Origin of the sequence: Glaciecola sp. KUL10 (assembly GCF_003203515.1) — a bacterium.
Classification (GTDB): domain Bacteria; phylum Pseudomonadota; class Gammaproteobacteria; order Enterobacterales; family Alteromonadaceae; genus Glaciecola.
The window spans coordinates 57,672-173,014 of sequence record NZ_BGNG01000004.1 but is presented as its reverse complement, the minus strand read 5'-3'; the positions used below and the strand labels follow the sequence as shown (position 1 = coordinate 173,014).

107 protein-coding genes and 1 pseudogene (2 of these 108 cut by a window edge) are annotated in these 115,343 nt (G+C 42.1%); 66 read left to right on the top strand and 42 right to left on the bottom strand.

Annotated features, from left to right (window positions below; all coding sequences use genetic code 11):
* Both KUL10_RS08885 and KUL10_RS08880 read left to right on the top strand, forming a co-directional pair.
* Window positions 1–824, top strand: the final stretch of a protein-coding gene (locus KUL10_RS08885) for a bifunctional diguanylate cyclase/phosphodiesterase (protein ID WP_110428564.1). Its footprint begins 1,690 nt before the window's first position; only the last 824 of its 2,514 coding nucleotides appear in the window; its start codon lies off the left edge, out of view; the stop codon is at window positions 822–824.
* Between the two features lie 41 nt (window positions 825–865).
* Entirely contained in the window at window positions 866–1,243 is a 378-nt protein-coding gene (locus tag KUL10_RS08880; protein WP_110428563.1) for a hypothetical protein, read from the top strand.
* On the opposite strand, the gene KUL10_RS08875 is transcribed toward KUL10_RS08880, so the two are convergent.
* On the bottom strand, window positions 1,217–1,987 hold the full coding sequence (locus KUL10_RS08875; protein WP_146216769.1) for a M48 family metallopeptidase: 771 nt from the start codon (window positions 1,985–1,987) through the stop codon (window positions 1,217–1,219). The two genes, KUL10_RS08880 and KUL10_RS08875, sit on opposite strands and share 27 nt — an antisense overlap.
* A 4-nt stretch (window positions 1,988–1,991) precedes the next feature.
* Window positions 1,992–3,032, bottom strand: a complete 1,041-nt coding sequence (locus KUL10_RS08870) for an LPP20 family lipoprotein (RefSeq protein WP_110428561.1) — start codon at window positions 3,030–3,032, stop codon at window positions 1,992–1,994.
* A 206-nt stretch (window positions 3,033–3,238) separates the two neighbouring features.
* On the opposite strand from KUL10_RS08870, the gene KUL10_RS08865 reads away from it, so the two are divergent.
* The 3 genes from KUL10_RS08865 to KUL10_RS08855 are packed head-to-tail and all read left to right on the top strand — an operon-like array spanning window position 3,239 to window position 6,881.
* On the top strand, window positions 3,239–4,519 hold the full coding sequence (locus KUL10_RS08865; protein WP_110428560.1) for a DEAD/DEAH box helicase: 1,281 nt from the start codon (window positions 3,239–3,241) through the stop codon (window positions 4,517–4,519).
* A 60-nt stretch (window positions 4,520–4,579) separates the two neighbouring features.
* Window positions 4,580–5,767 carry a monodechloroaminopyrrolnitrin synthase PrnB family protein gene (locus tag KUL10_RS08860; RefSeq protein ID WP_110428559.1) on the top strand — a complete coding sequence of 396 codons (1,188 nt, stop codon included), beginning with the start codon at window positions 4,580–4,582 and terminating at the stop codon, window positions 5,765–5,767.
* Window positions 5,760–6,881 (top strand): aminotransferase class V-fold PLP-dependent enzyme, encoded by a 1,122-nt coding sequence (locus KUL10_RS08855; RefSeq protein ID WP_110428558.1) that lies wholly within the window; start codon window positions 5,760–5,762, stop codon window positions 6,879–6,881. The genes KUL10_RS08860 and KUL10_RS08855 overlap by 8 nt, the downstream gene beginning before the upstream one ends.
* A gap of 28 nt (window positions 6,882–6,909) precedes the next feature.
* Here KUL10_RS08855 and KUL10_RS18965 read toward each other — a convergent pair whose 3' ends face one another.
* Window positions 6,910–7,377, bottom strand: a complete 468-nt coding sequence (locus KUL10_RS18965) for a type IV pilin protein (RefSeq protein WP_158525350.1) — start codon at window positions 7,375–7,377, stop codon at window positions 6,910–6,912.
* A 421-nt stretch (window positions 7,378–7,798) separates the two neighbouring features.
* Here KUL10_RS18965 and KUL10_RS08845 point away from each other — a divergent pair, with 421 nt between their 5' ends.
* A complete protein-coding gene (locus KUL10_RS08845) occupies window positions 7,799–9,109 on the top strand; it encodes a nitrate regulatory protein (protein WP_110428556.1) in 1,311 nt (436 codons plus the stop codon).
* 7 nt (window positions 9,110–9,116) lie between these two features.
* Here KUL10_RS08845 and KUL10_RS08840 read toward each other — a convergent pair whose 3' ends face one another.
* The 7 genes from KUL10_RS08840 to KUL10_RS08810 all read right to left on the bottom strand — a co-directional run bounded on the left by KUL10_RS08840 (window position 9,117) and on the right by KUL10_RS08810 (window position 16,828).
* Complete coding sequence (locus KUL10_RS08840; RefSeq protein ID WP_110428555.1) at window positions 9,117–10,586, bottom strand: hypothetical protein; 1,470 nt, start codon at window positions 10,584–10,586, stop codon at window positions 9,117–9,119.
* A 192-nt stretch (window positions 10,587–10,778) separates the two neighbouring features.
* Window positions 10,779–12,233: a YdiU family protein gene (locus KUL10_RS08835; protein WP_110428554.1), complete on the bottom strand. Its 1,455-nt coding sequence runs from the start codon at window positions 12,231–12,233 to the stop codon at window positions 10,779–10,781.
* 76 nt (window positions 12,234–12,309) lie between these two features.
* Window positions 12,310–12,762: a hypothetical protein gene (locus KUL10_RS08830; RefSeq protein ID WP_110428553.1), complete on the bottom strand. Its 453-nt coding sequence runs from the start codon at window positions 12,760–12,762 to the stop codon at window positions 12,310–12,312.
* Window positions 12,752–13,255 carry a hypothetical protein gene (locus tag KUL10_RS08825; protein WP_110428552.1) on the bottom strand — a complete coding sequence of 168 codons (504 nt, stop codon included), beginning with the start codon at window positions 13,253–13,255 and terminating at the stop codon, window positions 12,752–12,754. The genes KUL10_RS08830 and KUL10_RS08825 overlap by 11 nt, the downstream gene beginning before the upstream one ends.
* A gap of 101 nt (window positions 13,256–13,356) precedes the next feature.
* Complete coding sequence (locus KUL10_RS08820) at window positions 13,357–14,163, bottom strand: RMD1 family protein (protein ID WP_110428551.1); 807 nt, start codon at window positions 14,161–14,163, stop codon at window positions 13,357–13,359.
* 1 nt (window position 14,164) lies between these two features.
* On the bottom strand, window positions 14,165–15,370 hold the full coding sequence (locus KUL10_RS08815) for a GNAT family N-acetyltransferase/peptidase C39 family protein (protein ID WP_233499763.1): 1,206 nt from the start codon (window positions 15,368–15,370) through the stop codon (window positions 14,165–14,167).
* The gene (locus tag KUL10_RS08810; protein ID WP_110428550.1) at window positions 15,371–16,828 is read right to left on the bottom strand and encodes a RimK family protein; all 1,458 of its coding nucleotides are present in this window, start codon (window positions 16,826–16,828) and stop codon (window positions 15,371–15,373) included.
* Window positions 16,829–17,160: 332 nt separating this feature from the next.
* Between KUL10_RS08810 and KUL10_RS08805 the strand changes: the two genes are divergently transcribed.
* The 5 genes from KUL10_RS08805 (at window position 17,161) to KUL10_RS08785 (ending at window position 24,279) form a co-directional block, all read left to right on the top strand.
* Entirely contained in the window at window positions 17,161–17,625 is a 465-nt protein-coding gene (locus KUL10_RS08805; RefSeq protein WP_146216768.1) for a hypothetical protein, read from the top strand.
* 11 nt (window positions 17,626–17,636) lie between these two features.
* On the top strand, window positions 17,637–22,004 hold the full coding sequence (locus KUL10_RS08800) for a DEAD/DEAH box helicase (RefSeq protein ID WP_110428548.1): 4,368 nt from the start codon (window positions 17,637–17,639) through the stop codon (window positions 22,002–22,004).
* 162 nt (window positions 22,005–22,166) lie between these two features.
* A complete protein-coding gene (locus KUL10_RS08795) occupies window positions 22,167–23,012 on the top strand; it encodes a YHYH protein (protein ID WP_110428547.1) in 846 nt (281 codons plus the stop codon).
* A gap of 15 nt (window positions 23,013–23,027) precedes the next feature.
* On the top strand, window positions 23,028–23,651 hold the full coding sequence (locus KUL10_RS08790; RefSeq protein WP_110428546.1) for a toxin-antitoxin system YwqK family antitoxin: 624 nt from the start codon (window positions 23,028–23,030) through the stop codon (window positions 23,649–23,651).
* Window positions 23,641–24,279: an SCO family protein gene (locus tag KUL10_RS08785; RefSeq protein WP_110428545.1), complete on the top strand. Its 639-nt coding sequence runs from the start codon at window positions 23,641–23,643 to the stop codon at window positions 24,277–24,279. The genes KUL10_RS08790 and KUL10_RS08785 overlap by 11 nt, the downstream gene beginning before the upstream one ends.
* A 66-nt stretch (window positions 24,280–24,345) precedes the next feature.
* On the opposite strand, the gene KUL10_RS08780 is transcribed toward KUL10_RS08785, so the two are convergent.
* The 4 genes from KUL10_RS08780 to KUL10_RS08765 are packed head-to-tail and all read right to left on the bottom strand — an operon-like array spanning window position 24,346 to window position 28,012.
* Window positions 24,346–25,101 (bottom strand): HugZ family protein, encoded by a 756-nt coding sequence (locus tag KUL10_RS08780; RefSeq protein WP_233499762.1) that lies wholly within the window; start codon window positions 25,099–25,101, stop codon window positions 24,346–24,348.
* A 12-nt stretch (window positions 25,102–25,113) separates the two neighbouring features.
* Window positions 25,114–25,920, bottom strand: coding sequence for an ABC transporter ATP-binding protein (locus KUL10_RS08775; protein WP_110428544.1), 807 nt, complete (start codon window positions 25,918–25,920; stop codon window positions 25,114–25,116).
* Entirely contained in the window at window positions 25,913–27,103 is a 1,191-nt protein-coding gene (locus KUL10_RS08770) for an iron ABC transporter permease (protein WP_233499761.1), read from the bottom strand. Before KUL10_RS08770 ends, KUL10_RS08775 begins: the two co-directional genes overlap by 8 nt.
* On the bottom strand, window positions 27,104–28,012 hold the full coding sequence (locus KUL10_RS08765) for a hemin ABC transporter substrate-binding protein (RefSeq protein WP_110428543.1): 909 nt from the start codon (window positions 28,010–28,012) through the stop codon (window positions 27,104–27,106).
* 112 nt (window positions 28,013–28,124) lie between these two features.
* Between KUL10_RS08765 and KUL10_RS08760 the strand changes: the two genes are divergently transcribed.
* Complete coding sequence (locus tag KUL10_RS08760) at window positions 28,125–30,428, top strand: TonB-dependent hemoglobin/transferrin/lactoferrin family receptor (protein WP_233499760.1); 2,304 nt, start codon at window positions 28,125–28,127, stop codon at window positions 30,426–30,428.
* Window positions 30,429–30,504: 76 nt separating this feature from the next.
* On the opposite strand, the gene KUL10_RS08755 is transcribed toward KUL10_RS08760, so the two are convergent.
* Window positions 30,505–32,034: a hypothetical protein gene (locus tag KUL10_RS08755; RefSeq protein WP_146216767.1), complete on the bottom strand. Its 1,530-nt coding sequence runs from the start codon at window positions 32,032–32,034 to the stop codon at window positions 30,505–30,507.
* A 220-nt stretch (window positions 32,035–32,254) separates the two neighbouring features.
* Between KUL10_RS08755 and KUL10_RS08750 the strand changes: the two genes are divergently transcribed.
* From KUL10_RS08750 to KUL10_RS08730, 5 genes and pseudogenes are all read left to right on the top strand, one after another.
* Window positions 32,255–32,947 carry an ABC transporter ATP-binding protein gene (locus tag KUL10_RS08750; protein ID WP_233499774.1) on the top strand — a complete coding sequence of 231 codons (693 nt, stop codon included), beginning with the start codon at window positions 32,255–32,257 and terminating at the stop codon, window positions 32,945–32,947.
* A complete protein-coding gene (locus KUL10_RS08745; protein ID WP_110428540.1) occupies window positions 32,944–34,413 on the top strand; it encodes a DUF3526 domain-containing protein in 1,470 nt (489 codons plus the stop codon). The genes KUL10_RS08750 and KUL10_RS08745 overlap by 4 nt, the downstream gene beginning before the upstream one ends.
* Window positions 34,414–34,730: 317 nt before the next feature.
* Window positions 34,731–35,632: pseudogene (locus KUL10_RS08740) on the top strand (DUF3526 domain-containing protein).
* An 80-nt stretch (window positions 35,633–35,712) separates the two neighbouring features.
* Window positions 35,713–37,824 carry a TonB-dependent siderophore receptor gene (locus tag KUL10_RS08735; protein WP_110428539.1) on the top strand — a complete coding sequence of 704 codons (2,112 nt, stop codon included), beginning with the start codon at window positions 35,713–35,715 and terminating at the stop codon, window positions 37,822–37,824.
* A 170-nt stretch (window positions 37,825–37,994) separates the two neighbouring features.
* On the top strand, window positions 37,995–39,044 hold the full coding sequence (locus tag KUL10_RS08730) for a 5'-methylthioadenosine/S-adenosylhomocysteine nucleosidase (protein WP_110428538.1): 1,050 nt from the start codon (window positions 37,995–37,997) through the stop codon (window positions 39,042–39,044).
* Between the two features lie 32 nt (window positions 39,045–39,076).
* Here the strand turns inward: KUL10_RS08730 and KUL10_RS08725 are convergent, their stop codons facing one another.
* Together KUL10_RS08725 and KUL10_RS08720 are read right to left on the bottom strand one after the other, a co-directional pair.
* Entirely contained in the window at window positions 39,077–39,367 is a 291-nt protein-coding gene (locus KUL10_RS08725; protein ID WP_110428537.1) for a hypothetical protein, read from the bottom strand.
* Between the two features lie 61 nt (window positions 39,368–39,428).
* The gene (locus KUL10_RS08720; RefSeq protein ID WP_110428536.1) at window positions 39,429–41,168 is read right to left on the bottom strand and encodes a hypothetical protein; all 1,740 of its coding nucleotides are present in this window, start codon (window positions 41,166–41,168) and stop codon (window positions 39,429–39,431) included.
* A gap of 151 nt (window positions 41,169–41,319) precedes the next feature.
* Between KUL10_RS08720 and KUL10_RS08715 the strand changes: the two genes are divergently transcribed.
* Complete coding sequence (locus KUL10_RS08715) at window positions 41,320–41,805, top strand: GNAT family N-acetyltransferase (protein ID WP_110428715.1); 486 nt, start codon at window positions 41,320–41,322, stop codon at window positions 41,803–41,805.
* Window positions 41,806–41,858: 53 nt separating this feature from the next.
* Here KUL10_RS08715 and KUL10_RS08710 read toward each other — a convergent pair whose 3' ends face one another.
* The 5 genes from KUL10_RS08710 to KUL10_RS08690 form a co-directional block, all read right to left on the bottom strand.
* Window positions 41,859–42,770: a GGDEF domain-containing protein gene (locus tag KUL10_RS08710; protein WP_110428535.1), complete on the bottom strand. Its 912-nt coding sequence runs from the start codon at window positions 42,768–42,770 to the stop codon at window positions 41,859–41,861.
* The gene (locus tag KUL10_RS08705; protein ID WP_233499759.1) at window positions 42,767–43,573 is read right to left on the bottom strand and encodes an alpha/beta fold hydrolase; all 807 of its coding nucleotides are present in this window, start codon (window positions 43,571–43,573) and stop codon (window positions 42,767–42,769) included. Before KUL10_RS08705 ends, KUL10_RS08710 begins: the two co-directional genes overlap by 4 nt.
* A 213-nt stretch (window positions 43,574–43,786) precedes the next feature.
* Entirely contained in the window at window positions 43,787–45,430 is a 1,644-nt protein-coding gene (groL, locus tag KUL10_RS08700; protein ID WP_110428534.1) for a chaperonin GroEL, read from the bottom strand.
* Window positions 45,431–45,470: 40 nt separating this feature from the next.
* The gene (locus KUL10_RS08695; RefSeq protein ID WP_110428533.1) at window positions 45,471–45,761 is read right to left on the bottom strand and encodes a co-chaperone GroES; all 291 of its coding nucleotides are present in this window, start codon (window positions 45,759–45,761) and stop codon (window positions 45,471–45,473) included.
* A 189-nt stretch (window positions 45,762–45,950) separates the two neighbouring features.
* Window positions 45,951–46,511, bottom strand: a complete 561-nt coding sequence (locus KUL10_RS08690) for an FxsA family protein (protein ID WP_110428532.1) — start codon at window positions 46,509–46,511, stop codon at window positions 45,951–45,953.
* Between the two features lie 194 nt (window positions 46,512–46,705).
* On the opposite strand from KUL10_RS08690, the gene KUL10_RS08685 reads away from it, so the two are divergent.
* The 17 genes from KUL10_RS08685 to KUL10_RS08605 all read left to right on the top strand — a co-directional run bounded on the left by KUL10_RS08685 (window position 46,706) and on the right by KUL10_RS08605 (window position 64,463).
* Window positions 46,706–48,553 carry a protein-disulfide reductase DsbD gene (locus tag KUL10_RS08685; RefSeq protein WP_110428531.1) on the top strand — a complete coding sequence of 616 codons (1,848 nt, stop codon included), beginning with the start codon at window positions 46,706–46,708 and terminating at the stop codon, window positions 48,551–48,553.
* 173 nt (window positions 48,554–48,726) lie between these two features.
* Entirely contained in the window at window positions 48,727–49,914 is a 1,188-nt protein-coding gene (locus KUL10_RS18960; protein WP_110428530.1) for a methyl-accepting chemotaxis protein, read from the top strand.
* 18 nt (window positions 49,915–49,932) lie between these two features.
* Window positions 49,933–50,214 carry an STAS domain-containing protein gene (locus tag KUL10_RS08675; protein ID WP_110428529.1) on the top strand — a complete coding sequence of 94 codons (282 nt, stop codon included), beginning with the start codon at window positions 49,933–49,935 and terminating at the stop codon, window positions 50,212–50,214.
* A 13-nt stretch (window positions 50,215–50,227) separates the two neighbouring features.
* Window positions 50,228–51,889, top strand: coding sequence for a SpoIIE family protein phosphatase (locus tag KUL10_RS08670; protein ID WP_110428528.1), 1,662 nt, complete (start codon window positions 50,228–50,230; stop codon window positions 51,887–51,889).
* Between the two features lie 3 nt (window positions 51,890–51,892).
* Entirely contained in the window at window positions 51,893–52,258 is a 366-nt protein-coding gene (locus KUL10_RS08665; RefSeq protein WP_110428527.1) for a response regulator, read from the top strand.
* Between the two features lie 18 nt (window positions 52,259–52,276).
* The gene (locus KUL10_RS08660) at window positions 52,277–54,271 is read left to right on the top strand and encodes a chemotaxis protein CheA (protein WP_110428526.1); all 1,995 of its coding nucleotides are present in this window, start codon (window positions 52,277–52,279) and stop codon (window positions 54,269–54,271) included.
* Window positions 54,261–54,770 (top strand): chemotaxis protein CheW, encoded by a 510-nt coding sequence (locus KUL10_RS08655; RefSeq protein WP_110428525.1) that lies wholly within the window; start codon window positions 54,261–54,263, stop codon window positions 54,768–54,770. The genes KUL10_RS08660 and KUL10_RS08655 overlap by 11 nt, the downstream gene beginning before the upstream one ends.
* A 1-nt stretch (window position 54,771) precedes the next feature.
* Window positions 54,772–57,909, top strand: coding sequence for a methyl-accepting chemotaxis protein (locus tag KUL10_RS19000; RefSeq protein ID WP_373415180.1), 3,138 nt, complete (start codon window positions 54,772–54,774; stop codon window positions 57,907–57,909).
* Window positions 57,910–57,912: 3 nt separating this feature from the next.
* Window positions 57,913–58,740 (top strand): CheR family methyltransferase, encoded by an 828-nt coding sequence (locus KUL10_RS08645; protein WP_110428524.1) that lies wholly within the window; start codon window positions 57,913–57,915, stop codon window positions 58,738–58,740.
* 2 nt (window positions 58,741–58,742) lie between these two features.
* The gene (cheD, locus tag KUL10_RS08640; protein ID WP_110428523.1) at window positions 58,743–59,348 is read left to right on the top strand and encodes a chemoreceptor glutamine deamidase CheD; all 606 of its coding nucleotides are present in this window, start codon (window positions 58,743–58,745) and stop codon (window positions 59,346–59,348) included.
* Between the two features lie 15 nt (window positions 59,349–59,363).
* Window positions 59,364–60,413: a chemotaxis response regulator protein-glutamate methylesterase gene (locus KUL10_RS08635; RefSeq protein WP_110428522.1), complete on the top strand. Its 1,050-nt coding sequence runs from the start codon at window positions 59,364–59,366 to the stop codon at window positions 60,411–60,413.
* A complete protein-coding gene (locus KUL10_RS08630) occupies window positions 60,410–61,273 on the top strand; it encodes a hypothetical protein (RefSeq protein WP_110428521.1) in 864 nt (287 codons plus the stop codon). The genes KUL10_RS08635 and KUL10_RS08630 overlap by 4 nt, the downstream gene beginning before the upstream one ends.
* A gap of 186 nt (window positions 61,274–61,459) precedes the next feature.
* The gene (gene aroQ / locus KUL10_RS08625) at window positions 61,460–61,903 is read left to right on the top strand and encodes a type II 3-dehydroquinate dehydratase (protein WP_110428520.1); all 444 of its coding nucleotides are present in this window, start codon (window positions 61,460–61,462) and stop codon (window positions 61,901–61,903) included.
* Between the two features lie 52 nt (window positions 61,904–61,955).
* Window positions 61,956–62,414, top strand: coding sequence for an acetyl-CoA carboxylase biotin carboxyl carrier protein (gene accB, locus KUL10_RS08620; RefSeq protein WP_110428519.1), 459 nt, complete (start codon window positions 61,956–61,958; stop codon window positions 62,412–62,414).
* Between the two features lie 10 nt (window positions 62,415–62,424).
* Window positions 62,425–63,771: an acetyl-CoA carboxylase biotin carboxylase subunit gene (gene accC, locus KUL10_RS08615; RefSeq protein WP_110428518.1), complete on the top strand. Its 1,347-nt coding sequence runs from the start codon at window positions 62,425–62,427 to the stop codon at window positions 63,769–63,771.
* Window positions 63,772–63,898: 127 nt separating this feature from the next.
* Window positions 63,899–64,276, top strand: a complete 378-nt coding sequence (locus KUL10_RS08610) for a hypothetical protein (protein ID WP_110428517.1) — start codon at window positions 63,899–63,901, stop codon at window positions 64,274–64,276.
* Between the two features lie 10 nt (window positions 64,277–64,286).
* Window positions 64,287–64,463: a DUF6435 family protein gene (locus KUL10_RS08605; RefSeq protein ID WP_110428516.1), complete on the top strand. Its 177-nt coding sequence runs from the start codon at window positions 64,287–64,289 to the stop codon at window positions 64,461–64,463.
* Window positions 64,464–64,518: 55 nt separating this feature from the next.
* On the opposite strand, the gene KUL10_RS08600 is transcribed toward KUL10_RS08605, so the two are convergent.
* A complete protein-coding gene (locus KUL10_RS08600) occupies window positions 64,519–65,586 on the bottom strand; it encodes a strictosidine synthase family protein (protein WP_110428515.1) in 1,068 nt (355 codons plus the stop codon).
* Window positions 65,587–65,692: 106 nt separating this feature from the next.
* Between KUL10_RS08600 and KUL10_RS08595 the strand changes: the two genes are divergently transcribed.
* From KUL10_RS08595 to KUL10_RS08550, 10 genes are all read left to right on the top strand, one after another.
* On the top strand, window positions 65,693–67,201 hold the full coding sequence (locus KUL10_RS08595; RefSeq protein WP_110428712.1) for a S10 family peptidase: 1,509 nt from the start codon (window positions 65,693–65,695) through the stop codon (window positions 67,199–67,201).
* Window positions 67,202–67,298: 97 nt separating this feature from the next.
* A complete protein-coding gene (gene prmA / locus KUL10_RS08590) occupies window positions 67,299–68,180 on the top strand; it encodes a 50S ribosomal protein L11 methyltransferase (protein ID WP_110428514.1) in 882 nt (293 codons plus the stop codon).
* A gap of 191 nt (window positions 68,181–68,371) precedes the next feature.
* Complete coding sequence (gene dusB / locus KUL10_RS08585) at window positions 68,372–69,370, top strand: tRNA dihydrouridine synthase DusB (protein ID WP_110428711.1); 999 nt, start codon at window positions 68,372–68,374, stop codon at window positions 69,368–69,370.
* Between the two features lie 32 nt (window positions 69,371–69,402).
* Window positions 69,403–69,696 carry a DNA-binding transcriptional regulator Fis gene (gene fis / locus KUL10_RS08580; protein ID WP_110428513.1) on the top strand — a complete coding sequence of 98 codons (294 nt, stop codon included), beginning with the start codon at window positions 69,403–69,405 and terminating at the stop codon, window positions 69,694–69,696.
* 161 nt (window positions 69,697–69,857) lie between these two features.
* A complete protein-coding gene (gene purH / locus KUL10_RS08575) occupies window positions 69,858–71,459 on the top strand; it encodes a bifunctional phosphoribosylaminoimidazolecarboxamide formyltransferase/IMP cyclohydrolase (protein ID WP_110428512.1) in 1,602 nt (533 codons plus the stop codon).
* Window positions 71,460–71,487: 28 nt separating this feature from the next.
* Window positions 71,488–72,777 (top strand): phosphoribosylamine--glycine ligase, encoded by a 1,290-nt coding sequence (gene purD / locus KUL10_RS08570; protein ID WP_110428511.1) that lies wholly within the window; start codon window positions 71,488–71,490, stop codon window positions 72,775–72,777.
* A 90-nt stretch (window positions 72,778–72,867) separates the two neighbouring features.
* Entirely contained in the window at window positions 72,868–73,773 is a 906-nt protein-coding gene (locus tag KUL10_RS08565) for a phosphoribulokinase (protein WP_110428510.1), read from the top strand.
* A gap of 554 nt (window positions 73,774–74,327) precedes the next feature.
* Window positions 74,328–75,050: a two-component system response regulator OmpR gene (gene ompR, locus KUL10_RS08560; RefSeq protein ID WP_110428509.1), complete on the top strand. Its 723-nt coding sequence runs from the start codon at window positions 74,328–74,330 to the stop codon at window positions 75,048–75,050.
* Between the two features lie 21 nt (window positions 75,051–75,071).
* A complete protein-coding gene (envZ, locus tag KUL10_RS08555; RefSeq protein WP_110428508.1) occupies window positions 75,072–76,367 on the top strand; it encodes a two-component system sensor histidine kinase EnvZ in 1,296 nt (431 codons plus the stop codon).
* A 150-nt stretch (window positions 76,368–76,517) separates the two neighbouring features.
* A complete protein-coding gene (locus KUL10_RS08550) occupies window positions 76,518–77,924 on the top strand; it encodes a YfcC family protein (RefSeq protein ID WP_110428507.1) in 1,407 nt (468 codons plus the stop codon).
* Window positions 77,925–77,933: 9 nt separating this feature from the next.
* On the opposite strand, the gene KUL10_RS08545 is transcribed toward KUL10_RS08550, so the two are convergent.
* A complete protein-coding gene (locus tag KUL10_RS08545) occupies window positions 77,934–79,901 on the bottom strand; it encodes a lipopolysaccharide assembly protein LapB (RefSeq protein ID WP_110428506.1) in 1,968 nt (655 codons plus the stop codon).
* Between the two features lie 270 nt (window positions 79,902–80,171).
* Here KUL10_RS08545 and KUL10_RS08540 point away from each other — a divergent pair, with 270 nt between their 5' ends.
* A complete protein-coding gene (locus KUL10_RS08540; protein ID WP_110428505.1) occupies window positions 80,172–81,524 on the top strand; it encodes a CsgG/HfaB family protein in 1,353 nt (450 codons plus the stop codon).
* Window positions 81,525–81,535: 11 nt separating this feature from the next.
* Here the strand turns inward: KUL10_RS08540 and KUL10_RS08535 are convergent, their stop codons facing one another.
* The 5 genes from KUL10_RS08535 to KUL10_RS08515 form a co-directional block, all read right to left on the bottom strand.
* Entirely contained in the window at window positions 81,536–81,961 is a 426-nt protein-coding gene (locus KUL10_RS08535) for a hypothetical protein (protein ID WP_110428504.1), read from the bottom strand.
* 82 nt (window positions 81,962–82,043) lie between these two features.
* Window positions 82,044–83,123, bottom strand: coding sequence for a DUF6136 family protein (locus tag KUL10_RS08530; RefSeq protein WP_255417687.1), 1,080 nt, complete (start codon window positions 83,121–83,123; stop codon window positions 82,044–82,046).
* Window positions 83,120–83,722: an ATP-binding cassette domain-containing protein gene (locus KUL10_RS08525; protein ID WP_110428502.1), complete on the bottom strand. Its 603-nt coding sequence runs from the start codon at window positions 83,720–83,722 to the stop codon at window positions 83,120–83,122. The genes KUL10_RS08530 and KUL10_RS08525 overlap by 4 nt, the downstream gene beginning before the upstream one ends.
* Window positions 83,723–83,763: 41 nt before the next feature.
* On the bottom strand, window positions 83,764–84,231 hold the full coding sequence (locus KUL10_RS08520) for a protein tyrosine phosphatase family protein (protein ID WP_110428501.1): 468 nt from the start codon (window positions 84,229–84,231) through the stop codon (window positions 83,764–83,766).
* Between the two features lie 246 nt (window positions 84,232–84,477).
* Window positions 84,478–86,358 carry a bifunctional diguanylate cyclase/phosphodiesterase gene (locus KUL10_RS08515; protein WP_110428500.1) on the bottom strand — a complete coding sequence of 627 codons (1,881 nt, stop codon included), beginning with the start codon at window positions 86,356–86,358 and terminating at the stop codon, window positions 84,478–84,480.
* 172 nt (window positions 86,359–86,530) lie between these two features.
* Here KUL10_RS08515 and KUL10_RS08510 point away from each other — a divergent pair, with 172 nt between their 5' ends.
* The 3 genes from KUL10_RS08510 (at window position 86,531) to KUL10_RS18615 (ending at window position 89,091) form a co-directional block, all read left to right on the top strand.
* The gene (locus tag KUL10_RS08510; protein WP_233499758.1) at window positions 86,531–86,923 is read left to right on the top strand and encodes a PadR family transcriptional regulator; all 393 of its coding nucleotides are present in this window, start codon (window positions 86,531–86,533) and stop codon (window positions 86,921–86,923) included.
* Window positions 86,920–87,579 carry a MotA/TolQ/ExbB proton channel family protein gene (locus KUL10_RS08505; protein WP_110428499.1) on the top strand — a complete coding sequence of 220 codons (660 nt, stop codon included), beginning with the start codon at window positions 86,920–86,922 and terminating at the stop codon, window positions 87,577–87,579. Before KUL10_RS08510 ends, KUL10_RS08505 begins: the two co-directional genes overlap by 4 nt.
* Window positions 87,580–87,705: 126 nt before the next feature.
* The gene (locus tag KUL10_RS18615; RefSeq protein WP_158525349.1) at window positions 87,706–89,091 is read left to right on the top strand and encodes a hypothetical protein; all 1,386 of its coding nucleotides are present in this window, start codon (window positions 87,706–87,708) and stop codon (window positions 89,089–89,091) included.
* Between the two features lie 62 nt (window positions 89,092–89,153).
* Here KUL10_RS18615 and KUL10_RS08490 read toward each other — a convergent pair whose 3' ends face one another.
* The gene (locus tag KUL10_RS08490) at window positions 89,154–89,993 is read right to left on the bottom strand and encodes a DUF2306 domain-containing protein (protein WP_110428497.1); all 840 of its coding nucleotides are present in this window, start codon (window positions 89,991–89,993) and stop codon (window positions 89,154–89,156) included.
* A gap of 287 nt (window positions 89,994–90,280) precedes the next feature.
* Here KUL10_RS08490 and KUL10_RS08485 point away from each other — a divergent pair, with 287 nt between their 5' ends.
* A complete protein-coding gene (locus KUL10_RS08485; protein WP_158525348.1) occupies window positions 90,281–91,363 on the top strand; it encodes an AraC family transcriptional regulator in 1,083 nt (360 codons plus the stop codon).
* A gap of 3 nt (window positions 91,364–91,366) precedes the next feature.
* Here the strand turns inward: KUL10_RS08485 and KUL10_RS08480 are convergent, their stop codons facing one another.
* The 3 genes from KUL10_RS08480 to hslR are packed head-to-tail and all read right to left on the bottom strand — an operon-like array spanning window position 91,367 to window position 93,079.
* Entirely contained in the window at window positions 91,367–91,672 is a 306-nt protein-coding gene (locus KUL10_RS08480; RefSeq protein ID WP_110428709.1) for an NIPSNAP family protein, read from the bottom strand.
* 24 nt (window positions 91,673–91,696) lie between these two features.
* Window positions 91,697–92,593 (bottom strand): Hsp33 family molecular chaperone HslO, encoded by an 897-nt coding sequence (hslO, locus tag KUL10_RS08475; RefSeq protein ID WP_199509207.1) that lies wholly within the window; start codon window positions 92,591–92,593, stop codon window positions 91,697–91,699.
* Window positions 92,594–92,638: 45 nt separating this feature from the next.
* Window positions 92,639–93,079 carry a ribosome-associated heat shock protein Hsp15 gene (gene hslR, locus KUL10_RS08470; RefSeq protein WP_110428495.1) on the bottom strand — a complete coding sequence of 147 codons (441 nt, stop codon included), beginning with the start codon at window positions 93,077–93,079 and terminating at the stop codon, window positions 92,639–92,641.
* A 115-nt stretch (window positions 93,080–93,194) separates the two neighbouring features.
* Here hslR and gspC point away from each other — a divergent pair, with 115 nt between their 5' ends.
* The 13 genes from gspC (at window position 93,195) to KUL10_RS08405 (ending at window position 105,805) form a co-directional block, all read left to right on the top strand.
* Window positions 93,195–94,154: a type II secretion system protein GspC gene (gene gspC / locus KUL10_RS08465; RefSeq protein WP_110428494.1), complete on the top strand. Its 960-nt coding sequence runs from the start codon at window positions 93,195–93,197 to the stop codon at window positions 94,152–94,154.
* Between the two features lie 14 nt (window positions 94,155–94,168).
* Window positions 94,169–96,220 carry a type II secretion system secretin GspD gene (gene gspD / locus KUL10_RS08460; RefSeq protein ID WP_110428707.1) on the top strand — a complete coding sequence of 684 codons (2,052 nt, stop codon included), beginning with the start codon at window positions 94,169–94,171 and terminating at the stop codon, window positions 96,218–96,220.
* A 77-nt stretch (window positions 96,221–96,297) separates the two neighbouring features.
* Window positions 96,298–97,773: a type II secretion system ATPase GspE gene (gene gspE / locus KUL10_RS08455; RefSeq protein WP_158525360.1), complete on the top strand. Its 1,476-nt coding sequence runs from the start codon at window positions 96,298–96,300 to the stop codon at window positions 97,771–97,773.
* A 1-nt stretch (window position 97,774) separates the two neighbouring features.
* Window positions 97,775–98,992 carry a type II secretion system inner membrane protein GspF gene (gene gspF, locus KUL10_RS08450; protein WP_110428492.1) on the top strand — a complete coding sequence of 406 codons (1,218 nt, stop codon included), beginning with the start codon at window positions 97,775–97,777 and terminating at the stop codon, window positions 98,990–98,992.
* A 60-nt stretch (window positions 98,993–99,052) separates the two neighbouring features.
* Complete coding sequence (gene gspG, locus KUL10_RS08445) at window positions 99,053–99,475, top strand: type II secretion system major pseudopilin GspG (protein ID WP_110428706.1); 423 nt, start codon at window positions 99,053–99,055, stop codon at window positions 99,473–99,475.
* 55 nt (window positions 99,476–99,530) lie between these two features.
* Complete coding sequence (gene gspH / locus KUL10_RS08440; protein ID WP_110428491.1) at window positions 99,531–100,163, top strand: type II secretion system minor pseudopilin GspH; 633 nt, start codon at window positions 99,531–99,533, stop codon at window positions 100,161–100,163.
* Window positions 100,156–100,578, top strand: a complete 423-nt coding sequence (gspI, locus tag KUL10_RS08435; protein ID WP_110428490.1) for a type II secretion system minor pseudopilin GspI — start codon at window positions 100,156–100,158, stop codon at window positions 100,576–100,578. The genes gspH and gspI overlap by 8 nt, the downstream gene beginning before the upstream one ends.
* The gene (gene gspJ, locus KUL10_RS08430; protein WP_110428489.1) at window positions 100,575–101,234 is read left to right on the top strand and encodes a type II secretion system minor pseudopilin GspJ; all 660 of its coding nucleotides are present in this window, start codon (window positions 100,575–100,577) and stop codon (window positions 101,232–101,234) included. The genes gspI and gspJ overlap by 4 nt, the downstream gene beginning before the upstream one ends.
* Entirely contained in the window at window positions 101,231–102,268 is a 1,038-nt protein-coding gene (gene gspK / locus KUL10_RS08425) for a type II secretion system minor pseudopilin GspK (RefSeq protein ID WP_233499757.1), read from the top strand. The genes gspJ and gspK overlap by 4 nt, the downstream gene beginning before the upstream one ends.
* Complete coding sequence (gspL, locus tag KUL10_RS08420) at window positions 102,268–103,464, top strand: type II secretion system protein GspL (protein ID WP_110428488.1); 1,197 nt, start codon at window positions 102,268–102,270, stop codon at window positions 103,462–103,464. The genes gspK and gspL overlap by 1 nt, the downstream gene beginning before the upstream one ends.
* A 1-nt stretch (window position 103,465) precedes the next feature.
* Window positions 103,466–103,942, top strand: coding sequence for a type II secretion system protein M (locus KUL10_RS08415; RefSeq protein ID WP_110428487.1), 477 nt, complete (start codon window positions 103,466–103,468; stop codon window positions 103,940–103,942).
* The gene (locus KUL10_RS08410) at window positions 103,943–104,707 is read left to right on the top strand and encodes a type II secretion system protein N (protein WP_110428486.1); all 765 of its coding nucleotides are present in this window, start codon (window positions 103,943–103,945) and stop codon (window positions 104,705–104,707) included.
* A 114-nt stretch (window positions 104,708–104,821) separates the two neighbouring features.
* Window positions 104,822–105,805, top strand: coding sequence for a diguanylate cyclase domain-containing protein (locus tag KUL10_RS08405; RefSeq protein WP_110428485.1), 984 nt, complete (start codon window positions 104,822–104,824; stop codon window positions 105,803–105,805).
* Here KUL10_RS08405 and yjjX read toward each other — a convergent pair.
* Window positions 105,780–106,334, bottom strand: a complete 555-nt coding sequence (gene yjjX / locus KUL10_RS08400) for an inosine/xanthosine triphosphatase (RefSeq protein WP_110428484.1) — start codon at window positions 106,332–106,334, stop codon at window positions 105,780–105,782. The genes KUL10_RS08405 and yjjX overlap by 26 nt on opposite strands.
* The gene (yrfG, locus tag KUL10_RS08395; RefSeq protein ID WP_110428483.1) at window positions 106,335–107,021 is read right to left on the bottom strand and encodes a GMP/IMP nucleotidase; all 687 of its coding nucleotides are present in this window, start codon (window positions 107,019–107,021) and stop codon (window positions 106,335–106,337) included.
* A gap of 67 nt (window positions 107,022–107,088) precedes the next feature.
* Here yrfG and nudE point away from each other — a divergent pair, with 67 nt between their 5' ends.
* The 3 genes from nudE (at window position 107,089) to KUL10_RS08380 (ending at window position 109,158) form a co-directional block, all read left to right on the top strand.
* Complete coding sequence (gene nudE / locus KUL10_RS08390) at window positions 107,089–107,661, top strand: ADP compounds hydrolase NudE (protein WP_110428482.1); 573 nt, start codon at window positions 107,089–107,091, stop codon at window positions 107,659–107,661.
* Complete coding sequence (gene cysQ / locus KUL10_RS08385) at window positions 107,662–108,480, top strand: 3'(2'),5'-bisphosphate nucleotidase CysQ (RefSeq protein WP_110428481.1); 819 nt, start codon at window positions 107,662–107,664, stop codon at window positions 108,478–108,480.
* An 84-nt stretch (window positions 108,481–108,564) separates the two neighbouring features.
* The gene (locus KUL10_RS08380) at window positions 108,565–109,158 is read left to right on the top strand and encodes a YceI family protein (RefSeq protein WP_110428480.1); all 594 of its coding nucleotides are present in this window, start codon (window positions 108,565–108,567) and stop codon (window positions 109,156–109,158) included.
* A gap of 54 nt (window positions 109,159–109,212) precedes the next feature.
* Here KUL10_RS08380 and KUL10_RS08375 read toward each other — a convergent pair whose 3' ends face one another.
* From KUL10_RS08375 to KUL10_RS08345, 7 genes are all read right to left on the bottom strand, one after another.
* Window positions 109,213–110,139: a histone deacetylase family protein gene (locus KUL10_RS08375; RefSeq protein ID WP_110428479.1), complete on the bottom strand. Its 927-nt coding sequence runs from the start codon at window positions 110,137–110,139 to the stop codon at window positions 109,213–109,215.
* Window positions 110,136–112,055: a bifunctional acetyl-CoA hydrolase/transferase family protein/GNAT family N-acetyltransferase gene (locus tag KUL10_RS08370; protein WP_110428478.1), complete on the bottom strand. Its 1,920-nt coding sequence runs from the start codon at window positions 112,053–112,055 to the stop codon at window positions 110,136–110,138. The genes KUL10_RS08375 and KUL10_RS08370 overlap by 4 nt, the downstream gene beginning before the upstream one ends.
* A 107-nt stretch (window positions 112,056–112,162) precedes the next feature.
* Window positions 112,163–113,179, bottom strand: a complete 1,017-nt coding sequence (locus tag KUL10_RS08365; RefSeq protein WP_110428477.1) for a phosphotransferase — start codon at window positions 113,177–113,179, stop codon at window positions 112,163–112,165.
* 3 nt (window positions 113,180–113,182) lie between these two features.
* On the bottom strand, window positions 113,183–113,401 hold the full coding sequence (locus tag KUL10_RS08360; RefSeq protein WP_110428476.1) for a YheU family protein: 219 nt from the start codon (window positions 113,399–113,401) through the stop codon (window positions 113,183–113,185).
* 2 nt (window positions 113,402–113,403) lie between these two features.
* The gene (locus KUL10_RS08355; protein ID WP_110428475.1) at window positions 113,404–114,459 is read right to left on the bottom strand and encodes a hydrolase; all 1,056 of its coding nucleotides are present in this window, start codon (window positions 114,457–114,459) and stop codon (window positions 113,404–113,406) included.
* Window positions 114,452–115,033 (bottom strand): TIGR02444 family protein, encoded by a 582-nt coding sequence (locus KUL10_RS08350; RefSeq protein WP_158525347.1) that lies wholly within the window; start codon window positions 115,031–115,033, stop codon window positions 114,452–114,454. Before KUL10_RS08350 ends, KUL10_RS08355 begins: the two co-directional genes overlap by 8 nt.
* Window positions 115,030–115,343, bottom strand: the 3' portion of a protein-coding gene (locus KUL10_RS08345; protein ID WP_110428473.1) for an ATP-binding cassette domain-containing protein. The gene runs 1,600 nt beyond the window's last position; 314 of the gene's 1,914 nt are visible here — the last part of the coding sequence; the start codon falls outside the window, past its right edge; it ends in the stop codon at window positions 115,030–115,032. Before KUL10_RS08345 ends, KUL10_RS08350 begins: the two co-directional genes overlap by 4 nt.

The window sequence follows — 115,343 nt, the reverse complement described above, 5'->3', positions numbered from 1 at the left end:
GCAATAAATATACGTTCTTCAATCCATCTTTGTTATCAGAAATGGAGCATGCCAGGGCTATCGAGTCTGACTTAATCAATGCCATAGACGGACAAGATGGACTAGACGTTTATTATCAGCCTAAGGTGAATAGAAATGGAGATATAATTGGAGCGGAAGCTTTACTTCGATGGTTTAGTCAAAAGCGAGGGACGGTAACACCACTTGAATTTATTCCTATTGCAGAGGGCAGCGGTGTCATCCACGCGCTAGGGCAATGGGTGCTGAATCGTGTTTTAAGTGATTTAGGTGAATGGATAAACAACGATGTCAATATCACGCCTATTTCTATTAATGTTACCGCTTCACAATTTGAAGATGATGAGTTTATCGACGCATTAATTACTCAAGTAAAACAATTAGAAATTGCGCCAAATTTGATTGAACTTGAGTTGACTGAATCCGGATTGCTGATTGATAAAAACAAGGCCATTGATACATTGACCAAAGTCCGTGATAGCGGGATAACTATTGCATTAGATGACTTTGGTACTGGCTATTCATCATTATCATATTTGAGCGAGCTGCCATTAGATGTATTAAAAATAGATAAATCATTTGTAGATGGATTGGACAACGAGCGAAACCGAGAATTGGTCAAGGCAATCATTGCCATCAGTGAATCTTTGGATTTAACCAATATAGCAGAAGGAACGGAAACTATTGAGCAGGTCGATTTACTGACTTCATATGGGTGCAAATATTTCCAAGGTTACTATTTTAGCAAGCCTCTCAACAAAGCAGCGTTTGAAACATTGTTAATCAATGAGTCCAAAACTAGTTAATTTGCGTTAAAGGTATCAACATTTAATAACGGTTACCGACCATGAAAAAAACGCTGCTTATTTTGGGCTTTATTCTCGTTTTTATCGCCGCGTTTATTTGGTCATTGCCCGATTCAATCGACGACGATCTGAGCAAACTTGGAAACGGCAAAAAATCAGTTGTGTTTGTATACGACCTAAATCGAGTGGTGAGTAATCAGCAAACAATTGAAATAAACAAAGCCAAAGAACAGACTGAGGAAGAGGTCAACTTTTTGGTAGCCCGTATGGGTTATCCTGCTACCGACGATTTCCAACGAAACTATAAAGCAGAAAGCGCAGAGCTTTTGTTCTTCGATGAGACTGGCGCATTGTTTGAACGCCGATTTGCCCTAGTAAACGCAGAAAGCCTACTAAGTGTTTTGCTTATCACTGACTAATATTTCATGAGTGTCAATATTAGGTTGGTATTGCGTCTCTCTTGCCTTTGAGCGCTCAATCATTCTAACGAGAGTATTGAAGTTTTCCTCAGTATTAACATAGCGGTCTAATACTTTTATGATGTCTTTTTCTGACTTGTGAGTAAGCATAAAGGTTACGCTGTTACGCAGTGGTTTCAGTTTGTTTGTTGATATCTGGATCTCGAGCATGTCAACAAAATCATCGTAACGGTTTTGCAAAAATAGCTTTCTACTTCTGCGGTTAAAATTCCAATCCTCAATACGCTTTATATAAGTCGAAAATACCGTTCCTAAAGCAAACGCAGCTGCGATTGTGAGCAAATCAAAAAACTTGTCTATCGTAATATTTTCTAACTGCTGTGCTGTTTCACTAACCGCGGCATTATTAAACTGCCTAATCATATCTATTTGATTTTTGGCAATCGGATTTGTTCCATTAATTGCCAAGACTTTTCTAAAAGCAACTTCGGCTTCGGCAAGACGATTAGCTTCTTTTAGGGCTAGCCCATAATGTAATATCAAAGGCGCATTGTTTGGATACTCGAGAATATTCTCTTCTAAAAAACTAATCGCTTCATCAATTTCGCCTGCATCAATCATCTGCTGGGCCTCTATCAATGCAATACGAGGTGAGGCGACACCATCAAAACTAGCAAGCAAAAATAAGCAAACGAACAGGGCGCAAATCGGTCTAGTTTTAGATATAAATGACGCAACTAGCATCACGTTATTTCCCTATTACTATCATCACAGCACCTTTTTCTAAAGCAGATAATAGTGCTGCTTGCGAAGTTAAGAGTGCCGCTGAGTCTTCATCGATGACCAAATCTGAGTAACGAGAGCGGTACACTCCTTGCGCTTCGATAATAATTGGCTTGACCGCTATGCGCTGATTTTGAACTGCATCGTCTATGTGTAAATCATATGACACTGGACGTTGGCTGATCTTTCCGCTTACTAAATTTTGCTCTTCTGGATAAATTATTTTACCGTCAGGAGAGCGCAGGCGTGGAATAGTAGCTAATTCAAATTCACTGATCGCTCTGGCGTCAATTAAAATACCCGTGAAATTAGTAGTATCTTCAAATGAGCTTACCGTTTGTTGAAGCTGTTGAAGTACAGTTTCTTTAGGTTGATCATTCAGCAGTTTTAAAAGCTTTTTAGCCACTTTAAGCTGTTCTGCACTGGTGATTGCTAATTCTGCACCTTGTTCTTCTGCTTGTGCACTCGAGATAGGTGAAAGAGCACTTAACATCTCTCCCAACTCTATGTCTGACAATAAATCCAAGGTTTTATTAATAATTTGAGTACTTGCTGATGGCACAGGGGTTTCTTTTGGTAACGCAGGAGTAATTGATTGAATAAATCGGCCATCGAGGGACATGGTCACCGTAATGATAGCCATTCCATTTTCGTATTCATCACTGGTGATAGCTGCGCCTTTGATGAGCGCATTCACACTTGTCTTTACCTTATCATTATCTACGACCATGTCACGGACAAAGGTATCAGATGTGACTTTGACACCATTTACCAATTCAGCGAGATTTCGGTAAGCGTCTATTTGTGCTGCCCGTCTCGCCATCAAACGTTTTTTTGCCTCAGGCATTTTTCCCGTTGCAACACCGTATCCGGTTGCCGAAACCGTGCCTTGACTCCAGTTTATTTCGCCCTTGGCGGTTTTTTTGATAACGTCAGCAGCGAAGGTATCACTTGATAAAAAAAGAGAAGTGATTGTTAGAAAAATGCTGAACAAGCGAAGTGTCATGTTACGTCCTTGTTTTATCAATTGAAACACCAATTGAAGTGATAAGCTTAAGCATCAATGGCTACAAAAGATACAACCAAGCGTCCGATAAGTAAACCATAACAGCAGATATTCAACATCATACTTTGTATATATGGTAGTATCGCGGCGCAAAAAACGCCATGTCACTAGGCGTTTTAACTATTTAAATTGGATATCCACTATACATGCCTGATTCGGTTACTTTTTCATCTCTTGGTCTCAATACATCTCTAGTAGAAGCGACCGAAAAGCTCGGTTATCAAGAGCCCTCACCTATTCAAATTGAAGCCATTCCAGCCGTTTTAAGTGGCAAAGATGTCATGGCAGCAGCTCAAACTGGTACAGGCAAAACAGGCGCTTTTTCACTGCCAATCGCACATTTACTGTGTGACTCAAAGACTCGTCCAAAAGCAAATCATATTAAGGCACTGATTCTCACACCTACTCGAGAATTAGCTGCTCAAGTTGCTGAATCAGTTGCTAATTTTCACCAGTTCACATCTCTCAAATCATGTGTGGCTTTTGGCGGTATTTCAATTAACCCACAGATGAAAAAACTGCGCTCGGGCGTCGATATTCTGATAGCGACCCCAGGACGCTTGCTAGACCTATTTCAGCAAAATGCAGTCAAATTTAACCAACTCGAAATCTTGGTACTTGACGAAGCAGATCGCATGCTAGACATGGGGTTCATCCACGATATTAAACGCATTGCTAAGCTCTTGCCAACTAAACGTCAAAGCTTACTGTTTTCGGCCACGTTCTCAGATGATATCCGCGCTTTGGCGACTCAATTTACGAACAACCCTATTGAAATATCAGTGACGCCGAAAAACTCCACAGCTCCATTAGTTGAGCAAGCAGTAATCCATGTTGAAAAAAGTAATAAAAACAAATTACTAGCAAAATTAATCGACGAGCAAAACTGGCAACAGGTATTGGTATTTTCCCGCACGAAACACGGTGCAAACCGCATTGCTAAGCAACTGACAGCAAAGGGGATTTCTGCCCTTGCGATTCACGGAAACAAGAGCCAAGGTGCTCGGACAAAAGCACTTTCAGAATTTAAAAACAATAGCCTTAGAGTATTAGTCGCAACCGATATCGCTGCGCGAGGTATTGATATTGACGCATTACCTAACGTTATCAATTATGACTTGCCACATGTTCCCGAGGATTATGTACACAGAATTGGTCGCACTGGTCGTGCGGGCGCAACAGGATATGCTGTGAGTTTTGTTACTCGCGAAGATGAAAAGCAGTTAAACGATATTCAAAACCTTATACAAAAGCATATCGATGTTATGAGCGTCGCTGGATTGTCTATCAGTGCACTCCCTCAGAAGCCCTTAAAGATGCCAAAACCGAAAAAGCCTAAGAAAGTTAAAAAACCGAATTTGTCACCTCAATCAAGTGAACAAAATTCAAATAAAAAGCCATCTAGAGCATCTAGACGTCGTCGTTGAAAATAAGCAGTTTACAGTTTAGTCTTAGCTCGTCTTTTATTTACGGTTTTAGGCCCTTGCATGACCATCAACTCGCGCGCGTTTGATGACTGGATTCGAACTCGTTTTTGCGATTTAAATTCAGAACTCGAAGCTTTATATTGGCAACAAGATGACAAAGCTAATGTACTTGGCATAGGCGATGATATAAAGCATACCCTTAAGGAAGAAGGACGTCAGTTGATTGTTCCCTTACTTGACGAAGGCAATACTGATAACGGGTTTGATAATGCTTTTGATTTACTTGGAAACGTCGGATTATATATGGCGGCGTGTCGTCGACACGAAATCACAGAACCCTCTCAGGAAGTGTCCTCTCCACTCATAGAAGCATCAGCTTTAGCCATGCATATTGGCGCGTCTATTGGTGTCACACCTCGCTTCGCTACAGCGCATTTGACCACCCATAATAAAGCTATTAATGGCCGCTATAAATGCTTTACGCATTTAGAGGATGAAGCCATTTTCATTGATTACAATACTAAAGGCATATTGGCATATAAACGCGCAGCTGACGCGATCATTAAAATACAGGCCATCGGAATTTCTCACCCCATCACAGCGGATCTCTTGAGTGCAGCGAAACATGGCTTAAAGGATGTAATTGAATCAAATAAGCTTCTTTTTGCAAAGTTAGATACAGATCGCTTTTTCAATTGCGTCAGACCATATTACAAGCCCTATCGAGTTGGAAAAGAAGTTTACCGCGGGGCGAATGCCGGTGACTTTGCTGGCATCAATGTCCTAGACTTACAACTAGGGCTATGTTTTGCCAACGAGCCTGCTTATTCTCAAATGTTAGTTGATAAGTTTTTATATATGATGCCTGAAGACCAAGACATGCTTCGAGAATGTATGCGCAGAAAAAGTTTAATGGATGAGTTTTTAGAAACAACGCCTGATATGCACGCATCAAATTGGTATCAAAAAAACACGAGCCTATTTCTTGAAGTCTGCAAGCTCCACGGGACCACTGCTATTCAGCATCACAATCAATTGGTCGAACGCTATATTGCAAAACCCTCAGCTAATATTGCCCAGCAACACCTTGATAAAATTACGGCAAGCGGCCCCCCATTATCCGTGTTGTTAGAAGAATTAGAAAAGCTACGAGATCGCAGAGCGGCTCACCAACGCGATGACATCCGCACTCGTTTTGATGATATTAAACAGCTCAAATCTAGGCTTAGTGAGTTTAAAAATGGATGAGCTTCGAAACGATTTTGCGTTGGCTGACACCACGTATTTTCTTAGTCACTCAGTCGGTCGACCTTTAAAATCAGCGGAGTTAGCCTTCAAAGAAAGCTTTTTATCTCCATGGCAACATTCAGGGCTTGAACCATGGGGGGAATGGTTAACGATCATTGAAAAATTTCAAAGCTCACTTGGATTGTTATTCAACGCGCACAGCGCTGAATTTTGCCCGCAAACAAACTTATCCAGCGCGTTAACCAAAATTGTCATGTCACTTGAGGCCCTGCAAAAGAAAAAAGTCGTTGTATTAATGAGCGAAATTGACTTTCCCAGTATGGGATACGCTCTCAAAAAATCCTTGCCTAGCTGTGCTGAACTGAGATTTATAGACAAAGATTTAGATATTACCGACCAAGCTGTTTGGGAACGCCACCTTACCAATGAAATAGACTTAGTATTCGTATCTAACGCCTATTCGAATACAGGGCAGCTTGCGCCAGTGGAAACCATTATCAACCGAGCGCGAGGCTTGGGCGTGATATCGATCTTGGATGTCGCACAATCAGCAGGAATTATTCCGCTAGATTTGAAAGTTGTTGAACCCGATTTCATGATTGGATCTAGTGTAAAATGGCTGTGTGGTGGCCCTGGTGCAGCTTACCTTTGGGTTAACTCTAATATTATTGAACAATGTCAGCCAAGAGATGTTGGTTGGTTCTCGCATGAAAACCCTTTCGAGTTCGATGTTCACAGCTTTCGCTACCATCCAAGCGCAATAAAATTTTGGGGCGGGACGCCCTCTGTTGCGCCCTATGCATTTGCAAGTCACTCGATAAACTATTTTGCGCAGATTGGTAGCCAAATGCTGCGCACGCATAATCAAGAAATGATCGATAAGTTGATCAATTCCTTGGCGCCTTTTGTTGCTTCGCCATTTGCCCCATTGAAAAGAAGCGGAACAGTGATTATGCACTTTGGAAAAGATCAAGAAAAGATCAAAGCAGCCCTAACTCGCGCAAAGATAAGCGTAGATGAACGCATCAATGGTATGCGAGTGTCAGCGCATATATATAACGATTCAGACGAAATTGATAAGTTAATCGAGGAAGTACAAAATATTATTAAGTGATATTAGTACCTGACCTGTCTAAGGGCCACTAACAACCCGAAATTGTCTTCACTATTTCTGGTTCACGAGTGCTTCGTGCAGAAACATATCGAATTTTACAGTTAGCTGGATCAGGTGCATCTGCTAGTCGCACGTCAATGTTACCTAACTGTCCGCCGCAGTTTCCACCAACCCACTCAAAACCCTCATCGTAGTCTACTGCATTGGCAATACCACTTGGGTGAGGACAGGGATACCCGCAACGAAGCGTAATATCATTATCACCCATTTCGATAACAGGATCGGTTGAGCAGTCAGTTTTATTCTCAATTTCAGCTTTGATATTCACCAAGTTTGTTGCCGCCTTCATACTAACCTCCATTTGCTCAAGCGCTGCAATTCGCGCATCAGTTCCGATGTCTAAAAATCGCGGGAGTGCGATAATCGAAAGTATGCCTAAAAGAGTGATAACGATAATCAACTCAATCAGGGTAAATCCTTTTTGTTTCTTAAGCATGCAAACTCCAAAGAGGCCCGTAACAGGGTTTTCATAAAACTTCATAACGTTGATATCGGCCTGAGCTTATTGCAACTTAAGCACCTAATGAACTTTCACTTGAAGTTTTTGGGGACATCAAGCACCAACTTGGTGCAAAATGTTTATTTATTGTGCCTGTGTCGATGTAAAAGAGTAGTTTTGCTGCTAAGCCCATAAGCAAAACTTAGTTTTAGTCCCCGTAATAAGGACATAAGACTATTAAGTTTACTCACTAAAAAGCTTTTTAATACATCCGCTTAAACTACTTATTCATCAATAACTGGAAACACATTGCTAGCACACCAACAAGAAAGCTGTATTTGGAATGTGTTTTGCTTGATTAAACCAGTAAAGATAAAAAAGTGCGTTTACTTTTGAGTTGCCGAAGGAGAAGTGAAAGATGTCATTCGCACATTATCAATCAAATACTAAGCGTTTTATCGACGCAGCCAAACGAGCTGAGCTCACAATATTAGAGCAATTATCTGGCAACTGCGTACTTGTTTCTCATATCTGCGACTTGATACACGAACTTCAAAAGGAACGCGGTGTGAGCAATATTTATATCGCTTCAAAAGGCATTCATTTTTCTTTACGTCGCCCGCGACAAATAGAACAAACACAAAAAACCCAAGACTTACTCGTTAATCTATTGGATGAATTGTTTGTAGAAAAACAATACTCGGCACATTCACACCGTTTTTTAAACAAAATAGCCTTGGCCCTTCAGGGTATTGATAGTCTGAGCGAATTACGAATGCGTGTGGCAAAACACAAAATGTCCGCGCTTGCATCTACTCAAGCATATTGCAGATTAATAGATAGCCTCTTGGAAATTATTTTTGAAGCTGCTGATGTATCAAGTGATCCAAGTATTACGAGTGAATTGATCGCATTATTCAATTTCATCCAAGGCAAAGAGTTTGCGGGTCAAGAAAGAGCTTGGGGAGCAATTGGGTTTGCTGAAACGCACTTTACCAAAACACTTTGCCATCGCTTGACTCAACTTCAAACCGCTCAAAATAATAGTTTTGCCGTGTTTACTGATTACGCCCAATTAAGCGATATCAAAAAATGGGAAGAATTGCAGACTAGCGAGGAATATCAGGAGTTGTCTCAACTCAGAGATATGATTAAAAAGCTGGAGGATGGCGCACCAATAGCAAGCGAAATCAGTGAAGTGTGGTATCACGTTTGTACGAAGCGTATAGATAAGATTCACTTAATCGAGCAAACCTTATGTCACAATCTTCTCGACAAAGCTAAAACGTTAATTAAGCAGGCAAAAGTAAGGCTCAATGAACATCGTCAAATGTCAGAATTTTATGAAACAACTGGCACGCCATACACGTTGCTATTTGATAAGTCATTGCCAGGCTTAATCGGAAGCGAGAGTAAAGCAGACTCGATAGACTATGAAAAAACCTTAAAGCCCGCTCAAATAGATCCCCTTTCTTCACATAATTCTCTATACGAACTATTAAAGTCGCAATCCCAAAAGATCGATCAAATCAATGAAGAACTAGCCCTTGCTCGCAATCAACTTGCAGAACAAAAGCTAGTAAATAGAGCCAAGTTAATGGTCATGCAACAACTAAACCTAACAGAAGACCAAGCTCATCAACGCCTGCGCAGCACTGCCATGAAAAAACGCATTCATATAGCTGAAGTTGCCGAGCATGTGTTGAAGGTATCTATTCCTGTAGAGTAAGTTTGCACTAAAAATCACACTCAGTGTCAAGCATATTGAACCGTGCAAGCTCTATAGTATCGTCTCCTAAGATAGCCACATTATACACTTCAGGAGATTCAGTCATTCTCCGAGCCGCAATAGCACTGATTCTCTGAAATGAATCGCTTAATAGTCGACCATTGCCAAGAGACTCTAGACGGGGGTTATAAGGGTTTTCCGAATCAGTGAGATTCATATAACGAATGAGTGATATATCCATTCCATCGCCATTGAACGGCATATTTCCTATAACAATAGAAGCCCCCCCGCCATCACCTGAGACATAAAGAACAGCTCCAGATGTAAATGGGTCGTCGGTGATAAATTCTGGTGTATGATCAAGATAATCAGGGTCTAAGAAAATACCACTTGAATAATAATCCACTTCAAAAAGGCCAGGAGCACTGACGCCTTTATCTGTAAAGATCGATAAACCTAAAATTTTGCTACTATCCTCACCTATGTTAGGCATTATTACACCGTTTCGTTCGTATGAAGCACCACTTGTTCCGGGTTCAAAAACAATCTGACTAGCATTCCTAGTGAAAACATTGTTACTAGGGGAAAATGAATTTCCGTCTTTTCCTTGCACATATATCTCATACATTCCACCGTTGATTGCGCTAACGCCGTAGACTGAATAACTTCGGTCTATATCATTCAAATCTGTCTCAACATTGATCAACAAAGAACCGGAGCTATCTCCTATTTCTTTGTGAATATTTAGAACCCTTTGATTTTCAGATAAACCATCAAGTGAAATTCTACTGAATTGAATGTCGTTAGCAGAGTAATCCAATCGCGTAATTGCGTGCCCAACCGCGGGAGGTTCGCCAAAGCTCACAGCCCAATCAATATCGTTCTCATAAGCATAAAGCTTATCTCCAATAGCAAAAAAGGATGAAAAACGAGACCCATAGGGATACTCAGGGTCTCTTTCACTCGACGGAGTACTGGGTTGTAACATCCCCACAATTGGCACCTCAAAATAATTCATATTTTGACTAAGCACAGATTGAGCTTGAATTTTGTGTACTGAAATTTCCGATACCGTTCCTAGGGCAGAACCACTGGATGTAATTGCAAATGCGATGCTATCGCCCATGACAGTATAGTCATATAAATCTGCAATAAACCCAAAGCGTGTCAATGTAGAATCAAGAACACCCACACCTGACCTTCCCTGATACATAGTGTCAAATATTACATCGCCCGATTCAGTTAATGTTGCTCGTGCGCCAATGTCTAAAAAATTAGGTGTAGAAAAGATAATGCTATCAATATCTAATTGAGGTGCAAAACAAACATCCGTGTCAGGCGAAGGCTCCTCTGGGTCTGGGCTACTCGGTGGAGTTGGACTAATTGGTTCATCAGGCAGAAAAACCTCTTCTTCGCCGCCACCACAAGCACTCAATAAAAGTGCAACAGATGCAAGTATTAAAATATAATGTTTCAAAATGGCCCCCTATTTAAGCTCGCTTAATTATTAATTTCTCTGCTTATTTTTAGGGTGTGGCGAGCGACCTTCATCTCTCATTTTTTTACAAAAAATTTTGTATTAATAACGTTGCAAATATTCGTTGCGAACATTATTTGGCAACTGACATTAAACGACAGCAGCCCACTTGCTAGTGCCACCTAGCGGTATTCAAGTACCGCAATACGTCACATAGCCATCGTTAAACTTCGTATCTGCGGGATATAAATACTTGAGATCGTTTGGCAAATTAAAAGGGGTTTGTAGATTCTCTAATAAAGCATAAAAGGGCGAAAAATCGCTTTTTATCGTCGCAGCATCCAATGCCTCTTCAACCAAATGATTTCGCGGGATAACTGCTGGGTTTACTTCATTGAACGATTCAAATTTACTCATCGTCAATCTCTCCCTTTTACTAAGCCAATCATTAAGCTTTGTTTCGTCTTTAAACAGTTTAAATAAATGTTTGTCTTTGCTTTTGATGTGTTGCTCTAGATGCCAATGTGCCAGCGTCCAATCGACACCTTGTGTTTGCAAAAGCTCATACCATTCCTTTATTACTCCATCTAGCTCACTGTCAGACGCTGTCGCTGATAAGCCTAGTTTTTCGCTCATTTTGATTCGAATCGCTAGCTCGTATTTTTCGGAGAAACTCTGAACCACCTTAGTCGCTAGTTCGATTGCTTTTTCTTTGTCTTCATCAATAAGTGGAAGTAAAGTTTCAGCGAGGCGCGAGATGTTCCATAGCGTTACGCCCGGTTGATTGCTATAGGCATAGCGACTGTTTCTATCTATTGAACTAAACACCGTATTTGGGTCATAAGTATCCATAAATGCACACGGACCAAAATCGATAGTTTCTGCACTGATGAGCATATTATCCGTATTCATTACGCCATGGATAAAGCCTACACCCATCCAGCTCGCAACAAGTTTTGCTTGAGCATCAATAACAGCATCAAGTAAAGACAATGCAGGTGTTGCAGAACTTAATAGATGAGGGTAGTGGCGCTGAATACAAAACTGAACCAGTTTTTCGACCACGTCATATTGGTCACGCGCGGCGAAAAACTGGAAAGTTCCGATTCTAATATGACTGCTTGCTGTTCTTGCTAGTACCGCACCGGGCTGAGGTGGATCTCGATACACAACTTCGCCTGTACTGACCACGGCAAGTGAACGCGTGCTTGGAATATTCAAGGCATGCATTGCCTCTGCTATAAGTACTTCTCGTAGCATCGGGCCAAGTGCAGCCTTGCCATCGCCGCCGCGAGAAAATGGGGTCGGTCCTGAGCCTTTTAAATCTAGCTCAGTAAGTTTACCACTGTCTAATTCCAATTCACCCAGTATCATAGCTCGCCCATCGCCTAACTGGGGATTGAAGTGTCCAAACTGGTGGCCTGCATAGGCTTGAGCTATAGGTTTGGCATCTTCAGGTAATTGTTGGCCTGCGAATAGCTTTGCCAACTCTGCATCACTCTCAGGCCAACTCGCCTTTAATTCATTTGCGTATTGTTGGTTAAAATAAACTAATTGTGGATCTGCAAAGCGAAGCGCTTCGGCGTCGACATAGCAATCTGGCAGCGAATTTACAAATGATTGTTGAAAGCCAATTTTTGATGACATTTATTAAAATACACTCAAGGGTTAATTGTTTGTGATAGTGGTTTGCACAAGGTTTGTTGTCAAATTTAGATATCACTCATCGCCATGACCAACTCAATCCTGCTAACAAACGCGTTCTATCTTCAATCGCATCGTAACGAACAAACCAGTTTGTTTGCTCGCCCAAGATACTCGGCATTAGGGTTCCACTGAGTTCACCAGAAAAACCGGGGCCAGTGCCCAAGAAGTCTTCGGTTAGTTCAGCCCGCGGCCCAAATCCATCAGATACGTAGGAGAAGTGTGCAAAATACTCCAAAGGGTATTTGCTGATAGTCCACTCTCCTTCTGCACCCATTACAGTTTTGAGTCGTCCACTGTCGAGCTTTGTGACGATTTCAGCAAATAATGTGCTGTTTTCTGACCATTGATGCCGCAACTCACTTCGTAAAAAATTGGATTGAGTCATGCGTTCTGCGCTGACTTCAAAGCTCCATTTTTCCGATAAATCACCTGAATATTCAAGTTCAAAGTAATCCGCCTTACTTGGCAAATCTAAAGCGCTTTTGGCATTGACTGATTTGAGCTGACCAAGCACCAGTTAGTTCTATCCGTCCATTTTGCAAATTACTTACCTGCCTTAAGCCCTTGATCCAGCCATCTTTCGATAAACCAGAAGAAGATACTCGTCCTTTATAAGTGGGGATAATCCCTATTTCAGTCTTGCCGTTGTCTGTCTCACGACGCAAATATAATCTGCGCAGATAAAAGTAATCGGCAGCACCATCATCCAAAGTGTTGTGACTTGAACCAAAGTCATCGCCAGTAACCGCGAAGGTATTGACGCTCCAAAGTGAATCAAACTTGTATTGTGCATAATGCCTGACACGGTATTGATATCGAACATCTCGAGAAGAACGATCGTCAACGCGAGTTTGTAAATCTAAACGCTGCGTAAATACATCGTTTTGGGCTAGCGATGCACGTGCGTAGCACATCGCTAGAATAGTGATAACCACACAAAGTGTAGTTGGTTTGTTTGACATGAAAGCCACTTATTCACCACAATTAATTAGAATTTATACATATTATTCAGCGAATTAGACCATTCTAACAATCGCTATATCAATGCTTAATTAAAACTCAGTTAGTGAGTAATCACCCCAAAATATTCCCCAAAGAAAATAACAATTTCGATCGCAATCAAAATAATGATGATCCACTCCAAAAATGAAGAATGTTTGTGATTCTGCTCAGCCGCCAGCATGTCAAATAGGTCTTGAATGGTCTGCAATTTCAAGTTCAAAATTTCGATTCTCGGGTTTAGTTCAAGGTACTTACCTAGTGCTGTATACAAATGTTCAAATGCTGGAAAATCCCAAAAATATTCAGGTGTATCTAGTAAGTTGTAGTGCAACAGAATATCGGTTTTTGTTTGAAACAACTCTCCCCGTAACATTGCCAACTGTTTTCTGTTAAGCGCTATTTTGCCTGTCTTGGCTAGCATCTTTGTGAGATGCTGGTTGCTGCTAATCGTTTTTTCGGCAATCTCTTCATAGTGCTGAAGCTTTGCAGATTGTGCAAATGCATGACTCAAGGCCAATAAAGTATTGGTTTGATAATCGGGTATGCTTAGCGTGTCATTAACGACAAGGATTTGGGCACTTGATGTTTCAGCTTTTTGAAATTCGTAAGTATCAATCTGATCATCATGTACTTTAAGCGCTAATGTTTTGAGTTCTTTTAAGTACTCTGCCTTTTTATCGGGGTTAACACCCCAAAACACGACAACACCATAGTTAAAAGCAAACATTTGGCCTTTTGGCATATCGATGTGCAAAGCATCTCTGTATTGCTGAACCATATAGCGTCTTGCAAACTGCTTTTGCACACGTTTTAAATCTAATTTATCGGCAAAATCGATAATGGCGATTTGCTTGTCGAAGAAACTCATTTTACAGCTCCTTTTCTAATGCCATGCGCTTAATCACAAGGCATGTTTTTAATTTGCTCTTTCCGAAAATAGAAAGTTTGGCAAAGTCTTCTTTTATAATCGGCACGTGTTGATAGTCCAACTCACTAGTTTGGTACAAGCTTTGTTCTTCCAACAATGATGAATCAGCGCTTATGCCCTCAAAACTCGCATCAGGGTCATGAAAATATAAAAACGTCTGGTCAATATGGGTAATTGCGACCCAATGAGGTGCTTTTTTGTGATCAAACTGGTAAGTGCTAATTAAGCAAATAACCGCATGTCCATTTGCCAATGCATCAGCGATATCTTCCAGTTGATACTCGCGATTGTGCACCTCGATTTGATATTGCTTGGCGCGCTCAAAAAACTGATTATCGACAACTTGTAAAATCGACTTTTTATGCCCGCTGCGCACACCGTCAATAAATAAATCAGATGTTTGGTTTACGAAAACCTCCGCTTCAACACCCAGCTCTTTGGCCGCCAAGGCCAAACCAACTGGATGGCAACCTGCGTGCCCAGAGGTCATAAAAACCGTGTTTGCCTGCCGCCATATATCTAATTCTTGTTCGACCGAACACTTTAATGATGGCTCTAAAGATTTAAGCGCCATCATTAAAGCTGCAGGGCCACAGCTAAAATCAGTAGATTGCTGATACCAAGGGTATGCAGGCAAGCGAGCTTGGACAGCATCTGGATGTAATGATTTTTGAAGCCTTAATGCATGGGTTCCATCTTGGTAATAGTGCTTGTAAATGCCAAATTGTCGGTATCCCAAACGCTTGTAAAGGGCAATCGCTGTCATGTTGGTTTCAGCAACTTCTAAGCGCATAAAAAGCCTTTGCTTTGAAAGCGCTAGCTGTTCTAAATGTGCAAGCAAGTCACTGGCAATACCTTGACCACGATATTCGCTATCAATAGCTAAGGAGTATAAACGTGCTGAGCGCGTTGCTTTTCGCAATATCACCAAACCATAGCCGCAAATAAATTCATGACTTTGCGCAATCACAAAAATGCCGTTACTAGCTTGCACCCAATGCTTGAATCGACGCTTTGACAAGCGGTCACTTTCAAAACACTTAGTTTCAAGCGCAACAAGCGATGCGATGTCCGACAAATTGGCAAGGCGATATTCCACAGCGTCCGAATTCATGCTGTCAACGCGCTCCGCTAAGCTAGCAGTCACCTATCGAATCCTCGCTTCAAGGCGATTAACAAACTCCTGCATAATGATCATATAAAGCTCTTTACCTAAATATTTGTCTTCAATTTTTGACTCAATACTGGGGTTATCATTGACCTCGATGACGTAAACCTTGCCGTTGGCCTGTTTAATATCAACCCCATATAAGCCCTTGCCTATGATCCCACTCGCCTTGATAGCCGCATCTAAAACAGATTTAGGCACTTCAAAAGTCGGCAAGGTATCAAACCCACCCGAACTGTCTTTACTAGAGGCGTGGTTATAGATTTGCCAATGCCCTCGCGCCATAAAGTAACGACAGGCATAAATTGGTTTTCCGTTAAGCACACCAATGCGCCAGTCAAATTCAGTAAAAATGTACTCTTGAACCAATACCAAGGCTGATTGAGCAAGCATTTCATTCAAGCGAGTTTGCAGTTCATCAAGGTCATTGACCTTATACACCCCCAAAGAAAAAGAGCTTTCTGGTAGCTTTAACACCATCGGAAAGCCAAACTTTTCAGACAACGACACACAGGTTTCAAGCGAGCTTTCATAAACAAAGTCACTTTTAGGAACAGGGACTTTGTGATAGCTAAACGCGTCTTGCAAAAACACCTTGTTACAGCACTTTAAAATGCTATTTGCATCGTCAATCACCACTAAACCTTCTCGCTCAGCTTTGCGGGCCAAGTGATAAGTAGGATGATTGATCGCTGTAGTCTCGCGAATAAATAGAGCATCAAAATGGCTAATGTTAGCGGCTTGGTTGCTGTCGATAACTTGCGCATTGATCCCCACTTTTTTCGCGGCCTGTACAAAGTGTTTAATGGCTTTTTTATCGCTAGGTGGCGTCGCTTCCGAATCGTTACACAAAATAGCCATGTCCCAACGCGTAGACTTTTTCATCGTACGTTTTATCCATGTTTTTTGAATATGACTTTGTAAGGCTTTGCCAAAAAAGTCGCGCGCTTTAGCAGTTACATCCCGCCAATCTAGAGGCTTCACGATCAACGTGCTTGCATTAGCTTGCTTGTGAACAAGGATCTGCAGACAAGGAGACGCAAAGTGTTCAAAAGCAAATTTTGCAATGCCTTTGAACGCACCATCAAAGGTAAGACCAAAGAATACCTCACAGCTCGCACCCTCTATTACTTGATCACTCAATGATTTAGGCAGAGTCAAAGTAGCCACTTGCAAAGACTGGTCGTCGCTTTCAATGATCAAGTCATTAATTGTATTCACGCTAGGTAAGACTTTGTGCTGCCTTGCTTCTGCTAGTAAAGAACAATAGTACCCCTTGCTCAAGTACTTGCTGCTTTCGCATAAGTTAATAACACGCGTCTTCCGCTCCCCTAATTTAGGGTAATCAGCAAGATAGGTTTCAAAGTCAATTACCGTCGCTGGCAAATCAACATCTGGCATTTCATCAATGCTATCTACAACAATCAAAGTGTTCATTTTTGTCGCGTCCAAATCCTGTTTTATACCAATAAAACAAGGGTGAAATTTGCGCGAAATATAGGCTCAAAGTGTGGAACTAGCAATCAAATAAGGTGGCGATTTTGATGAATTATTTTGCTCTTTAAGGACATTTTATTTTGTTGATGGTAATGATGTTTCTTTGTTGCTGATAATGTTGGGTTCCAAGGAGGTTACCATTTTCGTGGTAATGACGACTCTTCGTAGTAACCGCGTTTTTGCGTAAGTAATTTCACCGCAGTTTAATACTTTGATATTATTGAACCGTGTTGATATCAAAAAACGCAAAGTAGCAGTAAACCAAGGAATGCATGATGACCAAGGCGGATAATCTAAAGGAATTTTTAAACACCCGAACAAAAGGGCAAAAATTGTACCTTCTGTTGGGATTTTTTTCCTTAGCCTTATTTTTCTACGATGTTTATATACTTTCCGAAAGTAATTATTTTTCAGGCTTTGTTGCACTTTTTTTTCTGTCAATTTTGACTTTTTTTCAAAAGCCAGTGCCAAACACTATCGGGCGTGAAGCATACACCCCAGACCCATTTAATTATTTTCAAGCACTAGATACCGAACTAAAATTTATCAAACACAAACTCCCTTTAGAAAACGTCACGAGAATCAGTATTAACAACTTTAAAGATTATGGACACGTTTCACTGCCTTACAATCATATCGATGGAAAAGTACCCAATTTCTATTTTGATAAAGGCTTTATCAGTTCGATGCATCGTTATATCAAGACCTACCTGCCTCACGTCGAAATTATCGAGTAAGTCCAAATTCAATGAGCCTTTCTCACCTTATCCAAGCCGATACAAATAAACATATCGCGCACTTTATAAAGCGCGTAAAGTCTTTGGACAAGGCCGAGCAAGTTTGTCTACTCATTATGTCAGTCGTACATAAACCGATCGGGATTGCACGCTTTGAAAAGCTTATCAGAGCGCTTATCGACTTTGGCTTTTTGACACAAACGTTTAAGCACTATCAATTAGACAGCCAACAGCGACAAACACTGGTTAAACAGTCGATGTTGGATATTACGCGTGAAGGCTTGCGCGTTAATCGTCTAATCTGCACCGCATTGACGCATGAATTAGAACACTTAGAGGTATTGGGTGAAGCCAAAGGCATGGCCAAGCTCGACAATATCTTAATGGCAGTTGAACATATTAGTGGCGGACTTCAGTCATATCACTACCAAGCAATTAAAGAGCAAGAAACCCGATTTATACGTGATTTTCACTTTTTTGCTGAATATGACATGCTCGAGCGGCAACTTCAGTTAAATCCCAACACTCATTTGGTGAATATCAATCGCACACAGATACTGGTTGAACTGCTGTTTTTACCCTTTGATTTGACGCACTTTGTCACACTGCCACACAAAGTACAGTACGCAGCGTTTGCATCCTTGTTAAGACTGCAAATGGAAGATGCCAAAGACGATAGTTCTGATGTCACCTACACCCTCTCTCTGCTCCAGCAGGTCGTTGATGTGCATATCAAAAAGGGACAAGGTGAAAACAGCTTATGCAAACAACTCCTATTAGAGTGCTATTTGTATCAAGCTAAACTTGATGAGTTTGAAGCCCTTTACAACCCCTATGATACAAGTTGTTATGGCCTGCAATTAAAAGCAACTTTTCACTTTTTAACAGGTGATATCGAAAAAGCCTATATTCACTTTGAAGATGCACTAAAAGCCCAAAAGCAGATTAGCAAAAAACGAAACGAATACTTAGGCGGCACGCTGGGGTTTATTCACAAGCTTTGCTTGCTGATTTATACCAAACAGCTCTTTATTAGAAACAGTGACCCTGACAATCCGAGTAAACTTGCGCAAGGCAAAACACTGGATGCCAATAAAGTTAAAAAGCACACGTTGCAACAACTCAAACTTGAGGGTAAAGACCCAGACGTTTATGACCACTTCTTTACAGTCAGCTTAGCACTATCACCCCTAGCATCTGCATTTTTTGATAACCCAGAAGATCTCAAATACCATATCGAACAACAAATGAGCGATGAAGTCGATTTCTTCACGCATCATTTGCTTAGCTTTATTAAGTTATTACGCGCAACTTGGACAGAATCAACGCTCGACTTTGAACAGCTCAATGAAATGCGACAGCTTGCAAGCGACACTCAAGATGCCTTTTTATCAATTGAACATCATTGTATCGCTATGTTCTGCGAGCAAATACTGACATCAGATTTTGGACAGCAATCGCCTCTAACAACTAAGTTAGAATCCTCGTCAAAAAACACACTCGTCAACATTACCCAACTGATTGAAAAACGCGAGGCGTGGGAAAACGCACTCGATAAATTATTGGCCCTAGCCCCCCAAGCAAATTTGCCAACTAACTCAAGTCAGAAGCCATCTGCCCAACGTTTGATTTGGGAACTTCATCACCGTAGTTTCGAAGACAAATTAGTTGCACGCGAACAGAAACAAAGTAAAAGTGCATGGAGCAAGGGGCGTGTGATCGCGCTTAAACGCTTGTATGAAGAATACGAGCAACTGAGTTACCTAAGCGAGACCGACAAAAAAATCTGCCAAGCAATTCAAGAAACACAAGCTTATTATTACGGTAAGAACGAATACAGTTTGTCAGGCTTAAGCGCTTTACAAGCCGCCTGCGATATCGATAACTTATATCTAGCCAATGACTTATCAACGCCGATAAAGCTCAGCAAAATTGAACCTGAACTCATCGTCAGCGAGCAAGATACTTTTTTGTGTTTGAGTCTGTCTATCAGTCCTGCGTTTTCAAAAGAAGACACGCATTACAGAGTGATAGAAACTGGACCACGCGAATATCAACTTTGCGTGTTTAATAAATCACATATTCAAGTAGCAAAAGTGCTCGGAGAAGAAGGTTTATTAGTGCCCATTGAAGCTAAACAACGTGCACTTCAGGGTATTTCGGCCATCGCGCCTTTATTAAATATTCAATCAGATATTGCTGAAATAGACACAGGACTCGCCACCGTCGAATGCGATCCCAACCTGATCATCAACATTAAACCATTTGAAACGGGTTTAAGCTTTCATTGCCACATTATGCCTTTCGGAGAAGAAGGTGCGATATTTACGCCAGGTATTGGCAATGCCAGTCTCACGGCTCAAATTAACGGAAAGCGGGTAGCAACGCATCGAGATTTGGTCAACGAACAGCAATTACTAGATGCGCTAGATAAAGCCTGCCCCAACTTTTTAGCAACCGCAAGCAACGAGTTACATCAAGCCGATTTGCAACAGGCACTTGAAACTTTAGAACAGTTGCAAGCGGCACAGGCCGTCAATTCATTCCCACTTAAACTAAGATGGCCATCGGGTAAGTCAATTAACTTGAGTAAAGCGCTTAGTCCAGCTGATATGCAACTTGCCACCGCAAAACGCAGTGAGTGGTTTGAAATGACTGGGCACTTGCAAATCAATAATGATGAAGTGATTAGCCTCAGAGAGTTACTTAAGCTTATTAGTACAAGCAATGGCAGGTTTATTGAGCTTGATGAACACCGAGTACTCGCATTAACGACCAGTTTAAAAGAGCAATTAGCGACCCTAAATCACGCATTAGAAGATGATAAGTTTCATCCTCTTGCTGGCTTGCATGTCGAACAAGCGACCACTGGCATGCGCATGAAGACCATTCACGCATGGGAAAAGCAACGCCAGTTAATGCAAGAAGCCAATCAAATTGAACCTAAGTTACCTTCTACATTAAAAGCAGAACTAAGAGACTACCAAAAAACAGGGTTTGACTGGGCGATGCGACTTGCACATTGGGGCGCAGGTGCTTGTCTTGCCGATGACATGGGGCTTGGAAAAACGCTGCAAGCAATGGCGGTTATTTTGGCAAGAGCCGAGCAAGGCCCAAGTTTGATCCTTGCGCCAACGTCAGTGTGTTTTAACTGGCAACAGGAGATATCTACCTTCGCGCCAACCTTAAAGGTAAAGCTATTTAATGAAGCAACAGGCACAGAAGCGCGCACAGACTTACTGGAAAATCTACAAGCCTTTGACTGTTTAATCGTTAGTTATGGTTTGCTTCAACGAGAAAGCGAGTTGCTTGCACAAACACATTGGCAAACGCTAGTCGCCGATGAAGCACAAGCACTTAAAAATCCATTAAGCAAACGCACAAAAGCCGCATATCAGCTAAAAGCTGACTTTAAAATGATCACCACTGGCACCCCTATTGAAAATGACCTCACTGAATTATGGAGTCTGTTTAGGATCATCAACCCTGGCTTGCTAGGTAACCTGAGAGCATTTACCGAACGCTTTATTCACCCAATTAACAATGAAAAAGAAGACCGACTCGCCGCCAATCAAGCAAGGCAAGGCCTAAAAACGCTGATTCAACCGTTTATGTTACGTCGCTTGAAAAGCCAAGTACTCAAAGAGTTACCGTCGCGAACCGAGATTAGCTTAAACATTAGCCTAGACACAAAACAGCAAGCCTTTTATGAGGCATTGCGGCTAAACGCAGTTGAAGCAATTGAACAAGCAGGCTTACAGTCAAATAAAGCTGAACAACGCATCAAAATGCTCGCAGAGCTAACCAAACTCAGACAAGCCTGCTGTCATCCCAAGCTAGTATTTGAAGAAAGTGAATTGGCGAGTGCCAAATTAGCGGCATTAGATGAGCTGTTAAACGAGTTGCTTGCAAACAATCACAAGGTGTTAATCTTTAGCCAATTTGTTGGACATCTGCAAATCATCAAATCGCATATCGAAAGCAAGCAGATTAACTATCAATACCTAGACGGTTCAACGCCTCAAAAAGACCGAAAATCCAGCGTCAATGCGTTTCAAAATGGTCAAGGTGATGTATTTCTGATTAGCTTAAAAGCGGGTGGTTTTGGTTTAAATCTGACAGCCGCCGATTATGTTATTCATATGGATCCGTGGTGGAACCCTGCGGTAGAAGACCAAGCCTCTGATCGCGCGCACCGAATCGGACAACTTAGACCCGTCACGATTTATCGCATGATTACTCAAAATACAATTGAAGAAAAAATCATGGCCTTACACAAGCAAAAACGTGACTTGGCTGACCAAGTATTGGCTGGTAATGAAAGCGCAAATTCATTATCAGTCGATGATATGATGTTGTTGTTAAAAGAAAAGTTTTAAAAAAATGCGCTAATCCGTCATTGCGAAGTTTTAGCTATCACAAACAAACAGTATCAATCTCCTTATTTACTGCACATTTCATCCACTTCCCCTGCACAACACCTAGTTAGCATAAAGCCACTGTTTTAAACGCAAACTGCGTACATTCAAAGGCGATACGATATGGCTAGACTAATTAATCTCAGTGCTATGGCAACAGTTTTACTACTTAGCGCATGTGGCTCAGATTCAACAATCGATGAGTCCGTAGACGATGTCACTGAAGTACCGATCGCAGATGACGAATCACCTACTGGCGCATGCTCAAACCCAGTCACTGAATTATCAAGCGCATTTCTAGACTTTGTCGCCGCCCCTAACGTGACCGCAGTACTTTCTGAGGACGGTTGTTTTGTCACATTGGAATCTGATGGTAAACCAGACCATACATCATCTTATTGGGATGCAGGAAATGCCAGTGGTCTATATGTTGAACCAGAAGACTCTGAATTGTTTGATCGAAGGCGCTCACCTGGCGATATTGAAGACTATTCAAACTTGTTTGAACTAACAGTGCCAGTTGAACCTGAACTTGCAACTGTGTCATCCGCAACACCCTTAGGAGCAATAGGTATTGCAATTAGTGGTACTCCAATATTCAACGATTCAGAAGGTAATGGAGATGTTTCGGCGGGCGTAATTGATGGTTTTGACCGCAATGGTGCACACACTGGTCCCCAAACGTATCACTACCACTTAGAACCTAAAGCCATTTCATTTGATGATGATAAGTTGGTGGGTATCATGTCTGACGGTTTTCTGATTTTTGGACGCCGCTGCTTCTCAACCGTGGATTATCCGACAGACTTAGATGAATCTAATGGTCACGTCAGCCATACCCTTTATACCGGTTCAAACCCTGAAGACGCTGAATACCATTATCATATTTCAAACGAACAATACCTAAATGCAGAAAACTATCTAATCTTTCCCGGCAACTTTCAGGGAACGCCAAACGGCGTAAACTAAAAAGTGGTGGCGCCCATGCTCGTATTTCGAATTTTGATTATCTTGATTGTTATTGCCATTTTAGTTTACTGGAGTGCCTTAAATGCACAGCAAGTTAAATCGTCAAAAATAGTCAACATTTCTGAAGTCTCCCAAAATAAACGTGGAGAGAGAGTGTATAAAGACACCCTATTTAGTGGTGAAATGCGAAGCTACCATCCTAATGGCAAGATAGCGACAGCAGATCAATTCGAAGTGGGTCGTCGGCATGGTTATTCAAAAAAGTGGTTTCAAAGTGGCGCATTGGCATTTGAATCCAACTACGTTTCTGGCTTTCGTGAAGGCGTAAGCGCTAGTTGGTGGTTTAACGGCGAACCACGTTCTCAAACTCGCTACATTTTGGGTAAGGCCCAAGGGGTGGCATGGCGGTGGTATCGAGACGGTACCCCTTTCAAAAAACTCAATTTTGTAGATGGTCAATTATCTGGCTTACAACAAGGTTGGCGTAAAAACGGAAAGCTTTACAGTAATTTTGAATACCGAGACGGTCGAATCTATGGACTCAAAAAAGCAAATACATGTGTGGGCTTAGAAGATGAACTTATCTCGGTAGGTTACTACCAAAATCAAGAACGAGGTGTACTTTCTAATGAAGGCTAAATTACTAGTTTGTTTAATATTATTTTGCAGTTTAGGGGTCAATGCAGCGCAGAAACTTCCTTACTACAATGAACAGTCTTTCACACCACAATGGTTGACAGAAGATAGTCCAGAGCTGGAGAATTTTCACAAGATACCGAGTTTTAGTTTCATTAACCAAAACGGTAAAAAGGTTACCGACGAGACATTTGAAGACAAAATTTATGTGGCTGGTTTTTTCTTTAGTACTTGTCCAGGTATTTGTCCAACTGTGCGCTCACAATTGATCAAAGTGCAAGAGAGTTTTGCGGACGACGACAACGTATTGATTGCTCAGCATTCGATTAGACCAAGCAACGATACTCAAGAGGTACTGCAAGCATATGCACTTAAAAACAAAATCAATCATCAAAAATGGCACTTGTTGACCGGCGATAAAAAGGCGATATACGAGTTGGCGAAAACCGCCTATTTTGCAAGCGAAGATCTTGGCAATGCTCAAAAAGCAAATGACTTTCTACACACAGAAAGCCTGCTACTCATTGATAAAAACAAACACATTCGGGGCATATACAACGGTTTAAATAGCGGGTCAGTTGACTATCTGATCAAAGATATTAAAGTCTTAAAAGCCAATCTTAAGCAGTAGTATTTCAACGATTTAATCAATCAAGGGTTAACTACCCTTGATTGAATCTTGAATAATCCGTTTATCCTAGCCTGCCGCTAGTTCTAGGTTATTACGCCTGGCGCTATGAGTTAAATCAACCATGGCTCGCCGCGCATCATATGCTTCTGACAAAGGCTTCATGAAAGGTATGAATATAATTTCTTGATTAACCATTACGTGAAACCCTTCAGCGTAACAACTCAACATATTTACTTTTTCTTCTTCACTTTTGTGTTCGGTAAAACTATGCACCATATCTAGCATGGCATCTTTGTGATCAAGATTCATATGATTGACAATTGCTGCTTCTTGTTCGGCAATCGAATGCAAGTTTACATTCCAGTCATGTTCACTGAACCAATATATTTCCCCAAACCCGCCTATATATCTAAGCCTTTCTAATTTGAGCAAGTAGAATCTAAAATCATGGGCTTGCACGTATTTCTTGGCTTGAGGAAATAGGCTCATATATTTATGTTGCGTCGCGTCATCAACAGCATCGGCCTGAGCGTTCGCTAAAAATGTCAGTCGAGCACTTGCCTGACTGTCGCTTTGTGAAGCGTCGTGAATACACAAACTCACTCTGCTATCTGCTTTCATATTACGAGAATGCTGTGCAATATCAGAAGCATAAACCACCAAATCACCTGCTTCGGTCATTAGATACGGCGTAACCGAACCAAAAGGAAAACCATTTACTGACAAGCTGACGGTAGACAACACGCCACTGTGCATTGAACGAGCAAGCTTGCGCGCTTGTATCACGTGCTCTGCTTTTTTTGAAATTGATTTTTCTGTCATCTTAGTGACTCCTTATTGTGTAATTTGGGGATGGAAAATAGCGTGACTTGCGCTATGGGTAGTATTAGGCAGTAAAAGCTGCCCCTGAATATCAAAACATTGATTGATCGCGCTTTGAGTAAATACTTGTTTGACCTCGCCACTTGCCATAACTTCACCGCCTTTCATCATGACAATATCGTCTGCAATGACGGCCATTGTGTTGATATCATGGTCAACTAAAATGACCGTTCCACCCAAGTTTTTAAACCTTTGAATATAGGTATAAAGGTGCTGAGTTTGCTTGATATCTAATGCGCTAGCTGGCTCATCGAGCAACAAGCATTTGTTGTTTAATGTGTTTGAAGCTGTTTGACTTAAATCAGCAAGTTGAAGGTAGGCTCGTGTGAACTCAATCAGTTGCAATTCACCACCCGATACAGCAGTCAGATCATGATTCAGTAGTTTCGTAATACCGTATTCATGCGCACTCGCGGATACTAAATCAGTTGCCATATCCATATCTTCATTGATGTGCTGCCTAGCCAAAAGCAAATATTCAAAGACCTTAAGGTTAAGGTTGATAAACTGCTTTTGGGCAACGTAAGCACGGGCTTTGGCTAGCGTCGACAAAGACTGATCGGCAAGCGCGATCTCGTCGAAAAGTACTTCTCCGCGACTTGCTTTATGTTGATGAAGCAATACCTTTAAAAGACTCGATTTACCCGCGCCATTTGCGCCTAGAATGGCAGTGATCTTGTTGCGCGCAAACTCGAAATTAATATTGTTTAGTAAATGCGCCTTACCTATTTGGAGTGATACATCGACACACTTAAACATCTTGGAATTTCCTTTTTTCTTTTACGATTAAATACAAGAAAAATGGCACACCAATGACAGAAGTTAGTAAGCCTATGGGTAATTCGGCAGGAATTAATAGGGTGCGGGCAAGTGTGTCTGCCATGGTTACTAGCAAAGCACCCAGCAATGCACTGCTTGGCAATAACACCTTTAAATGTGAGCCAAGCAACATCCGGCAAATATGCGGAACAACGAGCCCGACAAAACCGACGATACCCGTAAAACTGACGCTAACCGCGACTATCGCTGACACTGCAAATAAGCATTTAAGCTTGAGTTGTTTAACGTTTACGCCTTGAAAAGTAGCCTGTTTTTCACCCGTTGAAACCAACATTAACTGGCCAATATGTTTACTAATGATGAAACTAGCCGGCGCAATGACGAGTAAACAGATCGTCAGTTTTAAGAAATCGATTCCCGCATAGCTGCCCATGCTCCAAAAGGTAATCTGCCTTAATGTCGCATCATCGACTACATAGTTTATAAACCCTAATAAAGTCATTGCGCCAGCGTTTATGGCTACACCTGCTAGGATCAACATAAGCGTATTCAAACCTGTTTTTCCACCAGCGATACTTAGCAATAACATTAGCGCGATGATACTGCCGATCGAAGCAAAAATAGGGATTAAACTCGTCGCAACCCAAGGTGATAATTGACTTGAAAACGCACTGCTACTTAACAGCATGATCCCAAAAGCGGCAAACAATGCTGCTCCCGAAGAGACACCAATAAGCCCAGGATCAGCCAAGGGATTACGGCACAGCGTTTGTAACACAACACCACTTATTGCGAGGCCTGCGCCCGTCAGTAAGGTCATACCAATTCTTGGTACTCGAATGTCCCATAAAACATGTTGATGAAAGGCAAGACTTTGTGCATATGTGGATAGGTTTTGGTCAGTTTCACCAGCAAAAAAGTTTGCGCTTAGCAGTTTGAGTACATCGATGTTAATAGCACCGCTACTCATGGCCCAAATCATCACGATGGGCAAAGCCAGCCCTAACGCATACAAATAGCGTCTATGTGCGCTGTCTTGTGCCGATAAAAGGCGCATAACCGTGTTATTGTCACTTCTTTGAGCTCTCCCACCATGGCCTTTATTGACTTGCTTGGCATGATTGTTAAGGAAAGCACCCATTGTTTGAATCAGAGAAGTCATTTATTCGTCGCTAGGAATGGTTGGAGCAGATTTCGCTTGAGTATCGTGAGACTCGATACTTGCGAGCATTTGTCTAGCCGCTTCGGGCAATCTCGGTGTCAGGCCTAAAAACAACAGCGAGTCCACAATTTCAATATGACAGCCTTGTATTTTTGACCAAAGGCGTAAGGCTTGAGTTTTGCAAAGCTGTTGGGTGCTCATTCCTTGAGTTTGGTGTCTTGGAATAAAAATCAGATTGGCTTGAGCTTGCAATAAGGCTTCGCTAGATATCGGTTTGAATCCATTTAACTGCCCAAACACATTTTTTATACCCAAGACTTCCATCAACAAATGTGGAACGGTGTTATTGCCCGCAGCCATTATGCCTCGCTCACTTGCCGACATTAAAAATACTGGAGTGGCGTTCCTTTTTAGACTCGGTAAAAGCGCAAGAGATTGCGTAAGTTCGCCGTTTAATGTCTTAGCTTGTGCTTGCCTACCGAGTTTGTCCCCAATCTCGGAAATTAACTTAGTGAGACCTTTAATCGATCGTGTTTGCTCAAAAACATAGGTGTCTACACCCACTGCTTTTATTTGATTTAGCACGTCTGCCGGTCCTGCACCCTTCGCGGCAAATAGATGAGTAGGATTGAGAGAGAGCACCCCTTCGCTGCTAAGTTGTCGGTAGTAGCCTACCTTTACTTTGTTGTGTACTTCGCTAGGAAAACTGCTGCTTGTGTCTGTTGCAATTACCGCTTCTCCCATACCCAATGAAAAGATTATTTCAGTGACACTGCCGCCTGCGCTGACAATTCGCATTTCTTGGTCTTGATCTTGTGCAAAAACAGCTAAGGGTAAAACGCCCAAAGCAATTAACACGGTAAATACTGAAAACCTAGACTGTTTGATAAACCATGCACGATTGAACATTAGTCCTCTCTTTTTTATTGATGAAAAATATTTTTCTACTTTTTAATTGCAAATGATAATAATTCGCAATAGCATTAATGTAAATAGGCAATACAACATTTGAAGGAAGAAAGTGAAAAAATTAGTTCATCAAAGGTCTGCTCATTCTTTGCTAGCGGCAAAGACGATTACCCTATCCAGTGCGTTAGTGTTTATGTCTCATGCACTCAATGCTGCTGCAGCATCAGCAAATACAAGCATTGAAGCCATGGAAGAAGCAAGCGTTGAGACAATAAGCATTACAGGTACGCGCACTGCCAGGCAGATCAATGAGATTGCATCAGCGGTCACTCACATTACTAGTCAAGACATCGATGCAACAAGCGCGAGTAATATCAAAGATATGTTGCGCTACGAACCTGGCGTAAGTGTCGAAGGAAACGGACGATATGGTCTTTCAGGTTTTAATATCAGGGGAATAAATGGTGATCGTGTACTCATTACACTCGACGGCGTTCCGATTGCTGATGAGTTTAGTTTTGGGCCTAATTTATCATCACGTCGAGACTTTATTGACATTGATTTGATTCAATCAGTCGACATCGTTCGAGGGCCAGCCTCAACGCTTTATGGCAGTGATGCAATCGGTGGTGTAGTTGCGTTTACGAGTAAAGACCCAATCGACTTATTGGATAACACACAATCCTTTGCGGGGCGTTTTAAATCGCATTATGTGAGCCAAGCCAATGAATGGTCAAATAGCGCCATGATTGCAGGTGGCAGTGAAACTTGGCAGTGGTTGCTTAATGCAAGTCACAGAACAAGCGATGAAGTAGAATCTTACTATTCATCAGGCGATGAGTTTGGCGATACACGTCAGCAGTCAGACCCTCAAGACTCGCGTTCATCTAGTTTTTTGGCGAAGTTAATTTATCAAGCAAATGAGTCCCACAGGGCAGAATTAAGCATTGATGGCTTAGATCAAAGTGCAAACACCCAGTTACTTTCAGAACAAGGGACAGTTTCTAGAGGTGTATTGATACAATCAAGTAAAGGCGACGATGAGCGCGAAAGAATAAGAGTTTCCGTGGATTACACCTATCAAGCACCTCAAGCAAACGCGCCTTTAAACTTAAAACGCATCAGTGCTAAGAGTTTCTATCAACAATCAAACTCAACACAAGTGACTCATTCGTTAAGGCAAACGCTTTCGACCCAAAGCCTTGCTTCTAGGGTTAGAAACAGTGAGTTTGACCAAGATGTGAAGGGCTTGAATGTGCAATTTGACCATGAGTTTGGCAGTAATGATCAAGACGGGCTCAACGGCATCAACCACTATCTTATCTACGGTGTAAGTTACGAACAAACAGACTCAATTGCCCTGAGGGAAGGTGCGACTACATCAGTCGACAGCGGTGCGAACATACCCGAATTCTCTGTCTTCCCAGCACGAGATTTTCCACCCTCAACCTTAAGCGAGTATGCGTTTTATATTCAGGATGAAATTAGCCTTCTTAATAAATCGCTGACCCTAAGCCCTGGCATACGTTTTGATAAATTTAAGTTGGATGCGACCCCAGACGCATTGTTCAGCAACGCAAATCCTGGTGTCTCAGTCGAGGACTTTAGTGACCAACAGCTATCAAGCAAACTTGGTGTAGTTTATCAGATCACTGATAGCGCCTCTATTTGGTATCAATACGCTGAGGGATTCAGGATCCCACCAATGGATGACATCAATGTTGGATTTACTAACTTCGCAGGTGGCTATACATCACTGCCCAATGCTGACTTATTACCCGAAACCGTCGTGAGTAACGAAGTGGGTATACGTTTTTATGACGACGCTTACGAGTTTTCTATCAGCGCTTACAATAATCAATACGATGATTTTATTGAGTCGCTTGCAGTGAAAGGCTTTAATCCTCTGACTAATCTATTAGAGTTCCAAGCCAGAAACATTGATGAAGTTGAAATATCAGGCATTGATTTACAAGTAACGTGGTTTATCGGTGAAAGCGTTTCTGCACTTAAAAACTGGACCGCACGCGCAAGTTATAGTCATCAAGATAGTGAAGATAAAGCAAGCGGTGAAGAGCTTGATTCAATTCTTCCTTCTCAAGCGGTAATGGGTTTGAGTTATGGCGACCTTGATAGCGCATGGCGTGCTGAACTTGCAGTTACACATACAGCGAAGGCCAATCAAGCTGCTTCAGATGACGTCGCATTTTTCAGAGCTGATAGCTATACGCTGATAGATGTACTGGCACACTATCAGATCAGTGATTCAGTAAAAATCAACCTTGGATTGTTCAACCTACTAGATAAGGAATACTACTTAGCATCGGAAGTGAGAGGGCGAACAGTAGAGGAAAACCTAGCAAGATTTTCATCTCCCGGACGCAACGCTTCAATAAATTTAATTGTTAATTTTTGATAGTCTTTTTTAGATAATCATTTTTTGTTTTAGATAATCATTTTTTTGTTTTAGATAATCATTTTTTTGATAATAACTATGTCACACAACTTTGGATTTTAACGTTCATTGCGTCGACGTTGACAGCAGCAATCAACGTCGACGCAAGCGCCAAGTCACTTTTTACACTTTGATAAGCGGGCGCATAAGCGGATTTGAGCGCGTTAAACTCTGAAACGTGTTGGGATAAGGTCTGTTCGTATTGAACCAGTGTGGCTAGTGCGCTGTCGCGTAGTGTGTGCAGCTCATTTATTCGTTGTTCTGCCGCCATAATACTCGGCGCTAGTTCCTTTATCAGTATTGCGACTTGCTTTTCTTTTTGATCAAGCCAAGTATTTATTTCAGCGTAACGCGCTTGTTGTTGTTCACTAAGCTCTTGGTCTTCAGAATATGCCGAACCGCCTGCCGACACGCCAGTCGGTGGCACTTCTCTTGGCATAGTTGGTAGTGGCGCTGGAGCGACTTTTGTTGGTTGTTCGTTGCTTGAAATGGGTTGTGAAAGCCTAGTGATCTCCTCGGCTGTCGCTCCAGTTCTCGCCAATTCAGCCATTAAACGAGTGTGTACCAGCCGAGCATTCGCTTGTATCTGTTCTTCAAGCGCCATCAGATCGCTACTCCAAGTGGCCAATGAAAGCATCATCGGTGATATCGATTCAATCATCGAACTGACTTGGATTGTATACTTTTGCCCCTCATCTTTTATAGCGTGTGCGTTTTCTATTGATAGTTGAATAGCTTGAAAATCATGCCTTAAATCATTGTGCGCATATGAAGGCTCCTTTAATACTTCTTCGACCATTTCTAGACTATTTAACAGACGTGCTTGTCGCTCTTCTATTTGAGAAAGTAAACTCGGTGGCAAAAATATGTCATCTGAATACAAATCGTAAAATTCTTGAGCGGCATTATCTATAAAATCTTCGATGCTGTCTTTTTCGATATTAAATGCTGGTGTCACTTTCAGCAAACCCGCAACCAACTCGTCTTTAGCCTCGTGGATCAAAGGATGTTCAGCATGACCTAGCCAATAATCCAGCACATTAAGCTGTGTCGTTATTTGCTGATTATGGTTACTAAGTGTGGCGTTGTTGTCACTCAAGGCAGCCATCAAACTCTGGTTCGTGTTTCCATAGCTTTGCTTGATAAGTCTTAAACTTTCAAGTGGCGTTTGCAGGCAGGCCATTGATTCTTGTGCGTTAGTAAGCGCCTCTATTTTCTGCTGCGGAGAATTAAGCTGAATGTTACCCAGAATAACAGCAAGCAACCCGCCCCCAGCAATGATGATTGAATGAGGCGCTCTTAATGTGGTTAACACCGCAATGATCGCACCGAGACTTATACTGATCGCACCCCAGAAATCTCGATACTCAGCAAGATGAGTACTGGCTTTATCATAATTGCTGATCAGAATAGTGAGACTCACAAGTAAGTCATCATGAATTTGGAATTCAGGGAAATAAGCCGTCTCTGCAGTCACGTACATTATCGAACCTGTGGAGAAAAGTACCAAGCTACCCACAATCAAAAGGCTGTGTTTCTTCAAGATCAATAATGCGGAATTCAGCACATTTACATCCTTGTATGTAATCGGATTGATTGAGGTATGTGATTTTTATACTCCTTGTCGTGTGGGCTTGCAAGTTAGTAGCGAATTTTATTCAGCCTAGCTTTTCTGCTTGCACACAGTGAACGTTATAATATAACATTGAGATTAATATGTTATATTATTACAACAAGGATTTACGTTGACGAATTCAAGTACTCAAACGGTCTTAAACGCGCAATCGCTGACGCTTAAAATCAACCAACAAACTATCCTAAATAAGCTGACGTTTTCTGTTCAAAAAGGCGAAATATATGCTTTGCTCGGCGGCAACGGAGCAGGTAAATCGAGCACCTTAAAAACGTTTTTAGGCTTTAACAAACCTACCGACGGCAAAGTCGAGGTGCTGGGACAATCATTAGATAATTCTCTAGCGTTATTGCGCAGTAAAATGGCTTATCTTCCCGAGTCTGCGACCCTGTATCCACACTTGAGTGCACGCGAAAATATTCATTATTTTTTGTCACTCGCTTCTATTAAAAAATCAGATGCTGAAGTAAACGATGCCTTTAAACGCGTCGCTCTTCAAGAAAGTGCATGGGAACGTCACATGCAAACCTACTCAAAAGGAATGCGTCAAAAAACAGCAATCGCACTGGCGTTATTAAGGCAAGCACCTATTTTCCTGCTCGACGAACCTACCTCTGGACTTGATCCAATTGCGATTGACGAATTCAACTTATTAGTTAGAGAACTGGCTAATTCAGGTGCAAGCATCCTGATGGTGACTCATGATGTGTATGGGGCTTGTCAGGTTGCTGACCGCATTGGGCTTTTGCGAAGTGGCGAATTAGTCGGTGAATTTAGTGCGCCTACAAATGGGCGAATCGATACCGAACAAGTACACACCGCTTTTGCACAAAAGGAAAGCGCATGAGTGTAGCAAGCTCGGGAACCTCTCCCCTTTCAATGTCTGTCATTTTAAGCGTTACCAAAGATGAATGGCGTTATTGGATGCGTTCAAAACTTGCCTTGTCTGTGCTCGTTATCGGCGTGTTGCTCACCCTCGGTTCCGTGATTGTCACCTCCATTCAAATGATTGAACTGAACCACCAACGCCAATCGCTTCAAAATAACGCTGAAGACACATTTGTTGACCAACCCGACCGTCATCCCCATCGGATGGTGCACTATGGGCACTATGCTTTTCGACTGCCCTCGCCTTTAAGCATGCTTGATCCTGGTGTTGATGCGTACACAGGAAACTCAATTTTTCTTGAAGGGCATCGCCAAAACAGCGCGATGTTTGCCGAGCAACGACAAGGCACGGCATTGACAAAACTTGGCAGTCTTTCACCTTCATTTATTGTGCAAATGCTAGCTCCACTATTATTAGTATTAATTGGCTATAGCACCGTCAGCCGCGAGCGAGAATCTCAAACTTTGAGTTTTATCTTAGGGCAGGGTACATCAGTTGGTTCCTTACTGATGGGAAAAGCCCTCGCCCTATTTTTTATTGTGAGTCTGATTATGGCTCCTTTGATCGTCTCAAGCGTATTTGCGCTTTACCAAGGTGAGTCGATAGCCATAGTCATCAGCTTTTTGCTCGGCTACATGCTTTACTTGATAGTGTGGGCATTGGTCATCCTTGCGATATCTTCTGTATTTAGCAAAAACAGCGAAAGCTTTACATCACTGATTTTTTTATGGGTGTTGTTATGTATTGCACTGCCGCGTATCGCAAGCACCACCGCCGCTACGATTGCACCTACCCCAGGTAAATTAGAAACCGACTTTGCAGTAATTGCTGAGTTGCGCAAGCTTGGGGATGGGCACAACGCCAATGATCCTGCGTTTGACAAGCTCAAAGCTTCATTACTCAAACAATACAATGTCGACTCAATCGATCAGTTACCGATTAACTTTAGAGGCGCTGTTGCACGCAATTCCGAGGCAGAGCTCACACAAGTACTTAACCAATTTGCTGAAAAAAGCATGACAAAAGAACTCGAACAAACCTTGCTTGCTCGCCATTTTGGCTGGCTTTCGCCAATGGTCGCCATACGCTCTTTGTCTATGATAAATGCAGGCACCAGTATTGAAACTCATCATCGTTTTTTACGCGAAACAGAAGCCCTGCGATTCGACTTTGTGCAAGCGCTTAACACTGTTCATGTAGAACAACTTGACTATCAAATAGACATCAACCGAAGCAATGATGAAGCATCTTCTAAAAAAGCAAGAGTCAGTGCTGAAAACTGGCAAGTCTTAAAGGACTTTAAGTTTGAAATAGACTCGCCAAGCACTCGTCTATCAAGGAGTACTTCAAGCTACTTGCAGTTACTTATATGGATTGTCTTTCTTAGTTTGATCATCAAAACCATCGGGAGAAGATTGCAATGAGTCAGTTAGTCAGTTCAATCACTCGCGAATGGCGCTTTATGCTTCGCCAGAAATATATTTTGGTATTACTGTTGTGCACCTTGATCGTGACGAGCTTCTCGATATTCAGCGGCATCAAAGAAGTCAGCCAGCAACATCAAACGATTGAACGCCTTAAACAAGCAGATCTTAAAGATCGCAGTGAAGCACAAGCTAAGTACGACGATGTGGGTTCTCTTGCCTATTATTCGTTTCATCTCAGTTATTCAGCACCATCAAATCTCGCCTTTGCGGCCTTAGGTGAAAGAGATGTTTACCCTTGGAAACACCGCATTAGAATGCTTGCGCTTGAAGGGCAAATCTATGAAAGCGATGCTCAAAACGCAGAACTTGCACAGGCAGGTAAAATCGACTTTGTATTTATCATCAGTGCCTTATCGCCCCTGATCATAATATTGTTATTCCACGACTTGTTTGCAAATGAACGCAATAGTGGCAGGCATGATTTGTTGGTCAGCACTAGCATTTCAAGCTTTTCGCTGTGGGGCGCACGATCAATTGTTAGGTTTTTAGCACTGTATTTCTGCTTGATGTTGCCGTTTTATATCGGCGCGACTATTAGTAGTGTATCGGTAACCATGGTTGTGGCAATAAGCGCCATCGTGCTTGTTTATATGCTCTTATGGACACTGCTTAGCATCTGGTGGGCTCAAAAACAAAACACCGCGCCTCGTATAGCCTCTAGCTTGATTGGTATTTGGGTATTATTTGCGTTCATCATTCCTATCTTGGGCGACCTTGCTATCAATCATTCGGTGCACTCGCCTAAGGGTGGCGACATCGTGCTAACGCAAAGAGAAGCAGTCAATGATGGTTGGGACTTACCTAAAGAGACGACACTAAAAGCATTTGTTGAAACTCATCCACAATACAAAGACAACTTACAGTTCAAAAACACATGGGCTTGGAACTGGTATTACGCTTTTCAGCAAGTTGGTGACCAAACTGCCGCAGAGTTATCTCAAGCCTATCGCGATGCATCACAACGCAAATATGAGTTAGCGGGATGGCCGAGACAGATGCCCTCGCCGCTTTTGAGTATGAACAACAAATCCGCGACTTTCACAAAGCGCTTCGGATGTTTTATTACCCCTTCATGTTTGGAGACGTCGAGTTTGAAAAACAGGCTTTAAACGAGATGCCTGATTTTGAAGTGATAAAGACGCATGTAAGCAAATAATTTTACTGCCGAGTTGTGCAAGGCAACTTGGCAATCCCTTAAGAAATACACAAAACATAACACAATAAAAAGGCACTACCATGGATAAGCACAACACATCGCACACACTGACATACTTGAGTCTATGTATAAGCAGTATGCTTGCGATCCCAGCGTTCGCAAATGCACAAGACACGCAAGCAAATGCATCGCCTGACAGCGGCGTCGAACGCGTTTCAATCATTGGCGCACGTCAAGCCTATCAAGGTAATTTTGCAGACCTTGAAACACCGCAATCAGAGTTAAAAATTGATATTGAAGATTTGCGCAATGCGGGTGCTTTTGACTTAACACAGGCCCTTGATTTATCAAGTTCAGTGGCGAGACAAAATAACTTCGGTGGCCTTTGGAACAGCTTTGCAGTGCGCGGCTTTGTTGGTGATGAAAACTTGCCAAGCAACTACCTCGTTAACGGGTTTAATGCAGGCCGAGGCTTTGGTGGCTCACGCGATCTATCAGGCATTGAATCAGTAGAAGTATTAAAAGGTCCAAGGGCTGCTCTGTTTGGTCGAGGTGAACCTGGCGGTACAGTCAATCTGGTGACTAAAAAGCCTACCTTTGAGACCGATGGTGAAATACGCGTATTGGCAGGTAGCTACTCAACCTATCGCGTTGACGGTGACTACACAACTGCACTAAGCGACGACGTGGCGATTCGATTGGTTGGATTTTACGAAGATGCAGAAAGCTTTAGAGACACGATCGAGACTGAGAAACAAGGTTTTAGTCCGTCACTGGCGTGGAAGATTGATGATAACAGCCTACTTAGTTACGAGCTTGAATACAGCCACCAAGAAGTGCCTTTCGACCGCGGCGTTATTGCGATCGATGGTGTACTGGGGCTTATTCCAGAAAGCCGCTTTTTAGGCGAACCTGGTGAAGGGCCAATGGAAGCCGACGCAATCGGTCATCAACTTGAGTATCAGCACGACTTTAATGACAATTGGTCAAGTTTGGTAGGGTTTAACTATCGTGAGACTTCGTTAGAGGGATCTGCCACTGAAACAGGTTTTGGCGATGTTGTCGATGGCGAAATTAACCGCTTTAGACGCACACGTGATTATGATGCTACGTACTACGTGTTCAGAGCAGAACTAAGCGGCAGTGTCGAAATTGGCGGCTTAACTCACCGTCTTATCATGGGGATAGACACTGACGAATTTGAAAACGACCAAGTATTTTTGCGTGTACGTGGCGACCAATTCATCAATGTATTTAACCCAGTATATGGCGCTTATCCACTACCAGAGCCAGGCCCCAATACAGACCGTGTCGAAACGCAAGAATCGGTGGGTATCTTTATCCAAGACCAAATCAGTTTAAGTGACAACTTAGATATCAGAATTGGTGCTCGTTATGACGATTACAAGCAGGAATTAAACAACCGCCGTTCAGACTCAATCAGCAATCAAACTGAATCAAGAATCAGCCCTCAATTTGGTTTGGTATATAAACTTAGCCCAAGTACTTCTTTGTATGCAGCTTACGGCGAAAACTTCCGTCCATTATCGGGTAGCGACAGCGATGGCAATGGTTTTAAACCCAATCAATCAACTTCAATGGAAGCAGGTGTTAAGTTTGAACTAAACGATGGCAGACTTACCGGTACTGCCGCAATATTCCAAGTTGAACAAGAAAACATGTTGGTTGTTGACGATCCTGTGGCCTTTACGAGTGCAGCGATTGGTGAAGCACAAAGCCAAGGTATCGAAATCGATTTAACAGGTGAGCTAGCCGAAGGACTAGATATTTGGGCATCGTATACATATGTTGATGCGCAAACCGAAAATTCTTTCTTTGATGCTAACTTTGGTTTTACTGTTGAAGCTGGTGCGCCTCTATTAAACATTCCAGAGCATCAATTGACACTTCAAGTGATCAAGAGCACGACCTTGGCCGGCAAAGATCTACAAATTGGCGGTGGCGTAATTCACGTAGGTGCGCGCAATGGGTTCTTTGGGACTGATTTTGAATTGCCAAGCTACACGGTTGCTCGCACATTCGCGACCTATGACGTGAACGACCAGATTGAGCTAAGAGCAGAAGTCGAAAACCTATTTGATGAAACTTACTATACAAACTCATTTGCAGATGTATGGATTCAGCCAGGTACGCCTCGTAGTTTTAGGGTGTCGGCGACTTATAGTTTTTAAAGACTAAAAATCCCAGTACAAAAGGAATATTTCCTTTTGTACTGGTACTACATCCACCACTATGACCCCCAAAAGACACTTCTGACCATCTTTTTCTGTTATTTTCAGTTGCAAAAGCCGTTAAGAATCTTCAGTCTTACAGACTACGAGGCAAAATAAAAAATCTAAAAATGAAGCCAATAAAAAACAGACTCAAGCTGGTACCTTTTATATTATTACTGTTGCTTTCTGCACCTTTGGCATTAGCGGACACCCAGTCTGATTCCTTACAATACGGTCCTAAACAATTCAATGTCAGCAATAAATGGACTGCAATCGTCTCTGCATATTCACCAGAAATAAAAGCCATCAACAGTGCATTTTCTCAACGCGATGATATTACGATTACTGAAGAGCTAACTATTAAAGGCGTAAAATACCAAATTGGCACGTTCAAAGACGAGCCTATTGTGATTTTTACAACAGGTATCAGTGTCCCAAATGCCGCAATGACCATGCAAATGGCTCTGGACTATTTCCCGATAGATAAAGTGGTGATGATGGGTATTGCAGGTGCAATCAACCCTGACTTTGAGCCGGGCGACATTGCCATTCCGGCTAGATGGTATTTTCACGATGAATCGGTATATGTTAACCCAGACCCGAACAACGAAGGTGAATATCTTCTGCCAAATTATTACGAACAAGCCTTAGGTAGATACAAAGCTAGAGAGAAAACCGACCCCAATGCACCTAAATATAAGAACTTTGGGATGATGCATCCTGAAGAAATGTCAGTGGTTAAACAGGGTTGGCATGTACCTAAACAAATGCCCTATTTCTCGGTAACACCTCAATTATTAACACTGGCTCAAAAAGCAATAGACGAAATCGATACAATCAAAATGCCCTCGGGTAAACCTATCGATATAAAAATCGGCGGCAATGGCGTTACCGGTTCAGTATTTGCAGATAACGCAGACTACCGCGTATGGCTAAGAGAAGTGTTTAATGCTGAAGTTACCGAAATGGAATCAGCGGCCGTCGGTCAAGTCTGCTTTGTTAATCAAGTTGACTGGATCATTGTTCGTTCGGTCAGCGACTTAGCGGGCGGTCAACAAGGCAAGAACGAAGAAAATGTATTCGACGCGATCGCCTCTGGGACTGGGACTAAACTGATGATAGGTTTGATGGAACAGATAGTTGAGTTTGACGCAACAACGAGAACCGTCAATCAATAAAATAGGCGGTTCTCATACATCTTCACGCTTTATTAGTTGTGCTCATTTCCGTCTGAAATTGTCTCAGATCGTTCGTGAAGTGGTTTCAACTGCTGTTCAAACTCTTCATTATCTTCTATTTCCTCAGCCAAGACACCGGTGCCTTGATAGAGGCATATTCTCCTTTCTAAAGGCGCAAACTTACTACAAAACTTTTCTAAATCTTTAGCGAGCTGCGCTTCTTTTGATTGTGAAGCGCAGGCACCTAAAAACAGTATCAGACAAAACAATAAGCCGTTTGGAAAGTAATTTGTTACTACTGATTTGATTTTACAAAAACGCATTTGATGTTCCCTTCACAAGAAAGATTCCTTATTTTTTATTTATGACGTTTTGTTATCGAGCTTAGGGTTCGCTGCACAGCGCTTCACCAATATCTAGATTATCAAAACAACTCACGGGTTGCGGTGAAGTATCCACTAAAGAAAACTGCAAGCTAACACGATCACCTACATTAGTCAGTGGCGCCTCGAAGTTAGTTTCACGTGGGACACTAAAAATAGTCTGCTTGTATGCCGGCACATCTTGTTCAAGAATAAAAAGAACACTGTCTGTCATCACTGCAATTCTGCGTATAGTCGCGATTACAGTGAGCTGTGCTCTGCCAGCTTGTGCTAAACCCCCACTATTTTGATTACTCAATAACTTATTTAAGAAGGCTCGGCGAGCAGCTTCCGGAGTTTTACCTGTCGCAAACACATCTCGATTGTCGTATGCAACCATGCCATAACCTTGACGGTTGCCATTGCTATCTTTAAGAATACTTACATAGGTAGTAACGCCATTGACGTTGTATGGTTGCGGATTAGAAGCCTCATATCCTGCTTCTTGCACAGCTCCTTCCATCACTGTTTTAGCGACACTTTCGGTCAGTCCTTGACGCCGATAGAACGTTGCCTCGCCCGTTCGCGAATTGCCCATGACAAAGCCCATCGTACCTTCTTGAGAAGAACCATCAGATTGCACACCGGTATACCAGACACCTTGCCCATCAGAAGTATAAGTAAATAAAGTACCGGGCGTGGCTCTTATCACATTATCACCGATAAACACTGCGTTAAGCCAACCGCCAATATAAGCTCCCCAATCGTCCACTTGGCTAGCAAAGATATTTTGTGGATAAATGCGATCAATCCAAGCCGGCGCACTCGTGGGCACGAAGTCTTCAAACTCACCCGTTGAAGCATCTAACATCACAACTGATTTCACGTCTAATCCACTGACACCAATTTCACTGTGTAAAATAGGAATAATCCAATATGGTTTTAGATCGTCGTCGCGCAACTCCAGAGCAGGGATGCCAAATCTTGCATCTGCGTAACCAGCGCTGTGTAGATAGCGCTTAATATTATCAAAGCCATAAAAACCATTATCACCATAGCGAATAGGAAATTTGTCCAGTACCAAAGTTGCATCGTTGATGTCAGTTGCACTGACCATCACAAAACCCGGTGACTGAGAATTATTGAACCACTTGATGAGACTTTTATTAACCAGAGGAGCAACCCAATAAAGCTGACCATTGACGCTTTGTATTCTTAATTCATCGAACTCGTATCGAGAACCTAACCCAAGCCTTTTGCTGAGCATCGTTTGGGCGGTTTTAAATGCTAAGGCTTGATCAATATATCGCCCTTGTTGAGCATCAATGAGTGTCTCTTGCGCGTTAAAAACTTCCGTTTCAGTTAATGCTAAGCGCTGTCTAAATTTGTCTGCGTTAAACATCGCTGAGCTTGTAATGATAAACGCGAGCAAAGCTATTACGCACAAAATACTATATATAGAAATGGCTGGGTCTATCTGCTGAGAGGCACCTTTATTAAGTTGCTTAGACGCATTCGAACTATCAATCGTTAACGCAACAAATAAGCCAAAACCAGCAAATGATAACAAGGTCAAATACAGTGGATATTCACTTAGAGACAAACTGGGATAGATAAAAAAGCTAACAAAAAAAGCAATAGGGGAGCAAAGTCCACCGATGATAAATAAATACTTTTTGTTTTTTAAGCCGCTTTTAAGGCCTAGCGCTCCAAAAGCAATTGCAGTGAACGCATAAAGAATGCAGCTTAAAATAATGATCATAACTCATCCCTCGTATGAACTTGTTGTATTAACTTGCTTTTTTCAAGCATAACATGCAATTTTTGAAAGGTAGTAGACACATAAAAAAGTTTTTTCAATTTAGACTCTGCTAAATTAGGATTATTCAATGATCTATCAAAGGGACACTAACGTGAATCTCAACATCAGGCATCTTGAACAAGAAGACTTCAAAGAAGTAGCTAAAATCTTCAGCTTCAAATCAGTCACCGAAAACACCTCTCAGAACCCCTTCGTTAATGCTGACATCGTGGCGTCTCTTTTTGAAAGTAAGAACAGATATAACCTTGTCGCGTTGATAGATACAGAGGTAGTTGGATATATATCGTTGATTACGTCTAGCAAAGCAAGAAGCAAACACTGCGCCGCTATCGCGCTAGCCGTTCATCCAGATCACCACCGCAAAGGTGTAGGGAGAGCCTTACTAAGTGAAATCATTAATCAAGCAGATAATTGGCTCAATATCATCCGATTGGAGTTAGATGTGCAAGCTGACAATAGCGCTGCAATTAAACTTTATGAATCTTTAGGCTTTGAACTTGAGGGTGTTAAACGTTGTGCTACTTTTTCGCAAGGTCGTTATTTTGATTTGAATTTTATGTCACGGATTAAGTCGTAATGAGCTCTTTATTTGTTGTCACAAGGTAAGTTCAAATAATTGTTTTTTAAGGTCTAATCTAAATTGATTTCGTCAAAAACTTGAGTTTGATTACGACCATCATTTTTTGCTCGATATAAAGCGACATCGGCTTCTCTGACACACTTTTCTAAAACATCTGAACAAGTCAAATTTTCTGTTTTTACGGTAGCAACTCCAATACTTATCGTTAACCTCTCTTTGTCATCAAATTCAATTTTACTAACCTCGCAATGAATCCGTTTACAAAACTCTCTTGCGTTGCTTAAATCTGTATTATACAAAACCAAAAGGAACTCCTCACCACCCCAACGAGCCAACAGGTCAGTGGCACGAATAAGATGTTTGAGAGCACTTGAAAGTCTAATTAATACTTCATCCCCACGATCGTGCCCAAACATATCATTAATCTGTTTAAAGTAGTCTATATCTATCAGAAGCAAAGTGACGGGCAAAAAATGTCTTTGTAATTGGTTGATCATCTTTAAAACATCATCTTTCAGTGCTCTGCGATTAAGTAAATTAGTTAATGGATCAACTCTTGTTAACAAAGTTAATTCTTCAGTTTTGTTTTCTAAACTTTCTCTTGCAAGCAATAGTTCTTGGTAGAGTTTGTCTCGAGCAACTGCTAAATATATTGACCAATATATTTTTGACTCAAAAAGTTTTACATTGGCAACAGCAGGCAGTTTCTCACGTGCATTTGAAACTACGGATATTTGAACTTCTTGGCATGATCCTGATTGGATGATTGTAGGCAGAATATAACTTTCAAAGAATATGACACTTGCCTTTGAAATTAAATCAAACAGGCTATTTTCACTTATCGTATTTACATCTATTCCGAATATTTCCGCTGCATAGCTGTTGTAATACTCAAGGCGATTGGACTCCAGGTCCGTAACCATCAGAATCGTTGAAAAAGCGTCAGGCGTAGGAGGGTTCATTTTAAAAATTGTACAATTGCTTTAAATACACTATCAGGATCAGTCATATGCAAACAATTTCCTTGAGAGTCGACAACCTTCAATACCGAGTTTGGAATACTTTGATGCATATAATTGCCAACTTCCACAGATGCTAGATTATCGTCACTACTTTGTATAATCATAGTCGGTAAATGTAACTTGTTTAACGCTTCTCTATCATCAGAAAAGAACGTAGCTCTAGCAAAAGGTTTGGCGTATTTAGGATCGGTAGAACAAAAACTTTCTTCTAACTCTTTTATTAGTTCTGGGCTGTTGCTTTGCCCCATCACCAGTGGCGCTAAATAGCTAGCCCAACCGATATAGTTTTTATCCATTAGATTGATTAGTTCTTCTAAATCGTCTTTCTCAAAACCACCATAGTATTCCGGCGGAAAGTTCAAAAAACAGGGAGAGGGACAAATCATTACCATTTTTGAAAAGATCGTTGGGGACTTGGCTGCGGCAAGCATACCAATAATGCTGCTGACCGAGTGGCCAATAAACACAATGTTTTGCAACTTTAATTCTTCGCAGATATCAATAAGGTCTTGAGCATAACCATCTAAACTTTGGTAACGGCGTTTATCGAACTGATTAATATCTGACTGACCGCATCCAACGTAATCGAAAAGTACTACTTGATAGTCTGGCTCTAACAGCGGAAGCATAAAACGCCACATATTTTGGTCACAGCCAAAGCCATGGGCCAACATCAGCGTAGTTTTACCACTACCCGTTACCTTAACGTTGTTTCGAGTTAAAACATCAATCGTGGAATACATAATTGCTCAAAGATAAGACTAAATAATGACTATAGCTTGAATATTGAGTAATTAAAATGCGGTATGCAAGTTTAAGGGGTTCAGTTTGGAAATAATTAGAGAAAAACGAATACGCATTGCAAAAAAAAAGCCCGCAAGATTTAAGGTTTGCAGGCTTTATTTGTTTTTCACTATGCCATCATTTAAGGGGGCACAGCGCTTCTAATGGTCGACCTACATCATGCCGCCCATTCCACCCATGCCGCCCATATCAGGCATAGCAGGAGCAGCAGCTTCATCTTTTGGTGCATCAGCAACCATTGCTTCAGTTGTGATCATTAAGCTTGCGATTGACGCTGCGAACTGAAGGGCAGAGCGTGTTACTTTAGTTGGGTCAAGGATACCCATTTCTAACATGTCGCCGTAAGTGTCGTTACCTGCGTTGTAACCAAAGTTACCTTCGCCACCTTTAACAGTGTTGGTGACAACTGAAGCTTCAGCGCCTGCGTTTGATGCGATTTGACGAAGCGGCGCTTCCATAGCACGAAGCATTAGTTTCACACCTACAGTTTGGTCTTCGTTATCACCAGTAAGGTCAGCTAATTTTGCAGCTGTTCTTACTAGCGCAACACCACCACCTGGGACTACGCCCTCTTCTACGGCTGCGCGAGTTGCGTGCAATGCATCTTCAACCCGTGCTTTTTTCTCTTTCATTTCAACTTCTGTCGCTGCACCCACTTTAATGACTGCAACACCACCCGCTAATTTAGCTAGGCGCTCTTGAAGCTTTTCTTTGTCGTAGTCTGAAGATGACTCTTCAACTTGTGCACGGATTTGCGTGCAACGCGCTTCGATTGCGTCTTGCTCACCAGCACCGTCAACCACTGTTGTGTTGTCTTTGTTGATAACTACACGCTTAGCTGTACCTAGGTCTTCAAGCTGAACTTTTTCAAGGTCAAGACCGATTTCCTCAGAAATGACAGTACCGCCAGTTAAGATAGCGATATCTTGTAGCATTGCTTTGCGACGGTCACCAAAACCTGGTGCTTTAACCGCAGCTACTTTTACGATGCCGCGCATGTTGTTCACAACTAATGTTGCTAGTGCTTCACCTTCAACGTCTTCTGCGATGATAAGAAGTGGCTTAGATGATTTTGCAACCGCTTCTAGTGTTGGTAGCAATTCACGGATATTTGAAACTTTTTTGTCAACTAACAAGATGTATGGGCTATCTAGCTCGACAGTGCCATTTTCTTGGTTGTTCATAAAGTATGGTGATAGGTAACCACGGTCAAACTGCATACCTTCAACCACGTCTAATTCGTTTTGAAGCGCTTGACCTTCTTCAACAGTAATAACACCTTCTTTGCCTACTTTTTCCATTGCTTCAGCGATGATGTCGCCTACTACATTGTCAGAGTTTGCAGAAATAGTACCTACTTGAGCAATTGCTTTACTGTCTGCACAATCAGTAGAAAGCGCTTTTAACTCACCAACAGCTGCTTCAACAGCTTTGTCGATACCGCGCTTAAGATCCATTGGGTTCATGCCCGCTGCAACAGATTTAAGGCCTTCAGTTACGATAGCTTGCGCTAAAACAGTTGCGGTTGTTGTGCCGTCACCTGCTTCATCATTTGCTTTAGACGCCACTTCTTTAACCATCTGTGCGCCCATATTTTCGAACTTATCTTCTAGTTCGATTTCTTTTGCAACCGATACACCGTCTTTAGTGATCGTTGGTGCGCCAAATGACTTATCTAAAACAACATTGCGGCCTTTTGGACCTAAGGTTACTTTAACTGCGTTTGCTAAGACGTTTACACCGTTAAGCATTTTGCTGCGTGCGTCGTCACCAAAACGAACTTCTTTTGCTGCCATGATTAAATTCCTCTAAATATTCGTAAGTGTAAAAAGTGTGTTATTCAACAATCGCTAAGATGTCGCTTTCGCTAAGGATTAAAACCTCTTCACCATCTAGCTTTTCAGTTTTCACACCGTAGCCGTCATTAAAGATAACAATGTCATCTACTTTTACGTCTAGTGCTTTAACGTCACCGTTTTCAAGCACGCGACCATTACCTACCGCGATCACTTTGCCGCGCGTAGATTTTTCAGCTGCAGAACCGGTTAAAACGATACCACCAGCTGATTTGCTTTCTTGCTCTTCGCGTTTAATGATTACGCGGTCGTGTAAAGGACGAATTGCCATGTTCAAATCTCCTGAAAATTCGAATAATAAACATTGAATTTAAAATGTCCGCCTAACTAATAATTAGTAAAGCAAACAAGCCACCGAGCATTACAAACACTCGATAAATTAATAACTGCGAAGTAAGTGGGGTTATTGAAAATGATCTCAAGGTTTTTTTGAAAAAAATTTGAAAATTAGCAAAAAAAGTTACTTTAAACGCTTATCGTCGTTGAGATCCGAAGTTTTGTCGCTTTTATCTGTGTATTCACCATCAATTATATCGCCATCTTGATGCGTGTGTTGCGTTGCATCATGCCGATTAAAGTCGTCGGAAAATGAATTTGATTGACCAAATGGACCTTGTTGTTGATTATGAAATCCACCCGCAGAAAACTGCGCATTGATGTTCCCAGATTTCAGAACATTTGCCACCATATATTTTGCAATGGGTGCGCGGGTGAGCGGCAGCGTAAATAGTAAGCCTAAGCCATCAGTAATAAAGCCCGGGGTGACCAAAAGCACACCTGCAACCAACAATAACAAACCTTCACTCATTTCTTTACCTGGCATTTCGCCGGTCGCCAGTTTATGTTGGACCGAAGCCAAGGTTTGCATCCCCTCACGCCTAACAAAATAAGCTCCGAAGAAGGCGGTAATGAGTACTAGCGCAAAGGTATTCCAACCACCAATACTGTCGCTGACATTGATCAACAACATGATTTCTAAGATGGGCAGTACAGCAAATAAAATAAATAATTTTGAGAACATCAATGCTCGCTTATTTTGGCTCAATTAATCTTTATACAGTAAGATGTGGTATTGATTTGCAATATATCAATCTTTGAACATAAAACACGAGTGAAGTTATTAATGAAAGTTATTCTGAAGCACTCGGGTCTAATGGTCGATTAAAATCATCAATTGATTTGCCAATTGTTTTTAAAAGTGGAGCTGTGTCGTAAATGAAGAAGTTAAAGGCTTTGTTAGATTCTAATTTGTCGCTTAGATCTTGGGTACTATTTTTAATGGCCGTCATCATTGCCTACCCCAGTGTCTGCAAGGCGCAGCTAACTGATAGCCTATTTTCAAACGAACCAACATTTTTAAAAGTCGACGAAGCCTTTGTCATGGACTTCGAACAACGCGACGATGAACTTGTCATTAAGTGGGATATAGCTGAAGGCTATTATTTATATAAAAAACAATTTCAAGCACCGACTAAAAATGCAGAACTAGGCGAAGGAATTTTCCCAAAAGGTGTGATAATTGAAGACGAGTTTTTTGGTGAATCAGAAGTGTATTTCGAAGACATGGAAATCACCTATCCGATTGTATCAGCAGACCAAGATAGTATCGTCAGACTGAGGTTTCAGGGATGCGCTGAAGCAGGCCTTTGTTATCCCCCTACGACAAAAGTGATTTATTTAGATGCGGTAGTTTCCTCAAGCGACACCACAGAAAGTGCTGAAGCGACCAGTAACACAGCAGTAAAATCTGAGCAGTTCCAATTAGCAGATCGCCTAATTTCACAAGAAAGCCTCTTAATTACGCTTGGCCTCTTCGTACTTCTTGGCTTAGGCTTAGCTTTTACTCCATGCGTTTTCCCAATGTACCCGATTTTATCGAGCATTATTATGGGTGCTGGCAAAGGCAAAATGGACACCTCTCGCGCCCTATTCCTATCTGTCATTTATGTTCAAGGCATGGCGATCACCTACTCATTGTTAGGCTTGGTGGTGGCATCTGCTGGCGTACAATTCCAAGCTGCACTTCAATCAGAAGTCGTACTGATTGTTTTTATCGTGCTATTCGTTTTACTCGCAATCGCTATGTTTGGAGGATACGAAATTCAATTGCCTTCTAAGTGGCAAGAAAAACTCAACGGTGTCAGCAATAGCCAAAAACAAGGCAACCCTGTGGGTGTGTTTATTATGGGCATCATTTCGGGCTTGGTGGCATCACCTTGCACTACTGCGCCTTTAACCGCCATTTTGTTAGTCATCGCACAAACAGGCGACTTAGTTCTTGGCTTTAGTGCGCTTTATGCACTGAGTATTGGTATGGGTATTCCACTGATTATCTTTGGTATCACAGGTGGTAAATTATTACCTAAAGCAGGCCAGTGGATGAATGTAGTTAAAGCAACCTTTGGATTTATGATGCTCAGCGTGGCTATTTTGTTTGTTGAGCGCTTTATTATCGCTGATTGGACTGGGTTGCTATGGGCAGCCCTTGGTTTAGCTCTATTTACATATTGGTTCACTATTAACCAAGATACTAAACTGTCACTGTTTAAAGGATTGCGCACTGCTGTTGTGATGATCGGTATGGTGGGTTCGGTAATTTACGGATATACCGTCGTAAGCAAAATGCAAGGCCACACTAATCAACTAGTCGTGGCGACTGCTCAAGGCAGCCAATCGCTATCCGAAAAAGGCCACCCTAAATTTGCCGTGGTCAAAGACATTGATGATTTTTACGCCAAGCTTGCGCAAGCCAGCAGTGAAGGAAAATCAGTCATGCTAGATCTTTATGCTGACTGGTGTATTGCATGCAAAGAATTTGAAAAGTATACCTTTCCAGACCCAAACGTGATTAAAGCACTTGAGAACACGGTTTGGATGCAAATCGACTTAACCGATAACACCCCTCAAAACTTAGCCTTTCAAGAGTATTTTAAAGTCTTGGGCTTACCTACCATTCTATTCTTTGATAAAAATGGCTACGAACTCAGCCAGTCAAGGGTTACAGGCTTTATGAAGGCAGAGCCTTTTGCCAATCACGTCGAAAATTCCTTAAATCAACCCTAAACTTATTTAATCTCAGCACGATAACTTCAAAAGAGAATACTAATTTACTACTAAGAATCAAAGCTCATACCTAATGCTTTAGTGTCAATTTAATGGCGCTGGGTGCCTGATCTTTGTCGTTGTAAGTGAACTGCTTTGGGTTTATTTTATATGCTGACTATGAATGAGAAACTATGAACAGGTTGCCAATTCTTCCCGCGCTCTGTGGCTTTGCAGTCGTAGCTATTTCAGTGTTATTGGGTCTAAACGAACTTGCGTTACCGGCCATCGCGCTTAATACTTTTGGATTATGCGCGATATCGTGGTGGGTAAATCAAAACAAGGCTAGCGATGTACCACCAGAAAATACCGACAATTACGACACCAAAGCACAATCTCAGGTCGAACTCATATCTTTCAACGACATTCCTGTTGGTGATATCGGCCTTTTACGAGCGGAAATCGTTCCTATCATGCAAGAATGTGAAGAAAACTTGAACGGCATCCTATCAACGCAAAATGACGCCGTCGCAACGTTAAGTGAAAGCTTTGGCAATCTTCAAGGGCTTGTAGATAACCAGTCAATGACAATCCAAAGTCTGATAAGAGCCGATAGCGACGGTGACGATTTATACAGTGAAAAAATGCGTTCATTTGCAGACCATACTTCATCAACACTAGACAAATTTATTTCATCTACTGTTGAAATGTCGGCATCATCGATGGAGTTACTCGAACGCGTAACGGAAATATCCGATTCAGTTCCTCAGGTCATGCAAGCGCTAAAAGATATCGACAGTATCGCAGATCAAACCAACTTATTAGCGCTTAACGCTGCAATTGAGGCCGCACGTGCAGGAGAGCATGGCAGAGGTTTTGCAGTTGTGGCAGATGAAGTTCGTTCATTGTCCAACCGCTCGTCACAGTTCAGCGATGCAATTCAATCAAAACTGAAAAGCATGACCACCCAAATTGAAGCGCTTACCGAAGAAGTTGGCAAGCTCGCTTCGTACGATGTTAGCTACGTTATAGACTCGAAGAAAGAAATAAACGAAGCACTAGATAGCATTATCAAAAAAGCCGAATCTGACTCGATAGTTACGAGCGGCTTAGAACAAGCTGCACTTGAACTCGATGCCGCTTTAGGTAATGCCATTAGAGGCTTGCAATTTGGTGATATCAATGGACAAAACCTCCAATTCACCCTCGACACACTCACATTCTTAAGAACACATATAGAGACAATATCCTTAGAAAACTTAACAGGTGCGATTGAAGAAGTGCACTCGCATTTAGAAGGCATGCGTGCGCGTAAAGAAACCGCTGGCCACAATCCAGTGTCTGCGACCTCAATGGATGCAGGCGAAATCGATTTATTCTAGTCATATAGGACAGATATTATGAGCGAGAAATCACTACAAATTCCAGAGCGTTTTGACTTTGGCTACCACAAAGAGTTTACAGAGCAATATCAAACCCTTTTAGAGGATAAAACTATTTCTGAAATTGCACTGGACTTCTCTAAAGTCGGGTACTTAGACAGCTCTGCGTTAGGCATGATGGTCCTGTTTCAAAAGAAAGCAAAGAACCAAAACGTGTCTGTTCGCATCAGAGGGGCAAAAGAGAGCGCGAGAGAAATCTTGCAAATTGCAAACTTTGACCGCCTTTTCGATATTTCATAGAGCTTCAATATAAATGCGCATACTAATTATCGAAGACGACGCTTTATTCGGAGAAATTCTGCAAACTTTTCTAGATGAAAAGGGGTGTAATACGCTTATCGCAGAGAGCATCGCCAGCGCAAAAGTTCACTTAAAAGCATCAGTGTTCGACTTTGTTCTTCTCGATAATCACCTGCCTGATGGCGACGGTATTAATTTCATTCCGTTTATTAAAGATTTGGGATATCTACTGCCGCTTATGATGATCACAGGCGAAGATAATCAAATCGTAATGTCAGATGCGTTTGACAAAGGCGCGGATGACTTTTTGATAAAGCCTATTAGCGTTGACTTATTGTGGAAGAAAATCGAACGCTGTCGAGGGCTTTATGACAAAGAAGCCAATCTGGAGCGTCAAACCAAGCGTTTAGAAAAGCTGGTCAATCAACAAGAGCAGGAAGAACAGCTTGCTCGCTATGTATACGAACACGTTGCTGCAACCTTGGCAGGCGAGACTGAATGTGTCGATACTTACATCCAATCATCAAGTTCTTTTAACGGGGATGTATTTATTTGCGAGACAGCACCCAACGGCAATCGCTTTGTGATTCTTGCCGATGCCACAGGACATGGACTTGCCGCCGCAATCAGTATTTTGCCGCTTGTTGCAACAATCAGAGCAATGATTCGAAAAGGCTTAAGCCTTGCGCATATTGTTCACGAGGCTAACAAGAAACTGCATGTTGAATTACCCGATGACAAGTTTGTCGCGTTGATTGGTGTTGAAGTAAACTTTCACCATCAATCTATACATCTGTTCAACGGCGGAATGCCAGATGTGCTAGCAATAAAATCAGATAAATCAATAGAAAGTTATGTTTCAACTTCGATGGCGCTTGGAATTCTTGATCCAGAAGATTTTGACCCTGCAATTAAAACAATAGACACCGGCCCCATTAACAATCTTTTCTTCTTTAGTGACGGCCTCATCGAACAACCCAACCTGCTTGGCGACCCATTCGGTATGGATAGGCTCATGACTATACTCCAAAATTACGACTATAAGGAGCCGATTAAGAGCAGGGTGGTGAATGAGTTCACAGTGTTCAACGAGATGCAAGAACTACTCGATGATCTGTCAATGTGTGACCTTCAAGTTCGCAAATTAATGGACAAACACCTATATGACGAACGCAAAGAGAACATTATCGACCACGGCAGGATCGTCGCGAATATTGAAATCGAAGGCGGTTTGGTTGCAAACGCAGATATCGTAGGGTGCTTAGATAGCGTCATGCGCAACGTAGATATGGTTGGGGACTTAAGACAACGGGCCTTTACAGTTTTCGCTGAGCTAATCAGTAACGGACTAGATCACGGTATTTTGGATTTGGATTCAAACCTTAAGAACGACTTCGCTGGATTTGCCGAATACCTTCAATTAAAAGAAGAGCGCTTAGAAAATGTCCCAGAAAACGCCAACTTAGGCATGAAATTTGTATTTACTCCGTCAACCAATGAGATCGAATTTGAGATCACTGACTCTGGCAAAGGTTACGATATGAATAAAGTCGATGATATTAACGACGAAAAGTTATCGGGCAGAGGTATAGAGCTAATAAATAAATTGTGCACAAACGTCGAAGTTTTTGCACCTGGAAATAAAACGAAAGTTAACTTGAAGAGAGACTATTAAGAGATGAGCAAACATATTCTTGTAGTAGATGACTCCCCATCTATTCGCCAAATGGTTCAGGTGACCCTAAAGTCAGCTAAATACCAAGTCACAACGGCGGAAGACGGGCAAGCGGCATTAGATTTATGCAAACGGATGCAGTATGACTTTGTAATTACCGATCAGAACATGCCGAGAATGGATGGTTTGACGCTAATAAAAAGCCTTCGAGGCATCGGTGCATACCGTTCAACCCCTATAGTAGTGCTAACAACTGAGGCGAGTGACAGTATGAAGGCACAAGGTCGGGCTGCGGGCGCGACAGGCTGGATGGTAAAGCCATTTGATCCTCAAAAGCTGCTAGCAGTTGCAGCTAAAGTTCTCTCATAACTCCAAAAGGCCTGTGAAATGTCAGTAGACATGAGTCAGTTTTTTGGTGTCTTTTTTGAAGAGAGCCAAGAACATCTAGATGAAATGGAACATCTTTTGATGGAACTATCATTAGATGCACCTGATCAAGAAGATTTAAATAGCATTTTTAGAGCTGCGCATTCTATCAAAGGCGGTAGTGGTGTGTTTGGTTTTGATGCCCTGACTGGGTTGACCCATGTCATGGAAAATATTTTAGATCTCGCCAGAAAAGAACAACTTATCATGACTAAGGTGATTGTCGATCAGTTACTGATCACGGTCGACACACTAAAAATCATACTTGAATGCTATCAAAACGAAGAAGAAATCGATTGGGGAGGCATCCAAAAAGGTATAGAAGCGCTTGAAGCCTTACTGAAAGACGATTCTGAAAAAGCAACTGATAACTCCGATGAGCAAGGCTACGGACTATACGATACAGTTGTCGAACAACAAGATGATGACTTTGGTTTCTTTGAGCCACCAGAAGAGAAAATTGAACGTGAAGAAACAGCGTATGGATTTTACGAAGATGAAGATAAGAATAAAGAACAATCATCTGAAGCATTAGCACCAGACGAACTCCAACAAGCGCTTGAGCATCCAAATGACATTTTGAATGATGATGACTTTGGTTTTTTTGATGACGAGCCAAGTACTGAGTCAACTTCAGCAAGTGATGCGAAACCGACACCAGCACCCGAAGAAACCAAAAAAGTAGATCCACCCGTTGTATCAGCAGCGAGCAAAAAAGTTGCAAGTGCTAAAAAAGCAGCTAGCAAGGCAAAAAGCGAAACAAAAGAATCATCATCCATTCGCGTCGACACGATGAAAATAGATTCGTTAGTTAACTTAGTGGGCGAACTGGTAATCACTCAGTCAATGATAAAAATCGTCGGCAAAGACGTACATGGAGAAGTTGAAGAGAAACTTGAAGGTGCGATTGGCGAGCTATCAAGAAACATCCGTGAAATACAGGAAGCCGTTATGTCGATGCGCATGTTACCTATGTCATTCGCATTTAACCGTTTTCCACGCGTCGTCCGTGACCTTGCAGGTAAACTGGAAAAAGACTTAGAGCTCGTTATTGAAGGCGGTGCTACTGAAATTGACAAAGGCTTGATAGAAAAGCTCGTCGACCCGCTTACTCACTTAGTCCGCAACAGCGTCGACCATGGAATTGAAATGCCAGATATTCGCGAAGCGAAAGGCAAGCCTCGAACGGGTACCGTTGTTTTGTCAGCCGAGCAACGCGGGGGCAGTATCATTATCAGTATCACTGATGATGGCGCCGGCCTCAACCGAGAAAAAATATTAGAAAAAGCAGCTTCAAACGGTCTGGATATCAGCCCAGATATGCCTGATTCACAAGTCTGGCATTTAATATTTGAAGCTGGGTTTTCAACCGCTGAAGTGGTCACGGATGTATCAGGCCGAGGCGTTGGAATGGATGTTGTTAGACGCAACATTGAGTCCATCGGTGGCATGATCGAGATTGAGTCAGAGTTAGATAAAGGCTCGGTCTTTAGAATAAGACTACCGCTAACTTTAGCTATCGTAGACGGCATGTGCGTGTCTGTAACCGATCAAACCTTTGTGATTCCTTTGACCAATATTATCGAGTCAATACAGCCTGAAAAAGACCAAATTAAAACAATTGGCAATGATCGTTTGTTGTGGGTAAGGGGTGAATATTGGCCACTAGTTGCCTTGCATGAACTCATGGATATTGAAGGTGCAAATGAAGACCCAACGACTGCCATTATTGTGTTGGTCGAGACCTCTAGAAAACGTTTTGGTTTACTTATCGATGCACTCGAAGGGCAACAACAAGTCGTCATAAAAAGTTTAGAACAGCATTACAAGCGCGTACCGGGTGTCGCAGGTGCGACCATCATGGGTGACGGTGGCGTAGCATTAATTTTAGATATTGAGTCGATCGCTTCTGCAGTCTCGATTCCCCAACACACTGAGGTGTCAAATGTCAGCTAATGCGAAAGCGAATGACATACAAGTTGCATCTGAATCGCAACATGAATTTTTAACCTTTGTCTTAGGCGACGAAAACTATGCGCTAGACATAATGACTGTTAAAGAAATTAGAGGCTATGAAGACGTAACCAAAATAGCCAATGCACCAGACTACATTAAAGGCGTACTTAATCTTCGTGGCGATATCGTTCCGATTATTGACTTGCGTATCAAATTTAATGTTGGCGAGGCAACTTATGATGAATTCACCATTGTCATCATGCTAATGATTGGCGATAGAGTAGTGGGAATTGTCGTCGATGAAGTCAGCGATGTCATCAAGGTCAATGATGACGAAATAAGGCCGCCACCAGAGTTTGGTGTGGCTTTCGACAGTGCTTATTTGCACGGACTATCAACCATTAATGAACAAATGATTATTTTAGTGAATATCCAAAAACTTATATCTAGTGATGAACTCGGTTTGTACGATTCAAGCCCAAGCGCGGAGCAAGAGTAACATGAATATCTTAAGAGTGTTCGATAACATAAAACTACCAATAAAGATGTCCATTATTGGCCTGCTGGCGCTAGTTGGCCTGGCAATACCTACTTATTATTATACCCAGCTTTCAATCAGTGGGCAGACGTCAGATAAAATCGAGTTATTAGGTATCGAGCCTGCTTCTGAAGTGGTCGCACTCAAAAAGCTAACTGCTGAACATAGAGGCATGTCATCGCGATTATTCGGTGGTGATCGAAATGTGGCGGGGGCGCTTAGCTCAAAAGCGAGTGAAATTACTAACCAAATATCGAAACTTTCTGACCTAGTTAGAGCTTCAGCAAGCGAAGGAGATATTGCCACCAATGAATTACTAAGCTCTTTACAAGCAATAGAGTCAGAGTGGAAAAGGGTGCGCGCGAATGTAGAAAGTATGTCTGTAAGCAGAGCGGCCTCCTTCCAAGAGCACTCTGACCTTATTGACCAACAAGATGGCTTAATAAGCGATATGCTCAAAACCTACTTGCTTAGTTACGACCCTGCAGCTGCAAGTTATCATATTATTATTGCAAACTATATCAACCTTCCTAGGTTGTCAAATGCGCTTGGCAAAGTCAGGGGAGCGTCCTCTGGTGCCGTTGCATCTGGCGAAGCATCCAATGTTCAGATTAGCACCATTAAAGGGTATTTAAACGGTCTAAGTGCACCCGCAAGAGATTTCGATTACAACATGCGTTCGGCTGCTGAAGCTGATGTTCGCTTTTCATCACTTCGTAAAAAAAGTGAGACGATTGAATCTGATGTAAGAAAGTTAGAAAGACTTGTGGAAACTCAGATTTTCGAGGGGCAATTCTCATATACAGCACAACAAATGTTTTCCGAGTTCTCCGCAGTTATAAACCAGCTATATACGTTACACGATGAAAGTATTGTAATCTTGCGAGACGTCATTGAAGAACGAGTTGAAGATGCATCTGCAGAGCGACGAACTACACTGATTATTATTGGCGTTTTATTTTTAGTCAGCCTTTCTATTGGATTTGTCATCGTGCGCTCGATTACCAGTTCAGCTGGCGCACTGATTCAAGCATTCTCGAAGATTTCTCACCAAGACTACTCGTCAGACTTCAATACCTCTCGCAAAGATGAAATGGGAATCATAGAAAAAAGCCTAGCTGAGCTTACCGTTGAACTTAAAGAAGCAGCCACGATCGCCATAGAAGCGTCTAAAGTTAAGCAGGCCTTAGATAGCAGTTCTATGTGTTTCATGATGTCCAACGCTAACCGCGAAATTGTTTACATGAACGAGTCCGTGAAAAAACTGATGAAAGAATCAGAAGCGGCGATTAAAAAAGACTTGCCACAATTTGATGCTGATACATTGATCGGTACCCGTATTGATAGCTTCCACCACAATCCTAAGCATCAGCACGCTGTACTTGACCAATTAACCAAGACGCATGAAGCACGCTTGGACTTAGGCGGCAAATCATTCATGCTCAACATCAACCCAATACGCGATGAGAAAGGCAATGATCTTGGCAATTCTGTTGAATGGTTAGATATGACTGAGATCTTCGAAGAAGAGAAACGTGTCAAACGCGTACTTGAAGCCTTAGATTCATCTTCAACCAATATTATGATCGCCAACGCTGAGCGTGAAGTTATCTACATGAACCGTTCGATGGTTGACACAATGGAGGAGGCAGAATCAGATTTGCGTAAAGTACTGCCACAGTTTAGAGCTGGCGATATTATGGGTAAGAGTATGGACAGATTCCATGCCAATCCAAATCACCAAATGGGTATTTTGGAAGGCCTTAAAGATACACTTATCTCAGAAATCAAAGTGGGTAGAAGACACTTCAAACTCACAGCGAACCCAATTTATGCAGAAAACGGTGACAGAATTGGTACAGTGGTCGAATGGCTAGATCGCACCAACGAGGTTAACGCCGAAATCGAAATTAATGACATGGTAACTGCAAGTCTGCGCGGTGACTTCACCAAGCGAATTGAAGAGTCTGATAAAGAGGGCTTCTTGAAGATTGTGTCTGAAGGTCTAAACGAGTTAATTAAAACAACCGAAAGTGGGCTTAATGAAGTCAGTAACGTGTTGTTAGCAATATCTCAAGGTGATCTCACAAAACGTATTACTAGTGACTACCAAGGTACGTTCGATGATCTCAAAAACTACACCAATAGTACAACCGAAAACTTGGTCAATGTGATCAGCAAAATCCGCGAAGCGAGCGATACAATCAATAACGCATCGTCAGAAATCGCACAAGGTAACGCTGATTTATCAACACGAACTGAGCAACAAGCTAGCAGCCTTGAAGAAACAGCTTCTAGCATGGAAGAGATCACTTCAACGGTGCGTTTGAATGCTGAAAATGCAAACCAAGCGAATGGTTTAGCCTCTCAAGCCTCACAGGTGGCAAGTAATGGAGGTGATTTGATACAAGAAGTTGTGGTGACCATGTCATCAATTAACGAATCATCACAAAAAATTGCAGATATTATTGGCGTCATCGATGGCATTGCTTTCCAAACCAATATTCTTGCACTTAACGCAGCTGTAGAAGCAGCCAGAGCGGGTGAACAAGGCCGAGGCTTTGCGGTAGTCGCATCAGAGGTCAGAACACTTGCTCAACGTTCGGCCAATGCAGCAAAAGATATCAAAGACTTGATTTCTGACTCTGTCAGCAAAGTTGAATCAGGCAATAGCTTGGTTAACCAATCTGGCGAAACCATGAAAGAAATTGTCACTGCAATTCAACGAGTAAACGACATCATGAGCGAAATTGCCGCAGCATCTGCCGAGCAAGCAAGTGGCATTGATGAAGTCAGCAAAGCCGTTACTCAAATGGATGAAATGACTCAGCAAAATGCCGCGCTTGTAGAAGAAGCCGCTGCGGCTGCTGAAAGTATGCGTACTCAAGCGAGTGAACTAACTGGCAGAGTTGGTACATTTAAACTGAATGAGTCTGATACACCTACGACTATAAAAACTGAGCAAACATCAAAAGCTGCCCCAAAAGCAACTGTAATATCCCCTAGTGCTGACCCGCTATCACAACAGTTTGCTGAGCTGCCCTCGGTGATGTCATCGCCCTCAACTGATAACGAAGATGACGAATGGGAAAGCTTTTAGAAGATGAGTCTTACGACGGATAAAGAATTTGCGTTTAACCTAGCTGACTTTGAAGCCGTTAGAAAAAAGCTGAAAAGTATAGCGGGGATCAACCTAGCCGACTCCAAAGACTCAATGGTCTATAGTCGGCTAGCCCGTCGCATCCGAGCACTTGGCCTAAAATCTTTTGTTCAGTATTTGACTTTTCTAGACAAACACGAAGAAGAAAAGGAAGAGTTTGTCAACGCACTGACAACTAACCTAACTTCCTTTTTTCGTGAAAGTCACCATTTTGATGTACTCAAAAAGCACCTAGAAGAAATCAAGCACAGAAGAAAAATAACCATCTGGTGCGCGGCTAGTTCGACTGGGGAAGAACCTTATTCAATCGCAATGACGGTCGTAAACGCTTTCAAGAAATTTGATTGTCCTGTTGAAATCATCGCATCTGATATCGACAGTAAAGTGCTTAAGACTGCGAGTGATGGTGTATACAAAATCGAGCAGCTTACTGAATTTCAACCGGATATGAAGAAGCTATTTTTCAAGCGCGGTAAAGGTTCAAATGGTGGATTTGTCAAAGTAGTGCCCGAATTAAGAAAATTAATCACATTCCAAAAGCTCAATTTGATGGATGATAAATGGTCGTTGCCTTCGGGTATCGATATCGTCTTTTGCCGCAATGTTATGATTTACTTCGATAAAGACACACAATTACAAATACTAAGAAAAATAGTAAAACACATGAGCAATGATAGCCTATACATAGCAGGACATTCAGAGAACTTTGCACATGTTGGGGACATCTTAAAACCTCTTGGACGAACTATATACAAACCATTGGGTAATTAAGCGTGAATTTAGATAACGAACACTTAGCACCCAATCGATATTTTGACCGAAATTTTAACATCAATGCTGTCAAAATTTTGCCTGGTGAGTACTTTGCAACCTCGGAAAATACGATGATTGTTACCGTATTAGGTTCCTGTGTATCAGCGTGCTTGCGTGATCCCGTTTCTAAAATTTCAGGAATGAATCACTTTTTGCTACCTGTAAACACCAATGAGCAAGACTTCATATCGGAATCTGCTCGTTATGGCGTTTATGCGATGGAGATACTGATCAACCACATGCTCAAATTGGGTGCAGTAAGAAGCCGTATTGAAGCCAAGATTTTTGGCGGTGCAAATGTACTTAAAGGGTTCAAAGTAAATAGTGTTGGGGAGCAAAATGCAGCTTTTGTACAAGAATATTTAGAGGCTGAACAGATCAGAGTTATCGCGACTGATTTATTAGGTCAGTTTCCACGAAAGCTTTATCAATTTCCGGCAACAGGTGAAGTCAAGGTACGAAAATTGAAAAGCTTACACAACACAACGATTCTTGATCGCGAAAGCGAATACAAGATCAAAATTAGACAAACAACACAAACAGGTGGTGATGTTGATTTATTCTAAAATCGAGCAATATAAATGACAATTAAAGTTCTTGTCGTTGATGACTCTGCGTTAATTCGTAGCTTACTTGCAGAGATTATTAAGCAAGCCCCTGAGCTCGAATTAGTCGGTGCGGCTCCCGACGCTTATGTCGCAAAGGACATGGTCAAAGAACTAAATCCTGATGTCATTACCCTAGATATTGAAATGCCCAAAGTAGACGGCCTGACTTTTTTAGATCGTCTTATGAAGGCAAGGCCCACTCCGGTCTTAATGATATCCACATTAACCGAGCAAGGAGCTGATGCAACAATCCGTTCTCTAGAGCTAGGTGCCATTGATTTTATACCTAAACCGAAACTCAACGTAGCCAAAGGCCTTAGTGAATATCAACAAGAAATCGTTAGCAAGATAAAAGTAGCAGCAAAATCAAAACCTAAAAAACGATCTGAGGGACTCAGCAGAGCAAAAGCAATTCCATTAAGCTATAAGGGCACTGAAACGATAGTGGGCATTGGCGCCTCGACGGGCGGAACAGAGGCTATTCGACAAGTGTTACAACAACTGTCCCCCGCCTTCCCTGCAACCGTTATTACTCAACACATGCCGCCAACATTCACAAAGTCCTTTGCTGCACGACTCGATTCACTATGTGACATGCGCGTAAAAGAAGCTGAAGATGGCGAGCGTATTCTTCCAGGCAGTGCCTATATCGCACCAGGCGATAAGCATTTAACCATTGTTAAAAGCGGCGCCGACTATCGAATTCGATTGGATGATGGCCCCTTAGTCTCTGGTCACAAACCATCTGTAGATGTGATGTTCGATTCCCTTGCAAAAGTCGTTGGTAACAACACCATCGCAACAATTTTGACCGGCATGGGAAAAGATGGCGCAAAAGGAATGGTCAACCTTAAATCAACAGGGGCAATAACCATGGCACAAGATGAGGCTTCTTGTGTGGTATACGGGATGCCAAAAGCAGCGGTGGATATGGGAGGCACTGAGGACACATATTCACTTGATAAAATGAGCCAAGCGTTAACCACAGCAGTTGAGAAAAAAGGTGGGGGAACTCGATTGTGAGTGAAAGCCTTCAAGCCGAAACTGAGAGCCTTCAAGCTCAAATTGCCAGTCTCAAACGCAGTTTAGAGCGAGAGCGCAAAGGTCGGAAAGAGGCAGAAGAAGTACTTCGCAGCCAAACTTTTGAGTTAATTGAAGCCAAAAAGATTGCCCAAAACAAAGCCAACCGCCTTCAACAAGCACTTTCGGCTAGCAAACAAATAGTTTGGGAATGGCATGCAAAGAGCGACGAAATCTTGATGTATTCCAACGAGTCTGAAGCGCAATCAAGAATAGTTAATCGAATCACAAGAACTGAATTTATTGAATCTTTGCGGTCTTCCCACAGGCAAGTATTTGAACACCAATTTACAGCCCATTCAAACGGCCGCTCGAAAATGTTTTCTGTCGTAGTTGAGCGCATGTCAAAACGAACAAACCAACATCGCTGGGTGCGTCTAACAGGACAATGCTCTCAACGCGATGAAGACGGACGCATGACGAGCATGCTTGGCACTTTTAAAGACATCACAAGCCAACATCAAGAAAGAGAAGCATATGAGATAGTTACGAGAGCATTTGTTAATGCAAAAAAACCCAGCTTCATACTCTCCTTGGAAGACAAAAAAGTGCAGATAAACACAACATTCGCAAACATGTTCGATATTCAAGGCAGACACATCGAGTGGGATGCGCTTTGTGAACTCCTTCCAGTCGAATTAATCCAAACACACCAAGTAAAAGGCAGCCTTGTATTTTGTGCAGACCTGCTTATTCAGGGTCAAAAAGTACGATGTGATATCACACTTAACGAAATGCAAACTCACCACAATGTATTTTCTTATACTTATATATGCGGAACCTGCCTTCCAATTACAGAATAACCAAAAATTTTGTAGGTATCTTCGCTGATTAGACCAGTATTATGCTGATTACTGCCCCCTTTTTGTGATATTTTCTCATTCCTGCTCAAACGCGAGCAAAAACACATAAGAAACCTTGCTTAATTTAGCTAAATAAACCAAATTTGCAAGTTAAGTACACGTTCACGGATTTTAAAAGCTTTTTCTATGAAGATATTGGTATTAAACGGCCCAAACTTGAATTTATTGGGAAAAAGAGAGCCTGACATATATGGCACTCGTAACTTAGCACAAATCATGAGTACCCTGCGTGAAAACACCCGAGATTTAACGGTGCAGATAGACGACTTCCAATCAAATTCAGAAACCGATCTTATTGAAAGAGTCCAGTCGCTTTTCGATGAAGGCAATGCAGTTGACGGGATCGTGATTAACCCAGCGGCTTATACACATACCAGTGTTGCGCTTCGTGATGCGTTAAGTGCGGTCGGCGTTCCATTTGTCGAGGTTCACCTGTCAAATGTGCATGCAAGGGAAGCCTTTAGGCATCATTCATATTTTTCTGACATTGCAGTGGGCGTCATTGCCGGACTCGGTGAAAAAGGCTACGAATTTGCTGTAAGAGCGCTCTACGAAATCGAACAAAACTAATAATGATTCACAAATTACGAATTTTAACAAAACACACAAACAGAGATTAAACATGGATATAAGAAAAATAAAAAAACTGATCGAGCTAGTAGAAGAATCAGGCATCGCAGAATTAGAAATCACTGAAGGAGAGGAATCTGTTCGCATCCATCGTGGCGGCTCTACACCCGCTGTTCAATATGCAGCTCCTCAAATGGTTCAACAAGCACCTGCTCCAGCTTCAGCGCCTGCACCTGAAACCGCGCCGACGACGCCCGCGGCGCCCGCTGCACCATCAGGTTATGTGGTGAAATCACCAATGGTAGGAACCTTCTACCGTTCGTCATCACCAGAAGCCAAGGCATTTGTTGAAGTGGGCCAAAGCGTTAATGTAGGTGACACACTTTGCATTGTTGAAGCCATGAAAATGATGAATCAAATTGAATCTGACAAAGCAGGCGTCATCAAAGAAATATTGGTGAACAATCAAGATCCAGTTGAATTTGATCAACCCATGTTTGTTATCGAATAAGGCTTTTACCATGCTTGATAAAGTCTTAATTGCGAATCGAGGCGAGATAGCCTTACGCATACTCAGAGCTTGTAAAGAGCTGGGTATAAAAACGGTGGCTGTGCATTCCACCGCCGACAAAGATCTAAAGCACGTTTTGCTAGCTGATGAATCCATTTGTATTGGTAAAGCGCCAGCGAACGAAAGCTACCTAAATATTCCGCGTATAATTGCAGCTGCAGAAGTCACTAACTCTATTGCTATTCATCCCGGTTATGGCTTTTTAGCAGAAAGCGCAGAGTTTGCAGAAGCAGTTGAAAAAAGCGGCTTTATTTTCATTGGACCTAAAGCCGATACGATAAACTTAATGGGTGATAAAGTTTCTGCAATCAGTGCAATGCGCAAAGCAGGTGTGCCATGCGTGCCAGGTTCAGACGGCCCATTGACTGACGATATTGAAAAAAATAAAACCATCGCAAAACGCATCGGTTATCCGATGATAGTCAAAGCTGCAGGTGGTGGTGGCGGTCGAGGCATGCGTGTCGTGCGCAGCGAGTCTGAGCTAGAAGAAGCGATCCAAACCACGAAAGCTGAAGCAGGTGCTGCCTTCAATAACGACGTAGTATACATGGAGAAGTTTTTAGAAAACCCTCGCCATGTCGAGATTCAAGTGCTTGCAGACGGTCAAGGTAATGCGATTCACTTAGGTGAGCGCGACTGTTCAATGCAACGTCGTCACCAAAAAGTCGTCGAAGAAGCCCCAGCACCAGGTATCTCTGAGCAAATGCGTGCAAAAATCGGCGAAAGATGTCGACGTGCATGTATTGAAATCAACTACCGCGGCGCGGGTACATTCGAGTTTTTATATGAAAATGGTGAGTTCTATTTTATTGAAATGAATACCCGTATTCAGGTAGAACACCCTGTATCAGAAATGGTAACAGGCATTGATCTCATAAAAGAGCAATTGCGTGTCGCAGCAGGCCAGCCATTGTCGATTGACCAATCTCAAATCAATGTGCATGGTCACGCGATAGAGTGTCGAATCAACGCTGAAGATCCTGACACCTTTATTCCTAGCCCCGGCAAGATTGAACGCTTTCATGCACCGGGTGGCTTAGGGGTAAGATGGGAGTCTCATGTTTATTCTGGATACACTGTGCCCCCGTATTACGATTCAATGATCGGCAAGTTAATCACCTATGGCGAAAGCCGCGATGAGGCTATTGCTCGGATGCGCCATGCACTTGATGAACTTGTTATTGAAGGGATCAAAACAAATGTACCGCTCCAACAAAGCATAATGGCGGACGAAAACTTCTGCGCAGGCGGCGCAAATATTCATTACCTAGAGAAAAAACTAGGCTTGAGTAAATAGTTAGTGTCAAAAACTTTATACTGACTCTTCATGTATGTAATGAGTCAGTTGAAGAAACTTCAATAAAAGCGTTTCTAACTGGTAGTTAGCAACGCTTTTTTTATGCACTATAAATATGGAGAGATTGATGAAATTAGATACCTCTACCGATATTCAAACACTTTTTATCTATCGTTACTTACTTGATAAACCCGACCCTATCGTGGATTTAAAACAAGACATAGAGGATTTAACTTACTTCCCAGAGCGTGTTGAAGGCAGTTATCGCGCCGAATGGCTAACCTACGTCAAAAAGCAACTTCATCAATTAAAACAACAAGATCAAGCAGCCCAAAGCGCATTTTGGCAAGCATTAGCATTAAAAATGGAACAGCCCGAAGAAGATGAGCAGCTCAGTCAGGCGCTAAGCAAAATAGAGCAAAGTCTAAAAATAGCGTCAGACAACAAGGTTTCAGTAATCAAAATCCCCGTGAAGACGTATATAGAACAATTGTTATCACTTTAGGTCTTCACCCGTGTTCGGACTATTTAAATCAAACCCAACAAAGAAACTGCGAAAGCAATACGATATGAAATTAGAGCAAGCAATGCTTGCGCAACGCAAAGGCGATATTAAAACTTACTCAATGTTGACGGCTGAATCTGAAGAGTTGTGGAAAGAGATTCAAAAGATTGAGAAGGAGCAGAGTTGATTTTGAAGAAACGTCATCCCCAACTCGATTGGTAATGACTATTCTTCGTTGCATCTTACTTATGTAATTCAACAACCCCAATATCATCATGAACCAAAGATCCAAGGTATAAACTTCTACCAAACGGCACTGCACTTGTTATTTGAGTATAAGCGTTTGAAGTCTGTAAGTTGTGCACAATTTCAGCCTGCTCATTGATGCCAATGACCATGCCGTATTCATGGCTAGCTTTGAGCCAACTATGAGGGAGCACACCGATTAATCGCCTAATTAACGGGTATTGCGCCAGTGAATCGATCAAAGGGTCTCTCAAAGTGTTTATCGCAACCCAATAAATACCATTGTCATCTCGGTTAATGTTGTCAGGTAAACCTGGAAGTTGATCAATAAACACTTCAGTTTGACCGGCCTTTGGGCCACGTAAATAGTGTTTTAAAATACGCGCCTTACCTGTTTCGTTTATGAGTAAATAATCTTGGTCTTTTGATACTGCGACCCCATTGGCAAAATATAAGTTGTCCACTAACAAACGAGTGAGTTTAGTCGCGGGGTTGTAACTGAATACCCTGCCGGTCATTGATGCTTCAATAAAGTCGTATTTATACTCATTAAAGCTAAAACGAGTAGAAGCATCACTAAAATAAATCACGCCATCATCGGCAATATCCAAATGGTCTAAAAACTTAAAGAGATCTTGGCCGTAGTATTTTTCTAATACTTGAATACGGCCGTCCATACTGACTTTAAGTAGGCCTTTGTCAGCATCAGCCACAATAAGATCACCGTTTTTGTCTTTGCGAATCCCTAAAGGTCTGCCAAGCGTATTTGTTATCAAGAACGGCGCTGGCGCATCGCTGTTGACGTTAATTTTGATGATTTCGCCGCTTTCTAAGCCGGTGTACAACCAACCTTTTTCGTCAATAAAGAGGTCTTCTGGTCCCTTTCCGGTTACTAGGCTATACATTAAATTTTCACCTAACATATCATTCATTTGGAAAGAGCTAACAAGCCCTTTATCTTTATCCGGCTCCCATGCCACTGGGCGAACAGGCGAGCCTAGCCACATTGATACAAACAACAGTGAGATGCACGCAAAGCTAAGTAAAGTCAGTTTTAATTTCATGATTGTTCAGTTTGTTATTGCTCTATTCGCGCGCACAACATTGTACCCACCTTTCACTTACTCTATATTTAAACACACAAAACCAATAATAGAACCGACAGAAGTGATGAAAAGAATAATAGCCCTAAGTTTATTAATGCTGTCCATCAGCTACTACAGCCACAGTGATGACCACAAAGAAACGCCAGCAAAACCAATTCCTGAACCACAAGTTGTTGAAACACAACATAAAGGCAAGTTTTTTGGTGAAAATGTCAAATACAAAGTCGTCACTGGCGATACTCACCTAAAAGACAAAGACGGCCACCCGATGGCGTCTATTTTTAGCACGACTTACATAAAAGAAGGCGTCAAAAACAAAGATGAACGCCCAGTGATATTTGTCTTCAATGGCGGCCCTGGTTCATCAAGTGTATGGCTGCATCTTGGCGTGTTTGGTCCCAAAGTTGTTGAGCTGCCAAGTGATGCTGGTGCAGTAGGGTCTCCGCCATATAAACTAAAAGATAATCCATTTAGTCTGCTTGATATCGCCGATATGGTGTTTATGGATCCTGTTGGTACTGGTTATTCAACCGCACTTGGTAAGTACAAAGGCAAAGATTTTTGGGGCGTAAAAGAAGACGCTGAAGTGTTGTCTGAATTTATTCGCCTATTCATAACACGTTACGAACGTTGGAATTCGCCTAAATATCTAGCGGGTGAAAGCTACGGTACAACCCGCGCAGGAGCAATGGTTAAAGAGCTGCAAGAGGGATGGGGAAGCATTGATTTAGCCGGTGTTTTCTTAATTTCTTCTATCATTGATTTTCAAACGGGCGATTTTACCGACGGAAACGATATCCCGTTTATGACGTTTCTACCTACTTACGCAGCGACTGCCTGGTATCACAAGGCATTGCCAGAACAGGCAAAATGGTCTTCATTAGAGAGCTTTCTAAACGAAGTAAGAGAATTTGCGCTTAATGACTATGTCACTTTTTTGTTTAAAGGTTCACTTGCTTCTGAACAACAAACTAGCAACGTACTTGAAAAGCTTCACGCCTATACTGGCTTGAGCCGCACCTTCATAAAAAATAGTAATTATCGCATTAACGAGTTTCACTTTATGAAAGAGTTGTTGCGTGATCGCGCTCAAGTCGTTGGCAGACTAGACAGTCGTTATTTAGGTAAAGAACGAAACAACGTAGAAGTAAGATTTGAAGCCGATCCATCTGGTTATGCGATTGATGGGGCATACACCGCTGCGATGCAAACCTATTTAGCACGAGACTTAGATGTAAAACGCGACGAAAAATACAACATTTTGAGCGGCGAAGTGTTCGTTAATTGGAATTGGTTATATGGTAATAGTGCACGTTCGCAAGGTTTTATTAACGTCACGCCATTTTTGGCCACAGCACAAAATCAAAACAAAGACTTTCGTATATTTGTAGCAAATGGCTATTATGACCTCGCGACACCGTTTTTCGCGACAGAGCATTCGATGAATCATCACGGTATCGATTTAGACAGAGTGACTATGAAATACTACGAAGCGGGCCACATGATGTATATTCATCACCCGTCTTTAGAGCAATTAGCTAAAGACATGCGAGAATTTATTCTGCAGCAATAACGAAGATATAAACAAAAGACCGCCGTCGGTGCTTGCTAAGCGCCGACGCTGACACTACCATTAGCGCCATTCAAATACGTCGACAAGAGCACGCAATATGGCATGGCAACAACTCAAAATTAATATCAAAGCAGAACATGCCGAAGCACTTGGCGATATGCTCAGTGCAAACAAAGCGCAGGCTGTCACTTTCGTTGACGCAAAAGACACACCGATGTACGAACCCAAACCGGGTGAGGTACTGCTTTGGCCAGATACACAAGTGATTGGCTTGTTTGACGCAAGTGATGACCTCAGTCCAGTCATCGATCGACTCAGCAAAGCTAAAATTCTGCGCGATGAATTTGTGTACGTTGTCGATCAACTAGAAGACAAAGACTGGGAGCGAGAATGGATGGATAATTTTCATCCCATGCAATTTGGTAAACGTCTTTGGATTTGCCCAAGTTGGTTGGATGCTCCCGACCCTAACGCGGTTAATATTTTACTTGATCCAGGTTTAGCCTTTGGAACCGGCACACACCCGACTACCTCTCTGTGTTTGCAATGGTTGGATGGGGTTGATTTAGCAGGTAAAACAGTGGTTGATTTTGGTTGTGGTTCAGGCATTTTAGCGATTGCGGCATTGATGCTTGGCGCTAAAGAAGTTATCGGCATCGATATAGACCCTCAAGCATTGCAGGCAAGCGTAGATAACGCAACTCGCAACAAGGTTCAAGATCGCTTGTCTGTTTACCTACCGAAAGATCAACCAAAAATAGAAGCTGACTTAGTCATGGCAAACATTTTAGCAGGTCCGTTAAGGGAGCTTTGTGATGTGATCACTCGATATTGTAAAGTTGGCGGCTCATTAATTATGTCTGGTATTCTTGAAGAACAAGCTGACTCAGTCATGAATCACTACCAATCTCAATTCAACTTTGCGCCCATCGCTCAACAGCAAGAATGGGTAAGACTCAGCGCAATTCGAATAAATTAGCGTATAAATTAGTAGCAAGCCTTGTTGACAGTGAGTCTAAAACCCTGACCCTACTAATTTTTATAACTGTCAAGTCAAAAATCATGCGATTTGTATAAAAAATAGGCTTTGCAAGTTTGTCAAAAAACAGTAATATACGCGCCCTTGTCGATTTGAGGGTACAAGTCTGACCAGCGCGGAGGTTTACATTGCTGAAAATTGGGTCTTACACATTAGAGAACAATTTGATGCTTGCGCCGATGGCTGGGGTAACGGATCGCCCTTTCAGACAGCTGTGTAGACAAATGGGTGCAGGCTTGGTCGTCTCTGAAATGCTTTCGAGCAACCCACGTGTATGGAATACGCAAAAGTCTAAACAGAGAATGAATCATCAAGGTGAACTGGGCATTAGGTCAGTTCAAATTGCAGGTTCTGAGCCTCAATTGATGGCCGAAGCTGCGCAATTTAATGTTGAAAACGGTGCTCAAATCATCGATATCAACATGGGTTGCCCAGCAAAAAAGGTAAATAAAAAGCTTGCAGGTTCTGCATTGCTACAACATCCCGAGCTGGTACAAGAAATTGTCAAAGCCGTGGTTAACGCAGTGCCGGTACCCGTAACACTAAAGATAAGAACGGGTTGGAACACTGACAATAAAAACGGTGTTGATATCGCTCGTATCGCACAAGACAACGGAATTCAGTCTTTAGCGGTACATGGAAGAACGCGAGCCTGTATGTATAAAGGAAATGCAGAATACGACACGATTAAGCGCATTAAACACGCTGTGTCGATACCCGTTATCGCAAATGGTGACATTACCAATGCAGATGATGCGAAATTTGTGCTTGATTATACGCAAGCAGACGGTGTGATGATTGGTCGAGGAGCGCAAGGTAACCCTTGGATTTTTCGCGAGATACAACACTTTTTGCAAACTGGGGAATACTTAGCTGCACCTAAACTAGACGAAGAACGAGACGTGATGATAGCGCATGTCAAAAATGTTCAAGTTTTTTACGGCGATATCATGGGAGTGAGAATTGCCCGTAAACACGTCGGTTGGTATATCGCTAAACATGATCCTTCACGCAAATTTCGACAAGAGTTTAACGCCATCGATGATGCTCAAATGCAAATCGACGCGTTAAATGAGTTTTTTACTGAGCTGGCTGACGCAAGAGTCGAATTGTCTCAAACGGTCGCTTAACTTTTTCATTATTACAAGAGCAGTAAACTATTATGTTTGATCAAAATTTAACTTCACACTTCACAACTACTGTGACTTCTCCAACACAAACGCCAACTCAAAAGCCTTTGCGTGCGTCTGTAAAGCAAGCAGTAAACAAGTACTTGAAAGAGCTAGACAACCAAGATATCGACAACCTATACGAATTAGTATTAGCTGAAATCGAAACACCACTGCTTGAAGAAGTAATGACTTATACTCGCGGAAATCAAACTCGCGCAGCAAATCTTATGGGTATCAACCGTGGTACACTTCGCAAGAAGCTAAAGCAATATGGCATGAACTAAGCCAATTTGGTCACGATCAACGCTTGACCATTAGCTAGATGAATTGATGATAAAAAGAGCACGAATTCCGTGCTCTTTTTTGTTATTATGCGCGCCAGATTTTGTAGGCTCGCAAAATGCCTACTTCCTTCCCGACTCCAATATGTACTAAAGAGAAATTGATGCAAAACCTAAGATCCATCAAACGCGCTTTATTAAGTGTTTCTGATAAAACCGGCATTGTTGAACTCGCTACGTTCTTAAGCGAGCAAAATGTCGAATTACTATCAACTGGCGGCACCGCGAAATTACTTCGTGACAACAATATTCCAGTAAAAGATGTATCAGAACACACTGGGCAGCCAGAAATTATGGATGGACGTGTTAAAACGCTTCACCCAAAAATTCACGGCGGTATTTTAGGCAGACGAGACCTTGATCAGGTAGTGATGGAAGAGCAAAATATTGCACCCATTGATTTGGTCGTCGTTAACTTGTATCCATTTGCTAGCACTGTAGCAAATCCAGACTGTTCGCTTGAGGATGCAGTTGAAAACATCGATATTGGTGGGCCAACAATGGTGCGCGCAGCAGCTAAGAACCATAATGATGTAACCATCATTGTTAATACAAGCGACTACCCACGCGTAATCAAAGAGTTGACTGACAACCAAGGCGTTAGCTTTGCGACGCGTTTTGATTTGGCGATTAAAGCATTTGAGCACACCGCTGAATACGATGGCATGATTGCAAATTACTTCGGCAACAAAATCGAAGCAAATAGCCATGATTGTAATGCTGAAGGTGAATACACTCACAGTGAATTCCCAAGAACCTTCAACCTGCAAGTCACCAAAAAGCAAGACTTGCGCTATGGTGAAAACAGTCATCAAGACGCGGCATTTTATGTTGAAAATAATATCCAAGAAGCTTCAGTTGCGACTGCCACTCAACTTCAAGGTAAAGAATTATCATTTAACAATATTGCCGATACGGACTCTGCTTTAGAGTGCGTTAAAGAATTTGAGCAACCTGCATGTGTCATCGTAAAGCATGCTAACCCATGTGGCGTGGCGATATCTGATAGCTTGTTAGATGCTTATGATAAAGCTTACAAAACCGACCCAACATCTGCCTTTGGTGGCATTATCGCGTTTAACCGCGAACTAGATGCACAAACAGCTCAAGCCATTATTGACCGTCAGTTTGTTGAAGTGATCATCGCACCAAGTGTGAGCGAACAAGCCGCTAAAGTAGTGAGCGCAAAACAAAACGTTCGCTTGTTAGCTTGCGGTGATTGGCAAGGACAACTTACCGAAGGTTATGACTTTAAGCGCGTGAACGGCGGTTTGTTAGTGCAAGAGCGTGACTTTGGCATGGTCGAAAAAGAAGATCTTAAAGTCGTGACTGAATTAGCACCTACTGACGAACAACTAGAAGACTTATTGTTTACATGGAAAGTGGCTAAATACGTTAAATCAAACGCCATTGTTTATTGCAAAGGCGGCATGACGGTTGGTGTGGGTGCTGGTCAAATGAGCCGTGTGTATTCAGCCAAAATTGCGGGTATTAAAGCCGCTGATGAAAACCTAGAAGTAGAAGGCTGTGTCATGGCATCTGATGCATTCTTCCCATTCAGAGATGGCATTGATGCAGCAGCGAAAGCGGGCATCAAGGCGGTGATTCAACCAGGTGGCTCAATGCGCGATGACGAAGTGATTGCTGCGGCAAACGAGCACGGCATCGCCATGGTCTTCACTGGCATGCGTCATTTTAAACACTAATTGAAGCTGAGCAACAAGGAAAAAAAACATGAATGTACTTGTCATAGGAAGCGGCGGCAGAGAGCATGCGTTAGCCTTCAAAGCGGCTCAGTCTAAATTAGTTGATAATGTATTTGTTGCGCCAGGTAATGCTGGCACTCATCACGAAGCTAATCTGACAAATGTTAATATCAGTTCAGACGACAAAGAAGCCTTGCTCGCCTTTGCTAAAAAAGAAGCCATCAGTTTAACAATAGTCGGTCCCGAAGCGCCGTTGGTCGACGGCATTGTTGATTTGTTTCAAAGTGCTGGCCTAGCTATTTTTGGTCCAACTAAAGGCGCTGCTCAACTTGAAGGCTCCAAAGCATTCACCAAAGATTTCTTAGCCCGAAACAATATTCCAACAGGCGCATACGCTAATTTCACTGAGATTGATCCTGCTATCGCCTACGTTCATGAGCAAGGCGCACCAATAGTTGTAAAGGCTGATGGCCTTGCGGCGGGTAAAGGTGTGATTGTTGCAATGACACTGGAGGAAGCCGAAGAAGCCATTAAAGATATGCTCGCAGGTAATGCTTTTGGCGATGCAGGTAGCCGCGTGGTTATCGAAGAGTTCTTAGCAGGTGAAGAAGCCAGTTTCATCGTGATGGTAGATGGTGAGAATATTCTTCCATTTGCGACGAGCCAAGACCATAAACGGGCGTTTGACAAAGATGAAGGTCCCAACACAGGCGGTATGGGTGCATATTCTCCTGCCCCCGTCGTCACCGATGAGATATTCGCGCGCATCATGAATGAAGTTATCGAGCCAACTGTAAAAGGTATGGCCGCTGAAGGTAACCCATACACTGGCTTTTTATATGCTGGACTAATGATTGATTCGAGTGGCACTCCAAAAGTCATCGAATATAACTGTCGTTTTGGTGATCCTGAAACTCAACCGATTATGCTAAGACTGAAATCAGATCTTGTTGGTCTTTGCCTATTGGCTTGCAATAAACAGTTAGATGCAGGCCAAATCGAGTTTGATGAGCGCGCCGCTGTTGGAGTCGTGTTAGCTGCAGGTGGATATCCCGGTAGCTATGCCAAAGGCAACGAAATACTAGGCCTAGATGACGCAGCGCAGCTCGATGGTAAAGTTTTTCATGCGGGTACTTCACTTCAAAACAGCAACATCGTAACGAGTGGCGGTCGTGTTTTATGTGCAACAGCATTAGGAGAAACAGTCTCTGAGGCGCAAAAAAATGCATATGCACTGGTCGACAAAATAAAGTGGGAAGGCGTGATGTTTCGGACGGATATCGCTTACCGTGCAATTGAGCGTGAACAGTCTAAATAGGGCTCGTTCTTAAAAACACCTTGACCCGATGATCTAGCTTGCTTATAACTATACTCCATTAAAGTGCAGCGATAAGCATCTAGGTCAAACATGTCTGTTAAACATCCCGTAATTGCAATTACCGGCTCTTCTGGTGCCGGTACGACTACCACTACAAATGCTATCCGCCACATATTCAGAAATTTGAGTGTTAATGCAGCTTCAGTAGGCGGTGACAGCTTCCACCGTTTTACTCGTCCAGAAATGGAAGTCGAAATCAGAAAAGCACAAGAACAAGGTAAGCATATCAGCTACTTTGGACCGCACGCGAACGATTTCGAACTGCTTGAGAAGCTTTTCAAAGAGTATGGCGAAACGGGCAAAGGACAACATCGTCAATATTTACACACCTTTGATGAAGCCGTCCCTTTTAACCAAATGCCTGGCACGTTTACACCGTGGCAAGATCTACCTTCCAATACGGATTTACTATTTTATGAAGGCTTACATGGCGGTGTATCTACCGAAGAAGTCGATGTCGCCTCACATGTTGATTTACTCGTAGGCATGGTGCCCATTGTAAACCTTGAATGGATACAAAAAATTGTCCGAGATACTACCGACAGAGGGCACTCAAGAGACGCCGTTATGAGCAGTATCGTACGCAGCCTAGACGACTACTTTCACTTTATTACTCCACAATTTTCAAGGACTCATGTCAATTTTCAACGAGTTCCTACCGTTGATACTTCAAACCCATTTAGTGCGCGAGAAATTCCGACTCAGGATGAAAGCTTTGTTGTCGTGCGCTTTAGGCGCGAAATGAAAAACGTCGATTATCCGTATTTGTTAAAAATGATAGATGGTGCGTTTATGTCACGCATCAATACCTTAGTCGTTCCTGGTGGAAAAATGGGCTTAGCAATGGAGCTGATCCTAACTCCATTGATCGAAGAGTTATTAGATAAAAAACGTAAAGCAGGCTATCAAGTTGATTGGGTAAGTGAGAATAAATAGAAAATAAGCTGTTAATTCAGCTTAGTAGCCCTTCTTCTTTCCAGCTAAAACACAAGTTTATAAAAAGTCAGAATCAAACTGCTTAATAACTAAACGATTGGATGCTTTGACTGTTTAGCTTTTATTGTTCCATAGCGATAAATTTATATCACCCTTTTTCATTAGTTGATATACTTATTGGGTAGTGAAAAAAGCTAAGTTTTATTGCGTTTACTTAGCTTTAAACCGCCATTTATTGGCGGTTTTTTCATTTGTGGAGTTTGAGAAATACTCATTTTTTAAAAACGCTTTTCTTGTGGTATTGGTGTTTTTGAATATACCTAGCATCCCTTTATTTCTAGTTTTTACCTCCCCTTGTCGTCATTCCTTCGCAGGAAGGAATCTCGTCAATCAACAACCATTCAATCAAACTTTCGAACACACATTACCAAAGAACATTCAGCGCACCAGATTAATCATAGATACACTTTGTAACAATCAATCCAAATTCACGGGTTTCTCTACTTTCAACTTTCTTTTATAGTTACATTACAAAAGTCTTTATAGGAAACATCATGGGGCAAGAAACCTCTAAGATACTCGTTGTCGATGATGACATGCGACTGCGTTCGTTATTGGAACGATATCTCGTTGAGCAGGGTTATCAAGTGCGTTCAGCAGCAAATAGTGAACAAATGGATCGTTTGTTAGAGCGGGAAAATTTTCACTTAATGGTGCTTGATCTTATGTTACCAGACGAAGATGGTTTATCTATTTGTCGTCGTTTGCGCCAAAATGAAAATGAAATTCCTATCATCATGCTCACCGCTAAAGGCGATGAGGTTGACCGAATAATCGGTTTAGAAATGGGCGCTGATGATTATCTTCCTAAGCCTTTTAATCCTCGTGAATTATTAGCAAGAGCCAAAGCTGTGCTTCGTCGCAAAACGAACGAAGCGCCGGGCGCACCTTCTCAATCAGAACAACTCATAAGTTTTGGCGCGTACAAACTAAACCTTGCCACCAGAGAAATGACAGATGATGGTAAGCCATTAACGCTAACCAGTGGCGAATTTGCCGTACTAAAATCTTTAGTAACGCATCCTAGAGAACCACTGTCGCGCGATAAATTAATGAACTTAGCACGCGGTCGCGATTACAGCGCACTCGAGCGTAGTATTGATGTGCAGGTTTCTAGACTCAGAAGAATGCTTGAAGAAGATCCAACCAACCCTCGCTACATACAAACCGTGTGGGGATTGGGTTATGTGTTTGTTCCCGATGGCGAAATGAGCTAAGCGATGAACACTTTTTAGCGTATGCGATTACTTCCGCAAAGTGCTTTTGGACAAACCGTCGTGCTTATCGGCGGTTTGTTGCTTATAAACCAAATAGTGACTTATCTTTCTGTCACCTATTATTTTATTCGTCCAAGCTATCAGCAAATCAATACCTTGGTAGCTTCACAAGTCGACACCATTTTTCTAGAAGAGCTTCACAAACCCGAAAACCCCAACCAAAAATTATTTACTCAGCGCACTGGCACACAATTTCATTCAGTAAAGAGCGCTATGCACGCGGGACTTCGAAATGCCGTTTATTATGATTTTATGTCTCAGCAGATTTCCAAGCAGTTGGGTGGTGAAGCCGATGTACGAGTTGCTACCGGCAGCAACTATTTGATTTGGATAAAGCCACCCCAATACGATGATTTATGGATTTCAATTCCGATGCAGGGTATTGAAGACACTCACTTTTCACCATTGACGCTATACCTCTTCGTGATCAGCATTTTGAGTGTCGCAGGAGGTTGGTTGTTTGTAAGGCGCTTAAATAGACCATTGCAAGCTCTTCAAAAAGCTGCGAGACAAGTCGGTAAAGGTCAGTTTCCAGACCCCCTGCCGCTCGATGGTAGCACCGAGATGATATCGGTTACTGAAGCGTTTAACAAAATGTCAGCTGGCATCCACCAACTAGAGAGTGACCGAGCGCTGATGACCGCTGGTATTTCTCATGACCTTCGTACACCGTTAACGCGCATCCGCTTATCAAGCGAGATGCTGCCTGATGAGCAAGAATGGATTAAAGATGGGATCGAGCATGATATTGAGGACATGAATGCCATCATAGATCAGTTTATTGACTACGCTCGCCAAGACCAGGAAGAAGCCACTGAAAATGTTGATATCAATGACCTAGTGACCGAACTTGCCAATGCGCGAAGTGTTGTCGAGGCGCATACTATCGAACTTAATCTAGGCGAGTTGCCAAGTACCAAGTTACGAACAGTGGGTATCAAACGTGTACTTGACAATTTAATTGAAAATGCTTTTCGTTACGGCAGCCCTAAAATAACGATAAAAACCGAAGTGAATTACAAGCGTCGTTTTATCACATGCGTCGTACGCGACTTTGGAAAAGGTATACCACAAGAAGAAATCCCTTCACTTTTTGCTCCTTTTGCTCAGGGTGATAAAGCTAGAGGCTCGGTTGGTTCTGGCCTTGGATTAGCAATTACTAAACGCATTGTAGAAAGTCACGGGGGAGAAATGTTATTCAGTAACCACCCTCATGGCGGACTATGCGCAGGATTTAAACTACCATTTACAGGGTAATGTAGAATCAAATTTTCACTTGCATGCAATTTTTTGTGTACGTAGGAACACTAGTCAACAAAGCAACTTTGCCAACCCCCCCCTACTCACGCTAAAATTGAAGGCAACGATGTGATCTAACACTCATAAAAATCAACAATAAGAACAATTATGAAATCAGGTTTTAAAGTCCCACATACACTCATACTTTTACTATCCATGATGCTTGTCGCATATATTGCAACTTGGCTGGTCCCTCAAGGCTTCTTTGATACAGTGACGCTCGAAAATGGGAGACAAGCCGTTGTAGCAGGCACATACAGTTTATCCGATACGCAGATTCGACTAACACCGATGGACTTTCTGGTCGCAATTCCTAGAGCGCTCGCGGCGGCGCAGGATGTGATCTTTTTTGTCTTCATCGTTGGTGGAGTTTTAGCCATTGCGCGGGCAACGGGCACTATTGATGCGCTTATTGGAAGCTTGTTAGAACGATTTGGGCACAAACCTTATTTACTCATTTTTATGGTTGTCTTCACCTTTGCTATGGCCTCTGGTGCAATTGGAACCGCGGGTGAATACATCCCTTTTGTACTCATTCTTGTGGGTTTGTGTAAAGCAATGAAACTAGACGCCATGACCGCTGTTGGGATGGTTGTGACCGGCTACGGAATTGGTTACGGCGTATCCGCATTTAGCCCATTTACAGTAATGGTTGCGCAACAAGTAGCGGATGTCCCTCTTTATTCAGGAATCGAGTTACGCCTTGCGATCTTTTTACCTTTTGTTTTAATTGGGTTTCATCACGTTTGGAAATACGCACAAATGGTTCAAGCCGACCCTAACGCGTCATACGTAAAAGGTATTCCTTGCCCCTTGGGCGACAATGAGCAGCAAGAATATCCAGCCTTGAACATAAGACACAAGCTAATTTTATTTGGTCTAGTGGCCACAATTTGCGTCGCAGTTTGGGGAATTTCAACCAAAGGTTGGTACCTATACGAACTTGGTGCAGTCTTTATTTGTTGGGGCATTTTAACCGCAATTGTTGGTCAACTCGATGCCGATACTGCTGCTAATAAATTCATAGAAGGTGTTCAAGACTTAGCGACAACCGCTATATTAATCGGCGTTGCTCGTGGTATTGCCTTGATTATGGAAGATGGCCAGATTTTACACACGCTCGTTCATGGTATGTCTCAACCATTATCATACCTAGGTGCTGAGTTAGCCGCCGTAGGCATGTTTATCATGCAAACATTTTTAAATTTGTTTATCCCAAGTGGAAGTGGCCAAGCTTATGTGACAATGCCATTAATGGCACCTGTAGGTGATCTCATCGGCGTAAATCGCCAAATTGCAGTACTTGCTTATCAGTTTGGTGATGGATTTTCCAATATGATCATTCCCACCAATGCGGTATTAATGGGCATCATCGGCATGGCGGGTGTGCCCTATCACGCTTGGTTCAGGTTTTGTTTCCCGTTGATATTAAAGCTCATGGCAGCTGCATCCATCGTGTTAGTACTTGCAGTAGTGTTTGACTATGGCGCAAATGTTCAGCCTGTCGTCGGTTAAAAATGAGTCTTATGCCCGATTATATATCGGGCAAATTGATGCTGCGGTTTGTTTTGCGATTCTTGATTCTTCGAGTCGGCTACTTGCTTTCATTAGCTCGCTTAGATGCATAATTGAACTCAATTGAAGTGAGTTAATATCCTTAAACGCTCTGTTTATCAAGTCTTGGTCCAAATGTTCTGTTGCTGAGCCACTCATGACAAACTCATAATACTCTCTACTAATTAAGTCGCTCAAAGCTGCTATCTGCATTGATTCGTCTTGATCAATGAGTTGAATAGCTTTTAATAAATATGGTTTTCCAACTTCTAGTTCATTAAGCTTTGCGTAAATTAAACCAATTACCCCCCATAACTGATGTATATTAGTCTTAGGGAGCTTTTCTAATGCTTGCTTTCGATAATCTAGGGCTGGCTCATATTCTCGTTGATAATAGTAGACCGAACCCAGCATCTCATAGCCAATATAATGTTCGGGCTTTTGAGCAATAAGCTGGCGATAAGTTGCCTCAGCGCTTGCTAAATTACCTTGGCATAACTGCAAAGAACCCACATTACCCAAAAGTACCGGATGCTTTGATTCCTCGGCTCCTTGTTCCAGTATCAGTAAACTTTTATTTGTTTCACCTTTACTAAGATAGTATTGCCCTAAAACATTGTAAGAGCGCCACAGTTCTGACGCACCTTTGATACTTTTCAACGCTGACTCAATAATATCAACCTCATTTACTTCTTGACCGTCTTGAAAACGTTGAAAAGTGATTTGCGCTTTCAAAGAAAATTCATCTGCAGCACTAATCGGTGAACCTTGATTATGCAAAAGGGTATTTTCTGCAGCGTCAGTATCTGCTTTATTTATGTAATAGATAGCAAAAGCAAGTTCAGCAAATTCGTTTTCAGGATCGAGTTCTTTAGCTAATTCACAATACTTATATGCTTGCTCAAATGACACGGCAGCGTTGTTCATATAACTCTCGTAACTTAAGCCAATACACAAACCAGCATATGCTTCTACTAGTTTAGAATCCAAACTTATGGCATTTTGAAAACGGCTTTGAGCACTCAAAATCGCGGCGTTATCTGTGTGGTCGAAAAGTAAATCAAAGCCAGAGAGCAAATAATTTAGCGCATCAACATTTACTAATTCATTTATTTCACCATACTGAGATGCCTTGTGAAGCTGCTTTGAAAATTGTTCGGCTATCAAATTATTGACTTGTTGATTATTCGCTAATAACGAACTTCTTACTAATTGAAAGGCAACGGGGTAATTAACCTGCTCGGTTTGTGCATATAAGAGGATAATAGAGTATCGTTTTCCCTGCATTACCTCTATTCTAAATAAAAGGCTACTTTGTGTATGGTCGAAATACTCTTTTACACTGTTGTTACTCATAGAAAGTGACTTAGTTTGAGAAAAATTAAGCAACGGTGACGCTGACAGCTTTTTACGAATTTCTTCGAAAATCAAGGATAAGACACTAAACTCCTCTGCCATATACAGCCCAACATTCTTTAGTTTAGGGTCGTAACCATATAAGCGGTAAGTCGAACTCGTTAGTTGTTCCTCTTCTTGCCCTTCTTGAAAAAGCCCGAAAAGCAAGATAACAAGTAAGCTAACCACCATTATGGCTAATATTGGGCGCGAGCGTTGTTTAAGCTCTGCAAGGGAGTCGACGCTTCGAGGTTTAAAATTTGACGCTAGGGGGGTTGCGTTAATGGGAGTTGACTGGCTATTCATGTATAGCGTATGAGATTCAACCCCCAGAGCCTTTGCCACTCTTGCGAGATTAGTATGACTGACCGATTGTTCTCTAAATACTTTACTGATTAGCTCTTTTGGCGGTCTATGAAGTCCTTCGTCTTGTGAAATTAGACGCGCTAGTTGAATTTGCGATTCAATTCCCTTAGCGAGCATTGCCTTTTCAAGCTTCTCTCTAGAGGCTTTTACTCCTCTCTTACGTTTTGGCTCATTCATTGAAATTAACGTATATCTTCCTTGAAAGTTACCTAATTTTATCGAAAAAATAAGACTAACGGAACAATAATCAACCAAAAACCGAACAATTTACATTCAAAGATAAATAGTTTCGATTAGTGGTATTTAGTGCCATTTAAGACCTGCAACCCTCTATTTATATGGCTTTTACAAACAAAATATCGCAACACTTATGCGTGCTTGTATGTGGTTTCACCTTGAGAAGGCGCAAAACATCAAACGTATAATGACCAAGAAGGACTTTTATCCATGATTTACAAAATTTACAAAGCTAAACAAGCTCACTTTTTTTCAACAATCATACTGACAGGATTATTGTCATTATCGGCATGTGTATCAACCGACCCAAAACTTGGAGGTGGCGGAGGAAACTTAGTTTCCGGAGGGGCTGCTGGCGGAAATTCACAAGGTGAAAACAATCAATTGGAGAAATGTGATTCTCCATTGGGTACTGCCTCATTGTTTGAAGATACTTCCCTTGCTTGGTGGGGCGATTATCGTAAACGCTATCCACGTTTGGGTAGTACAACTCCAGTTCTCAGAACGATGATTCAACAGTCTAATTGTTTTGTGATCGTCGAAAGAGGACAGGCGATGAATGCAATGAATCGAGAGCGGCAATTGATGCAATCAGGGCAACTGCGACAAGGTTCGAATATCGGGGGAGGGCAAATGGTCGCTGCAGACTACACAATTAATCCTTCCGTACAGTTTGCAGCCAAAAATACTGGCGGCCTAAAAGGCCTCGCAGGAGGACTACTAGGCTCGGTAGGTTCAGTCATTGGTGGAGGTGTGAGTAAAAATGAGGCATCTACCAGTTTATTGTTAATAGATAATCGCTCTGGTGTTCAGGTTTCTTCTTCTGTTGGGTCAGCAGATAACTATGATTTTGATATTTTTGGTGGCATGTTTGCTGGCTTCTTAGGCGGCGGAGCGAAAGGCTTTAGCAACAGTCCGGAAGGCAAGGTATTAACAGCAGCCTTCGTGGACTCATACAACCAAATGGTGATTGCATTAAGAAATTACAAACCACAAGCAGTTGAAGGCGGCTTGGGTAAAGGTGGCACACTCACAATTGGAGGAACTGAAGATCAGATGCCACAAGCTACTGCAAATGCGAGCGCAGTGCCGATTGCGCAACCAAGCCTGACCGTCACAAAACAGCAAGCAAGTGTAACAACGATTCGACAAAGCGATACGAATACCTCTGTTCGCACCAATAATAATCTAGATGTTAACATTGATGCTTATGACAAAAATGCACTGCGTAACTATTACGAATATTTGAAAAATTTCTCAACAACTTTCTCGACTATGGGGGCACTTTCGAGCGCATCCTACGATGACAGGACCCGAAACACACTAACAATGGCAGTTAACATGTTAGCTAACATGATTACTTCAGCGAGCATAGAATTAGATGCCTGGCCATTAGAAGCAAAACGGGAAGGCTGGAAAGTTCTTGGAAAGCGCATAGAGCAATACACTAACATGTTTAACAAAAATAAAGCTTTGATCGAAAACTCAGAGGTGATTGAAGACGACATAAAAGGAATGTTCGCAAACATCACCCTACTGACCAAAGAAGATTTCTTAAACTAAGATAACCCGGACTACTTAAGCACCCCGCGCAAGGTCATCGACCTTGCGTACCACGTCAGCAAAATCGCCACCACCCAAATCACAATAGTGAAAGCAATGTTACCTGAGTTATACAAGTCATCTGGTACGTCTGACAATAATTGATAACCGAAAGATGCAACCATGCCAACTAAAGAAGCAGCAAACACATAGAACGCAAACTTAGTTCTCAAAAACAACAACAAGGATGCGGAGAAAGCGCCAAACACAGCAAGCGCCCAAATGGCACTCGCCCAAATTGGATAACTATAAAAGTATTGCCTTTGCGACTCAGTGAATACCGACATGTATGCTTCGTTATGAGTATGAGTCATTAAGAAATCAAACACTCCTCCTGAATTCCACAATGTCGCTAATATTGCAATGAGCCAAAACCACCATGCTGTTTTCGTTTTCATCTGACATCCTGATTTGTACATTTTTTGTTACATTTACAATCTTATCCGACCAAATGAAAAACCACAAATAAAGCGTGTGTATTCAAAGTTGAATCATCAACACCAGAAAACAAATACTTAATGCAATCCAGGCGATCATCAACCTAGATTCATATTTTCGAGCCATCCAAAATAATAATGGGCAGCCCACAAACACGGCTATAAAGGGTGATGAAAACCCATTTAAGAGAACCAGCGACATAAGCCCTACGAAAAGCAGCCCCAAAGGAAAGACAAATACACCAAGACGAATCAATTTGGAATCTAAATGCGCTTCATAAAAGTGAGCGTATTCATTTAAATGACGATTAACGCTGATTTGAGTACAACTAGCGAGTAACAGAATCAACATCAAGCCGATTAAATAGACAAAATTAGCATATTCAATTAACTCACCCCTTAGCGAGCCGACGGTGCTTGCAATGGTGATGAAAGACAATAAACAATTGATTAAAACCGTTTTTTGAGAAATCGCAAATTGCCACCAATAACGCAATAAAAAAGGTAACTTGGGAGATTTGACTACTGGAAAAGGACGATTCATTAATAGCAAGAATAGCGATAAATGAGTACCCAAATAATACTGTAACAGTGATAGTGGAAAGAGTGTGAGCAACAGATTAAACAGCAACAAGCCAAGCATTCTAGTCGGAAAGTAAAGCGCAACTAATGCGAAGCAAAGAAACTGACTGAGCAGTGCAAAGCCATGCGGTAGCTCACTCCAAGCAGCAATCGGCACTGAAAATATTATTGCCGCCAACAAAAAAAGTAACGGCATGCAAAGCATCATTAATACAAGATCAACAAAGTGGTGGTGTACTTTGCCAAGGCCGAGTGTGTTGATAAAGCTCTGATAATTTTCAGCATTAATCGCGGCTCTAAACAAAAATATAATAAGCGTTTGAATAGCGAACATATTAAAAGAGGTTGAGATAGCTTTGTCAGCATCATCTGGGTGCTCAAGGATAATACCTAGCCCCAATAGCACCAAATAAACCAATGCCGGAATAGCAACGCCTAAGAACGCAATAAGGCCAATCGCCAGATTTTCGATTTGAGTCATCAGGCATTTCACTTCATGCCGAAAAATTTGCCACCTTAGTGAGATATAACGCAGTTTCATTTTTTTAAATCAAACAAGTGTTTAGTCTCAAAGCTTTGTGAGTCGTAAGTATCAGGCTCATTGCTCGCAACGATAATATTGTGCGGATAATCATCAATTAGTTCCCAAAGCGCACTTAGACTCTTTGGATCCAGTGCAATATTAGGCTCATCTAATAACATTAAGGTTGGTTGACGCATGAAGGCAGTAATTAGGTGCAGCTTTTTTAGGTTACCTGCAGACAATGCCGCCACTTTTTTGGGTAGATGCTCCTCAAAATAGAGATGCTTTGTTAGTAAAACTGGCCACGTTAAGCCAAAACTTTCGCATTGCAGCTCAAGTACTTCATTTGCGCTAATAAATGGAGGAATTAAGATGCTATCGCTAGCTAAAGCAACCTTTGAGATTGGATTTTCTAAGGCTTGATTACAAAGCATAATGTGGCCGCTTTCGAACTTCTCTAGCCCTGCGATGATAGATAAGAGCGTTGTTTTACCTAAACCGTTTTCACCTAATATGCATGTTCTTCGATTACAAATGGTCGCGTCATAGTTTTCGAATATTATTTTGTCGCGCCATTTTTTATTGAGCTTATTTATCTTTAGAATTTCAGTGCTCATGTATCCCTACTCTTTGAATGGTATGCTAGATTTCAAATTTGTTACCTTGCCATTCGTTTTTCGATGACCTCTTCAATAAACGATACCCAAACCCCCTCAGGTTTCCAGATCGCTAACATGTCCTTTTTTGCGGATTCTTCTGAATCTCCCAACTCAATAACGCGATACAAATATGTAAAAACCGCCCCTCGCCAATTGAGTTTGCAATGAGTAAGCACTTTACCATCTTGGCTCATGGAGCTATTCATAAACGCCACATAGGTATCAAAGTCATCTAAGCTTGGGTTGTGCCAATCAACAGGAATGTTCTGATAGTTGAGGTTTAGCGACTGCATGAGTTGTTGTTCTTGGCTTCTATCACCTGGAATAAGATCAACGACATGACGAACGCCGCTCTCCTTCAGAAGTCTAAAGTGTTTTTTGTTTGGCTGACCCGCACTCACCATTCTATCTGAGTTTATTTGGTAGTTTTTTAAGTCTCCTAAGTCGTTCTTGAGTTCGCTACTCATTACGAAGGTGTGAACCATGAGCGAGAAAATTATGGATAGTTTGAAAAAGTAACGCATCAGCAACCTGTGTTTTTTGGAGTTCGTCTTGCAATTGTGTTGAAAAAACCCCAGTCACACCACTAATAATTGGTAAGCAAAAGTTTCTATCAAGTGACATCAAATTTTTTCACTTGACTGGGCTGCGCTTTCATTCATTAACGCTTCAAATTCTCTTGGGTTTGAATTTACCAATAAGCGCATCATCGTTTACGAAATTGAGCTCATTAATTCAGATTCACAAACTGGCCTTGTCCAAAAGTAACCTTGGCCATAGTCACAACCAATATCCAATAGCAGTTTCAGTGCTTCCTTGTCTTCTATTCCTTCAGCTACAACTTCCAAACCCAAGCTATGTGCCATGTTAATAATCGCTTGAACTAAAAGCTTATCTCGCTCATTTCGCGAAATTGGCGATACAAAGCAACGATCAATTTTTAATTTACTTGCCTTGAAGTTTCTCAAATAGCCTAAGTTTGAATAGCCCGTTCCAAAATCATCAATCGAAATACTCAGACCTAAGGCACTAAGTTGATCTATTTGAGCTGAAATATTTTGGTCTTCCTGTATCACCAAAGATTCTGTTAGTTCAAGCTCTAAGGCCTCTGGCGCTAATCCAGAACGCAACAGCGATTGTTGAACTATCTTATTGAGCTGACCATCTCTAAATTGGGCAACAGACAAATTGACCGCTACACGCATATCTGCATGCCCCATACTGCGCTGTCGCACACAAAAATCACATGCCTCGTTTAAAACCCAAGCGCCAAGACTATTGATTAAGCCACTACTTTCACATAAACCAATAAATTCGTCTGGATAAATCATACTGCCATCAGGTTGCGGCCACCTTAGTAGCGCTTCTGCACTGGTCACCTGATTGGTATTCAAATCAACAATGGGTTGATAAAACAGAGTAAACGCTTGTTCCTGCACAGCTGGTCTTAACATCTGAAGAAGTTTAAAGCGTTCTTCACTTTCGATATCTAAGATGCTCTCATAAAAGCAAAATGTATTTTTTCCATTTTTCTTTGCTCGATACATCGCAATATCAGCTTTTCTGCATAACTCTTTGAAGTCATCGATTTCACTTTTGGCAAGCGCAATCCCGATCGAAGCAGAAACGACTACTTGATTTTGTTTAAGATCAAGTACCTGATTGCATTCAACGATCAAAGCCTTCGCCAGCTTTGAAAGCTCTTCATGTGTTTGAAATGGAGCAAGAATAATAAACTCATCACCACCAAATCTGATCACTTGGTTATCTGAAGGAAGTGCGGTTTTAAAGACATTGCTTAACTTCTCTAGGACTACATCACCTGCATTATGACCAAGCGCATCATTTATAAGTTTGAAATTGTCTAAGTCTAAGAAGAGTAAAGCTAAGCTTTTGCCATTAGATTTGCAGTGAGCAGAAGTGCGAACAAATAATGTTTCTCCGTACAGCCTATTGGGTAGCTTGGTAAGACTATCGTGATTTGCCAGATACTCAACATGAGCGCGACTATGTTCTACCTTCATGTTCTCTTGATTTAACGACATTACAAGTCTTTTAATATCGTTTACCAATATATAAACACTGAACCCGATGATAGCAAAAATCACTAGTATGAATAAGACATGAGAGACACTTAATACTGGGATATTTGGCTCAATGATGCCTTGCAGACTCAAATATGCGAGTAACATTGATTGCATACTGACGATAAGAAAAACAGAAATAAATAAAACCACTCCGCCGAGTAAGGCACCAAAAATTATCAATCCTGGGTAGCCTAAGATTGCGAGATCAAACACTCCGGCACCTGTAGCAGCGAGAGCGAATAACATTGAGGATAAAGCGCTCAACATAACAAAGGCAGAAAAACCAAGCTTATTGAAAAGCGCAAGTAGCAAAGAGACAAAAAGGCAAATCAACCCACTTGCAAAAATAACTTGGGTAATATCTCGAGACACTGTGAGTGAGATCGCTAAACCAACCGCGGTTGCAGTATTTATCTGTATAAGTCTACGACGGCGAATATCATTAAAGAATTCACGTCTTTCGAGCTTATTGCTATCGCGATCTGCGATTGGTTCATCTGGCTTCATGTAAATAATCCAGCAATTTTCGCACCACAAACCTTGTTTGTTGTTACACCATTTAATCTAAGTTTATTGATAAACGCCAGTAATTTTGTGGAACGCATTTACTTATGATTTAAAGTAACTTTGTATTGCTTTTCATACAGCCATATTTACTACAATGTATAAGATATAAGTCATGGTTAATCATAATGACTATCACGAGACCAAAATGCCAACTAATGAGAAATACTTGGGTGAATTTGAACAACTGATTTTATTGGCAATCTTGAATGTCAATAATCGTGCTTATGGCACTGAAATCGCGACTACGATCTTAGAAAAAGGCCAACGAGAAGTGACACTTGGCGCGCTCTATACAAGCCTAACTCGCTTACAGACAAAAGGCCTAGTGGCTAGTGAAATGGGCGAGGCGACTGCTGAACGAGGAGGTCGAGCTAAAAAGTATTTTACGGTGACCGCGCAAGGTCAAAGTGCAATTAAAAGGAGCTTGAGCCTAATTAAAAATATGAGTAAATCATTAAACCTTAATAAAACAATGGGTGACTCAATACAGGACTTAACAGCATGAAAAGCGTGCAAACCAAAGCCAATTCAAGCGCACTTTTAAGTATCTCAAATCATATATTGAAATGGAGTTTACCCAACGATTTACATGAGCCGATTTATGGAGACCTGCATGAACAATTCCATATTATTAATAAGCAATCTGCTTTTAAGGCTTGTCTCTGGCTGATCCAACAAATCTGTTCCGTGCTATGGCACTTTTCACATTCAACACAACGAGGTACGTATATGTTTTTAATTAGTATTTTTTCAATAATAGCCATCGTGTTAATGACATTTTGGTTAGGCGGTGAGTTATCGATGTATTTTGATATTCCAAGTATTTTGATTGTGTGCCTTCCCGCAATATTAGTGTCGTTAATGGCCGTCGGCAAAGAAACCTTTATGTCATCATTCAAATTGCTATTAAATACTCATCTATTGAATGAACTTGAAGAAACTAACGAACATGTTAAGACTTTTGAGGTAATGGGCAAAACAGCAATGCTTATGGGATGGTTTGGTATAGTGACAGGTGCGATAGCGATTGCTTCGAATATTAGCGCCGAAATGTTTGCGAGTGTTTTCGGCCCAGCATTTGCGGTTATGTGCTTAACCTTGCTGTATTCTTTAATGATGAAAACTTTTTGTTATGTGGCGATATTAAGGCTTACCCGATAAGGCAATCATAAATTAGAAGGAATACTTCCGCTGTATTCCTTTTGTTTTTTATATTTTTTCATTCAAGATTGAGAGAATACTACCTGCAGCAACACCTTTTTTTAACCATGAAAAAAGGAAAATCACATGAACAAATTTAAAACCATCATGATTGCTGCAACCGCCACAGTCTTTTTATTCAACCCGACAGCTTTTGCAAACAACAAAAAATGTGACCTAAACGATGAGAGTATAACTGCTTTGACAGCAAGTCTTACTCAAGTATCAGGCAAGGTTGAACTTACAAACAAAATTAATGAAGCAAATCGTTTAATCGCTGAGTGCAGAGAGCTGTCTATTGAGTTCTTTTTCACCAATCAACCCGAAAAGCTCACTCAAACCCAAAATAAAATCGAGTCCCTCCACACTGCATTGACCACAGCGCAAGCAATCTCAGTAGCAAATACCGCCAGCCTCGCAAGCAATTTAAGTAAGATCCAAGAAAACATCAAAACACTTAAAAATACGAATGCCTTAAATTCAGCTCAACTAGATAAGCTAGTGTCAGAACTTGAGCAACAAGCAAGCGATGTCGACCAAGCCGAAACGCTTTCAGAGCTCACCGCCGCGCGAATCAAAGCCGCACTTGCAGAGTCAAAAACTAAAGAAGAAAAAGATATTAGTGACATAAAAATACCTGCTTGGAGCGCAGATGACTTTAGCTTTCAGTTCTACTCAGGCCTAGAGTACAACAAAGTTTCTGATTTGTTTTCTGACAATACTTTACGCTTTGGACTACAGAGCTATTTTAGGTGGGATGACAGTATCCAAGAAATGCGCAAAGACAAAGATAAAACACTCGGTAATAGAGGTTGGAGTTTAGCTTATGCGCCACACTTAATTCTGAACGTCGCATTAACTGGCGCAGCTGAATCTGCTCAAGTAAAAGACAATAGTGATTCAAACGCAGGTGACGGCAACGAACCGGGCAATGAGGACGGTGGAGAAGGAGGAGAAGGTGGAGAAGGTGGAGACAATCCTACCGACACGCCGATGCCTGAAGAGCCGGTAAGTAACCCCAGTACCAATAGTCTATCAGATGCAGATTTACAGGCTGTTGATTTTGAAATTGCAGCTTTTTGGCCACTCTATTTAAATACTCGAGGCACATACGAAGCTGAAACTTATAAAGAAATTGCGTTTGGTCCAATCATTTCATGGGGTGGTCGTAAAGTTGATGATATCGAATCATTTCAGCGTCGGCATTATTATGGCTTTCGTCTTGCGTTTAACGAAGAAACCTATTTTGATTTGATGAAAGGTAAGTCCGACCCTTTAAAGGGAGATCGCATGGAACTTAGAGGGCAACTTCCCGTGATGACTTTAGATACAGGCCGAGTGTTTTTAGGTGCATCTGCAAACATAGAAATAAGCAGACCAAGCGGCGAAGATGGAAAAAGTGAGTCTGAGCCAGATTCACTGCGCGTTTACCTAGTGTGGCAAACCCAATTCGAATCCATCTTCAAAAATTAACTAGATAAGAAAATGCAAAAACAAAGCCAAATGGGTATTGGGATACGCGCAAAGTATTAAACCTAGGCAGTAAACAAACTCGGATACCAACTACCCAACGTAATTCCAAAAAGGCCAATTAAAAAAATCATACCGATAAGTATTAAACAGATACTTATCGCGTACGTTTTCAACATTATGTTTGATTGAACACTTGTTAGTTTTGAAGTATCACTCAGTTGACGATGCAAACGTCGATACCATTCAAAAATAACCAATGGGAGTAAATAAGCACTTACACTCACTGCGTAAACTGTTGGTCCGGTAAAATCATCAGTGTTAACACCCAATGCCCCAAACACCATGAACCAAGCGAAAATGATCAGTCTAAAAAACAGCACACCATTAGCAGCAAGAAATAGGCGTATTGCCCATTCGCTATGCAGTTTTATATTGCGAGAACGGGCTGCTTTGACGGCTAAAAAGCTTGCTAGAAGCACAACTAATCCACTAAAAAAGGTCATGCTATGCATAAATAGGTCGCCGACCGTACCTCTGGAGGTGATGAGGTACATGCCTGCTAAGGAGATAGTGCAAGCAAGAACAACAAAAACACGTCCATTGAACTTGTGAAATACAATGAATCGCTGTCTGATTTGCGGTAGCAGTTGCAATGTACCGCCGACGATCATCACAATAGCAAGTAAAACATGCATGCCGTAAGCAAGATTTCCCAAGGTATCCCCATCTTTGAAAGCCGTATCATTAAATTTGTTCCACGCCTCAAGTTGGTTCTCTACTGTCGATAAGCCATAACCGAGGATGAGATACAGCACAAATACAATTTGCGCCGCAATAAGACTTATCAACCAAAACTGAGTACTCAGTGTTAGCGTTTTTCTTACTTTAGTTACATCAGACATCACTGTTATTCACCCCTTCACTCTATTCGTTTGCTTTTTTCAAAAGCGCATCATTCGCTAAAATTCTTACGGCCATTATTATCTCAATTAGCTTATTTAACTCCTCAATTTCCGAAAATGAATAAGCAAACTTTATGAATACATACTCTTTTACAAAGTGAATTTGCTAGCCATTTTTTAAGCACTTACACTTTAGCGCATTCACGACTTATGGTGAGCGTGTTTTTGTTTGAGAACGTCTTATGTCATCGCCTTATTTTTATCTTTTGTTAATCAGCTGTTTTTTTATGCTTACCCAGGCAATGCAGCGCAACAAAGAAACCAAACATTTTTTGTTTGCCATCTTCTGTGCCTCAATGGCAATGATGAGCCTTCAAAACATTAGTGCGTCAGTAATTGGCCCTTATCAATATTTGATTGGGCTTGGCGCATGTGCAACCTGTAATATGGTTTGGTTAATATCACGTGCCTTATTCAGGGGTAAAAATGCAATTAAGGCCGAACATATTGTTTTAGCTGCAAGCATCGGCGTTTTAGTCATGTTAAACAAAACCAATGCGCTGCTGAACGGTTTGTCGATGGATACGTTTATACTTGGACGAATGCAGGGAGCGGTGGGCGAAATACTCAACTTATTGTCATCGTCAGTGCTAGTGCTTTCAATTTGGGAGGCGTTTCGAGGATTCTCTGAAAAAAACAAATCTGAACAACTACAGCGTATTATTTTTGCAAGTGCTTTCTTATCTGGATTGTTCGCTAATATGGTGTTACCAAGCATGCTAAACAGTACATCCTTACTCAGCGAATTAACGGCTTATTTGGTGTGTATATCGGCAACAGGCATTATCGTTGCCATTCAGGTTGTACTCATGCTGCAAAAGAATGCCTCTAAGATCGAAGTGAAAGAAGCCATAAACGATTCAGCTGACAATAAGCAAAGCGTTGTATTACAAACGAGTACGAAATTAGCAAATAGCGACTCGGAGCTCAAAAACACTGACCCCGAGCTGGCAAAGTCAATTCGCATATTAATGCAAAAAGAAAAAATCTATTTAAGAGCAGATATAAAATTGATTGATATCGCACAAAGCTTAAAAGTTCCAGAATACAAAGTTAGCAGAACCATCAGGTATTGCTTCAAAGCGACTAATTTCAATAGTTTTATAAACCAATATCGCATTGAACATGCCATCACATTAATGCAGGATGCAAGCAGCCAAAATTGGAGTTTATTAGTGATCAGCTTAGAAAGTGGTTTTTCATCTTTAGCGACCTTTAATAGGGTGTTTAAAGCGACAGTTGGCGAGCAACCTAGTGAATATAAAAGGCGGTTACTCGAAGCTGATCGAACACTATTAGTGTCGCTCTAAATATTATTCAAATACTGGCCGAAAAAAACTGCGCTCATAACTAATGATACATTGAGTCTCATTGGCATATTGAAATGCCGAAATGCAAGCCGGATCTTTAAATGAATCATTCCTATAAACTTCGTATGCCGCTAAGCTTGGGAAGGTGAATAGCGCTAAGGCAATATTATTGGCTCCCTCAGATGGAAGGAAATAGCCATTATGCGAACCGCCAAATTTATTGACTAAAGGGATCCACAGCTTAGCGTAATGCTCAAACTCGCTAAGCTTAAGAGGGTCAATCTTGTATTTGATAAAGCATGTAACCAAAGTCATTCTCTAGGGTAGGGTTATTTAATGCTTTTGCCCGTCAGCCTGAATATTCTGATGATGAATATTTTCAACATCCACCGCATCGTACTCGTATTTTGCGTGACAAAATTGGCAATCCATTTTAATCGAGCCTTGTTCTGCGATGATGGCTAACAAGTCTTCTTTACTCAAAGAATGTAGCGCTGCTGAACTCCTTTCTTTCGAGCAGTCACAGAAAAACATCACTGACTTTGCTTCAAACAAACGCACTTGTTCTTCGTGATACAAACGGTGCAGTAGATCTTGTGTTTCTAAGGCAAATACTTCATCAACTTTAAGCGTCTGTGCCAATGCACCTAAGTGTTCAAACTCAAGGTTTTCTTGCGATTGTGAGGTTTCACTGGTTTCAGGCACAACTTGTAATAAGAAACCACCCGCCAACGCGCTATTGTCTTGTTGTGTATACAATTCCACCTTAGTCAGAAGTTGTTCTGATTGTAAAAAGTAGTCTTCTAAACACTCTGCGAGTGTGGGCTTGTCTAAGGCAACAATCCCTTGGTAACGCTCGCCATCTTTAGGCGCCAGCGTAATAGCTAAATAGCCTTTCTCGAACAGGCCTTGAAAGTTATCTGGCAAGGATTCGACACTTTCATCCCAACGTGCAACGCCGCGCAACTTCTGATCATGCGAGCCGTTGATCACTGCATAATTCACGATGCCTTGAGATTGAATTTGCATCGCGATTTCGCCTTCAAACTTAAGGGTTGCAGTGAGCAAACTAGCTGCAGCCATCAACTCACCCATTAATTTTTGAATGGGCACGGGGTAATGATACGAAGACAAAATACTTTGGTAGCTATCCTTTAAGCGAACCAATTCGCCTCTCACGTTTTTATCTTCAAATAAAAATCTGTCTAAACTGTCGTATTTAATACTCATACAAAGACTCTGTTTGTTTAAATCTGTTACGTTGAACAACTTAACTTAAAGCTGTTTAAACTTAATAATCTGACGGCGCTGTTTTTTATCCGGACGCTGATCAGGTCTTGGACTATGAAAAATGCTTAACTTGCGTGCTGCGGCGTTCTTTTCCCGCTGAGCAACACTTTCGGGTGTTTCTTCGTACATTAACTGAGCAAGTGCAGCACCTTTTCGTTGCCCTGCTAATTGTTTAACGATAATCGTTTTTGTGTCGAAGCCTGCGGGCACTTTTATTACCGCATTTACTTCTACCACTTTGCTGGGTTTAGCTCGTTGCTGATTATACTGAACCTTGCCAGATTGCACTAATTCTCTTGCGATGCTTCGAGTTTTGCAAAACCGAGCAGCCCATAACCATTTATCAAGGCGTATGTCATTATCAGCTTCTTTTGCCGCATTTTGCAGACTTTGTTGATCGCTTTTCGCACTTTTTCGTTTTTTCATAGTCTCTATTATATAAATTTTCTATGACGTTTTGTGTTTTCGTGTTGTAGGTAAACCAACGACTAGCTATGATGTGCTTTTTACTAGCGCACTAACGCATAACAACAAGCAGTGAATGACCGTCGATAATTTCTCATTTGCACCATTACAGCGTGCATATCAACAACATCAAGACAAGTTAATCCTAATTATAGTGGTTTTATTGTCTTTGTACCTCATCGCATTTCTAGCCGAGGTAACATGGCGCTTGTTGGATAATTCTCAAGGGCAAGTAACACAAAATAACGTGACGAGTCGTGTAAATGTGCAAAATCAAAACAACACGCGAACAGACCTAAGTGAATTAAAACGTCTTAATTTATTCGGTAACGCAAGTGAAGAACCCGCGCCAGTTGTTGAACAAGCCGTTACTGAAGCACCTGAAACTAAACTAAACCTCACTTTAACAGGGGTAGTTTCAAGCAGTTCACCCAAACTAGGCGCCGCTATTATTCAGCGAAACAACGTGCAAAATACCTATGGAATTGGAGACAAAATAGACGGTACCAATGCGACGCTAGACGAGATTTATGTCGACCGAGTGATTATCAAAAACAGATTGGTGCGCGAAACACTGATGCTAGACGGCATTGATTTTGATGAAGCCAACAAACAACAGCAACGTCAGGCTCAGTCTCGTCAGGCACAAACAGCTAATTCTCCGAGAACACCAAACACGCAAGTGACACGAACACAACGAATTGAAGCGAATAGAGAAGTTCAAGATATGCGCCGAAGCATGGTCGAATCTCCTACCAGCTTTGCCGATTTTATTTCTATTAAACCACATGCACCCGATGGTGAAATGGTGGGTTATAGAGTCTCGCCAGGTAAACAGGCTGAATTTTTCAAGATGGTCGGTTTGCGCAGTGGTGACATCATTACTGAAATTAACGGGCTTGATTTGTCCGATTTGCAACAATCATTAGAAGCGATTGAAGCACTAAAAGAATCACAATCTTTACAGATGGAAATTATCCGCTCGGGCGAACCAATCTCCTTAGATATCGACATGCCAGAGCCAGAAGAGTCATGAAAAAGGGCAGTAATATGAGGCTGAACAGCCAAGCAATTAAGACGCTAAAGCGCACTTTACAAGCATCGCTTTTAATTGGAGCTTTGTTTACCAGTAGTGCACTTATTGCAACAGAATACTCTCCCAACTTTAAAAACACAGAAATTACTGAGTTTATTAATATAGTTGGTAAAAATCTCAAAAAGACGATCATCGTTGACCCAAATGTGCGCGGTAAAATAAGCGTTAGAAGTTATGACTTACTCACTGAGGACCAATACTACCAGTTCTTTTTAAACGTACTTCAAGTTTATGATTATGCAGTCGTTGAGATGCCGTCGGGTATTCTCAAGGTTGTTCGCTCCAAAGATGCCAAGACTTCAAATATTCCCGTTGTAGAAGGCGCTAATTTAGACGGCGATGAAATGATCACTCGGGTTATGCCGGTGTATAACGTACCAGTGCGTGAACTTGCACCAATTCTTCGTCAGTTAAATGATCAAGCAGGTGGCGGTAATGTTGTGAGTCACGACCCATCAAACGTGATGATGCTTACAGGTCGTGCAGCCGTTGTTAACCGTCTTGTTGAAATCATCGAGCGCGTTGACCAAGCTGGTGATGAAGAAGTAGAAGTAGTCAAACTTCAGTTTGCTTCTGCGGGCGAAATGGTTCGCATTATAGAAAGTATTAACAAATCCCAAGGCAAAGCGAACAATGTTGGTAAATCTGAGCCTAGAGTGGTAGCAGATGATCGAACGAACAGCATCATTGTGTCTGGTGATGTTAAGGCTCGACAAAGGTTGATTAACCTTATTAAACGCATGGACCAAGAACTCGAAACAAGCGGTAATACACGAGTTATTTTCCTAAATTATGCACGTGCAGAAGACTTAGTAAAGGTACTACAAGGCGTCTCTGCAAGCATTCAAGCCGAAACACAAGGTAGCGGCACGCAGGCAAGACGATCTAGCTCTACTCGTGACGTTAGTATCGACTTCCACGAAGACTCTAACTCATTAGTAATTACAGCCGAACCCGACATGATGCGTTCATTAGAGGAGGTCATCAGACAACTTGATGTTCGCCGTGCGCAAGTTCAAGTTGAAGCGATCATCGTAGAAGTGTTTGAAGGCGATGGCGTATCACTTGGTGTGCAGTGGGTCTCAGAAGAAGGCGGAGGTACACAGTTTACCAATGGCGTAGTACCTGTAGGTTCACTCGGCGTTGCCCTTCGTGAAGCAGAGGATACAGAAATTCTTGGTAGTACAACAACCGCTAATGGTGAAGTCGTGGCGACCGTGACTACACAAGAAGGTAACCTAACACCTTTGGCACAACTTTTAGGTGGTGTGAACGGTATGATCGCTGGCATCATCAAAGACGGTTGGGGCGCGGTTGTGCAAGCCGTTAGCACAGATACCAACTCGAATATTCTTGCTACACCACATCTTACAACGCTCGACAATGAAGAAGCGTTCTTTATCGTCGGTCAAGAAGTGCCGATAATCACGGGCTCTTCAACAGGTACTAACAACTCAAATCCATTCCAAACTGTTGAACGAAAAGAAGTGGGTATTAAACTTAAAGTCACGCCACAGATCAACGAAGGTGATGCGGTTCAGATGGTGATTGAACAAGAAGTGTCAAGCATCAGTGGTGCAACGTCGGTCGACGTCTTACTCAACAAACGTGAAATAAAAACGACTGTGATTGTTGACGACGGTGGCACAATTGTTCTGGGCGGATTAATCGACGAAGATGTTCAAGAAAGTGTCTCTAAAGTGCCCTTCCTCGGCGATATTCCATTTTTAGGTCATTTGTTTAAATCAACCTCGACAAGCAAGCGCAAACGTAATTTGATGGTGTTTATTCGCCCAACGATTGTGAGGGATGGCGTGACAATGAACAAAATCAGTCATCGCAAATACAATTACATCCGAGCACAGCAACTCGACCGCCAAGCGGACGGCATTCCACTGATGCCAGGTGCACAAGGCCCAAGTATTCCAAACTGGGATGACGCATTAGTATTACCACCTTCGTTTGAAGAATACATTGAAAATCGAGAGAAGGAAGGCAACAACTAATGCAGGACAAAGTTGAAGCCACTACTGACGAAGCGCACTTGCAATCGCCCGATTTAGGCGAAGCAGATGTTGAAACAATGGTCAATGGTACATCACAATTGCCTTTCGGTTTTGCAAAGCGCTTCCAGGTTCTACTTGATGTAGAAACCGATCCAGTCACGGTGCTGCATACTCAATCAACAGAGTTTCAAGCCTTTGCCGAAGTAAGACGATTCTTGGGTCAAGCGATGCAGCTTCAAGAAATACCCGAAGATCAGTTTGAATCCACGCTGACTAACTCTTTTCAGCGCGATTCAACCGCCGCTAAGCAATTGATGGAAGATATCGGGAATGAAAGCGACCTTTTTTCACTGGCTGAAGACTTGCCCGACACAGAAGACCTGCTCGAAAGTGAAGATGACGCACCTATCATTAAACTAATCAACGCCATGTTAGGCGAGGCGATAAAAGAAGGTGCATCAGATATTCATATCGAGACTTTCGAAAACCAATTGGTCGTTAGGTTTAGAGTCGACGGTGTGTTACGAGAAATCTTGCGTCCCAATCGCAAAATGTCTTCGATGTTGGTGTCGCGTATCAAAGTCATGTCAAAAATGGACATTGCTGAAAAACGCGTGCCACAAGACGGAAGAATTAGTTTAAGAATCGCGGGTCGTGCCGTTGATGTGCGTGTTTCAACTATGCCATCTAGTCATGGTGAGCGCGTGGTTTTACGTTTATTAGATAAAAACAATGCGCGTCTAAACCTAGAAGACTTGGGCATGACGCTCAATAACCGAGAACACTTTTCTGGGCTTATTCGCAAACCCCACGGTATTATGCTCGTTACTGGCCCAACAGGTTCTGGTAAAAGTACAACCTTGTACGCAGGCTTGAGTGAAATTAACTCCAAAGACCGCAATATCTTAACCGTCGAAGATCCTATCGAATTTGATTTAGAAGGCATTGGTCAAACACAAGTTAATCCGCGTGTTGATATGACCTTTGCGCGTGGGCTTCGTGCTATTTTGCGCCAAGACCCAGACGTTGTGATGGTCGGTGAAATACGCGATGTTGAAACCGCACAAATTGCCGTTCAAGCAAGTTTAACCGGTCACTTAGTATTGTCTACTTTGCACACGAATACTGCAGCGGGTGCCATTACGCGTTTAGAAGATATGGGTATCGAGCCCTTCTTGTTGTCTTCGTCGCTTTTATCAGTGCTTTCTCAGCGCTTGGTAAGAACACTATGTCCAAGCTGTAAAAAGCCACACCAACCCACAGCAAAAGAAAAAGAAACCCTTGGGTTATCAGCAGATGACAATCAAATCATCTATTCACCCGTTGGCTGCGTCGAATGTAATCATACAGGTTACCGAGGCAGAACAGGCATTCATGAGCAATTGATTATCGATGACAAAATCCGTGAAATGATGCACGAAGGACGCGGCGAACAAGCCGTCGAAAAATATGTCAGAGGTTTCACGCCCAGTATTCGCCAAGACGGTTGTGACAAAGTGATTCAAGGCATCACATCGCTTGAAGAAGTGTTACGTGTAACAAGAGAGGAGTAACATGGCAGCCTTCGCTTATAAAGCTATGTTTGCCAATGGCAAAGCCAAAACAGGTGTACTTGAAGGGGATAACCCTAGGCAAATTCGCCAGCAATTGAGAGATATGAGCTTGATTCCTTTAGAAGTCGAGCAAGTTGCAGAACAAGAGAAGAAAAGTCGCACCCAATTTACCCTATTTAAAACCACGATTTCGGCTGCTGAACTGGCACTGCTCACGCGTCAAATGGCGACCCTAATCGAATCAGCCTTACCGATCGAAGAAGCGCTTTTAGCCGTCGCAGAACAGTGCGAAAAACCTCGTCATAAAAACATGATGATGGCGGTTCGAAGTAAAGTCGTTGAAGGTCATGCTTTTGCCGATGCACTCGCCGAATTTCCTCATGTATTTGATGATTTATATCGTGCAATGGTCGCTGCAGGTGAAAAATCAGGCCACCTTGATGTTGTGTTAAGTCGTCTTGCTGACTACACCGAAAAACGCCAGCAGACTCGCAGCCAAATCACGCAAGCCATGGTTTACCCCTTGCTCATGATGTTCTTTTCACTCGCGATTGTATTAATGTTATTGACCATCGTGGTGCCCAAAATCGTCGGTCAGTTTGAAAATATGGGGCAAGAGCTGCCGACAATCACACAAATTCTGATCGGGATCAGTGAATGGGTGCAAAACTATGGCCTGTTTGCAGGTATCGCTTTGGTGCTGATCGGATTTGGCATCAAACGCTTATTAACGGTTCCGAAGATCAGGCTTAAATATCATCAAAATTTATTGAATATGCCGTTCATTGGTCGCTTATCTCGTGGTATCAATACTGCTCGTTTTGCACGCACCTTAAGTATTTTATCTGCCTCGGCAGTGCCCTTGTTAGAATCAATGAGAATTTCAGGTGATGTTTTAGAGAACCTTTATATCAAAGAGAAGGTCAAAGAAGCCGCGGTAAATGTCAAAGAAGGTGCAAGTTTGCGCAATTCATTAGGGCAAACCAAGATATTTCCGCCAATGATGATGCACATGATTGCATCTGGCGAAAAGTCGGGCGAGCTTCAACAAATGCTTGGCCGTGCAGCTGACAACCAAGACCGCGAGTTTGAATCAATCGTGGGAATGTCCTTAAAGGTCTTTGAACCAATGTTGATTGTCACCATGGCGGTCATCGTTTTATTTATAGTCATGGCTATATTGCAACCAATTTTAGCACTTAACAACTTAGTAGGTTAATTAATGGATACTCGTTTAACTCATTCAATCGTTTCAACTAAACAAACAATAGCCGCTGGTATGCAGCGCGGGTTTAGCTTGATAGAAATCATGGTCGTATTATTCATTATCGGCATCATGGCTGCGTTAGTAGCACCACAAATATTAGGCAACCAAGAAACCGCTCAAATTAAGAAAGCCGCGGTTGATATTCAACAGCTTGAAGGTGCATTAGAGATGTACAAACTGCGCACCAACCGTTTTCCTACGACCGAACAGGGGCTTGACGCACTGATTTCAATACCAACAATTGATCCCATCCCAAGAAACTACCCAGAAGAAGGCTTTATCAGACGTCTACCTGAAGATCCATGGGGCAATCCTTATCAATTACTTAGCCCAGGTGAAATTGGCACCATCGACATCTATTCATTTGGACCTGATCTGCAAGAAGGCACCGATGATGATATCGGTACTTGGAACATTAATGATTACTTGCAATAAACACTTTCGATTAGTGTTGTAGTCAGTATCCAAACCAAACAGCAGTGCCATATCAATGCCCAATAAACGCAGACAAAGCGGGTTTACGCTTCTAGAAGTTATGTTAGTGCTCGCACTAATGGGCATTGCTATTTCGATTATCAGCTTCACCAACATCGGCCAAGATCCAAGTGAAAAAATTGAGCATGAAAGCAAACGCTTGCAAGTCGTTTTTGATATGGCCAGTGATTTTGCCGTGCTTAACCAAATGCAACTTGGCCTTCGCTTGGATGAAGAAAAAGCCACCTACACATTTGTCTATCTAAACGAAGATGATAAATGGCTGCCCATCGAAGGCAATAAACTGTTTGCCGAATATGTATTGCCCGAATCATTCAGTGTCTATCTTGAGCTAGAGGGTTTGCCTTGGGAAAGCGATGACAGTTTGTTTGATCAACGCGTATTTGATGAAGAACTCAGTGTCAGCAACGAAGGCGTTGAAATTGGCAACGAAGAAGATATTCCGCCGCCTCCCCCACAAATTTTTATTATGTCCAGTGGGGATATCACGCCTTTTGAACTCACTATTCGCTACGAAGAAGATTTTAGCGAGCTAGAACCATTAGAATATTATCTTCAAGGCAGAGAGTATACGCCATTACTGTTAAAGCGCGATGGTGAGCTTGATGAGGACGGTTTTGATGCCTAGCACTGATCAAGTAACACCTACTCAAATATATAAGCCCGTTCAACAGCGCGGCTTCACCTTACTTGAAGTCATGGTCGCTTTGTTTATCTTTGCAGTAACAGGCACAGCCATACTTAAAACCACCGCAGAGCACCTAAATTCATTGGGTAAACTCGAAGAAATCACTTTTGCGACTTGGGTGGCCAACAATCGACTCACTCAATTATCCTTAGAATCCACCAAAAAATGGCCGCCGAAGAACAATCAAAAAGGCGAAGCTGAAATGGTAGATCGCACGTGGTATTGGCAGCAAGAAATCACTAAAACGCCCGAAGACGGCATGTTGCAAGTCACCATTCGCGTAGGCCTTGATGAAAATCACAAAGGTGAAATCACCAGTGTTACCAGTTTTGTAGCGAAGCCGCCTAGCACATGATAGAACAGCTTAAACACCCTTTACAAAACCTTGCCCAATATCAAAGAAGCGCTGGAAAACAAGCCGGCTTTACCCTGCTAGAAATCTTAATTGCGATGTCGATTTTTGCCATGATCGCGGTGGGTGCAACGCAAATACTCACGCGTGTTACCGACAGCAACGATTTATCAAACGAACGCTTTGAGCAACTACAAGAGCTTCAACGTGCAATGCTGATTATGGAGCGCGATTTTTTGCAGATGGTGCCTAGAAAAGCACGTATCAACGGACAAACCTCTCCATTGGTAATTGCAGGTGGTGAATTTGAACTAGACAGCCAAGACTATGCATTTAGTTTTGTACGCCAAGGTTGGCACAACCCTCAAATGCGCATCAAGCGAAGCACTCAACAAGGCGTGGCTTATCGATTAGTCGATAACCAATTAGAGCGTCTGTACAGCAATTATGTTGATAACCCGATTGGTAGCGAGCCCAAAACAAGGGTGATACTAAAAGACATTGAGTCATTTAAAGTTGAAATACTAAGAGAAGTCGGGACAGATAAACAAACGTGGTCAAACAACCTGAACAGCCCTGATCTGCCTGCTGCGGTCGCTATCATTTTACAGTCAACGGTTTATGGCGAGATTCGTCGTGAATTTAGGGTGGCCTTGTGAATAAACAATTAAGCCGTTCTAAATTAATAAATGCATCACCTAAACGCAAACAAAAAGGCGTTGCTCTATTAGTCATCATGCTTATCGTCGCCATTGTCACCGTATTGGCCACAGAAATGGTCGGGCGTTTACAACTAAATATGGCGCGTACCACCAATATCAAAGCTAATAATCAAGCGTACTGGTATGCCGTGAGTGCCGAAGAGTTCGCACGCAAGCGACTTGGTGATTTAAAAACACTGGATCCAAGCTCAATTAATCTCAGCCAGCCTTGGGCACAAGTCTTTGCATTTCCGTTGGAAGACGGCGGTATTCAAGCTGAATTAATAGACTTACATGCCTGCTTTAATCTTAATAGTGTGGCAAACCCGCCACCTCCTCCGCCAAGCGGAGCTGGCAATACTCCAACCACCGGCATTAATAGTGAAATCGAAGCTTTTAACCGTTTATTACAGCTTGCCAATGCTGAGTTAATCGATACCTTTACTGCCGACACGGTCGCTGATTCATTAGCAGACTGGATTGATGATGACAGCCAGCTCAAGCCTTTTGGCGCCGAAGACGCCGATTATGAATCTTTGCAATTTCCATACAATGCGGCTAATGCGCCGATGACCAATGCCTCTGAATTTAGGCTAATAAACGGTGTCGATATTTCATGGTTATCTTCTGTTATGCCCTTGATCTGCGCAATCCCAAATGTGACCGTGCTAAAAGTGAATATCAACACTATTAAACCTGAACACGCAATTGTGCTGGCCGCTATTGCCAATATCAGCATAGAAGATGCAACTCGCTTGATCAGCGCACGTCCTGCCGATGGATATGCCAACATAGCCGACTTCTTGAGTAATCCCGAAGTAAAAAATTTAAATGATGTACAAAAATCATGGTTATCGATTAAGTCAGATTACTTTATGCTAGACACGAAAACCCGTTACAATGGGAGCAGTTTTAACATGACATCTATCTTTAATGTCTTTGATGCGAGCAATGTCGAAGTGATCAGCCGAGAATTTAGGAGCGCGAAATAGTGGAATATCTTGCCATACGTCTAGGTGCAAGTACTGACGACCGCATCGATTGGTTGCTTTGGTCCGATGCTGAAGACGAAATCATTGCGTCAGGCACGCTTGCAAATGCCGACGATCTCGCAAGCCTCAAAGACAAAGCAAACAATCCAAATATCATTGCAATTGCACCCAGCAGCCTAGTGGGCTTTAAACAAGTCACCCTGCCCAATAAATCGAGTCGAAAAGTACTGCAAGCGATTCCGTTTATGCTGGAAGAAGAAGTTGCTCACGATATTAATGATTTGTTTTTTGCCTTTGGCGACAAAACTGACAACATACAAAACGTTGCCTACTGCAAGTTAACACAACTAGAAACATGGCAAGCAATGCTTGAAGAAGCTGGCTTGTTTTGCGACAAGCTCGTACCTGATGTTTTGTGCCTGCCTGATTACGATAGCGCTATCTCAGCCTTACAAATAAATGATGAATTGATTGTCAGAACAAATGCATTCAATGGCATACAAGGCGAGTCAATTTGGCTGAGCGATATGTTGGCCAAACATGCAATCTCTGAATCTCAAACGGTGCATGTGTATAGCGAATTAAGCGAGCTTAAAAAGCTAAGCGACAGTGGTATCAGCATCGAGCAACACTTTGATGATTTACCGATGCAGTTATTATTGAAAGGTGCGCGCCAATCGAAATTTAATTTATTCCAAGGCCAGTTTACGGTTAAACGCAAAACCACTGGACATTGGCAAAAGTACAAAGTGGCCGCTGCCTTAGCTGCACTTGCCTTGATAGTCAATCTAGTCGACACAACCATTAGCTTGAACAAAATTGAAAAAGAACGCACGGCGGTAAGAGCGCAAATCAAGCAAGCGACTGAGCGCGGCTTTCCTCAGTTAGGGAAAGTGCTAAATCATCGCCGAATGATTGCTCGCGAAATGCAAAAACTAGAGCAAGGTGGCGGCAGTATTAGCATGCTTAATATGCTTGCTCGTTTAAGCCCAGTGTTTGCCGATTCGGGTGTCAGCCCGCAATCGCTTCGCTTTGACAGCAAGCGCACAGAGCTAAGAATGCAATCGGTGGCAAGTAACTTTGAATCCTTAGAGCGCTTTAAACGCAACGCTGAACAGCTCGGCTTTATTGTCGAACAAGGTGCAATCAATAATCAGGGCGACCGTGTCAGCGGTGCAATTGTGATAAAGGGTTAATATGAAACAGTATTTTGCATGGTTTTATAATTTAACAGAGCGTGAACAAAAGATTGTTTCAATCGGTGGTATCGCCTTTGTGGTGGCAGTGTTTTACTTTTTAATCTGGTCGCCGCTAAAACAAGACTTGGCTAAACAAGAACTTGCTTTAGCCGCAGACAAAAGTTTACTGGTTTGGGTTAACGAGCAGGCGAATAAAGCTTCGCAACTCAAACGCTCAAGTTCAAGTAAAAGCTTTACTGGCTCGTTAACACAACTCGTCAATTCATCGGCACGCAGCAATGGGATTTCAGTATCTCGCATGCAACCTCAAGGCGAAAATCTGCAAATCTCAGTCGATCGCGTCAATTTTGAAAGCCTGATTTCGTGGATGGATTATCTAGAGCGACAAGGGGTAGTGGTCTTATTTTCAGATATAACAGAAACCGATGCGTCGGGTTTTGTGCAAGTACGTCGTTTACAAATAGGAAAAAGCTAAGTGGTAAAACTCAAGCCTTGGCAGTGGATAGTGTTGGGATGCTTAACTTACTTAGTGTTCTTAGTTAAGTATATGCCAGCTAATTGGGCGCTCAATCAGGCGTCCACTGCGCTTCCCAAAAATATCAGCGTCAACGATGTAGAAGGCACCATCTGGGACGGCAAAATTAGCAGCGTAGTTATCAGCGGAATAGGTATTAGTAACGTCACTTGGGACCTATCGTTTTGGTCATTATTTACAGGTAAGATCAGCGCAGAACTCAATGGTGGACGGCTTCGCGACAGTGATAGCGTTTATTTTAAAGGGCAGGCTAATACCTACTGGTATAATACACAGGCATTTGCATTACATGATTTTAGTGCCATGCTTCCCGCTCAATCAGTCTTGGCGCAAATAAGCTTACCAGTGCCCATCACCGCCCGAGGCCGTTTTAATACCAATATCAAAGAACTCACATTTGACCAAAACTGCCAGACACTTACTGGTACTGGCGGATGGACTAATGGTGTGGTTAATGGGCTACAAGGCCCTATCGAGTTTGGTACGTTTGAAGCAGACTTAGGTTGTGCGCAAGGTGTCTTAAATGTCACCGTAAAACCAGACAACAAACTCTCACTGGATGCTACTTTAACGCTTCAAGCTACTGGCAAGTATGCAGTGCAAGGCAGATTTAAGATCCCGGAAAACATGCCGGAAGAAGTGCAGCAAGCCGCCGTGTTTTTTGGTACGCCTGATTCTCAAGGCTTTAGGATAATTAATCTGTAAGTTTATTTTTCAAGCAAAAACTAATCATTAGTTTACTTTTGCATCCAAACCTTAGCTTGTTGAGAAGACATACTCTATAGTAATTATTCCGTTCACAGTTAATGGTCTAATATCATGTCCTCTCTAGCGCAATATAGTCATAACTTACATACGCAATCGCGCGCGCGCTTATTGTTAGTAGACGATGATTCAACGCAACTAAATTTTTATATGGCGAGTCTCTCGCGTGACTATGATTGCGAGTTTGCAAAAAGTGCTAGAGAAGCTATGCAAGTAGCGCGCAATTACCCGCTGCCTGATCTGATCGTACTTGATGTTGAAATGCCCAACGTCGATGGTTTTGAACTTTGTCAGAACTTAAAAAACGACGATATCACCAAAGAAATTCCTGTCATGTTTGTTAGTGCTTCATCTGACATCAATGCAAAGACGAAAGGCTTTCAAGTCGGTTGTGTGGATTACGTGACTAAACCGGTATTGATACCCGAGTTACAAGCCAGAATTAACACCCATGTTAAGCTTCGCCGTCAAACTCAACAGCTAGAAGCCTTGTCATATACAGATACCTTAACAGGCGTCGCTAACAGAAGGCGGTATAACGAATTTTTAATACGCGAATGGCAAAGGTGCTGCCGTTATAATCAGGCGTTAACACTGATGATTATAGATGTTGACGACTTCAAAGCGTTCAATGATTTTTATGGACACACACTAGGAGATCAATGCCTAGTAAAAATTGCTCAAAAAATGAATAGCTTAGTGCAACGTCCGGGTGATTTATTCTCGAGAATTGGCGGTGAAGAGTTTGCGCTGCTTTTGACCGACTGCGATCAGTTTGGAGCGGCCCTTAAAGCCGAAGAACTATTAAAATCAATAGCCGACCTAAACATTGAACACCAAAGTGCGCCACGCAACGATAGGCTAACCATCAGTGCTGGTGTTGCTATATGCAAACCATCACCAGGAGATGAGCCACTGTATTTATTTCAAGCTGCTGATGAGGCGTTGTTTAGATCAAAGCACCATGGCAAGAACAAATGGACACTTTCAGAAAGCATGCGCGGATCAAACGTCACCGCGCTTCGTCAGTCTGACTAATATACAGTTCTGGATATACAAATGGTGCCAGCGTCATAATAGCAGTACTTGTGTAAATGCTCTGACGGGTGCACAGGCCACCCGTTAATTGACCAATGGCCCCCCCTTTTTGCTTAATGTTATGTGTTTTGAAAAAAGCATCCATTTCAGGCCCTAATTCACCCCCCTTCAACAATGCTTGATAAATAGGTATTGGCAGGGGTAAATTCCCAGTGCGACCGGTTTGTTGCTGTTCTGCATCTGCAATGCATACAACCGCATAGGTACTAGGTACTTGGTCAATGACATCGACACCGCCTTCAAAGCTAATATAATAATCAGCATTGTGATCACGTTGACAATGTTTCACACGATTGGTGGCTCCTTGCAGTGTTTCTTCACAAGACATAGGCTGCTCAGCAACGCCTGATGGCGCATCGACTGATACTATGTCGATTGTGAAATCAGAAAAAACCTGCTCAAAACTACTCCTCGCAGCAGCAACCTTTACTGGGTTTTTAGAGGCGACACATAATGTTAAGGATTTCATTCATTTTGCTCTATAAAGGTCTCGTTTGATACTCGGTAAAAGCGACATATATTCTGTAATGGCAGTGTGGCCTACAATATTATTATGCGGAGCTTTGCTATCAGGGTTGCTGATCCCAAGTGTGTATTCAATGCCAAAAGCCTTAGCTGCATCAAGTATAGCTTGGCTGTCATCGACAAATAAGGTGTGACGCTTATCAAAACCCAAATACGCATGCAGTTTTTGCCAAAGCACTTGTGACTCTTTGGTCACACCGAATTGGTGAGTGGATATCAATGTATCGATATGATCGTCAAGCTGAGTTTTTTCAATTTTTAATGATAAGCCGTCTGGGTGCGCATTAGTCACTAGTACAACCTCTCTACCGCTTTCTTTTAATGCATCTAGAAAAGGCTGAGTATCGGGCCTAAAGGCAATCAAATGATCAATCTCGCGCTTAACCGCCATGATATCTAACTGTAAACGTTCAGCCCAATAATCAAGACAATACCACTCAAGGCTACCTTGCATCTCTTTGAGTGTTTTATGCATCTCGCTACGCACTGCTTCAAGCTGTTTATTGTCTCGTTTAGCGAGGTGTGCAGGTAGGTGTTCTAACCAAAAATAACTGTCGTAATGAAGGTCCAATAAGGTGCCATCCATATCAAGTAAAACTGTCTCTATTTTATTCCACGGTAATTGTGCCAAGTGCTTATCCTTGTGCTAATGTAACAGCTATTAGTTTTGTGTAATTTTTGCAGGAGTTTATCGCGAATTGGCAACGAGTAAAATAGACCCGAACAAAGCACTTCCTCAAATCGATAATCGAAAAATTATCGCAAAAAGCCGTTTTTTTAGAATCGAACAAGTTGATTTGACCTTCAGCAATGGTGAAACACGCGAATTTGAGAGAATGGCAGGTTCTGGGCGCGGCGCAGTCATGATTTTGCCTTTAAAAGATCGCGACACCATGTTGCTGATCCGAGAGTATGCAGCGGGCACTCATTCATATCAATTGGGTTTTCCAAAAGGCTTAATCGATCCTGGTGAATCACCAGAAATTGCTGCTAATCGAGAACTTCAAGAAGAAGCTGGCTTTAAAGCTCAACGCCTCACTCGTTTGCAAGAAGTGGCAATGGCACCAACTTTCTTTGACGCAAAAATGCACTTAATCATTGCTGAAGATTTGAGTGAAAGCACACTTGAAGGCGATGAGCCAGAACCTCTCGAAGTCATAGAATGGCCACTTGCCAACTTAGATGAATTACTAGGACGTGAAGATTTTATTGAAGCCCGTTGTATAGCTGGCTTGCTCTTACTACAAAAATGGTTGAAGGAAACAAGATAGATGCATCAAAGCATTCATGAACTTTTAGAAATTGCCAAAGAAGCCGCGATTACTGCTGGTATTGAAGTGTTTAAAATCTACGACAAAGGTAATTTTGAAGCTTACGAAAAAGACGATAATACGCCAGTTACATCTGCTGATTATCGCTCTAACGAAATCATCATGAAGGCCTTAACCACTGCGACACCCGATATTCCGATCATGTCAGAAGAAACCGAACTTCCTAACTTAGAAGAACGCAGCAAGTGGAAGCGCTATTGGTTAATCGACCCCATCGATGGCACACAAGAGTTCATCGCGCGTTCTGGTGACTTTGCGGTAAATATTGCATTGATTGAAGATAACGAACCTGTCATTGGTGTCATTTATTGGCCTCCGGGTGAAACGCTTTACTTTGCGAGCAAAGGCGAAGGTGCTTATAAAAAATGTAATATCGAAACCAAGCGCATTAATGTACGAGAGTTTGAAGTGCCAACCGAAGATGTCATTATGATCGCAATTAGTCGTCGCCAATCAAGACAAAAAGTCTTTGACCGCATGACAGACAAACGTGTATATCAAACCCTTCCAGCAGGCAGTTGCTCGCTCAAAGCCTGCTTAATCGCAGAGGGCAAAGCGGATGTTTTCATGCGCTTAGGTGTCACCGGTGAATGGGATACAGGCGCATCCCAATGCATCATCAATGAAGCAGGTGGCAGTATCAAAGCCGCTAACTTTGATGAATTGTCATATAACCAACGTGATTCAGTTGAAAATCCAGACTTTGTTGTCTTAGGTGACCAACGGGTTAATTGGCCTGCAATCGTTCAATACAAATAATCTATTTTGTGACTTTTCAGGTATCAAGGTTAACTAACTGATACTCACTAGGTATTATAACTTGACGATCAAGGAAGCTTTGTAATGACCGTTCGATTAAACAAACAATCACTGATTTCTCTACTTGCCACTGCAGTATTGCTAAGTGCCAGTGCCGCTAGCTTTGCGGCGAAACAACTCAATCTAGCTCAATCTTCCTTACACTTTATGTCGACCAAGAATGAGCATATCACTGAACAACACACCTTTAAGACCTTCAGTGGCGCAATTGAAGATAACGGTCAATTGAACATCAAAATCGATTTAAGCTCGGTAGAAACCATTATTCCGATTCGTAACCAACGCATGCGCGAATTGCTATTTGATGTCGCCTCTTTTCCAAATGCAACGTTCAGCGCAAAAGTTGACCCAAGCTTGTTAAATTTAGAAGCGGGGCAACTTGAAACCACCAGCGTAACAGGTCAGTTAACTTTAAAAGATAAAACGCAAGATGTGACGCTTGATTTGGTGTTGGTGGGTTTAAAAGGCAATGCAGTAAAAGCCAGTACCGCCAAACCAATCGTGCTTAATACTCAGTCCTTGGGTGTGCAAGAGGGCATTGATGCGCTTCAGAGTGTGGCGATGTTAAAGAGTATTTCTAAGACAGTGCCTGTCACTTTTTCGATCGTATTTGAATAAGATACGTTTGCTGGCATCGGCCCAAGCAAAGTGATTGGCTTGGGCATCATAAAATTATTCCATCGCAAGCGTTTTCAGGTGAGCAACAACGCTTCTAGCCAATGCACTCAAAGCATAGCCACCCTCTAGAATTGAAACAACTTTGCCTTCGCAGTGCTTATTAGCTAAGGCTTTCAATTCTTGGGTAATCCAAACGTAATCATTTTCAACCAATCTCAGGTAACCCATATCCTCTTCCGCATGCGCATCAAAACCAGCGGATATTAAAATAAGTTCAGGTGCAAATTCATCAATCTGCTGAAACCAAGGTGAGACGAGCTCTCGCCATTCACTGCCTTTGGTACCGGCAGGAACTGGAATATTGAGAATGCCCTTTCTAGTAGGCTCATCACCACTAAAAGGATAAAATGGGTGCTGAAAAGAAGAGCAAAACATAATGCGTTCATCGTCTTCAATGATATTTTGAGTACCATCACCATGGTGAACATCAAAATCAATAATGGCCACTCGTGCAAGATGATAGTGCTCCAAAGCATATTTAGCTGCAATCGCAATATTGTTAAATATGCAAAACCCTGCCGAAGCCCCTTTACTTGCGTGATGTCCAGGTGGTCGCGTTGCACAAAACGCACTTTTACTTTGTTTACCCATTACGGTATCGACAGCCATTATTGCCGCACCAGCTGCCGATAATGCAGCATCTAGGCTCTTGTTCATCATGATAGTGTCGTCATCGATCCATACTCTTTCATCATTTTCTACAGGCGAACTACTAAACACTTTTTCAATAAAATCAATATCATGTGCCAGCAGCAAATCCTGTTTACTCGCGCTAGTGGCATCAGCGAAATGAACAACATACTCAAGACCTGAAGCAATTATTTGGTCATTTATTTGGTATAGACGAGAAGGCTGTTCAGGGTGGTCAGCTCCCATGTCATGTAAATTGCACTTTGGGCTACCAATAACCGTTACGTTCATTTTTCCTCTCCCTCTGCGTTCGCTGGCATATCTAAAAAGCTATCAGTCGGTTTTAAAGGCTTAATAGAAGCATAGTTATCTAGGTTAAACGTTAATTCTATTTCACCAATTTCTTCGCCTGGGGTACGAATAAAGCCAAAAGACTCGAATACGCTAATCATTGCCTTATTATTTTTTTTGACCAAGGCAAACATGCTTTTTATTTTTCTGCTATGAGCGATTTCTATCATTTCGTGCAGAAGGCGTTTTGCCATGCCCTTCCCTTGGTTAGTTTCGCGCGTTACAAAAGCAACTTCACATGCATTTTGCTGCTCATAAAGATAGTAGCGCCCAACCGCTTCAATACGTGTTCTAGAGCCCTCTTGTCTCACGATTGTCAAAGCAATATCTTTGCATTGATCGACACTGACTAAATCACATGACTTTTGACCTGTCATTGGTCCAGGATCGTAGTTGTATCGCATTCGAATTGTTTCTTTAGTATGCGAATAAAAAAACTCCTGAAGTCGACGTTCATCTGATGGGTTCAGAGGGCGCAGATAAAACTGTTCAGTATCTACGTAAACTGGTTTTATTTGCACCTCACCAAATTCCGCCACATCAGTAGGATACTGTTTTTGATAATTGGGCACCCATAAGTCTTGCCTAATTTCTTGCAAAAGTGCTTCTCTGAACTTCGGATGTGCAACACGAATTAACTCAAGTGCTCGCTCTCGAATACTTTTGCCTTTCAAACTAGCAATACCAAATTCGGTTACCACGTAGTGAACATTACCGCGTGAAGTTACAACACCCGCGCCCTTGTCTAAATGCGCAACAATTCGTGATACGGAGCCATTCTTTGCTGTTGAAGGCAGTGCAATAATAGGTTTTCCGTTTTTGCTCTTAGAGCTCCCAGTGACAAAATCAACTTGACCGCCGATACCACTATAGAAATCAGAACCTATAGAATCGGCAACTACTTGACCACTTAAATCAACCTGCAATGCGCTATTTACAGAAATCATATTGTCATTTTTGGCAATGTTTGAGGGCTTGTTCACATACGCAGCAGGATAAAACTCTACGTGTGGATTGTTATCAACGAACTCATATAATTGTTGACTACCCATACAGAAACTGACGACTGTTTTTCCTGGATGAAAGGTTTTGTAGCGATTCGTGATGACGCCTCTTTTTATCAAGTCCATCACTCCATCACTGACCATTTCGGAATGAATACCTAGGTCTTTGTGAGTGTGCAAATATCGAGTGATTGCATCTGGTATTTTCCCAATGCCAAGTTGAAGTGTTGCCTTGTCTGGCACTAACATCGCGACATATTGTGCAATTCTATCGCTAATCTTAGATTGCTCGCCTACCAGCAATTCAGGCAGTTTTTGCTCGTGTTCAACGCATGCGCTAAATTCGCTGATATGTAAAAAGGAATGCCCAGATGTGCGCGGCATATTGGGATTGATTTGAGCGATGATATGTTTGGCAGCGCGAGCGGCGGACATAACAACGTCAACTGACAATCCCAGTGAGCAATAGCCAAGTTCATCTGGCGGCGAAACCATGATCAAAGCGGCATCCAGAGGCAGTGTATCATCTGTAAATAAACTCGAAATTTCAGACAAAAAACACGGTGTATAGTCCGCCCGTCCTTCATCGACTGCTTTTCTGACGATATCGCCGTGTATAAAAAAAGTATTTACCTTAAACCGCGATTGATAATCAGGCAAAGCCCATTTATCGTCTGAAATTGTTCCAATATGCGTTAACTCAAGATCATCAAGCCCTTTTCCATCCTCGATAAGGCTATCTATCAAGGCATTTGGGACCGCAATATTTGAACCTATAAACAAACGGCTCCCGGAGGAAATCAAGTTGTGCCAATCGACTTTATTTGAAAACTGTGACTTTATTGAAAGCATCAATCAACCTTGTAAATTGCTCTACAAGCATGATAGTAACGTCGCTATAAAAAACATTCTTTGATCTATCACTATAGATTGTCCTGTTTTCAAACGCGATGAAAGTGCTACTCACGAGTTAATCGAGACAAAGCATCTTGCGTTTTTGCATCCGAATAAGCATTCAATTTAAAATGCGAAGGTGACCAACCACTCAAAAAGCGTTCAAAATCAGCCCAAGCAAAGACTTCTAGATATCGCCATTCTGCTTCGAGCGCTTTGATATCTATGTTAGGTGCTACCTGACAAACTGCATTGTTCAAGTAATTAAAGTAATGTCCGATACATCCCGGTGCATGCTGTGCTAAAGCTGATTCATCAAAACAGCTTCCCAAAAAATACACTAGGTCTTTTATCCCAACACCCCTGCCAGCGTATTGAAAATCAACTGCGGCAATGTCAACGCTACTAACAACAGACCTCGAATAACAAAAGTTAGCTAGCTTGGCGTCGCCATGAAGTAGCGTTCGATACTGTGCACTATTCAATGTGGCATCAATTTCTTTTGCCGCTGATTTTAATGCAGAGTTAGGCATCACCTGCCATTCATCTTCACGCGTGCCTAAATGCCAATACGTGCCGACTGGCCAAAGTTTTGAGGTATCGACGGTCAACATGCTTGCATGAAAACAAGCCAACCACTCGATAGTTGCATGGACAATATTCATCTGAGTTGATGGGTTAATGTCTGTGTAACGCGCTCTAAAGCCACTGGCATCGAGATCTTCAAGTACCAGCAGTACGTGCTGGTCTGAGTGTTGTGTACTCATGCAAGTGGGTACTTTGCAATTTAAGGCACCCTGATTTAAAACGGGGCTTATTGCTTGATAAAAGATTTGCTCATTGAAGTAGGAAGATACTTTGCGGTCATGTGATCGCTGCCCAGACCAACCTCTTGGGTGGCTTGTTTGTTCGTGTAAGTTAACGTGCTTAACCACAAGGCTGCGGCTTTGACCATTGCTAGTTAATTCATATCGCGCTATCTCGCCATATCCACTCCACAAGGCTTGGATATGCTCGACCTTTTCAGCCTTTTCGGCTTTGAACTCATTGCATAGCCATTCAGCAATCTGTGCATCATTCACCGTTCACAATCCCAAGCTATCTTTGGTGACGATATTAACGCTTTCATGTTCTTCCGAGTATTGAATCACGACAACCCCTTGCTCTAGCTGTCGAATGACATCTTCGACTTTTTCTTCTAGTGAGACCTCTTGAGTACCATAGTCTGTGCCTTCGCGAAGCACAAACGATTCGATCAAACTGTATAGCGTCTCTTTTGAAATTTCTTGGTGAGGAATTAACATGATTATTGTTGCTCGTTGATAAAGTTAAAATGGCACACAATTCTTTCGCTCAACCATAGATTTGGACTAAATATGCTGCCTTGCATAAATCCTACGTGACCGCCGTGCGCACTGAGTTCATAAGCGACATCATTCGAAAGTTGCTGGTGATTGGGGATCACTTTTTCGTCCATAAACGGGTCATCTGCGGCGTGCAAAATTAAGCTTGGCGTGCTGATATTAGCAAGCTTAGGTAGTGCGCTACATTGGTCATAATAGGTTTGTGCGTCTTTGAAACCGTGCAAAGGCGCTGTTACTTTGTCGTCGAATTGGTAAAAGGTTTTAAGTGAAGAGACTACTTCAGCAACCTTATTTTCTGAAAACCCAAGCGTATCTAGCATTTCTTGCTTGTAGTCTGCAGACAAAACACTCAACTTGGTCAGTAAATTTTGTTGCATGCTTTTAATCAAATGTCGCTGATAAACGCGTGAAAAACCCACCTCCATGCGTTTAGCACATGCTGACAAATTCAAAGGCGAGGATACTGCGATCGCTGTCTTTACTGCCACTCGATGAGCGTGTTCAGCGATTAAGTTCATCAGCATGTTGCCGCCTAATGAAAAACCAACTGCATAAACGGGCAGCTTCGGATAACGTTTACTTGCGTGAGTAATTGCAAGAATCGGGTCTTCGACTTCACCTGAGTGATACGCCCTCGGCGTAATATTAAGTTCGTGACTGCAGCCTCTAAAGTGCATCAAAGCGCTGATGAACCCTTGCTGATTGAGTTCATGAACCAAATGCTTGGCGTAGTGCGACGAAATCGAACCCTCAAGCCCATGAAAAATTATCACTAAGGCTTTAGCATTGTCTGCTTCGGTTGGTATAGACCAAGCGATATCTAAAAAGTCACCATCGGGTGTTGCGATACGCTCATTGGTGGTATTTACAATTGGATGTTTAACGAGATATCTCGGGAAAATAGTTTGAACATGCGGATTTTGCGCCCAAGTTGGCGCAATGAAATCACTTTGCGTGCAAGCACCAAAATGACACGCTGACGCCAAGTGTTTAGACATACTCCACCAGACGTTCAAACTGTGCTTGTAGCTTTGGTATCATGTATTCTTCGTTACTTGTAATTGAACTCGTTATTTGACTTGCTAGCACATTTGTTAAATATCGTTCTGTGTTGCTTAAAGACTTTTCACTTGAAATAGGTGTTTTAATTGACGCTTCCAAGGCTAGGTCGGACATAATAATTTGGTTCAAACAAGTGACCAAAATGTATTGTTGCTCACGTTCTAACTCAAGCTCTTCGCTTAGTGCGGTTTGGTAAGCGACGATAAGGGCTTCTTGGTCCAAAGCCTTACTTTTTTTGAGTGCTTGTCTTTTGCTACGGTGCTTTTTGAGTACTACGTTGCTCTGCTCGATACTATGTTGTATTTGGCTAATCTGCTCTACGGATAATTGGCAATTGTGCCGATCAAGATAAATACACAAGAGTATCAAGTTCACATTGGCATCGTGCTCATTTTGCAGATCCAGACAGCATAGCTTGACCGGCTCACGTGCGTAAATGGTCACTGCAAACTGCCAAAAATGATCGGTCTGCACTGGGATATCTAGTCGGCTTGTATTGTTCAGCTTCAAGACAAAAGCGCCTCTAATGATTCTTGCGCATCAAGCCATAACATCTCAGCCTCTTCTAACTCAGCATCGGCGCTGGCTTTTTGTTCAAGCACCTTAGTCAGTTTAGCTTTGTTCACTGCTTCATATAAACTGTTGTCAGCCATTGTCGCTTCAATTTCAGCCAACAGTTTTTGAGCTTTTTCCATTCGTTTCTCTTGTTTAGTTATTTCATCCCTAAACGGTTTAGTTTTTTGTCTTAATTCAGCTTCTAATCGCTTTTGCTGCTTTCTATCAACACTCTTTTTATCTGCTTCACTTACATGCCCATTTG

What these genes read in the sequence shown, in the direction of transcription:
- KUL10_RS08880 (WP_110428563.1), top strand. Translation starts at nt 866, where the DNA reads ATGAAAAAAACGCTGCTTATTTTGGGCTTTATTCTCGTTTTTATCGCC.
- KUL10_RS08875 (WP_146216769.1), bottom strand. Translation starts at nt 1,987, where the DNA reads ATGCTAGTTGCGTCATTTATATCTAAAACTAGACCGATTTGCGCCCTG.
- KUL10_RS08870 (WP_110428561.1), bottom strand. Translation starts at nt 3,032, where the DNA reads ATGACACTTCGCTTGTTCAGCATTTTTCTAACAATCACTTCTCTTTTT.
- KUL10_RS08865 (WP_110428560.1), top strand. Translation starts at nt 3,239, where the DNA reads ATGCCTGATTCGGTTACTTTTTCATCTCTTGGTCTCAATACATCTCTA.
- KUL10_RS08860 (WP_110428559.1), top strand. Translation starts at nt 4,580, where the DNA reads ATGACCATCAACTCGCGCGCGTTTGATGACTGGATTCGAACTCGTTTT.
- KUL10_RS08855 (WP_110428558.1), top strand. Translation starts at nt 5,760, where the DNA reads ATGGATGAGCTTCGAAACGATTTTGCGTTGGCTGACACCACGTATTTT.
- KUL10_RS18965 (WP_158525350.1), bottom strand. Translation starts at nt 7,377, where the DNA reads ATGCTTAAGAAACAAAAAGGATTTACCCTGATTGAGTTGATTATCGTT.
- KUL10_RS08845 (WP_110428556.1), top strand. Translation starts at nt 7,799, where the DNA reads ATGTCATTCGCACATTATCAATCAAATACTAAGCGTTTTATCGACGCA.
- KUL10_RS08835 (WP_110428554.1), bottom strand. Translation starts at nt 12,233, where the DNA reads ATGTCATCAAAAATTGGCTTTCAACAATCATTTGTAAATTCGCTGCCA.
- KUL10_RS08825 (WP_110428552.1), bottom strand. Translation starts at nt 13,255, where the DNA reads ATGTCAAACAAACCAACTACACTTTGTGTGGTTATCACTATTCTAGCG.
- KUL10_RS08820 (WP_110428551.1), bottom strand. Translation starts at nt 14,163, where the DNA reads ATGAGTTTCTTCGACAAGCAAATCGCCATTATCGATTTTGCCGATAAA.
- KUL10_RS08810 (WP_110428550.1), bottom strand. Translation starts at nt 16,828, where the DNA reads ATGAACACTTTGATTGTTGTAGATAGCATTGATGAAATGCCAGATGTT.
- KUL10_RS08805 (WP_146216768.1), top strand. Translation starts at nt 17,161, where the DNA reads ATGATGACCAAGGCGGATAATCTAAAGGAATTTTTAAACACCCGAACA.
- KUL10_RS08800 (WP_110428548.1), top strand. Translation starts at nt 17,637, where the DNA reads ATGAGCCTTTCTCACCTTATCCAAGCCGATACAAATAAACATATCGCG.
- KUL10_RS08795 (WP_110428547.1), top strand. Translation starts at nt 22,167, where the DNA reads ATGGCTAGACTAATTAATCTCAGTGCTATGGCAACAGTTTTACTACTT.
- KUL10_RS08790 (WP_110428546.1), top strand. Translation starts at nt 23,028, where the DNA reads ATGCTCGTATTTCGAATTTTGATTATCTTGATTGTTATTGCCATTTTA.
- KUL10_RS08785 (WP_110428545.1), top strand. Translation starts at nt 23,641, where the DNA reads ATGAAGGCTAAATTACTAGTTTGTTTAATATTATTTTGCAGTTTAGGG.
- KUL10_RS08780 (WP_233499762.1), bottom strand. Translation starts at nt 25,101, where the DNA reads ATGACAGAAAAATCAATTTCAAAAAAAGCAGAGCACGTGATACAAGCG.
- KUL10_RS08775 (WP_110428544.1), bottom strand. Translation starts at nt 25,920, where the DNA reads ATGTTTAAGTGTGTCGATGTATCACTCCAAATAGGTAAGGCGCATTTA.
- KUL10_RS08770 (WP_233499761.1), bottom strand. Translation starts at nt 27,103, where the DNA reads ATGACTTCTCTGATTCAAACAATGGGTGCTTTCCTTAACAATCATGCC.
- KUL10_RS08765 (WP_110428543.1), bottom strand. Translation starts at nt 28,012, where the DNA reads ATGTTCAATCGTGCATGGTTTATCAAACAGTCTAGGTTTTCAGTATTT.
- KUL10_RS08745 (WP_110428540.1), top strand. Translation starts at nt 32,944, where the DNA reads ATGAGTGTAGCAAGCTCGGGAACCTCTCCCCTTTCAATGTCTGTCATT.
- KUL10_RS08735 (WP_110428539.1), top strand. Translation starts at nt 35,713, where the DNA reads ATGGATAAGCACAACACATCGCACACACTGACATACTTGAGTCTATGT.
- KUL10_RS08730 (WP_110428538.1), top strand. Translation starts at nt 37,995, where the DNA reads ATGAAGCCAATAAAAAACAGACTCAAGCTGGTACCTTTTATATTATTA.
- KUL10_RS08725 (WP_110428537.1), bottom strand. Translation starts at nt 39,367, where the DNA reads ATGCGTTTTTGTAAAATCAAATCAGTAGTAACAAATTACTTTCCAAAC.
- KUL10_RS08720 (WP_110428536.1), bottom strand. Translation starts at nt 41,168, where the DNA reads ATGATCATTATTTTAAGCTGCATTCTTTATGCGTTCACTGCAATTGCT.
- KUL10_RS08710 (WP_110428535.1), bottom strand. Translation starts at nt 42,770, where the DNA reads ATGAACCCTCCTACGCCTGACGCTTTTTCAACGATTCTGATGGTTACG.
- KUL10_RS08705 (WP_233499759.1), bottom strand. Translation starts at nt 43,573, where the DNA reads ATGTATTCCACGATTGATGTTTTAACTCGAAACAACGTTAAGGTAACG.
- groL (WP_110428534.1), bottom strand. Translation starts at nt 45,430, where the DNA reads ATGGCAGCAAAAGAAGTTCGTTTTGGTGACGACGCACGCAGCAAAATG.
- KUL10_RS08695 (WP_110428533.1), bottom strand. Translation starts at nt 45,761, where the DNA reads ATGGCAATTCGTCCTTTACACGACCGCGTAATCATTAAACGCGAAGAG.
- KUL10_RS08690 (WP_110428532.1), bottom strand. Translation starts at nt 46,511, where the DNA reads ATGTTCTCAAAATTATTTATTTTATTTGCTGTACTGCCCATCTTAGAA.
- KUL10_RS08685 (WP_110428531.1), top strand. Translation starts at nt 46,706, where the DNA reads ATGAAGAAGTTAAAGGCTTTGTTAGATTCTAATTTGTCGCTTAGATCT.
- KUL10_RS18960 (WP_110428530.1), top strand. Translation starts at nt 48,727, where the DNA reads ATGAACAGGTTGCCAATTCTTCCCGCGCTCTGTGGCTTTGCAGTCGTA.
- KUL10_RS08675 (WP_110428529.1), top strand. Translation starts at nt 49,933, where the DNA reads ATGAGCGAGAAATCACTACAAATTCCAGAGCGTTTTGACTTTGGCTAC.
- KUL10_RS08670 (WP_110428528.1), top strand. Translation starts at nt 50,228, where the DNA reads ATGCGCATACTAATTATCGAAGACGACGCTTTATTCGGAGAAATTCTG.
- KUL10_RS08665 (WP_110428527.1), top strand. Translation starts at nt 51,893, where the DNA reads ATGAGCAAACATATTCTTGTAGTAGATGACTCCCCATCTATTCGCCAA.
- KUL10_RS08660 (WP_110428526.1), top strand. Translation starts at nt 52,277, where the DNA reads ATGTCAGTAGACATGAGTCAGTTTTTTGGTGTCTTTTTTGAAGAGAGC.
- KUL10_RS08655 (WP_110428525.1), top strand. Translation starts at nt 54,261, where the DNA reads ATGTCAGCTAATGCGAAAGCGAATGACATACAAGTTGCATCTGAATCG.
- KUL10_RS19000 (WP_373415180.1), top strand. Translation starts at nt 54,772, where the DNA reads ATGAATATCTTAAGAGTGTTCGATAACATAAAACTACCAATAAAGATG.
- KUL10_RS08645 (WP_110428524.1), top strand. Translation starts at nt 57,913, where the DNA reads ATGAGTCTTACGACGGATAAAGAATTTGCGTTTAACCTAGCTGACTTT.
- KUL10_RS08635 (WP_110428522.1), top strand. Translation starts at nt 59,364, where the DNA reads ATGACAATTAAAGTTCTTGTCGTTGATGACTCTGCGTTAATTCGTAGC.
- aroQ (WP_110428520.1), top strand. Translation starts at nt 61,460, where the DNA reads ATGAAGATATTGGTATTAAACGGCCCAAACTTGAATTTATTGGGAAAA.
- accB (WP_110428519.1), top strand. Translation starts at nt 61,956, where the DNA reads ATGGATATAAGAAAAATAAAAAAACTGATCGAGCTAGTAGAAGAATCA.
- accC (WP_110428518.1), top strand. Translation starts at nt 62,425, where the DNA reads ATGCTTGATAAAGTCTTAATTGCGAATCGAGGCGAGATAGCCTTACGC.
- KUL10_RS08610 (WP_110428517.1), top strand. Translation starts at nt 63,899, where the DNA reads ATGAAATTAGATACCTCTACCGATATTCAAACACTTTTTATCTATCGT.
- KUL10_RS08600 (WP_110428515.1), bottom strand. Translation starts at nt 65,586, where the DNA reads ATGAAATTAAAACTGACTTTACTTAGCTTTGCGTGCATCTCACTGTTG.
- KUL10_RS08595 (WP_110428712.1), top strand. Translation starts at nt 65,693, where the DNA reads ATGAAAAGAATAATAGCCCTAAGTTTATTAATGCTGTCCATCAGCTAC.
- prmA (WP_110428514.1), top strand. Translation starts at nt 67,299, where the DNA reads ATGGCATGGCAACAACTCAAAATTAATATCAAAGCAGAACATGCCGAA.
- fis (WP_110428513.1), top strand. Translation starts at nt 69,403, where the DNA reads ATGTTTGATCAAAATTTAACTTCACACTTCACAACTACTGTGACTTCT.
- purH (WP_110428512.1), top strand. Translation starts at nt 69,858, where the DNA reads ATGCAAAACCTAAGATCCATCAAACGCGCTTTATTAAGTGTTTCTGAT.
- purD (WP_110428511.1), top strand. Translation starts at nt 71,488, where the DNA reads ATGAATGTACTTGTCATAGGAAGCGGCGGCAGAGAGCATGCGTTAGCC.
- KUL10_RS08565 (WP_110428510.1), top strand. Translation starts at nt 72,868, where the DNA reads ATGTCTGTTAAACATCCCGTAATTGCAATTACCGGCTCTTCTGGTGCC.
- ompR (WP_110428509.1), top strand. Translation starts at nt 74,328, where the DNA reads ATGGGGCAAGAAACCTCTAAGATACTCGTTGTCGATGATGACATGCGA.
- envZ (WP_110428508.1), top strand. Translation starts at nt 75,072, where the DNA reads ATGCGATTACTTCCGCAAAGTGCTTTTGGACAAACCGTCGTGCTTATC.
- KUL10_RS08550 (WP_110428507.1), top strand. Translation starts at nt 76,518, where the DNA reads ATGAAATCAGGTTTTAAAGTCCCACATACACTCATACTTTTACTATCC.
- KUL10_RS08545 (WP_110428506.1), bottom strand. Translation starts at nt 79,901, where the DNA reads ATGAATGAGCCAAAACGTAAGAGAGGAGTAAAAGCCTCTAGAGAGAAG.
- KUL10_RS08540 (WP_110428505.1), top strand. Translation starts at nt 80,172, where the DNA reads ATGATTTACAAAATTTACAAAGCTAAACAAGCTCACTTTTTTTCAACA.
- KUL10_RS08535 (WP_110428504.1), bottom strand. Translation starts at nt 81,961, where the DNA reads ATGAAAACGAAAACAGCATGGTGGTTTTGGCTCATTGCAATATTAGCG.
- KUL10_RS08530 (WP_255417687.1), bottom strand. Translation starts at nt 83,123, where the DNA reads ATGAAACTGCGTTATATCTCACTAAGGTGGCAAATTTTTCGGCATGAA.
- KUL10_RS08525 (WP_110428502.1), bottom strand. Translation starts at nt 83,722, where the DNA reads ATGAGCACTGAAATTCTAAAGATAAATAAGCTCAATAAAAAATGGCGC.
- KUL10_RS08520 (WP_110428501.1), bottom strand. Translation starts at nt 84,231, where the DNA reads ATGAGTAGCGAACTCAAGAACGACTTAGGAGACTTAAAAAACTACCAA.
- KUL10_RS08515 (WP_110428500.1), bottom strand. Translation starts at nt 86,358, where the DNA reads ATGAAGCCAGATGAACCAATCGCAGATCGCGATAGCAATAAGCTCGAA.
- KUL10_RS08510 (WP_233499758.1), top strand. Translation starts at nt 86,531, where the DNA reads ATGGTTAATCATAATGACTATCACGAGACCAAAATGCCAACTAATGAG.
- KUL10_RS08505 (WP_110428499.1), top strand. Translation starts at nt 86,920, where the DNA reads ATGAAAAGCGTGCAAACCAAAGCCAATTCAAGCGCACTTTTAAGTATC.
- KUL10_RS18615 (WP_158525349.1), top strand. Translation starts at nt 87,706, where the DNA reads ATGAACAAATTTAAAACCATCATGATTGCTGCAACCGCCACAGTCTTT.
- KUL10_RS08490 (WP_110428497.1), bottom strand. Translation starts at nt 89,993, where the DNA reads ATGTCTGATGTAACTAAAGTAAGAAAAACGCTAACACTGAGTACTCAG.
- KUL10_RS08485 (WP_158525348.1), top strand. Translation starts at nt 90,281, where the DNA reads ATGCTTACCCAGGCAATGCAGCGCAACAAAGAAACCAAACATTTTTTG.
- hslO (WP_199509207.1), bottom strand. Translation starts at nt 92,593, where the DNA reads ATGAGTATTAAATACGACAGTTTAGACAGATTTTTATTTGAAGATAAA.
- hslR (WP_110428495.1), bottom strand. Translation starts at nt 93,079, where the DNA reads ATGAAAAAACGAAAAAGTGCGAAAAGCGATCAACAAAGTCTGCAAAAT.
- gspC (WP_110428494.1), top strand. Translation starts at nt 93,195, where the DNA reads ATGACCGTCGATAATTTCTCATTTGCACCATTACAGCGTGCATATCAA.
- gspD (WP_110428707.1), top strand. Translation starts at nt 94,169, where the DNA reads ATGAGGCTGAACAGCCAAGCAATTAAGACGCTAAAGCGCACTTTACAA.
- gspE (WP_158525360.1), top strand. Translation starts at nt 96,298, where the DNA reads ATGGTCAATGGTACATCACAATTGCCTTTCGGTTTTGCAAAGCGCTTC.
- gspF (WP_110428492.1), top strand. Translation starts at nt 97,775, where the DNA reads ATGGCAGCCTTCGCTTATAAAGCTATGTTTGCCAATGGCAAAGCCAAA.
- gspG (WP_110428706.1), top strand. Translation starts at nt 99,053, where the DNA reads ATGCAGCGCGGGTTTAGCTTGATAGAAATCATGGTCGTATTATTCATT.
- gspH (WP_110428491.1), top strand. Translation starts at nt 99,531, where the DNA reads ATGCCCAATAAACGCAGACAAAGCGGGTTTACGCTTCTAGAAGTTATG.
- gspI (WP_110428490.1), top strand. Translation starts at nt 100,156, where the DNA reads ATGCCTAGCACTGATCAAGTAACACCTACTCAAATATATAAGCCCGTT.
- gspJ (WP_110428489.1), top strand. Translation starts at nt 100,575, where the DNA reads ATGATAGAACAGCTTAAACACCCTTTACAAAACCTTGCCCAATATCAA.
- KUL10_RS08415 (WP_110428487.1), top strand. Translation starts at nt 103,466, where the DNA reads ATGAAACAGTATTTTGCATGGTTTTATAATTTAACAGAGCGTGAACAA.
- KUL10_RS08405 (WP_110428485.1), top strand. Translation starts at nt 104,822, where the DNA reads ATGTCCTCTCTAGCGCAATATAGTCATAACTTACATACGCAATCGCGC.
- yjjX (WP_110428484.1), bottom strand. Translation starts at nt 106,334, where the DNA reads ATGAAATCCTTAACATTATGTGTCGCCTCTAAAAACCCAGTAAAGGTT.
- cysQ (WP_110428481.1), top strand. Translation starts at nt 107,662, where the DNA reads ATGCATCAAAGCATTCATGAACTTTTAGAAATTGCCAAAGAAGCCGCG.
- KUL10_RS08380 (WP_110428480.1), top strand. Translation starts at nt 108,565, where the DNA reads ATGACCGTTCGATTAAACAAACAATCACTGATTTCTCTACTTGCCACT.
- KUL10_RS08375 (WP_110428479.1), bottom strand. Translation starts at nt 110,139, where the DNA reads ATGAACGTAACGGTTATTGGTAGCCCAAAGTGCAATTTACATGACATG.
- KUL10_RS08370 (WP_110428478.1), bottom strand. Translation starts at nt 112,055, where the DNA reads ATGCTTTCAATAAAGTCACAGTTTTCAAATAAAGTCGATTGGCACAAC.
- KUL10_RS08360 (WP_110428476.1), bottom strand. Translation starts at nt 113,401, where the DNA reads ATGTTAATTCCTCACCAAGAAATTTCAAAAGAGACGCTATACAGTTTG.
- KUL10_RS08355 (WP_110428475.1), bottom strand. Translation starts at nt 114,459, where the DNA reads ATGTCTAAACACTTGGCGTCAGCGTGTCATTTTGGTGCTTGCACGCAA.